Genomic DNA, 113,907 nt, shown 5'->3' on the forward strand with positions numbered 1-113,907 from the left:
TCAGGTAGCCGGGAAACCGGCGGCCATGACTCCACGGGCGATAGGGTCGGCGTTGTCTCGTTCATGGCGAACCAGGCCCTGCAGCCGAAAAAAAGGCCTGCCAAACGGCAGGCCCCTGTTGCTGTGTTGCCAGCGGAGCCGGCGCTGCCGGAATGGCCGATGCCAGCATCGTACCATTCCGGCGGCCGGAGCTCCGGAGGCCTAGTCGGCCCGCGGCACGCGAACGCTTTCCACCAGCTCCTGGATGTGATCCGGCGGCGGAGCGGTCACCTTCGACACGCCATAGGCGACACCGAAGTTGATCAGCGCACCGATCACCCCAAAGCCGGTTGGGTTGATACCGAAGAACCAGCCAGTGGGGTTGTCCGGCAGCAACGCCGTCTGCGGGAAGAAGAAGAAGCCCTTGAAGATGAAGATGTAGAGCAGTGTGCTCAACAGACCGGCCAGCATGCCGGCAATGGCCCCTTCCTTGTTCATCTTCTTGAAGAAGATACCCATCATCAGCGTCGGGAACAGGGAGGCTGCAGCAAGACCGAAGGCCAGTGCCACCACCTCCGCCGCGAAGCCTGGCGGATTGAGCCCCAGATACCCTGCAAGAACGATGGCACCCCCCATACTGATTCGCGCCGCCAATAGTTCGGACTTCTGCGAGATGTTGGGCGTGAATGTCCCCTTCAGGAGGTCATGGGAGATGGATGACGATATAGCGAGCAACAGACCTGCCGCAGTGGACAGCGCTGCCGCGATACCCCCTGCCGCCACAAGGGCGATCACCCAGTTTGGCAGCCCGGCGATTTCCGGGTTGGCCAGCACCATGATGTCGCGGTCAAGCCGCACGATCTCGCTACCTTCCCAGCCGTATTCCTCACGGGCCATCGCGGCAAACTCGGGATTGTTGGCGTTGTAGTACTGCAGACGCCCGTCCTCGTTCTTGTCCTCGAAGGCCAGCAGGCCGGTCTGCTCCCAACGCAGCATCCAGTCAGGCTTGTCATCGAAGCGCAAGTTGCCGTCCTCGGCACCTACTTCGCCCGGCTGGACTGTGTTGATCAGGTTCCAGATGGCCATGGCACCCACCGCCGGTGCAGTGGTGTAGAGGATGGCGATGAAGACCAGGGCCCAACCGGCGGACTTACGCGCGTCGCGGATACGCGGCACGGTGAAGAAACGCACGATAACGTGGGGCAGGCCAGCGGTACCGATCATGAGCGAGATGGTGAGCAGGAACATGTTGAACTGCGTCATCGTCGCCCCGGATGCCGTATAGGCGGCAAAACCGAGATCCACCAGCGTCTGGTCAAGTGCCTCGAGCAGGTAACGGCCGTCGTCCACGGTGGAGCCCAGACCGAACTGCGGGAACGCGTGGCCCGTGAGCTGAAGCGAGATGAAAATCGCAGGCACGGTATAGGCGAAGATCATGATGCAGTACTGGGCGATCTGGGTGTAGGTGATGCCCTTCATGCCGCCAAACACGGCGTAGATGAACACAATCACCATGCCCGAGACCAGACCAACGGTCAGGTCCACCTGCAGGATGTTGGAGAAGGCGATACCCACACCACGCATCTGCCCGATAACGTAGGTGATGGACATGGCCAGCAGCGAAATCACCGCCACCACGCGCGCCGTCTTCGAGTAGAAGCGGTCGCCGATAAATTCCGGCACGGTGAACTTGCCGAACTTGCGCAGATAGGGTGCGAGCAGCAGAGCCATCAGCACGTAGCCGCCGGTCCAGCCCATCAGGTAGGCGCCGCCGCTGTAGCCCAGGAAGGCTATCAGGCCGGCCATGGAAATAAAGCTTGCTGCGGACATCCAGTCCGCCGCAGTGGCCATGCCGTTGGCAACGGGATTGATACCCTTGCCGGCCACGTAGAACTCACTGGTGGTACCGGCCTTCGCCCAGATGGCGATACCGATATAGATAGCAAAGGTTATGCCCACCACGATAAAACTTAACGTTTGCAGATCCATGTTGTCGGGCCCCTTATTCTTCGTAAACGTCGTACTGGCGATCCAGCTTGTTCATGCGCCAGGCGTAGAAGAAGATCAACGCGATGAACGTGTAGATCGAACCCTGCTGGGCGAACCAGAAGCCCAGCGGATAACCCGCGATCTGGATTGCATTCAGGGGCTCGACCAGGATGATCCCGAACACCAGGGACACCAGGGCCCAGATCCCCATGCACCATGCAATGATGCGCAGATTGGTTTTCCAATACTCCGAACGTGAAGCCGTTCTTGCTGCCTTGTCGTCATCAGTCATGACGCTCCTCCTCCTCAGGGTTGTGGTGCGACGACTTCATAGCTGATAGTCCGTCGCGATTCTTGCCTGTAACTTCCGTGCCTCCCGAAATGCTTCCTTGAGAATTCGTCGGTCCAGCGGATTGAGCCGGTCCGGCGCCACGTGATTGCTCAATGGCTCGCCGGCGGCGGCCTGCTCCTGGTTGGTGCGCAGACGCAATAGCTGGATGTATTCATAGGCCTCGACCCAGGCTTCGGCATCGTGCGCCCGCACCGCGCCGGCGCGGGCGGCACCCCGCAGGCGCTCGGTGGTGTTGGTCGCCGGGACGTGGTTGGCCAGGGCGAGTATGCGGGCGGCATCGACGAACGGTGCCACCCCATTCAACTTGAGATTCAGGGTGTTGGGGTGTTCGCCGCCGGTGCTCAGCTTGAAATCGCGGATCACCCCCAGGGGCGGTCGCAGGTTGAGGGCGTTCATTGCCATCTGCTTGCGAAAGCGACTGTTACCGGCGGTGCGGGTCAGCAACCAGTCCCGCAGCGACTCGGCGGCGGCATGATCGCCATGCAGCACACGGAAGTCGAAATAGATCGAAGCCTTCAGCAGGTGCTCGGGGGTTCCCTGGTCCACCCAGCGGCGGAATCGCTCCTGCCACTCGTCGGCACTGAGGCAACAATCGGGGTTGCTGGCCATGATGTTGCCCGTGCAGAGCGGGTAGCCGCATCGGTCCAGCGATTCGTTGATCCGCCGCGCCCAGGGCGTAAAAGCCGCCCGAATCGCCTCGGCGGATGTCTCACCCTGCGGGGTCGCAAAGATGATCCCGTTGTCCTGGTCCGTCTTGAGCGTCTGCTCGCGACGTCCTTCGCTACCGAACACCAGCCAGGAGAAGGTGACCTCCGGCAGATCCTCGGCTTCTTCCAGATGCAGGTCGATGATTCGGTTGGCAATACGATCGTTGAGCAGGGCGATGATCTGGGTGATCTGCCCCGCGCGCATGCCCTGGGCAATCATCTGTTCCACCAGTTGGCGAATATCGCGGGTGATGCTGCTCAGGGTGTCCACGGAGGTGGCCCGCGCGATGGCGCGACTGAGATTGACCAGCCCGACCCGCTGCAGCGTGAAAAGATCCCGCTCGGAGACCACACCACGCAGGCGACCCCGGTCCACCACGCAGATGTGGCGAATACCATGCTGGGCCATCAGCATGGCCGCCTCGAAAGCAAAAGCCGACCCCGGCAGGGAGATGGGGTTCGGCGTCATCACCGATTCGATGGGCTGGTCCAGGGAAGCCCCCGGCAGGGCGACCCGCGACAACAGATCCGGCAGCGTGAACACACCGAGTGGACGCAGCTCGTCATCGCTGATCACCATGCTGCCCACATGTTGGGCGCGCATGGTCTGCAGAGCCTCACGGATCGGGGTGTCCGGACGGCAGGTAACCGGTTCCTGACGAAGCCGTTCGTCAAGGCGGAAATTCAGTGTGGATCCGCCATCAAGGCCCTCCAGCGCGGTGCTGCGCACCTGACGCTGGACCTGACCGAACAGCGTCGCCAGCCGCCGGGTGCAGAAATCACTGAATACGCGGGAGCGCTGAACAAGGCTGTCGAACACCGCAAGATCAAGTTGCAGGCAGCGCGTCTTCTCAACAGCGCGCCCCACGGTCTGTACCGGGCGGCGGGACAGCAACGCCCCGACCGGGAACATCTCACCGGGATGCAGCTCCCAGACGTGCGCACCGTCGCCACCGGTGGCCTCACCCCGGACTCCCCCATCGATGATGATGAACAGCGTATCGGCAGCCCCGTTGTCCGGGTGGGTCAGCACGGCGCCGGCATCAAACAACCCGACTTTTGCGTGCTCCCCAAGGTAGGTGAGCACCTCGGCTTCCATGTCCGCGAAGGGCTGATGCTGGCGCAGGAATTCGACAGCCGCGGCGGGAGACATCCGCGACTCTGTCAACTCCTCCTGTTTTTTGCGATCTCTGCCCATGGCGCCGCCGCAATTCCTGAACAATCCAACCGTAGTGCAGAATCTGTGCCTGTCACTGGGTTCCATGGAAAACAGTGGCTTAGATCGGCAACAGTTATTTCTACTGTTACCCAACGTAACAAACTGAGGCTTTCGGTAACGAGTAGTTCGGTAACACTCGCAGCATTCGCTGCGCTCGACCGTTGGCCGTAAACCCGGCATTGTTGCGGAAACAGCGATCGAAACACTACTTCTCTGGGGAGCGTGTCATTTGAGACTCCTGATTGTGGAAGACGAGGCGGCACTGCGCGAGCAGATTCATCAGCGGCTGAGCAGCGAGGGTTTTGTGGTGGACCTGGCAGAGGACGGCGACACCGGCCTGCACCTGGCCACTGACTATCCGGTGGACCTGGCCATTGTCGATCTCGGACTGCCAGGGCGTTCCGGGCTGGAGCTGATCCGGGAGTTGCGGGGAAAAGGCAGTCGCCTGCCGGTGCTGATCCTGACGGCCCGTGACGGCTGGCAAGACCGCGTTATCGGGCTTGAGAGTGGAGCAGACGACTATCTCACCAAACCCTTTCACTTCGAGGAACTGCTGGCACGGGTCAATGCGCTATTGCGTCGCTCGGCCGGATGGGCCCATCCGGAACTGCCCTTCGGCCCCTATCGTCTGCATACTGCGAACAAGCAGCTCAGCTTCGATGGTGAAGATATCCCCCTCACAGCCTATGAATACCGGTTGCTTGAGTACCTGGCATTCCGACCCGGGCAGGTGGTCTCCAAGCAGGACCTGACAGAACATCTCTACCCGGATGAGGCCGATCGTGACAGCAACGTGATCGAGGTCTTCATTCGGCGCCTTCGCCAGAAGCTGGACCCGGACAGCACACTGCAACCCATCGTGACCCATCGCGGCCTTGGCTACAGCCTGCGTCAGGCAGATCACGACGAGGGGTCATGAAGCGGACGTCCCTCGGGCGGCGGCTGCTTCTGGCTTCCACCCTGGTGGCCGCCGTATTCCTCGGTTTGACCGGACTGGCCCTGGATCAGGCTTATCGCAGCAGCCTGGCTGAGGCCACCCGGGACCGTCTGCAGAACCACGTCTATACCCTGCTCGCCGCGGCTCGGCTCGATGGTGGGCAACTACAGGTGCCCAGCGACCTGCCGGAAGCCCGCTTCCATCACCCGGAATCCGGGCTCTATGGACGCATTCGCGACGGCAGTGGCAACACCATCTGGCAGTCCGAATCGTTACTGGGGCTGCACTGGCCCATGGGGCCGATTCCGGCGCCCGGAGAACTCACCTACAGCCTGCTGGAGCTGGATCAGGAGGGAAACCGCAGCCTGAGCTACGGCCTGTCATGGGAAGACCCGGACACGGGCACCGGGGTATTCATCGTGGACGTCGCCGAATCCCGCGCCGACGGCCTGCGTCAGCTGGGCGCGTTCCGCCAGACCCTTTGGGGGTGGCTCGGCGCCGCCGCCGCGGCCTTGCTGATCACCCAGGCGCTGATACAACGCTGGGGGCTCGCTCCCCTTCACCGTGCGGTGCGCGAACTGCAGGAGGTCAGGCGCGGCCGGCAGGATGTCCTGCAGAGCGAGTATCCGCAGGAACTGGAACCCCTCACCGACGGAATCAACCGTTTGTTGCGTGCCGAGCGGGAACGCCGCAGACAGGTGCAGCACAGCCTCGCTGACCTTGCCCATAGTCTCAAGACACCGCTCACCGTGCTGCGCGGCGCGCTGGAGAACCCGGGTGACGGGCGCAGTCGCCAGGACGTGCTCGACCAGATCAACCGCATTGACGCCAGCGTGCGCTATCAGCTGGCACGGGCCGGCCGCAGCCGCGAGCGCATGGGCGACCAGACCCCGGTGCGGCCAGTAGCGGAACGGCTGTTGCGGACGGTCGCGGCCTTGCGCCAACCCCTGCCCTTGCTGGATCTGGACTGCGACGCCACGGTGCACTTTCCCGGGCCGGAAGAAGAACTGCTGGAGCTGCTCGGTAACCTGGTTGAGAACGCAACACGGTATTGCGATGGCAATATCCGCCTGGCCGCCATGGACAACGGGCCAGGCACGTTGACCCTGGTGGTGGAAGACGACGGGCCCGGCATATCCGAGGCCTCCCGGCAGCGCGTACTCGATCGCGGCGAACGCGCCGACGAGCAGGCGCCCGGTTCAGGTATCGGGCTTGCCGTTGTGGCGGACCTCTGCCGCGCCTATGGCGGAACCATCACCATCGACACCGGCGACCTGGGCGGCGCACGCATCACGCTGACCATTCCCATGCCGGCCTGAAGTCCAGCCCCGCAACATTTCATTTTGACGGCGGGACGGGCACAATCCGCGTTTCCGATAGTTGGGTGGAGCGAATTCCGGCGCATGTACAAGAGCAGCGAAAAACGTGTGAGCGGCCTCCAGCTCAACGGCGAACGCGGGCTACTGCGCGGCAGTCGCAAGGGTATGGAAAAGGAAAGTCTGCGGGTGACCGCCGACGGCACGATCTCTTCACGCCCGCATCCGACGGCGCTGGGCTCGGCGCTGACCCACCCCTGGATTACCACCGACTATTCCGAGGCCCTGCTGGAGTTCATTACGCCTCCCTTCGAGGATGTGGATGACACCCTGCGCGTCCTCGCGGACATACACCGGTTCACCTACCACAACATCGACGACGAAATGCTCTGGGCAACCAGCATGCCCTGCATTGTCGGTGGTGATGCCAGCATTCCCATCGCAGAGTATGGGTCGTCCAATGTGGGAATGATGAAACATGTCTACCGGCGAGGCCTCGACTGGCGCTACGGTCGGGCCATGCAGGCGATCTCCGGCATTCACTTCAATTACTCGTTCAGCGAAGCGTTCCTGCAGGCCCTGCAGGCCACCGATGGCAGCGCCACCGACCCGGCGGCCTTTCGCTCCGCAGCCTATTTCGGACTGATCAGAAACTTCCAGCGCTACGGCTGGGTCATCCCGTTCCTGTTCGGGGCGTCTCCGGCGGTCTGCAAATCGTTCACTGGCGGACAGAACTACCACTTCCAGATATTCGACGACTACACCTTCTATGAGCCTTGGGGCACGTCCCTGCGGATGAGCGATATCGGCTACAAGAACAAGGCTCAGGCGGGGCTGTCGGTTTCCTACAACGATCTGGACGGATACGTGGACAGCCTCACCGCCGCGATCAGCACGCCAGACACGGAGTACGGGCGCATTGGCACGCTGGTGGATGGCGAATGGCGGCAGCTGAACACCAACATCCTGCAAATAGAGAACGAGTACTACAGCTTCGTACGGCCGAAGGCCGTGGCACGCTCCGGCGAAAAGCCTACCATGGCCCTGCGCCGCGCCGGGGTCGAGTACGTGGAAATCCGGGCGCTGGATCTGAACCCGTTCGTCAATGTGGGCGCGGATGGCCGGGAGCTGCGTTTTCTCGAGACGCTGTTGCTGTTCTGCCTGTTGCAGGAAAGCCCGCCCATTGATGGCCATGAACTCGGCCGCATCAACTGCAATCAGGGCCTGGTGGCGCGGCAGGGCCGCGACCCTGACCTCAAGCTGTATCGCGCCGACGGCGCCACGGTGCCGCTGCGGGTCTGGGCCGAAGAGCTCATGGAGGCTCTTGCGGGCCCCGCCGAGCTGCTGGATGAGTTGCGTGACGGCACACCCTATGGCGATGCCCTGCGGCTCTGCGCACAGCGTGTTCGTGATCCGGGCTGCACGCCGTCGGCCCGAGTGCTGGACACCATGCGGGACCAGGGCGAGAGTTTCATCGAGTTCGCCATGCGTGTTTCCGAGGAGCATCGCCGGCAGTTTCTTGCCGAACCCCTCTCACCGGAGCTTCGAGAACGCTTCGAGACCGCCGCCCGGGAATCCATCGCCGAACAGCAGGCCATCGAGGCAGCGGATGATCTGCCCTTCGAGGACTACCTCCAGCGCTATTTCAATCAATGTTGAGATTGTTTGCTAACACACCCGACCGGCGGGATCGGGGAACGTTGGTCCGGTACGCCGCTCATGGACACGCCGTGAACCCATCCCTGGGGGCTCGACAGCGACATCCCTGTCGCTGACGGTCCATAAGCGGCGCACCGGACCAACGTTCGTGCCTGTGCGCGGCCCGTGGGCATGGCGACCGCCTTCGCGGTGCGTTACGGCCTTCGGCCTAACGCACCCTACGGGGGGCTCTGATCTGGCACGGGCTGATGTAGGGTGCTGTTAGCGCGCAGCGCGTAACGCACCGCAGGCAACCGCTACCGCACATACCCCGTCAGCTCGGCGTAACCAACACCCGTGATGGACTCCCCGTTATCCTCACCCTCGATGGCGATGGCCCCCTCCCAGTAGCGGAATCCGCTACGCAGCTCCTGATCGTCCGTGCGCGCGGCCATCGTGAGATCAATCCCCTCGCCGGGGATCCGCATTTGCCAGGCCACGGGATAACGGGCGTCGCCCAGGGGGCTTTCCCAGTGGCGGGTGGCGGTCAGCTCCACCTCGTCCAGTGTCAGTACCCTGCTGCTGCCGTCCGACTCCACCAGCAGGCCCTTGGACATGGCATCAATGCTGCCGTCGGCCCGACGCAGGTGGTAGAACATGATCTCCCGCTCATTATCGAGCTGAATGGAGAACCAGTCCCAGCCCGTCTGCTCCTCTTCCAGGGGACTGGTACCCCACTCCCGGTCCATCCAGCTCGTACCCGCCACCGCCAATCGCTCGCCTTCCACCGTGATGCTGCCCTCGGTAAGCAGGCGGGTGTATGAGAAATAGCGGGATGCGTTACCCGGCTTGCGGCCTTTCTGGCTGTATCCCTGCTCACCCTGGAGCACCATGGGCTTGGCAGCGTCCAGCCGCAGATCGACCGTGACGCCGTCCATGGCGGCGCGCAGCCGCAAAGGCATGAAATCGTCCCCGTCACCGTCAAGCCGCCAGTCATCCAGCCAGACGGCGAAGGGCTGCGCCGAAGCGCCAGCCAGCCCGCTGGCCCCGCGGGACAGCCGCTCCTCGTGGTGAAAACGGCCGCTGCCGCTGTCCGTCAGCGCCAGATGCGCCATCCAGACCTGATTGGTGGCGAGGGCCGACTCCCGCTGCGGTGCATTCGGGTCGACATTGAAGCGGAAAAAGGTGATCTGGTAGCCGTAGTGGTTGCCATCGGCATCCTCCAGGTTGCCCGTAACATACCACCATTCGTTACGGTACTCGGGGTGGGCGCCGTGATCCCGGGGGAAATCCAGCGCCTCCGGGCCGGTGACTCGGGGGTAGCCCTCGGCCACGTCCTCACCGGAGAGGGCGCCGGTGACGGAAAACGGCTCGCCGCCGGTGTCACTGCCGTCATGGGATGGTAGCCACAGCCAGATGACCACGGCCAGCAGCAGCAATAGTGGAACTGGCAGCCAGCGCTTCATCCCGCATCCTCTCGCAGGGCCAGCGCCGGCGGCGTCGAGGCCATTCGCCAGGCGGGATAAAGCCCCGCCACCACGGCGGCGATCACCGCCAGGCCCATCGCCTGCAACAGAATGCCGGGCTCGACCAGCACCTGCATGGTCCAGCCAAAGGAGCGCTGGTTGATCACCAGGGTCAGCACCACTGCCATGCCCAGGCCCAGTGGAATCGCCAGCAGGCCGGCAATGAAACCCACCAGGGCATTCTGCCCGGTGACCAGGAACCAGAGCTGACGAGGAGTGAGGCCCGTGGCCCGCAGCACGGCATATTCCCGGGAGCGCTCCAGGGCCAGGGCAAACAGCGCACTCAGCACGCCCACCACCGCGACAATCATCGCCAGGAGGCGCAGAACCTGGGTGATGGTGAAGGTCTGGTCGAATACATCCAGAGACAGGCGGCGGATGTCGCGGTTGGACTGATAGCGCAATGGCGGCTCGTCAGCCACCATTTCCCGCAGTCGGTCGATGGTGGCGTCAATCGATTGCCCGTCCTCCAGGTAGAGCGCCACGGATTCGATCACCGGGTCGTCCCACCACCGCTCGTAGAGTTGACGGTGAATGATGACCGCACCTTCCGACGTGCTGTAGTCGTAGACCACGCCGGCCACCGGCAGCTGACGCTCGCCGCTGCCGGTGGCGATGGTGAGTTCATCGCCCACGGCGAGTTGCCGATGCCAGGCATAGGGTTCGGTGATCATGGCACCCTCGCCCTCCCGAAAGGCGCGCCAGGCCTCCCCGGGATTGCCGCTTTGCATGCTGAAGCTGTCTTCCAGGTCCGGCGGCAGATCGAACACCCGCAGACGGGACCGATGATCGTTCACGGCGACGCGGAGGTACCGGGCCGTGCTGCTGCGGGCGACGCCATCCGCCCCGCGTAGCGCCGTGATCTGGTCCGGGTCCAGCGCGGCACCCCCCGGCACAGAGACATACACATCAGCACGCAGGGTGGAGTCCAGCCAGATGGAGAAGGTGTAGCGGAAACTGTCCACCATGGTGCCCACACCGATCACTGCCGAGACCGCCACCATCAACGCGGCAGCGGCAACGCTGGTTCGTGACAGCCCCGATTCCACGCCCCGGGCGGCCATGCTGCCGAGCAGACCGGCGCACTTGCCCAGCAGCGGTGCGAGCAGGCGCATGGCAATGCGCATCAGCAGCGGCGCCAGCAGTGCCCAGCCGATGATCATGAGGAACAGGCCGGCGAAGGCCGGTGCGAGCCCCCGCCCGGCCAGCAGCAAGGCAACCGCGGGAACGAACAACAGGAGGCCCGCCAGCGCCAGCCAGGGCAAGCGACGGCGCACCGCCAGTTCCAGGCTGGCGCGGCTGAGTGCCGCCCGGGCCGGCACAGCGGTAGCCTCCAGGGCCGGCGCCAACGCAGCGGCAACGGTCATGCCCAGTCCCAACAGCACACCTTTGAAGATGGACGCAGGTGCCAGCGCAAGCTCCCGGACGCTGAGCACGAAGTACAGATCGTTGATGGTGCGCGTCACCAGTTCCAGCAGCAGATGGCTGATGGCATAACCCATGACCAACCCGGCAATCGTGCCGAGCACTCCGATAACCAGCGCCTCGCCGAGAACAAGGGTAAAAAGCTCCCGTCGGGTGACGCCCACCGCTCGCAACATCCCCAGTAGCGGCCGCCGCTGCACCACGGAAAAGGTCATGGTGTTGTAGATGAGGAAGGCGCCCACCACGAGGGCCAGCATGCTGAAGGCGGTGAGATTCAGCTGGAAGGCGCGGGTCATCTCCTGCAGCGCCTGGTTCCGGGCCTCGGCCTCCACCAGTTGCGCACCCTGGGGGAGCAGTTGCCGCACCTGTTCCACCGCGTCGGAATCCGACAGAATCAGGTCCACCCGATCCAGATAGCCGACCCGCCCGAGCAATTCCTGGGCAGCAGCAATATCCATGACGGCGACATCCGCAAGCCCGCGGGCATCCAGCGCACTGGCGGGCGTGAGCCCGGCATGGACCTGCAGCGTCCGATCCCGCCCCTGGATCTGTACCGGGAGCGTATCGCCCACACCGATACCGAGCCGCGCGAGATCGTCAGACAGCAAAAGCGCGCGATCCGGGCGCGCCATGAACGTCCCCAGCTCTCCACTGCCGGCAAGCGCCCCGAAACTCGGACGGAAGGCGGCCTCGGCAAACACGTCAATGCCGAGTATGCGCAGGCTGCGGCTACGCTGGCCCTCGATCCGGCCGTAACCCTCGACCACCGGTGCCGCGGTGCGCACACCATGGTCTCGGCGCAATTCCACGTACCACCGTTCGGGGATGCCCTGCGGACCGCCCAGCACCTGGTGGGTAGTGCGGCCGGTGAGCGCTTCACTGGAGAGATCAAATGCCCGGCCGGCGCTCTGGTTGGCCAGGTCCACTGCCACCACAACGGCAACGCCCAGGGCAACACCCAGCAGGGCGAGGCCCAGCTGCCAGGGATGACGCAGCAGATAGCGCAGACTGGAGCGATATAACACCGGCTAGGCCTCGACCGGACGGCCGTCCACAAGCCGAATGATGCGATCCATGCGGGCGGCGACCTCCGGGCTATGGGTGACCATGACAAGGGTCATGGCCTCGGCCCGGGTGAGCTCATCCAGCAGGGTCAGCACCACGCTACTGGTGTCTTCATCCAGGGTGCCGGTGGGTTCATCGGCAAGCAGCACTCGTGGCCGGTGGACCAGTGCCCGGGCGATGGCGATACGCTGCTGCTCACCGCCGGAGAGCTGTTCAGGGAAACTCCCGGCGCGATCCGCAAGCCCTACCCGCGCCAGCAATCGCGCGGCCCGCTCCCTGCCCGCGTCATTCAGCAGACCATTGAGCTGCAGCGGCAACTGCAGGTTTTCGATGACCGTGAGGGTAGGAATGAGGTTGAAGAACTGAAACACGAAACCGATGTGGCGCCGCCGGTACAGGGTGCGATGCGCCTCGTTCATGGCGGTGATCACGGCGTCGTCGATGCGAATCTCACCGCGATCCGGAGCGTCCATGCCGCTAATGAGATTCAGCAGGGTAGACTTGCCGACGCCGCTGCGCCCCACCAGTGCTACGCGCTGCCCGTCCGTGATCTCGGCGCTGAAGCCGCTCAGCACATGCCGCATATCACCGCCCTCGCGGTACTGCTTGTGCAAATCGTGGAGCCGGATCATGTGTAGCGGGTCTGTTCTGCGCCGCAGCGCTTGCAGCGGTAGACGGTGGCAAGCTTGCCTTCGCGGGTGTCAAAGCGGGTGTCGCCCAACGCCTCCCATTTGTGGAAGCCGTTACGGCACAGGGTCTGGCCCTCGGCCAGCTTGCGGCGGCGCTTGGACCGCCCGAACGGTACGACATCACCCATGGCAGCCCTCCGAGCCGAGCACCCGGAAGGAGCGCCCAGTTATAACTGACACCTGGAATGGACCGCAACGGGCCGCAAATGCTCCGTTACTGGATTCGGGCCCCGGCCGCCCGGCCAAGGTCTCGAGGCAGCGAGAACACCACTTTTTCCTCACGGCCCTTGAGTTCCTCTGGCGGCGTAGCGCCCCATGACACAAGCCGGTCGATCACTTCCCGGACCAGTATCTCCGGCGCCGAGGCGCCGGCAGTCACACCAATGGTGTCAGCGCCTTCCAGCCAGTCCTGCTCCAGCATGGAGGCATCATCGATCTGGTGTGCCTGGATACCCATGCGCTGCCCCAGTTCCTTGAGGCGGGTGGAATTGGAACTGTTGCGCGCACCCACCACGATGAGGAGATCCACCCTGGCTGCCAGATCCTTCACGGCATCCTGCCGATTCTGCGTCGCGTAGCAGATGTCGTCCTTGCGTGGCCCGTGGATGCTCGGGAAGCGCCGGCGCAGGGCCTCAATGACATCCGCGGTGTCGTCCACGGACAGGGTTGTCTGGCTCACGAAAGCGAGGAACTCCGAGTTGCGCACCTGCAGCGTGTCCACATCTGCGGGGTTCTCCACCAGGTAGATGGCTCCGCGATCGGCACCATATCCAACATACTGGCCAATGGTGCCCTCCACTTCCGGGTGGCCGTCATGGCCGATCAGGATGACCTCCCGACCTTCCCGAGCGTGTTTTTCCACCTCCAGGTGGACCTTGGTCACCAACGGGCAGGTGGCATCGAACACCCGCAGGCCCCGGCGATCCGCCTCGGCACGTACCGCCTTGGAGACTCCATGGGCGCTGAATACAACGGTGGCGGCATCTGGTACTTCATGGAGTTCCTCGACGAACACGGCGCCCTGCTCCCGCAGGCTATCCACCACATAGCGGTTGTGCACGACTTCATGGCGCACGTAGATCGGCGCCCCGAACAGTTCCAGCGCGCGCTCCACAATGGTAATGGCGCGATCGACACCGGCGCAGAAGCCGCGGGGATTGGCGAGCAGGATTCGAGGCATGGGCGTTTACCGATTGATTCGTGATGAGTGAGACCCTGGCGACTCATGGGACCACCGTCGAGTGTAAAGGTGCGACGGCGTAGCGTCCAAACCATTGCCGATCAACTGCCGACCTGATCCTCGCTGCCACGTTTGTCCAGGAAAAAGGCGTGCACCAGGATCATGGCCACACCGATGGTGATCGCCGAGTCGGCAATGTTGAAGATCGGGTAGTGCCAGCGGTCGTAATAGACGTGGATGAAATCGATGACATGGCCATGGATCAGCCGGTCGATGACATTGCCGATGGCCCCACCGAGCAGCAAGGCAAGCCCCCAGGCAAGCCAGCGCTCGTTTGCCGGTAGCCGACGCAACCAGACCACCAGCACAACGCTAACCACCAGGGCGAAACCGGTGAACAGCCAACGCTGCCAGCCGGAAGCATCTCCCAGGAAGCTGAATGCCGCCCCCGGGTTGTAGCTCAGGGTAAGATTCAGGAACGGCAGCAGCGGCACCGGTCGCAGGTACTCCAGGTATTGCTCGGCGGCAACCTTGGTGAGCTGGTCAATCACCACCACCGCGATGGCAATGGTCAGCCAAGGCACCTTGCGGAGGTTACCGTCCATCACGCCACAGCGCGCTGTTCGCCGTCGGCCTCGATATTGTCGATGCAGCGACCGCAGAGCTCGGGATGGACTTCGCTGGTGCCAACGTCCTCGCGGTGGTGCCAGCATCGCGAGCACTTGCCATGGATCGAGCGTCGGGCATGAATGCCGATCTCGACACCACCTTCCAACCCCACGAGGGCGACATCAGCGGGGCGCTGATCCAGCGGATACACCCGCGCCGCCGAGGTGATCAGCAGGAAGCGCAGCTCATCGCCCAGGCGCTGCAGCCTGGCCAGCACCTGCGGCGAGCAATACAGGTCGACTTCTGCCTCAAGCGACGCGCCCAGTGCGCCATCGGCTCGCAGGTTTTCAAGCGTCTTGGACACCGCCTCACGCACCTGCACCACCTGCTGCCAGAAGTCGGCATCGAAACCGTCTTTGCCGTCCAGTGCGACCAGGCCCTGGTACCACTCACTCAGGAACACACTGGGCTCGCGCTCGCCTGGCATATGCTCCCAGATTTCATCGGCGGTGAAACTGAGGATAGGCGCGACCCAGCGCACCAATGCCTCGACAATGTGGTACATGGCGGTCTGGCAGGAACGCCGCGCCAGGCTGTCCGCCGGCGTGGTGTACTGGCGATCCTTGATGACATCGAGATAGAGGCTGCCCATGTCCAGGGTGCAAAAGTTGTGCACCCGGTGGTAGATGCGGTGGAACTCGTACCGGTCATAGCAGCCGATCACGTCCTCCTGCACCCGCAGCGCGCGGTCCACGGCCCAGCGATCGAAGGGCAACATGCGCTCGGCGGGCACCAGGTCACGGGCGGGCTCGAAACCGTTGAGGTTGGCGAGCAGGAAGCGCGCCGTGTTGCGGATGCGGCGATAGGCATCGGATGTGCGCTTGAGGATGTCGTCGGACACCGCCAACTCACCACTGTAATCGGTGGAAGCCACCCAGAGCCGCAACACGTCGGCACCGAGCTTGTTCATGACTTCCTGGGGCGCCACCACATTGCCCACCGACTTGGACATCTTCCGGCCCTGGGCATCCACGGTGAAGCCGTGGGTCAGCACACCACGATAAGGAGCGTCCTCGCGCATGGCCGCCGAGGTCAGCAACGAGGACTGGAACCAGCCGCGATGCTGGTCAGAGCCCTCGAGGTAGAGATCCGCCGGCACGCTGAGCCGCGGATCGGCTTCGAGCACCGTCGCGTGAGTAACACCGGAGTCGAACCAGACGTCGAGGATATCCGTTACCTTGTCGTACTCGGCGGCCTCGGCACCGAGCAGCTCCGCCGGATCCAGGTCATCCCAGGCATCGACGCTGTCCTGCTCAATGCGCTGCGCCACCTGCTCGATCAGCTCCAGGGTTCGCGGGTGCGGCTCGCCAGTACGCTTGTGGGCGAAAAAGGCGATGGGCACACCCCATAGACGCTGACGGGAAATGCACCAATCCGGCCGGTTGCGCACCATGCCATCAATGCGGGCGCGCCCCCAGGATGGCGTGAACTGAACCCGCCCGATGGCGGACAGGGCATGCGCCCGCAAGCCCGCCACCTCAAGGCTGATGAACCACTGCGGCGTTGCCCGGAACAGGATGGGCGTCTTGTGCCGCCAGCAATGGGGATAGCTGTGGTGGTAGGTCTCGTGGGCAAGAAGAGCTCCACGCTCGCGCAGCAGGGTCACCAGGGTCTTGTTGGCCTTGAGCACGAACTGGCCGCCGACGTGGGGCGTGCCCTCCAGGAAATGGCCGGCACCGTCCACCGGGTTTTCCACTTCCAGATCATACTGACGGCCGACGATGTAATCGTCCTGACCGTGGCCGGGAGCGGTATGGACCGCACCAGTGCCAGCCTCGGTGGTGACATGCTCGCCAAGAATCACCGGCACCTGCCGCTCTTCCAGATAGGGGTGCTGCAGTCGCAGGCCTTCCAGGGTTGCACCGCGGGCCGTGGTCAGGATCTCGACCTGGCTCATCTCGTAACGCGCCAACGCGCTTTCTACCAGGCCATCCGCCAGCACCAGCACCTCGTTGCCACTCTTGCCAGTGGCGGCAACCAGGTGATACTCCAGTTCGGGATGCAGGGTCACCGCCTGGTTGGCGGGAATCGTCCAGGGCGTGGTGGTCCAGATCGGAACTGAAACCGCGGTGTCGTCCAGTTGCGCAGCAGCCAGCCCCACCCGTTCAGCCAGCGCCGCCTTGTCGATGACGGCGAAGCGCACATCCACCGCCGGCGAGGTGTGATCCTGATACTCCACCTCGGCCTCGGCCAGCGCCGAGCCGCAATCGGTGCACCAGTGCACGGGCTTGAAGCCCCGGGTCACGTGGCCCTTCTCATAGATGCGACCCAGCGCACGAAGGATATTGGCTTCGGTCTCGCGCTTCATGGTGAGGTAGGGGTCACTCCAGTCCCCGAGCACGCCAAGGCGCTTGAAGTCTTCCCGCTGACCGTCGATCTGCCGCTCGGCGAAGGCGCGGCAGGCAGCGCGGAATTGCCGCGGCGACACCGATTCACCCGCTTTGCCAAGCTCCTGCTCGACCTTCAGTTCGATGGGCAACCCATGACAGTCCCAGCCCGGCACGTACGGCGAATCATAGCCGTCCATGGTGCGGGCCTTGACGATGATGTCCTTGATGATCTTGTTGACCGCATGCCCGATGTGGATGTCGCCGTTCGCATACGGAGGGCCATCGTGCAGGATGAACGTCTTGCGCCCGGCACGTGCACGGCGCAACTGCCCGTAGAGATCGTCTGCATACCACTTGGCGAGGCGGTCCGGCTCGCGCTTGGCCAGGTTGCCACGCATGGGGAATTCGGTCTGGGGGAGATTCAATGTGTGCTTGTAGTCAGTCACGGGTTCCATCTACCTGATCGGGTACGCACGAACGGCCACGAGGTGACGCCTCGCCAGCAAACCATACAGCTTATCAGAAGTCGCTGATTACCGAGTGCCCGGCGGTCTGTTGCCGGGCTGCCAACCAGGCGCGTGAGTTTTCCACATCCCGGGCGATCTGCTGTTTCAGGGCGTTGAGGTCCGGATAGTGTTCCTGGCCGCGAAGCCAGTGCCGGAGGGCAACCTGTAGGTGCAGCCCGTAGAGGTTACCGCTCCAGTCCAGCAGATAGACTTCCAGTAACGGCCTGGTGCCATTCACCGTGGGCCGGGTACCCAGGCTTGCAACACCCGGCCGGATCTCACCATCGGGCAGTCGCACATCCACCACCACGATACCCTCCATCGCAGGTCGCCTGGGCAGCGCGATGTTGGCCGTTGGGAAACCCAGATCACGGCCGATGCGATCGCCGTTGATCACGCGACCGGACAGCACATAGGGCCTGCCGAGAAGCCGTTCCGCCACGGCCAGATCACCCCGGGAAAGGGCCTCGCGGATGCGCGTGCTGCTTACGCGACCGCCGGCGTCGTCCACCGTGGGGGTGTCCTCGACGCTGAATCCACTGACAGCCCCGGCCTGGGCCAGTACCTGAAAATCGCCGCAACGGCCACGGCCAAAACGGAAATCATCGCCAACAATCAGATGACGGATACCCAGCCCGTCCACCAACACCCTGCCGATGAAGGCTTCTGCATCCAGTGACGCCAGTTTACGGTTGAAGGGCAGGCACAAAAGCTGATCACAACCCAGTCGGGCCAAGATCGCTACCTTGTCCCGCAGGGGTGTGAGCCGCCCTGGCGCCTCTTCGGGACTGAAAAACTCCCGCGGATGAGGCTCGAAACTGATCACCGTGGACGGCCCACCGAATTCTGCCGCCCGATCCCGCAGCCGCTGAAGCATCGCCTGGTGGCCACGGTGCACGCCATCGAAGTTGCCGATGGTGGCAACCCCGCCCCGCGCACTGGGACGAATGTTATGCAGGCCGCGTATCAATCGCATGTGTGATGTGCGTTCCTTCCTCAACGAGTAGCCGGATTATCGGCATCCCCACCACGCTCCCGCAAGGCCGCGGGCCGCAGGCCGAGCAACCACAGCATGGCGACATAGATCAGACCGGCAAGGCCAAGCCAGAAGCCGAGGGCAAGCAGACGCTCGGCAAGGCCGCGTTGCAGCCAGAGATCCAGATCGCCAGCGAAGAGCCAGAGCACGGCGGCCATGGTGATGGTGGCAAGCAACACTTGCAGCAACAATCGCCGCCAGCCATCCAGTGGCTGATAGACGCCGGAGCGGCGCAGGCCCGTATAGAGCAGGCTGGCGTTCACCGTGGCAGCAAGGCCGGTTGCCAGGGCAAGCCCGGCGTGGCCGATCTCGGTATGCCGCAGGCTCAGGACGACGCTGACGCTGAGAACCATGTTGAAAAGCATGCTGACAGCGGCAAACTTGACCGGGCTGACCATGTCCTGCCGGGAAAAGTATCCAGGCGCCAGCACCTTCACCATCATGAAGCCGAGCAGCCCGATAGAGTAAGCAACCAGGCTGAGTGAAGCCGCCCGTGCATCGCTGTCGCTGAACTCACCGTAATGAAACAGCGTGGCCAGAATGGGGCCCGCCATTACCGCAAGGCCCGCCGCGGCTGGCAGGGCAATCAGCAGCCCCCAGCGCAGAGCCCAGTCCAGGGTACGGGAGAAACGTGCCGGCGCCGCCTGGGCGTGCTCGGCGGAGAGTTTCGGCAGAATCACGGTACCCAGCGCCACGCCGAAAATACCCAGCGGGAACTCCACGAGCCGGTCGGAGTAGTAAAGCCAGCTAATGGAGCCGGTAATCAGGAACGACGCCAGGATGGTGTCCATCAGCAGGTTGATCTGCGCGACCGACGAGCCAAAGATCGCCGGCAGCATCAGCTTGAGAATGCGCCGCACGCCGGAATCCCGCCAACCCCAACGGGGCCAGGTCAGCATCCCTACCTTGTGTAGAAACGGGAGCATCAGCAGCAACTGCAGGATGCCGGCAATGAACACACCCACTGCGAGCGCGCGGATCGGCTGATCGAACAGCGGTGCCCACCACCAGGCACTGGCAATCAGCGTGAGGTTAAGCAGCACCGGCGCAAAGGCCGGTGGGCCGAATCGGCCATAGGTATTGAGCACGCCCTGGGCGCAGGCCACCAGTGAGATGAACAGCAAGTAGGGAAAGGTGATTCGGAGCATGTCCGCAGTGAGGGCAAGTTGTTCGGGATCGCCGCGGAAACCGGGCGCGAACAGGCTCACCAGCCACTCCGCCCCGAGTATGGCAACTATGGTGAGCACGAGCAGGATGACCAGCAACGTGCCGGACGCGCGCGACACCAGGGCGCGAACGCTGCTCTCGTCACGCTGGCTGCGGTATTCCGACAGCACCGGAACGAACGACTGGGAAAATGCCCCCTCAGCGAACAAACGCCGCATGAAATTGGGAATCTTGAAGGCGACAAAAAACGCGTCGGTGGCAGCGCTGGAGCCGAACACACCGGCAATGACAACGTCCCGGGCGAGACCCAGCACACGGGAGACCATGGTCAGCGAGCCGAAAACCGCGGTGGAGCGCAGCAAACTCATGCCGCTGACGCCTTGACAGCCACTCGCGAAATCAGCATATTACCGACCCTTTCCGGTTTCCCAGACATTTTGGCAGGAGTCGAGTCTTGGCTAATTCCCCTTCCGCGAGAAAGCGCGCACGACAGGCTGAAAATCGTCGTCAGCACAACAAGGGGCGCCGCTCTCTGCTGCGCACGCAGATCAAGAAGGTCGTCAATGCGCTGAAGGCCGGCGATAAGCAGGGCGCGCAGGAGGCATACCAGGCGGCTGTTCCGGTGATCGACCGGATGGCAACCAAGGGCCTGATCCACAAGAACAAGGCTGCGCGGCACAAGAGCCGGTTGAACGCCCAGATCAACGCGTTGTAACGCAACAGCGCAAAGCAGAAGGCCGTCCGCTCGATCAGGGCCGACGGCCTTTTGTCGTGGGCGCAATTTCATGTCAGAGCCAGGTTGTCCCGGTGTATGAGTTCGGGCTCGTCAACGTAGCCCAGAATGCTTTCAATCCGGCTACTCGGTGCGCCCACGATGGCTCTCGCCTCCTGCGCATCGTAATTCACCAGCCCACGGCCAATCTCCCGCCCCTCGGGATCGACGCAGGTAACGATTTCACCACGACGGAAACTACCCTCGATCCGCGTCACTCCTACGGGCAACAGGCTGCGTCCCTGGCTGCGCAGAACACGTACCGCCCCGTCGTCCAGCCAGACCCGACCACGAGACTGCATCTGGCTGGCGAGCCACTGCTTGCGGGCGGCGATGGGTTCCTGCACTGGAAGCAACAGGGTTCCCAGTGATTCACCAGCCGCAACACGCTGCAGCACATCCGCTTCACGGCCAGAGGCGATGATCGTCGCCGCACCGGATCGCGCGGCTCTCTGGGCCGCTTGAACCTTGGCGAGCATGCCCCCACGGCCGAGGCTACCACCCGCACCACCGCCACACATGGCCTCGAGAGCAGAATCCCCGGCACGACCCTCGCTAACCAGTCGCGACTCGGGGTTACTGCGGGGATCCGAATCGTACAGACCAGCCTGATCCGTGAGAATGACCAGCAGATCCGCTTCCACCAGGTTCGCCACCAGGGCGGCCAGGGTGTCGTTGTCGCTGAAGCGGAATTCGTCCGTCGCGACGGTATCGTTCTCGTTCACCACCGGGACCACGCCAAGCTCCAGCAGGGTACGCAGCGTGGTTCGGGCATTGAGATAGCGACGCCGGTCCGTCAGGTCCTCATGGGTAAGCAGCACCTGTGCAGTCTGTAACCCGTGGCGCTGGAAAGCCGCTTCGTAGACATGCACCAGGCCCATCTGCCCCACCGCAGCGGCAGCTTGCAGTTTATAGAGCTCGTGGGGGCGCCGACGCCAGCCGAGCCGCTGCATCCCCTGCGCTACCGCACCAGAAGACACCAGGGTGATATCCCGACCTGCCTTGCGCAATGCCGCGAGTTGATTAACCCAGGTGTTGATACGCTCTGCATCCAGGCCACGACCATCGTTGGTGACCAGGGCACTGCCCACCTTCACGACCCATTTGGCGGAGTTCCCAAGCCTGGACCTATTGTCGGTCATGCCCGTCATCCGACTGCACAACCGTTGGCACGACAGCATCTGCGCGCTCCCGCTCGTCACGACGCTGGCTCTCCAGCCAGTTCATCACCGCCTGGCAGAGTGCTGCGGTGCCTTCGCCGGTGATTGCGGAAATCGAAAAGACCGGGCCCGTCCAGCCAAGCCGGCTCACAATATCAGCCACCCAGGCGTCACGATCCTCGGGAGCGAGCAGGTCGAGCTTGTTCACCACAAGCCAACGCTCACGGGCAGCCAGCTCCGGGCTAAAGCGCTCCAGCTCCGCCACCAGCGCCCGCGCATCGGTCACCGGGTCATGATCCGGGTCGGCGGGCAAGGCGTCGACAAGATGCAACAACAGGTTTGTACGGGACAGGTGTTTGAGAAAGCGCACGCCAAGTCCTGCGCCCTCCGCAGCACCCTCGATGAGGCCTGGGATGTCGGCGACCACGAAACTCCGATGGGCCTCGACACGCACCACCCCGAGATTGGGGTACAGCGTGGTGAACGGGTAGTCGGCCACAGTGGGTCGCGCCGCCGATACCGAGCGGATAAACGTGGACTTGCCGGCATTGGGCATCCCCAGCAGGCCCACATCGGCCAGCACCTTCAGCTCGAGGCGCAGCCGCCGCTCCTCTCCCGGTTTGCCGGAGGTAGTCTGCCGCGGTGCACGGTTGGTGGAACTCTTGAAGTGAAGGTTACCGAGTCCACCCCGGCCACCTGCGGCCACGAGCAGCTGCTCACCGTGATGGGTCAGATCACCCAACTGCTCGCCAGTGCCCTCGTCATGGATGGTCGTGCCAATGGGCACCTGAATAACCACATCCTCGCCACTGCGACCGGTCTTCTGGCGGGACATCCCATTCTCGCCCCGCTCCGCCTTGAAACGGCGCGCGTGACGGAAATCGGCAAGCGTGTTCAGCCCCTCGTCCGCCTGCAGGTAAACACTGCCCCCGCGGCCGCCGTCGCCGCCATCCGGGCCGCCGAAGGGCACGAACTTCTCGCGACGAAAGCTCGCGGAGCCGTTGCCGCCGTCGCCGGCATGCACATCTATGGTGACTTCATCTACGAATTTCATGGCGGCGAGTATATCGGATGTTGGCCGGGACGATGTGCGTTGGCCGTGGCTACATAAAAAAACCCCGCCGACCGGCGGGGTTCTCGTGAGACGGGCCGCTGCCGATTAGTTGGCGCGGACGCTCACGAATTTGCGATGCCGTGGGCCCTTGCGCTCGAAGACAACCTTGCCTTCAACCGTCGCAAAAATGGTGTGATCCCGGCCGAGCCCAGTGCCCTCACCAGAATGGAAATGGGTGCCGCGCTGGCGAACCAGAATATTGCCTGGAACCACGTCCTGACCACCGAAACGCTTCACACCGAGCCGTTTTGACTCGGAATCGCGACCATTACGCGTGCTGCCGCCTGCCTTCTTGTGAGCCATGGTTTCTTACTCCCTTGCTCAGCCGGCCTTGATGCCGGTGATCTTGACTTCAGTGTAGGGCTGACGATGCCCCTGGGTGCGCCGGTAGTTCTGACGGCGCTTGAACTTGATGATCTCGACCTTGCGGCCCTTGCCGGTACCGAGCACCTCGGCAGAAACACTGCCGGACGCGACCGTGGGCGCACCGATCTGCACATTGTCGCCATCGGAAACCATCAGCACCTGATCGAATTCGATCGAAGCTCCAGTCTCGGCATTGAGCTTCTCGATCCTGAGTACATCACCTTCGGAGACACGGTACTGCTTGCCCCCGGTTTTGATCACGGCATACATGTTTGGCTTATCTCCGACGAGGATTCTGGCGAACCAGTCATAAAGGCGCGGAATGATAGCTGTTGGCGGCCATCGGGTCAAACATGCAGACGGCCCGAGAGCCCGACGCAGAGCAGGCGATCAGCGTATACTTGCTGCGCCGCCGGGCTGCTTGACAGACCCCGGAACGCCTCATAGTGTGGCGCCGGACCCCTCGCGCAGGCGGGGAGCGTCGCCCACGCCACTGGTACCACCGGTTCAGGTCATGACCATAGACGAGATTCGGGCGCTGGTCGCCGACGACATGCAGGCAGTAGACCAGTTGATCGCCGATCGACTCCGCTCGGACGTGGTGCTGATCAACCAGTTGGGCGCCTATATCGTCAACAGCGGCGGCAAGCGCCTGCGACCCATCCTCGTGCTGCTGGCCGCCCGGGCTTGTGGCTACCAGGGTCGGGAACACCAACAGCTCGCCGCCGTGGTGGAATTCATTCACACCGCGACCCTGCTGCACGACGATGTGGTGGACGGCTCTGAACTGCGCCGCGGCCGGGAAACCGCCAACCAGCTCTGGGGCAACGAGGCCAGCGTGCTGGTGGGCGATTTTCTCTACTCCCGCGCCTTCGAGATGATGGTAGAAGTGGGCTCGATGGACGTGATGGCGGTGATGGCCCGCACCACAAACACCATCGCCGAAGGCGAAGTCATGCAGCTGCTCAACGTGAACGACCCGGACACCACCGAAGAGCGCTACATGCACGTTATCTACTGCAAGACGGCAATGCTGTTCGAGGCAGCATCACGTCTAGGCGCAATCCTCGCCGGGCTGGGCGAGGATGCCCAGCAGGCGCTTGGCACTTATGGTCGTCAGCTCGGCACCGCTTTCCAGCTTGTGGATGACGCGCTGGATTACGCCGGCGACACCTCCGCCATTGGCAAGAACGTGGGCGATGACCTGGCTGAAGGCAAGCCCACCATGCCCCTGATCTATGCCATGCGTGAAGGCACCCCCGCCCAGGCGCAACTCATCCGCACAGCCATCGAGGAAGGCGGCCGCGCCCACATCGACGAGATCATGGACGCTATTGAAAAGACCGGGGCCATAAAATATACTCGCGCCCTCGCTCAGCAGGCCGCTTCCGACGCCGTTTCCAGCCTGGAAACGTTGCCGGAATCGCCTTTCCGCCAAGCCATGGAAAACATGGCGCGGTTCAGTGTCGAGCGGGTGTATTGAAGAGGCACGTCGGGGTGTAGCTCAGCCTGGTAGAGCACTGTCTTCGGGAGGCAGGGGTCGGAGGTTCGAATCCTCTCACCCCGACCATTTGAACAAGCGAGCCAGGCTCCCGACCGGCTCGCATCCGCACCAGCCAATTCAAACCTGCATCAGCGATACGTGCGCGGCGACAATGCGCCAACCCTCCTGCGTCCGCACCCAACTCTGGCTCTGACGTCCCGTTTGGCTAACGCCTTCTCGAGTGAATTCGGTGGATGCGGTGCCGAAATCAGGACCAAAAGTCGTGATTACCGTATGTTGAAGCGTCCGATCCAGGCCTTTCGACGGTCGCGCGGCGCGAAACGCGGCGATGGCATCGAAACCGTACAGGTTTTCACCCTGGCCATAGCGGACGGTGCGTTCACTGTTCCAGAACAGCTCGTCCAACACGGCCACGTCGTTACCCACCAGGGCTTTCTCATAGCGTTCAAAGGCAGCCGTCAACTCGGCCAGGGTTTGGGGGTTGTTGATTTCCAAGATCGTCAGTTCCCTGTTGTCGTGGCGCCGCGGTACAGGCCGGGCGCGTGTCATTGCGCATCGTCGTCGTCTGGGCCAACCCAGAAATGCGGATTGTGTGCGACTTCCCAGAGGTGGCCATCCGGATCGGTGAAGTACCCACTATAGCCACCCCAGAACACCTTTTCGGGCTTTTTGACCAGCGCTGCACCGGCGTCGACAGCCTGCTGCACAACTGCATCAACTTCCGCTTCCGATGCCACGTTATGCGCGAGACTGAAGGCGTTGAAGCCACTCCCTTCAGCCGAAACATGCGCATCGGCGGCCAACGATTCCCGTCCGAACAATCCAAGCCATGTGCCGTTTAGCGTGAAGAACGCAACCTCAGGCGGAGATTCCATTCGAGGAAAGCCCAAGCCATTTTCGTAGAAGTCGATGGATTGCTCGAGATCGCGTACACCAAGTGTGATCATACTGATTCGCGGCTGCATGCCTTGCCTCTCATTTCAACGTTTCCAGCTGCCTGTTCACTTTACTCTTTGTCATGAGTCCATGGACTGGGGTCGTCTAGGCCGCCACCAGCCGTTTGGACACACGCAGGATCCGCGCTGGTATCTCATGCTTCACGCGCCAGACAAAACTGATGGGCCGACTGCCCTCATGACTTTGGTATTCCAACTCACCCAGATACGCATAAGGCTGGGTATAGGCATGCCGCCGCGGCACATCCCGCACGAACAGCAACGGCCGGTAACCTTTCGCGGCATGATGGATATATCGCTGACCCGTTGGAGAGGCCTCGGATGTGGTGCTCTGGGATTGCCAGTGAAAACGCCGGGCGTCGATGGCGTAATCCACGTACATGGTCGTCGGGCTATAGTGCTTTTCCGATTTCTCCAGGGTTGTCAGGAAAAGATCCAGCCGCTTGTCGGGGAGGTGCTTTACACCCTCACGCATCGCCGCCCGCTCACTCCAGGTCCACACACCGGTCAGCGTCAGAATCTCATCCCGGGTGTAGTGGGCGTGCAACACGAGCGGCGTGTCGGCGCCCTCTCCCCCTGACCGGGAACGCCCCGCGCCTGGTTGATTTCGCATCCAGGAAACCAGATCCCGAGCCTCCTGCAAAAGCGTTGGATTGCCTTGCAGTCGCCGCCAGGCAGCTATCGCAGTGTTACCGTCCGCTGGCGGACCAAGAATGGGTAGCAGGAGCGCCAGAACCAGACTGTCGGATCCGTGACCGTTCTGAAGCCAGTCCGACCAGCGCTCGAGGCGCACCGCGTCGTCCGCGTGCGCGATCCTTCGGAGCCAGCCGGTCAAGAGCTTCTCATCCGGCTCATGGAACGGCTCGCGGCAACCTGCCCGCACAAGCAGACGAGACCAGCTTGCCCGACGAAGAACATCGTCTGGCTGCAAGCCGTAATGCTGCAGAAAAACGCCAAAACTGAGCGGCTTACCGGTATCAGCCTCGAAGTCTGCAATGTCCCGCACCAGTGCGGGTTGCCCGGCAAGTGCAGAGCGGCGGATGTTTTCAAGGATGCGCTGTTCCGCTTTTCGCTCCAGCGTGATGGCACAACCGGCGGGCAGGGACGGAAATCGCTGATGGATTTCGCGCTTCAAGTCCTTCTGGGGCTCCATCATCAGGGCGCGCAAGCGCCGGTCGAAGCGAAATTTCTCGTGCATCTGGCCGACGAAATCGAGCACGGTCAGATAGTCCTTGTCTTCCGTCAGTCGCAGCCCTCGCCCGAGTTGCTGGAGGAAGACGGTCAGGGATTCGGTGGGTCGCAGGAAAAGCACGGTATCCACATCGGGAATGTCGACGCCCTCGTTGTAGAGGTCGACGACGAAGATGAAATTGATCTCCCGCCGCCTCAAGCGCTGCTGCATCTGCTCGCGCTCGGCCCTCGCTGTCTGGCCGGTGAGGTAGCCGCTTGGAATACCCGACTTGACGAAGAAGTCGCACATGAAGCGGGCGTGTTCGACGCTGACGCAAAATGCCAGCCCGCGAACGTCGCGCACTGACTGCAATCTCCGACGACACTGGTCGAGGATCAGGCGCGCCCGCACCTCATCACCTGTGACGAGCTTGTTCAGGTCATCGGGGCGATAGCCGCCTCCCTGCCATCGTATACGGCGAAAATCCGCACTATCGGACAAGCCGTAGTAATGGAACGGCACGACCAGTCGACGGTTGATAGCGTCCGGCAGCCTGATCTCACAAACAACGCGATCATCGAAGTAGCGAAGAATATCCTCGCCATCGGCCCGCTCGGGGGTTGCCGTGAGGCCGAGCAGGACGGATGGTCTGAGCCTGTCCAGCAGCCCTTGATAGGAACTGGCGGCCGAGCGGTGGGTTTCATCGATGACGATGTAGTCGAAATGATCCTGGGCGAACCTGCCAGCCCATTCCGACCCGTGGAGGGTCTGTATGGTTGCGAACAGGTAGTCAAGTTGCACCGGCCGCGACGTGGCGTCGAGCAGATCACCGAAATTCTGGTCCCGCAGGACGGCCCGAAAACTGTGCATGCTCTGCAGCAACAGCTCTCGACGGTGGGCAACAAACAGCAGCCGCGGATAGCGCCCACCATGCTCCCGCACGACGCGTCGATAATCAAAGGCAGCGATCATGGTCTTGCCCGTGCCGGTGGCCGCGACCACAAGCTGCCGATGCGGTCCGCTCCCGTCTGTACGATCGGCGGCAAGCGCATCGAGAATCTCCTGCTGAAACTGGAAAGGACGCAACTCGAAAGCAGGGACGATCGGCTGCTGGCCTAGCGGCGCTCGCTGCGCGGCCAGCGCGTCGCGCAATTTAACGGCCTCGAACGGCTCGAATTCCGGATCGCCCCAATAACTCTCGAATGTACCGCGCACCTTGTCCCAGATCGCCGCATCGGCGTATTGCGTTGCTTTCAAGGTCCATTCCAGCCCTTCGGTCAAGGCAGGACGCGACAGGTTGGCCGAGCCGACATAGGCGGTGCTGAAGCCTGACAGGCGTTCGAACAGGTAGGCCTTCGCATGCAAGCGTGTGCGGTGCGTGTCGTAGGACACCCGAACCTCGGTGTTTGGCAAGGTCGCCAGCGCCTCCACCGCGGCCAGATCAGTCGCCCCCATATAGCTCGTTGTAAGTACGCGAAGGCGGGTTCCCGCGCGATTACAAAAGGCTTCAAGGGCGTCCCGAAGCAGACCGATGCCGCTCCACTTGATGAAAGAGCAGAGAAAGTCCACGCGATCAGCTGTGGCAAGCTCAAGCTTCAATTGAGAGAGCAGGCTCGGATCTGCGCGGGTTCCGGTCAGCAGACTCGAGGCCGATACAGGGGTGTCGGGTCGATCAGGGGCCCGCTCGCCGTCGAAGACGACGAGTAGCTGCTCGACATCCGCAGGGAGGGTCTTGATCCCGGCTCCAATCCCCGGATCGAACTCTTCCAGAACCGCAACAATCCTGTTCACCAGTTCGGTCTGGTGCCGCAGACGCTCCGTAGAAGGTTGCCGTCGCAAGACGCCGGAGATCAGTTGCCGGAGATGTTCCGCCAGCAGCGCATGACTGTCTGCGGGATCAAGCGCCTCAGATCTGGCTGTGTCCGAGAGCGCCTTCAGTGCCATGGCTAGCTCTCGATCAATGATCCGCTCGTAGAGACCCTTGTGCATCAACCCCCACACCCTGTACCCATCTTTTCAACCAGGGTCTCATCGACGAGCAGATATCTGAAGTCCAACGCGCCCATTGATGCCCGATTCACCCTCCACCCGCGCTAACGATCAGATCGGTTCAGGCCTTTATGGACAGTCTCAATGCCCCGGTGGAGTCGGCGTGACTATCTGGCGGCAGAGACATGAGTTGACCCGTGCCGGCGAGAAGAGGAGCCTTGGCACTTATACCCGGCGCACCCCTTGCGCCCCGATGTTCTCTGGAGTACCGCCCCCATGCGCGTCTTTTCCAATCCGGTCGGTTCCGGTTCTCTCTGGTTCGACAACCTTGCGACGGCGGACAACATCCCCGTTGCCTATGATCCCCAGGCACGGGCGTTTGTCCCCATGCCACCCTTCTGTGCCAACAGGGATGTCATCAGCTGTAACTGGATTGCTCCCGAGCAGGGCGCGTTCTGCAGGTCCTGTGCCATGACTGCGCTGGCACCGGACCCTTCCATTCCAAACGCCATCCCCAACTGGGCACAGACCGAGGCAGCCAAGCGCTGGGCCATCGACAATCTCGGCCGCTGGCACTGGTTCCGGCCGGAAGATCCCGGGGCACGCCCCGTCTTTCACATGCTCGCCGAGGGCCCGACGCCCGTGCTCATGGGGCATGTGGACGGCGTGGTGACCATCAGTGTGGCGGAGGCAGACCCGGTCCTACGCGCGACACGCCGCCAGGCGCTGGACGAGCCCTACCGCACCATGATCGGCCATATGCGCCATGAGATCGCGCACATGCTCTGGTGGCGACTGAGTCTGCGCGACGATTTCCTCGACGCCTTTCGCGCAGAATTCGGCGACGAACGGACTGATTACACGGCAGCGCTCCAGAATCACTACACGAACGGTCCGCCGCCGGACTGGAGGCAACGCTTCCTTACCACTTACGCCTCCACCCATCCCCACGAGGACTGGGCCGAGACCGCCGCACATCTTATGCACCTGACGGACATCACCGACAGTTTTGTCGCTGCGGGGCTATCCTCACCGCAGTTACCGAACGCAAGCTGGGACCCATACTCGGAACCGGATCCCGAACGGTTGATTCACGTTGCGGCTGCTCTCACTGTCGGGGTCAATCATGTAAATCGCTCCATGGGCTTTTCCGACCTCTACCCCTTCGTGCTGTCGGATGCAGCCCGCCGCAAGCTCGCCTTCGTGCACCAATGGCTGCGCCGGGGCTCACAGGGGCTTTGACAAGTTGCCGGTGAGCGCATTGGGTAGCTGCTAGGGGCCAACTTGGGACTGCGCTTCTCCTGACTCGCTCAACAGGCACAACAGTTCATACATGAGCGTTGCCCCCACCAAAGCGGTGTTGCCGCTTGCGTCAAAGGGCGGAGCCACCTCGACCACGTCTGCCCCGATCAATGGCATGCCTCGGAGCCCACGAAGCAGCGCCAGCGCCTCGATGGTGGTGATGCCCCCAACCTCCGGCGTACCGGTGCCCGGGGCGTAGACCGGATCAAGTCCGTCCACATCGAAACTGACGTAAGCCGGCCGGTCGCCAACAACCCGCCTGATCTCGCCGAGCACCCCGGGCACACCGAGTTCGGTGAACTCTTCCATGAAGATCACCCGCATGCCCTTGTCCCGGGAATAATTCCAGCCCTCTTCCGTGTTCTGCGCACCGCGGATTCCGATCTGGATGGTTCTCTCGGGGTCGATCAAGCCGTCTTCGGTGGCGAGGCGAAACGGACCACCATGGTGAAACTTCGACCCCTTGTGCGCATCCCAGGTATCGGTGTGGGCATCGATATGAATCAGCCCCACGGGCTCGCCGCGACCAAGCCCTTTGAGTATGGGATAGGTGATGGAGTGGTCTCCGCCCGCGCTCAGGGGAATCACGCCAGCCCTGGCGATACAGTCGAAGTACTCCGCGATCTCTGCACCGACCTTCTCCAGGTCGTAGACTGACGAAAAGGTCACATCCCCGACGTCGGCGACACGTCGGATCGCGTAGGGATTGATCTTGGTGACGTGATGGGTAGTGCGCATCAAGCTCGACATATTCCGTATTTCCCTCGGGCCATGTCTGGCGCCGGGGCGATTGGTGACGCCACCGTCGAAGGGAACCCCGATCAGGGCAATGTCACACTCTGACAGGCTTCGAGCCAGGGGCGCCCGAAAAAACGTTGGAATGCCCCGGTATCTCGAATCCGTCATCGGCGAAATCAGCCTTCCGGTCACGGGGCAGTGCTCGCGATAGAATTCGTCTGTGCTCATTCGTTCTCCAGGCGGTGGGATGTGAAGGAGGCGCTGAAACCTTGATCCTGTTCCACTTCGGTCATCAGGCTGGAAACCGCGGTTGGCAGTCCATTGGCGACCCCGTCATGGGCGGGCAATCGGTAGGCGTCATGGACGAGCTTGACGCAAGCACCAGCGTCTTCCACGGCACCGTAAGCCTTGCCAATGGTGGTGGCTTCGCATCGGTGAAGACCGACATACCGGTCACCGACCTGAGTCACTTTAACGCCATTCGCCTGGCTGTGCGTGGCGACGGGAAGGACTACAAGCTCGGCTTGCGTATCAGCCACGACCGAAATGCACCCGTCTACCAGCATGCATTCGCCACCCAGGCCGGGCAGCAGCAAACCATCGAGCTACCATTTACCGGTTTCGTGCCTCGTCTGCGTGGTCGGACGCTCGTCAACGCGCCGGCACTGGATACCTCACGCATTGCCTCCGTCAGCCTGTTCATTTCCGGCGGGCAGCAAGGACCGTTTGCCCTTTATTTGAGCGGTGCGGCCTCTGCAGTGCCGCTCAAGAGCCCGGACTAGATCGGGACTGCTTCACAGGGCACCTGCGGCCGGCGCGTTCAGATTGTAATTTCCGCGTCCATGAAGGTGACGGCGCTACCAGACAGCAAGACCCGATCGCCCTGTAACTCGCAGGTGAGATTACCGCCGCGCCGGGATACCTGTCGCGCGGTCAGCAGGCGTTTGCCGAGCCTGCCAGCCCAGTACGGTGCCAGTGCACAATGGGCCGACCCGGTGACAGGGTCCTCCGGAACACCGAACCGGGGCGCGAAGAAGCGACTGACAAAATCCGTCTCGGTGCCTTGCGCGGTGACTATCACGCCTCGAAGATCGAGCTGGGCTAGAAAGTGGTGGTTAGGCAGGATGGCCCGGACGGTTGCCTCGCTATCGAACACCGCCACGTAGTCGCTGGCCGCCAGAACCTCGATGGGGCGCACACCCAGGCCCTGCTCCAGAGCTTCCGGCGTCTCACAGGGTGTCGGCGTCGAGGCGGGAAAGTCCATTTGCAGCAAATCATCCTGCCTTTCCACATATAGCTCACCGCTGCGCGTGGCAAAGGTGATGCTCGACCCGGTGTAACCGAGGTGCTCGAAAAGCACATGGGCGCTCGCCAGGGTGGCATGCCCACAGAGATCAACCTCCTTTTTCGGCGTGAACCAGCGCAGATCAAACCCGTTCGGATTCGCCACGAAAAAGGCGGTCTCGGAGAGATTGTTTTCTTCAGCGATGGACTGCAGCGTGTCATCGTCCAACCACGCATCCAGGGGACACACCGCCGCTGGATTGCCCTGGAATACACGAGATGCAAAAGCATCCACCTGAAACAGCCTGATCTTCCTGTTCGCCGGCACGTTGACCCCCGAGGCTGAAAACATCCGACTCTTATGCTACCGGAGGACCTCGCGAGTCAGCCATCAAACACCCTATACCCCTTCTTTGAGTCAATCTGCCTGGAGCGTCGAAGCTTGCCATGCCAACGCTACCCATACAGCTGGGCGGGCAGCCACAGCGCCACCGCCGGGAAAGTATAGAGAATGACGATTGCGAGAATCTGGATGCAAAGAAAAGGCAGCATACCCACAAATATCTTGTTCAGTGTGACCTCAGGGGGTGCCACACCGCGCAGATAGAACGCGGCCATCGCAACCGGGGGCGAAAGGAAGGCTGTCTGCAGGTTGAGCGCCACCAACAATCCGAAGAGCAGCGGGTTGACGTCAAAGTGACTGAGTAGCGGCACGAAAATGGGCACGAAAATCACGATGATCTCGGTCCAGTCCAGCGGCCAACCCAACACGAAAATAATGACCTGAGCGAGAATCATGAACTCAAGGGGCGTGAGGTTCATGGCCAGTACCCATGACTCGATGAGTTGCTGGCCTCCGAGGAGTGCGAAGACTGCGGAGAAGACGCTGGCCCCTATGAAAAGCCATCCCACCATAGCCGTGGTCTTGCCGGTCAGGTAGAGCGACTGCTTCAGCATCGTGGCATTAAGGCGCCGATAGGCAAGCGCTAGCAGCAGCCCCCCCATGGACCCGACCGCCGCTGCTTCGGTAGGTGTTGCGAGGCCGAATACGATCGAACCCAGCACGGCGACGATCAACGCCGCGAGCGGGATCACCGAACTGAGCAACATACGCGCGATCTCGAGCCGGACGATGGTGAGGCGAGCGTAAATCAGTGCAAGCAGGCCGCCACCCACAAGGCTCGTTAACCAGAATCCGGAGCCGGCTGACGCAAACCCGCCTATAGCGGCATCGCTTTGCCTGTAGGCAAACAGCAGGGCCACCACGAAAAGCACCGCTGGCGTCAGAAGCACAGCGCTGTATAGCAGCAACGATGGCAGAGCCACATTGGCATTGCGACGTCCCTTTAACGCCTGAAGCAAGGCGGAAATTGCCGGCGTGCGTTCGTCATTCCCGGCGGTTTTTGCGAACGCCGGCAGAGGAATGGCTCGTTGCTCCGCCGTGAGCGGAGGCGCAAGGCCCGGCCGCAGCCAACTGAGTACCACCACATACACCACGTAAAGGCTGGCCAGCATCAATCCCGGGAAGATCGCACCCGCGTAGAGTTGCACCACTGAAACGCCAGCCGTCGCCCCATAGACGATCAAAAGCACCGACGGGGGGATCAATATGCCAAGACAACCGCCGGCCGCGACAATGCCGGCGGCAAGCTTGGTGTTGTAGCCAGCCTTCAGCATCACCGGCAGCGCCAGCAAACCCATGACCGCGACAACGGCACCGATGATGCCAGTTGCCGTAGCGAACAAGGCGCAAGTCGCCAGCGTCGCGACGCCCAGCGCACCGGGCACGCGAGCCATGGCCAGGTGCATGACCTTGAACAACCGTTCGATGAGGTTGGCTCGCTCGACGAGATAGCCCATGAAGATGAAAAGCGGGATGGCGACAAGCACATCGTTGGTCACCGTGGCCCAGGCGCGCTGGACCACCAGACGCATCACGATGTCCCATTCCCACTGGAATGCGTACAGACCGAACAGCACGCCCATGCCCAGTAGCGTGAACGCAGCCGGAAACCCCAACATGATCGAGGTGACGACCAGACCCAGCATCAACAGGCCGACATGGCCATCCGTCATGTTCTCAGTAGACAGAAAAAGGCCAAAGACCAGTGCGACCACAATAGCCAGGAGAGAGAATCCAACCTTGACCGTATTGTTCATCGTTTGGGATCCCCACTGGATGGCTGCAGGGAAGTCATCCCAAGCAACTCTTCGCTGGACCCGACATCCCTGGGTCGGGGCGGCCAGAAACCCGTTCGGAGACAGACAATCGCCCTGAGAATTTCTGCCAGTCCCTGGAGAAGCAGTAGGGCCGCAGCAACCGGAATGGCAACCCGCAGCGGCCAGACCGGAGGGCCGCCCGGGCTGAGAGATGAGCGTTCACCGCTGGTGACCGCAGCCTCGGCAAAGCCGTAACCAGCCACCAGGAGAGCGATCACACCGGGCATGAAAAACAGCGGAAAGAGCACCAGATCAAAACCTGCCTGCGCCCTCGGAGGTAGCGCACCGTAGAGCAGATCCCCGCGGATATGGCCATCCTTGGCCAGGGTGTAGGCGCCGGCCACGAGGAGCACGGTGCCATACAGCATGTAGCTTGTATCGAAGACCCAGGTATGCGCCTTGCCAAGCACATACCGGGAAAAGACCTCCCAGGAAATCAGGAGCGTCAGCACAAGTATCAGCCAGGAGCAAAGTCGCCCGGCGAGCGTGCTGACGGCATCCGCCAGCAGAATCAGGCGATTTACCAGTGCACCGGCCGCTTGATGCGCCATGGCCGCCGCCTCAACCGAAGTAGTGGTTGTAGGCGAGTTCCTGATCCGGCGTGACTTCGTTGTGCCAGTAGACGACACGCCGTGCCCAGGCCTTCTGCGATTCAATGACCCTGGCGAACACCTCGTTCTCAGCGGAATGCTTCTCGATAACCGCGTCCCAGGCCCTTAGCTGGGCCTCGAGCACCGCCGGGGGCGTGCGCCGCATTTCGACCCCTTCTTCCTGCATCTCGATATAGTCCTGAGACATCCGATGCATGTTCTTCCAGTGCATATCCGCACTGGCGGCATGGGCAGCATGGTTGAGAATGACCTTGATATCGTCTGGCAGGCTGTCGTAGCGACGGCGATTGATCATGATCTCGCAGGGGTTGTTCATCATGTGGTAGCTGCGCTGGTAGTAGTAGCGCGCCACATCGGGAAACCCCATCACCCGGTCATCCGTCGCACTTGCGAACTCGGCGGCATCCAGCACACCCCGATCAAGTGCGGGGACAATGTCCGCGGGTGCCATTTGCACTGTTGACATGCCAAGCTGGTTGAACATGTCCACCGCAAGCCCGGCAGTACGGAAGCGCAGTCCTTCCAGATCCGAGACCTGGTTAATTTCCCGGTTGAACCAGCCAAGTGGTTCCGGGGGAACAGGCCCAAGAAGGAAGCTCTGCACATTCACGCGTGCGGCCTCCTGCACCTCCCGATAGAGCTCCTTGCCGCCCCCGTACTCCACCCAACCGAGCAATTGCATGGAGTTCATGCCGAAGTCGGGTCCGGCCCCATAAAGACCGAACGCCGTGTTCTTGCCAAACCAGAAGCCGGGGATACCGTGGGCGCCATCCAGCACGCCATCCATCGTCGCGTCGAGAACCTGCAAACCGGGAACAACCATGCCAGCGGACATCATCTGAATCTGCAGCCGACCTCCGGTCATTTCCTCGACCTTGCGAGTCCAGTCCTCAGCCACCTCGTGGTAAATGAATGTGTTGGGCCACGTACTCTGAAAGCGCAGTCGAATCGGTGTCTGCGCGCTGGCGATGTAGGGAAAACCCGCCACAGCGGTGCCCGCCGCCGCTGTTGTAGCCGCCGTGGCAAGAAACTTACGGCGTGGCAGAGACACGCTGTTTTCTGCGGACGATGCCTCCGGCAACATATTCTCGCTGACCTGTCCCTTCGAGTTGTGCATGGCTCCAACCTCTTGCTGTCTTCATGGAGATCGCCTGACGGCCTCGCCCTGAACAGGACTCAGACGGCAGCGATGAGAAACCTTTCCCATCAAGAAGTTGTCTAGCAGGAACCATGCCACAGCTTGCGTCGAGAATGTAAATTCTTATATAGTTGTTTCTTGTGATATTTTTAAGAAAAGCTTAGATACGTTGTTTTTGCTAAACGCACCAATTAGTTTCTTATAAAGAAACCTTCCGCTCTAAGTTGGTGCGCATTGAGAAACAGGGGGTCGCCATGCAGTTCGGAGTCTTCGTCTACGAGGGAGTTGAACCCATCGATCTGGCGACTTTCGGCGTACTGTCGATGGCACGCCGCGTCGCACCGCAAATCGAGATCGTGACCATTGCGCCCGAGGCCGGGCCGGTCATCCTGTCCAATGGCCTGACGGTGCTGGCCCAATACTCGGTTGACGACGCCCCGCCACTGGCTGCCCTGATCGTCACGGGCGGCCCCGGCTGGCAGGATCAGACCACCCATGCGCCCACACTGCGCTATCTGCGCCAGTGCGCCGAGAACCATCTGGTGGCCTCAGTGTGCACCGGGGCGATGATTCTTGCGGCAAGCGGCGTGCTCGACGGCCACACCGCAACGACCAAGCGTGAGGTGATAGAAGGACAGGAGGCGCCACCCATCGATCTGCTGGCCGCCACAGGACAGTCCATCACCACCATCCCTGCCCGATTCGTCGATGAAGGCACAGTGATCACGGGGGGCGGAGTCAGCCTGTGCATCGACACCACTCTGCATCTGCTGGAGCGTATGCTCGGGCAAGAAGTGGCAGCGGAAACTGCGCGAATCATCGAATACGGGTCAGCCATGGCGGCGAATGAGAACCGCCTGCCCGCGAGACGGCAGAAGGCCGATCAATCATGATAGATGACCACTAGAGCCCGGGCATCTTCCGCCAGGCTCCGGCCCCGATGCGGAATGTGCGACTCAAAGTACAGGCTATCCCCCGCCTGCAACCTGTAGGCGCGGGGCTCGCCATCAATGGTGAACTCGAACTCCACCTCTCCACTCAGGACGAAGATGAACTCTTCTCCCTCGTGCTCGAAGCTGACGCCTTTCTGTAACTGATCGGGGAAAGTGAAGAGGAAGGGCTCCATGTGCTTGGAACGCTTCTTGTGAGCCAGGCTGGTGTAATCGTAGCCGAATGCGGTGGCGCCCCGGACGACGGTCTGACGTTCGTCGGCACGGACCACACAAACGGCGTCCTCGGGACCGATCTCCGGTTCCTTCAAGAAGCTGGCAACGTCCTCGTCCAGGGCATTCGCAATGCGCACGAGTGTGCCAATGGGCGGAACCACATGCCCGTTCTCGATCTTGGAGATGTACCCCTTGGTCAGCCCTGCCGCCTCGGCAAGCCGCTCCTGTGTGATGCCGCACTCGATGCGTCGCTCAATGACGCGTTTGCTGATGTTGCGCTCGACATCCGTATTCAACGGGTTCGACATTCACGATGTCCGATCAATAGTGGCCTCAAGACACCTTGCCACGAGCAAGGCGGCAGGCGTGTACGCCCGCCGCGATAGAGATGCCATGACCGCGCCTGCAATGCAATGATGGAGGCAACGCTTGCCGCAACCGCATGACCCCACTGGTGCACGGCAACGCACCATTTAGACGCAGATGTTTCCAAAAGAGAAACAAAATGGTGCTATGGAACAGACCCACTCACTCTGATCTCTATTTTTATATTCTATAATTCAATGCTATACGTTTAAAAGCGACATCATCAAGCGCTCTCTTGGTGTGGCATGTTTCCTGCTGGTATATACTCGGGCATTCATCTGATACAACAATACCAGTCACGATTACGGGGAACACGCCATGGGCATTATCGACAAGCGATTGACCGAATGCGGCATCACCCTTCCACCTGCCGCAGCACCTGTGGGCAACTACGTTGCGTACACAGTCTCCGGCCAATACGTCCATATCTCAGGACAGTTGCCGCTGGAAAACGGTGCGATGGCTGTTAAGGGCATCCTCGGCGACAGCCTGGATGTCGAAGCCGGGTATCGCGCAGCGCGGATCTGCGCGCTGAATCTGATCGCCCAGCTCAAGGAGGCCTGTGGCGGCGACCTGGACCGTGTCGAACGGGTGTTGAAACTTGGAGGTTTTGTCAGCGCGACGGCGGATTTTCACGACGCACCGAAATGCGTGAACGGCGCTTCCGACCTGATGGTTGAAGTCTTCGGAGAAGCCGGAAAGCATGCCCGCTTCGCCGTCGGTGTTGCATCGCTGCCCGCCGGCGCCGCAGTAGAAGTGGACGGTCTGTTCGAAATTTCAGCAAGCGTCTAAGACACCGACTGACTACAGGAGTCCAGATCATGAACCCGAACCCCACCATTCGCTATTACGGCTGGTCGGCGCTGTCCATCAACACGAATCAGGGCAACCTGTTTTTCGACCCCTTCTACCGAAAGTACTGCGGTGCCCAATGGTTTTCGGCAAAGGATTTCGACAGTGCCGATCTCATTTGCGTGACCCATGGCCACGAGGAGCACTTCCTTGATGTGCCGGACATCGCCAAGTCGACAGGAGCGACCGTCATCGGGCCGCGGGCGGTGACCCGTTTCCTACGGCGTCGCACAGGCCTGGCCGAAGACAAACTCATCACCATCGACTTTGACGCGCCCCTGAATGTGCCGGGCTTCACCCTCTCGGCATTCAAGTGGCAACATCGGGACATCAACCTGGTCAAGGCGATGACGAAAGCCGTTTTCCAGGGCAACACCACACAGCTGGCTTGGGCCTGGAGCAGCGCAACCAACGCGCCGTTCTATGCCCCCTACACCGGCTACCACGTGGAACTGCCCAATGGCACCACCGTGCTGAACTACAACGAGGGCTTCAACACCAAGATGACCGATAAGGAAATCACCGCTCTCGGGCAGCGCTTCAAGACGGACGTGTTGCTCGCCGGCATGCAACTCGATTTCGTCGACGACGTGGCGCGAGGTGCCGCGGCGCTCGACCCGAAGATCGTGCTGCTCTACCCGCCCCACGAGAAATTCCACGACATGATGGGCGCAAAGTCACGACCATGGTCGGAGTTCGCTGCCGCAGTAAAGGCATGCCTGCCTGAAGCAACGGTGATCATCGCCGAGCCGGGCACCGCCATCGATGCAGTGACCGGCGAGGTGGTTGAGCAGCCAGTCGAGTCTGCAGTGGCTTAACCGCCCGCCAGTAGTGTCAGGCTGCCGTAGGCAAGGCCCGCGCCGATGGTCGCACCGCACAAGACATCCGTCGGATAGTGCAGGCCGAGGACAACCCGGGAAGCGGCAACCAGCGTTGCAAAACAGGCCAGCGGCCAGAACAACGCCGGGAAATAGTGCACCGCCACCAGCGTCAGGCTGACGGCGTGCAGGGTATGGCCAGACGGGAAGCTGTATTGGTCGAGTGGCGGCGCGCCCAGGGTAATGGCGTCTTCCACGCTGTATGGGCGTGGGCGTCCAGTCGCTTTCTTGATCACCGCGTAAACCAGCACACCCAGCCCGGCGATCACAAGCATGTGAATGGACGCGACCAGGCCGGCACTGCCGTACAGCAGGGGCAGGATAGCCATCAAGCCATACCAGAAGACCCCGTCTCCCAGGCGGCTGACAAGCGCGAAAAACGGCCGCACCGGGTGATACCGCTGCATGATCCTGTTCATGTGCAGGCAAACCGTGAGGTCGTATCGGACGAGCTGGCGCATCATTGGCGTGTCCCCATGTTGACGGCAGTTGGTTGCCTCTGGACGCATGGTGACCGGCGCGGATGCAAGGCGCATGACACAGGGGTTGCAGTTCGATGACCGGCCTCAGGCCGTGTTGCTTTGCCGTATGGGATCGGCCAGATTGTTCAGAAACTGTTGGGCGCAGGCGTCCCAGCTTCTGGTCCGCGCGTAGGCGATGCAGTTGTCCGGCGAAACCGAGACTGCCCGGTGCCAGGCGCGCCCAAGGTCTTCATCAAGGGCGCCGGTAACCCCATCGGTGATCACATCCCGCGGTCCCGTCACCGGGTAGGCCGCCACCGGGACGCCGCAGGCCATGGCCTCCAGCATGGTCAGACCGAAGGTATCCGTACGGCTGGGAAACACAACGCAATCGGCCGCTGCCACATGGCGTGCCAGGTCCTCGCCGCTGCAAAAACCGGTGAAACGGACGTTCGGATAGCGCGCTTTCAGCCTTGCCGCGTCGGGCCCATCGCCGACAACGTAGCACGTGCCGGGGATGTTCAGATCCAGGAATGCCTCGATGTTCTTCTCCACGGCGACCCGCCCGACATACATGCTGATCGGTCTTGGCCCATCAAGGAAACCCTTGCATCTCGGGCGAAAAAGCCCGCTGTCAACGCCACGGGACCACAAGGCAAGATGAGCGAAGCCGCGCTTTGCCAGTTCATCCCGCAAAGATGGCGTGGCCACAAGGGTTCGCGTCGCCGGCGCATGAAAGCGTCGCAGCAGGGCGTAACTCCAGCTAATGGGCACGGGAGCACGCAAACGCAGGTACTGTGGAAATCGCGTGTGATAGGCGGTGGTGAAGCGCAGCCCATGCGCCAGACAGTAGGCCCGCGCAGCCCAACCAAGCGGCCCCTCGGTTGCAATGTGTATCGCATCAGCGCTGGTTTCGGCGAGCATCTTGCCCACCCGCACGCGGGGCCCAAGCGCCAGGCGAATATCCGGGTAGGTCGGGCACGGCAGGGAGACGAAGTCCGAAGGGGTAATGAAGCGGACCGCGTGCCCCGTCTGCCGCAACACGCGAGCCAGGCTGGTGAGGGTAGTCACCACTCCGTTCACCTGGGGATGCCAGGCGTCGGTCACAATGACGATCTTCACGGCAGATCCTGAGTAGCGGCCACTGGGGCATCACTGTGCCGCACTCACATGACGCGACAATGACGGTCAGAGTCGGCCGTTCTCGTCGTCTTCGGAGTAGAAGTCCAGATCCTCCAGTTGTCCCAGGACTGCCGTGGCGATGTTCGACAGATGTGCTGCAACGCGCTTGTAGTGGCGGGTCAGCAGCGAATAGGCCACGGCTTCGTGAAACTCGATCTGCTCCTCATCCTTGAACAGGTTCTCGATGAGACGGTCGCAGCGGCGCCGGATGTCACCAGCCTGGGTCAAGGCCTTGCGCGCTCCGGCCTCGTCCGAGTTACGGGTCGCCGAGGTTACCAGCTCGAAGAGCGTCGCCATCTGATCCGCCATGCTATCCAGCGGCTCCTGGTAACGCGGTACGTGAAAACCCTCGGTATAGAAAGCACCCACCTCGAAAACGTTCTTGCAGTAGTCACCGATGCGCTCGGCATCCTTGGCCACGCTCATCAGGGCCAGGCAGGTGGCCACGTCATGACCGGGGTTCACCGTCAGGTGACGCAGTACCTTGCGGCGTATGGAACGCTCCCGGTCATTGATGGCCCGGTCGCGCTCGTAAAGTGGCGCACGCACCTCTTCCGCGGGCACCTTGCTGTGCAGGACCGCCTCGGCACGCTCGAACATCCACGCACCGTGCTCCAGCATGCGGGTCAGATCCTCGAAGGCCCGGTCAAGGGTGTTTTCCGAGGTGAGGGCGCTGTAGATTTCTCTGAACATGGAGGCCTCCTGATGCGCCGCGCTCAACGCAGCCGAACGTAGACTTCGGTGACACCGATACCGAGCAGCGGTATTACCAAGAATACGCCAATTAGGAACGCGAACGCATAGCGGGTCTGGCGCCCGGCCAATCGGCCGTACCAGTTGGCCACCCGCATGGGAATCACCCGCAGCGGATACCACACCAGCGTTCCGGTGATGTTGAATATGACGTGGAACAGCGCCACGGTCATGGCCGCGGCGATGGGGTTGGCCGTAGCCGCGAGCACACTGGTCACCGTGGTTCCGAGGTTTGCCCCCATCATGAACGGCAGCACCCGACGCATACGCACCACCCCTGCCCCGGCCAGCGGCACCATGAGGCTGCTGGTGATGGTGCTGGACTGCACCAGCACGGTGGAAATTACGCCCACGCTGTAAGCCCGCAGGTCAGTCCTGAAGAAATAGGTGCGGAACAGCCCATCCATGTGGCGCAAGAGCGCGCCGCGCAGGTTTCGCACCATGAAAACCAGGGCGACAAACATCAGCAACAGGCCCATGCAGGCGACAAACACCCCATGCGCCACTGGCGTCGGCATCAGCAGCCCACCCAGCGTGTCGAACAGGCGAACCACCGGAGCGGTGATCACCTTCACCGGGCTGTCCGGCCGTGCCACTTCCTCCAGACCGATCAGGCTGCTCAACCAGGCGGCGAGTTGGGTGAAGATGCCACGGCCACTCTCGTGAAAGAGCCCTGTCAGCCATTCCACGGGGAACACCAGCGCCACGGTGAGGATATTGAAGAAGTCGTGCATCAGTGCCGCAGTGAAGGAGCGGCGAAAGTTGCGGCGAATACGGATATTGGCCAAGGCCACAATGACGCCGGTCACGGCGGTGCCGATGTTCGCGCCCATGATGGCGAACACGGCTGTCCCCAGCGTCATTTCACCGGTGGCCACCAGCGTGACGATAAGCGCCGAAGTAAACGAGGAGCTCTGCACGACCATCGTCACGAGGACGCCGCCGAGCAGTGCGATGAAGGGGTTTTCACCATAGGCGAAGACCTGCGTCAGAAAATCACTGGCGCGACCGAAGGTACCGAGGCCCGACCCCATGACATTGAGTGCTGCCAGGAAGAGATACAGGCAGAGCCCCGCGTATAGACCACGCATCCACGCCGGAACTTCACGGGGATGACGACGACTCAAGGCGGGGCTGGTCCGGGCGGAACTGGACTTGGCAATTGACATCGAAAAGCGATCGGCCCTGTTGCGGCGGTGGCAGTCAATGGCGGCTGCGCACAGTGTCTCCGAAAACGGGCACTTTATGACAGAACTATTGCAGAATTGTTACAGGCGATGACGGATCGCGCCCCGCATGAGCCGCATATCGCACCGTGGCGGGCCATCCCCGGCCAGCTCGTCCAAGCGTTGCAGACCAAGGCAACGACCCTGGAAACGTCGTATCCGCCCAGCGCAACGGGGAACAGCATTTTTATCCCCAACGTCGAATGGTTGCAGCCGCCATCATGTGGCTCCAGGCAAATCGATTCGCGCAACCAACGCCTCCCATAGACTTTGCCAAGCCCGCGAAGAGCGACCCCTGGGGGCGAAGGTATGCACAGGGGCTCGTCGCTCGGCCACGCGCTCGTTGTCCACTGAAGCGGGAATGGAAACCTCAAGCAGGTTCGGGATTGCTGGGGGTGGGGTGTCCACCCACCGCCGGTGCGAAGCACGACGGCGATCAACCATCGAGAAATAGGCGTAGAGCTGACGATGAAACACCTGTAACCGTTCGAGTTCCTGCACCACCTGATCATGGGCGCGTAGCGACAGATCCGACGGAATCATCGGCATCAGCAAGGTATCGGCAGCCCTGAACACCGCTTCCGAAAGTCGGGAAAGTCCGGGCGGACAGTCGATCACGACGACGTCGTAGCGGCGCCCCAGGGGCTTGAGCAAGCGCCGCAGTATCTTCTCCGGCCGATCGGCGTCGTCTAACCGCAGATCAAGGTTGCGCAGCGTTGCATGGGCACCAATGCAATCCAGACCCGGCCATGCCGTTGGAACCGCAGCTTCGACGGCGGACAGCCGCATCTTGACCAGGCGTTTTGCCGGTGGGCCCGCAGCATCGCAACCCAGACACCAGGCCGCTGCTCCCTGGGGATCAAGATCCCAGCAGACCGTGCGGTATCCGGCCCGGGCAGCAAAATAGGCGAGATTCACTGCGCCGGTGGTTTTGCCGACCCCGCCCTTCAGGTGACACAAGGCGATTACATGCAAAGATCCCTCCCGAACCATTGGGTGATGGTTCAAGCACGCTGTTACGGATGGAAGAAACCCGGCCGATTGTAGCGGGTCGGAGGCGATGAATTGTTACAGTCGGCGGGAGGCGGCATTCGATTCGCCGGCCTGGTCTCGGCGACTGGACAACAAAAAAAGCGGCGCCCAGCTTTCGCTGAAGCGCCGCTTTGTCCAGCCGGGTGGCTGGGAGTCAGACTCAGGCCTGATCGAAGCGATCCGCATTCATGACCTTGTCCCACGCGGCAACGAAGTCACGCACGAACTTTTCCTGCGAGTCAGCGCAGGCGTAGACCTCCGCCAGAGCACGCAGCTCCGAATGCGAGCCGAACACGAGATCGACGCGGGTGCCGGTCCACTTCAGGTCGCCGGTCTTGCGATCACGCCCTTCATAGACATCTTCTTCCTTCGCGGAGGGCTTCCACTCAGTGCTCATGTCGAGCAGATTCACGAAGAAGTCATTGGTCAGGGCACCCGGACGCTTGGTGAACACGCCGTGCTTGGCCTGCTTGTAGTTGACATCCAGCACGCGCAGGCCGCCGACGAGAGCGGTCATCTCCGGCGCGGTCAGCGTCAGCAGCTGAGCACGATCCACCAGCATTTCCTCGGCCGATACGGTGTAGGCCTTGGGATGGTAGTTGCGGAAGCCATCAGCCTCGGGATGCAGCGGCGCGAAGCTGTCCGCGTCAGTCTGCTCCTCGGTGGCGTCGGTACGGCCAGGCGTGAACGGGACTTCAACAGTGTGACCCGCATCCTTGGCAGCCTTCTCGATGGCGGCGGCACCGCCAAGCACGATCAGATCGGCCAGGGAAACCCGCTTGTTGCCGGACTGGGCGCTGTTGAACTCCTGCTGCACCCCTTCCAGCGCCTTCAGCACCTTGGCGAGCTGCTGCGGCTGGTTGACTTCCCAGTCCTTCTGCGGCGCCAGACGAATGCGGGCACCGTTGGCGCCACCACGCATGTCCGAGCCGCGGAACGTGGAAGCGGAGGACCAGGCAGTGTAGACCAGTTCGGACACCGACAGACCGGTGGCCAGAATCTTGGACTTCAGCGCAGCGATGTCCTGCGTGTCGACCAGGTCGTGATCAATCGCCGGAACCGGATCCTGCCAGATCAGCTCTTCGGTGGGCACTTCAGGGCCGAGGTAGCGCACGCGCGGACCCATGTCGCGGTGGGTCAGCTTGAACCAGGCCCGGGCGAAAGCATCGGCGAACTCCTCGGGGTTCTCGTGGAAGTGCTTCGAGATCTTGAGGTATTCGGGATCCTTGATCAGCGCAATATCGGTCGTGGCCATCATCGGCGCGACACGCTTGGACGGATCGTGGGCGTGAGGCACTGCGTCTTTGCCTGCATCACCCTTCGGCTTCCACTGATTGGCACCAGCGGGGCTCTTGGTCAGCTCCCACTCGTAGCCGAACAGCGTGTCGAAGTAGCTGGTATCCCACTTGGTGGGCGTCGGCGTCCAGGCGCCTTCCAGACCACTGGTGATGGTGTCGCCGCCCTTGCCGGTGCCGAAGCTGTTCTTCCAGCCCAGGCCCTGCTCTTCCAGCGGCGCAGCTTCCGGCTCGGGACCGACATGGGCCGGATCACCGGCGCCGTGGGTCTTGCCGAAGGTGTGACCACCGGCGCAAAGAGCCACAGTCTCATAGTCGTTCATGGCCATGCGGGCAAAGGTGTCACGAATGTCGTGCGCTGCAGCCAGCGGGTCCGGCTTGCCATTGGGGCCTTCCGGGTTCACGTAGATCAGGCCCATCTGTACCGCCGCCAGCGGGTTCTCCAGCTCACGATCGCCCTCGTAGCGCTCGTCGGCGAGCCATTCGCCTTCCTTGCCCCAGTAGATGTCCTGCTCGGGTTCCCAGATGTCCGCCCGACCACCACCGAAGCCAAAGGTCTTGAAGCCCATGGATTCCATGGCGACGTTGCCGGTCAGAACCAACAGGTCGGCCCAGGAGATCTGCTTGCCGTATTTCTGCTTGATCGGCCACAGCAGACGACGGGCCTTGTCCAGGTTCCCGTTATCCGGCCAGCTGTTGGTAGGCGCGAAACGTTGGGCACCAGTACCGGCACCGCCGCGACCGTCTGCAATGCGGTAGGTACCGGCGGCATGCCAGGCCATGCGAACGAAGAACGGGCCGTAGTGACCATAATCGGCCGGCCACCACTCCTGAGAATCGGTCATGAGATCTTCCAGGTCCTTCTTCAGGGCCTTCAGATCGAGCTTCTTGAATTCTTCACGGTAGTCGAACCCGTCGCCCATGGGGTCGGACAGGGAAGAGTGCTGACGAAGAATGTTCAGCTTCAACTGGCCCGGCCACCAGTCGTCGTTGCTCGTGCCACGGAAACCCGGCTTGATTGGGTCGCCGTGCATGACCGGGCACTTGCCTGTGGTCTTGATATCGGTTGCGGCCATTACTTTCTCCGATCCTGGGTGCGTTAATGAAACTGATCCGTATTCAGAGGGGCGGTCAGTTCAGCCCTGCACTTGCACGATACCGGGGCGCCCGCCCCTCGGGTTTCCATACAAATCCAACCCGTAACGCGCACAAAAATTGTCCGCCTCTTCAACGGATCATCCGAAAATATAGCAATAGCTAGAGATTGTCCTAAGTTATTTTTCCTACATACACGATAGATTTTCTATATGGCGCAGCGCCTGAGGTATCGTGAAGCAACAAAACACGAATTTATTGCAGTTCCGTGTCGGCAAGCACGCGGGTGTTGAACTGCTTCGGGTAGAGCAGGACTTCGATGCGGCGGTTGGCACGACGGGAGTCGGCGTCGGTCTCCTCCACCAGCGGGCGACTGTCGGCATAGCCCACCGCCTGCAGCCGATCCGGGTTGATGCCGGCTGCAATCAGCACCTGCACGGCGGCGGATGCCCTGGCCGAGGACAGTTCCCAATTCGACGGGTAGCGCGTCTGCAGGCTGGGCGAGATAAGCTGTCCGTCGCTATGGCCCTGCACGCTGATCAGATGCTCGGTGAAACTCTCCAGCGCATCGGCAAGAAAACGCAAGGTCTCCTGACCGGCGTCGCTGATTCTGGCCGAACCGGACGCGAACAGAATATTTTCCGGCAGCTTGATGACCGTGGTCCCGTCTTCCAGACGAGACACCAGAGACTCCCGCTCATTGCTCAATGATTGCAGCTGCCGCTGCAGCTGATCCATCGCGGCAGTCTCCATGGACAGTCGCCCCTCGAGATCGGCAATGGTCTGACTGTAGTCTTCGTTTCTCGCCTGCTGCAGGGCAAGTTGCTCCCGGGTCCGGCGGTAGCGCTCTTCCACGGAGAGTCGCTCCTCGGCCAGCTCCGAAAGCCGCGCGTCACGAGCAGCAAGCTCAGCCCGGGCCGCGGCCAGCTCTTCCCGGGTTGTCGCCAGCGTGGCTTCCAGGTCCACCAGCCGCTGACCATGCTCGCGATTGTCGGCTTCGGCCTCGGCAGCCCGCTGCGAGAGCCGCTCGCGGTCCGCGGTTGCTGCGGCGAGTTCCCTGTCCAGCGCTTCGATGATCTCCTCGGCGGCATCTGCGCGAGCGACGCTTGCCGCGAGGATGTCTTCGTAGATCTGGATGTTGCGATCGCGCTCGTCGGTGGCCTCATCAAGACGCGCCTGCAAGGCGCTCAGTTGCGCGTGCGCTTCATTGCGCTCCGTAGTCATGTTCTGAAGGCTCGCGCGGGTCTCCAGCAGTTCGGCTTCAGCATCCGCCAGCTGCTTGTCCATGTCCTCGAGTTCTTCAAGCAACTGCTGGTTCCAGACCTCGACTTCGGACAGTCGGGCCGTCAGTTCATGACGTCCATCACCCACTTCGTCCAGGCGCTCCCGCATCTCGGCGGCTTCGGCCTCCGCGGCAGCACGACGCGTTTCACTGGCGTGCAGCTGTTCGTTGAGGGCGTCTCGCTGCGCACGCAGCCTGCGCACATCGTCATTGAGTTGTTCGGCTTCGAGGCTCGCTGTCCGGGTCGCCTCGTCCAGCAGCCCCCCGGACACGTTGAGCAGATGGTAGAGATACACCGTGAGTGCGACCGCAATGGCGAGGAGAATCGCCAGAAGGAGGGAAATCGATCCTCGCTGCTTCATCAGGTCCACCTCTCGTCCTTATTATTGATCGGTCACATTCTCATGGCTAAACAAAGCACGTCCGGGCGCGCTGGTCCAGCAACCGCCGAGATGCTCCTGAAGGGGCGCGCAACTCTGCCATCTTCATCTGAAACGGCATCGACTATTCAATTGACGCTCAACAAGGTAACTTCGTCGAAGCGCCGGGTGGAGCGGCGGCACGGGGAAAGCGTCACATGGAGCACAATGTCCGGGCCGAAGGAGCCGAGGCGACGCAAGCCGAGAGGGTCAACCGTCCGGTCTGCGTAATCGACAACGACGCCGGCATGGCAGCTAATCTGGCGGGTGAACTTCGCCTGCATGGCTTTCGCACACGCCACTTCACGAGTCTGGATCTACTCATCAACTTCCTGGCCACGGGCCAGGCCGCTGCGTTACTCATTGACGCCACCACCCTGGATGATCCGACATACCCAGCGGTGAGGGACCGCCTGGTGGCCACCAGGACACCAATCATGGTCATGGATGAAAGCGACAGCATGGATCACCGCCTACGGGCTGTCAGCGCAGGCGGCACAGACTTCCTCCAGCGCCCCTTCAGCCTTGCGGTACTCGCGCACCTTCTGCGCTCCCGCCTGACTGTCTCGAGCCGCCCTGAGGGTACGACGGTCCTGCTCATTGATACCTCCGGCACGCTGGTACAGTGCGCCGCCATGCTGCAGGAAGCCGGACAAGCGCTGCACGCCGTAACCGACGCCGACGCAGCGCTGCAGTATCTGAAGAGCCAGCGCCCGGGCCTGCTGCTGGTGGACGGCGACAGCACGCATCCCACAGCGGGGGAGCTCTTGCTCGCCCTGCGCCAGTATCCGGGTGCCTATGGCATTCCCGCATTGGTACTCACCAGGGGCGACAAGCGCCGCTTCGACGACCTGGCGTCCGCGGCTGGTATCGAAGGCGTGGTCGGCCTTCCCGTGGCGTCTCGCGACCTGCTCGGCATAGTTGGCGCGCGCATGCGCCGCGCCGCCAGCTTGCAGGAAAGCTGGCGCTATCTGGCGCGCCGCGATCCGGTTACCGGCCTGGCCAGCGAGGGCCACTTCCGCGAGGAACTGCGCCAGGCGGTCGCCATCGCCCGGGAAGGTGCCCAGCGGGCCACATTGCTTCATCTCGAGGGGCATTCCGGGCAGGAGGTCTCGAACCGAACCATGACCCTGGCGGTTGCGCGGGTCCTGCAACGCCATATTCCGCCTCCTGGCCTGTGCGCCGCACTCTCTGAAAACGCGTTCGCGGCGATCATCTACAGTCGGGACGAGACCACACTTGAGTCGATCAAGCGGGAACTGGTGGCTGACCTGGCAGCGGCGCGGCCGTTGGCAGGACGCCCCTGCCCGCCAATCGATGCACGCATTGGGACAACCCTGCTGGGCCAGGGTATCGGCAGCGTCGCCGACGCACTTTCCCGGGCCCGGGAAAGTGCCCGCATTGCAACTGGCACGGCTGACGAGGTAGTGCAGACAGCGCGTGCGTCGGCGGATGACTCGCCCGCGGCCCTGGATCCGGCATGGCAGGCAGAGCTGACCTCGGCGGTGGCAGAAGGACGCTTTCGCCTGGTCTACCAGCCAATCGCCAGCCTCACCGGGCAACCCACTGCCCTCTACGAAGTGTTCGTCCGCATGCTGGACGCGGAGCAGAATGACATTCTGCCCCAGGAGTTCCTGCCGGCGGCGAAACGCCTGGGCTTCGCACGGCACATAGACCGGTGGGTAGTGGGTCGTGCGATGGAGGTGCTCCAGGAGCAGCGCCATCGACGAGAACAGCCGGTGCTGTTCATCAAGCTGTTTCCGGAGACGGTGGAAACGCCAAGCTTCGTGGCCTGGCTCGCGGATCGACTACGCCGGATGGATGTGGACCCGAAGCGGCTGGTTTTCCAACTCACCCAGCGCAGCGCGGCCCGACAACTGACCGAGGCCCGCTCACTGATCAGGTCGCTACGGGAACTCGGTTGTGGCCTCGCCCTTGAACACTACCGCATGGATGGGGAGAGCGAACCGTTGCTCGGCAAGCTGGAGGCGGACTACGTGAAGCTGTCCGCCGAGTTGAGTCGGGGCATCATGCAGGATCGGGCGCTGCAACAGGAAGTGCAAAGCATTACAGGAGAAGCCCGCGCCCATGGCGCTCGCCCCATTGCCGCCCTGGTGCAGGATGCCGCCAGTCTGTCGTCACTCTGGGCCGCCGGCGTGGAATACATACAAGGCTACTTCATGCAGGAACCCGTCGATGTCTTCGGCGCGGAAGAGTTGCAGGAACATGAGTGAACAGGCCGAACGACGGATGAGCATCGAACGCCCCTTCCCCGGTGGCGACGACAACGGGCTCACCATGGAGGTGGTGAGCGCCCTGTTCCCGATCTTCGAGCAGGCCAGCGCCGGCGCCATCGCCGTCGATGATCAGGCGCGCATCACCTGGATCAACGGCAGCTACTGCGAGCTACTGGGCGTCAAGGATCCGGCAACAGTCATTGGCAAGCACGTTACCGAGGTGATCCCACCAAGCCGTATGCCCGAAGTGGTGCGCAACGGGCAGCCCATCCTGCTCGACATCATGGAGTACCGGAACCAGCAACTGGTGGTAATGCGCCTGCCCGTGTTCGATACCGAGGAACGGGTCATCGGTGCGGTGGCTTTCGTGCTCTATGACGACGTGCAGCCACTGACCCCGCTGGTGAGCAAGTTCCGCCGCCTGCAGCAGGATCTTGCAGCCGCACGGCGGGCCCTGGCACGCCGTCATGCCCGCTATGAATTATCTGACTTCGTTGGTGCAAGCCCGCAGGCTCTGGAAGCGAAACGGCGCGCCCGCCTGGCCGCAGCGCGCAACACACCGGTATTGCTTCTGGGAGAGACCGGCACCGGCAAGGAAGTTCTCGCCCAGGCCATACACGCTGCCTCCGACCGGTCAGAGCAACCGTTCATTGCGGTTAATGTGGCCGCGGTGCCGGAGAGCCTGCTGGAAGCGGAGTTCTTCGGTGTTGCCCAGGGTGCCTACACCGGGGCGAATCTGGCCCGGGACGGCAAGTTCCAGTTGGCTGATGGCGGGACCCTGTTCCTGGACGAAGTAGGCGACATGCCGCTGCCCTTGCAGGCCAAGCTGTTGCGGGTGCTGCAGGAGGGCGAGGTGGAACCGCTCGGGTCGAACCGGGTGCGGCAGGTGGATGTGCGGGTCATGGCCGCAACCAGCCGGGACCTGGATCACATGGTCGCCAGCGGCGAGTTTCGCTCTGACCTCTACTATCGATTGAATGTACTTCAGATCCGTCTGCCGCCGCTGCGGGAGCGCCTGGTGGATCTCGGGGTGCTTTGCGAGGCCATTCTTGAAGACATCTCCCGCAGGGGCGAACGCCGGACCGAAATCACGGAAGCGGCCATCAGCCTGCTTGCCGGACACCACTGGCCAGGCAACGTCCGTGAACTCCGCAACCTCCTGGAGCAGGCCTTGACCCTGAGCGAGCAGGGTGAACTGCTGGACGCAGACCACCTGCGCGCCCTGTTACCGAGCGAAACCGCGCCGCGCAGACTGCTTGGCGGGGCAACATTGCCGGTGCGACCGCTGCAGGACGTGGTTCAGGATGCTGAGCGGGAGGCGATTCGCGCCGCACTCACTCACGCGAATGGAAACAAGGCCAGGGCGGCGCGATTGCTTGGCATTGCGCGGTCTGTTCTATACGAAAAGCTGGAAAAACTGTCCTGAAAACGGGACATATGTCTGTTTTTTCGGACGTATTTTAGCGATTTTCAGGATAAACGTCCTGGAATCCGGACACAGAAGAAACGAAGCTGTTTCTCTCAGTTATTAAAATATTGATTTAAAGAACTTTTCGCGCCATGGCACAGTATCTGCTATATGTCGGACATGCGGCACAAGACCGCCAAAGAAAAAGCAGATGGGAGGAGATCAACATGCCGGTTCCGGCAACCTGGCCTTGTGGCGATCCCTCCAGCTCTGCTTACCGTTTCTGCGGCCATCACGGCCGGAGATTGGTTGTGTCCTGATGGAGCAACCTAACCCCGGCGAAGTCCGGGGCATCTGATGACAAAGTCGACTCTACTGGAGGAGCAACCATGGATCTGAATCCTGGTCTTCAAAAACTGGCCCGCACGGCCGTCGTGGGCACGGCAGCAGCAACACTGCTTGGTGGCACCATTTTCGCGAGTACTGCACTGGCACAGGAGCGCGTGCGCTGGCAGGTACCTATTGCATTCCCGTCTCACCTGGTGGGACTTAGCACCCCCATCGTGCACCTGTCCGAGACCGTGGAAGCCATCTCTGCGGGTAACATCCAGCTCCGCTACTACGAGCCCGGCGAACTCATCCCGCCGTTCGACATTCTCGATGCCGTGTCGGAAGGCCGCTACAACGCCGGCTTCACCTGGCTGGGCTATGACCAGGGCAGCATCCCCGTCCTGCCGCTGCTCTCCGGACCTCCCTTCGGCATGGAACCCCCGGCCTTCATGGCCTGGCACTACTTCGGTGGCGGTGACGAGCTGTTGCAGGAAGTCTATGAGCCCTACGGCGTCAACGCCCTGCTCTGCGGTGTCATCGGCCCGGAGGCTGCCGGTTGGTTTGCGGAGCCGCTGACCGATCTCGACGCCATTGACGGCCTGCGTATCCGCTTCGCGGGCATCGGCGGCCGGGTCATGGAACGCCTCGGCGCGTCGGTCACCATGATTCCGGGTGGTGAGCTCTATCAGGCCATGGAACGTGGCACCATCGACGCGATGGAATTCTCTGCACCGGCCGTGGACCGCATCCTGGGTATGCAGGAGATCGTCAACAACTATCACCTGCCGGGCTGGCACCAGACCTACACCACTGCTCACCTGCTGGTGAACACGGAAGCCTGGGAGAACCTCTCCGACCTGAGCCGTGTGCAGATCGAGACCGGCTGCCGGTCCGCCACGCTGTTCGGCTTCTCCGAGAGTGAATGGGAGAACCCGCGGGCATTGCGTGATTTCGAGGCTGATGGCGTGAACCTGCAGGTGATCCCGGACGAGATCCTGGCTCAGCTCGAAGAAGTGACCATGGAAGTGCTCGACCAACTGGCCAGCGAGGACGAAATGTTCGGCCGCGTGCTGGAGAGCCAGCGCGAGTGGATGCAGATCCACGGCAACTGGCACTCCAAGGGCCACCTGCCCCGCAGCTACTACGCCCCACGCGAGGACTGATCTCCTCCATGGCGTGAATGGCTGCCGAAGCGCCCCATCGGGGCGCTTCGGCGTTGCGATTAATACCGAGCAGGCTCGGAGCCCCGACCCATGACAGAGCGTAGTGAAACGCAACCGACGACCACCGCGTCCGGTCCATCTTCCAAAGGCCCATCCTTGCCGACCAACCGGATCAGTTTCTATCTGGACGGTGGCATTTCCGTGTTCGGCAAGGCGGTTTCGTGGCTCTGGCTGGCCGTTCTCGGGGTGGTGCTGGCCAACGTCTTCAGCCGCTTCATCCTTGGCCGCGGCTCCATCGCGCTGGAAGAGCTATCGTGGCACCTGTTCGGTGCGACGATGATGCTGACGCTGGCCTATGCAGTGGTCACCGACGACCACGTACGCGTCGATGTCCTGCGCGAGAAGTTTTCGGCAAGAGTTCAGGCCTGGATCGAATTGCTTGCCATCGTGATCCTGCTGCTACCCATTCTCTATCTGATCATCGACGAATTGATCCAGTACGCCTATCGCACCTACCTGCGAGGAGAGCGATCCCAGGCGCCTAGCGGGTTACCTTACCGCTTCATCATCCGAAGCATGCTGCCCATCGGCATGACGCTGGTGGCCATCGCCATCGTGTCCCGTGCGCTGCGCTGCTCCACGCTGTTGTTTGGCTTCCCTCGTCCCTACGTGCGCGGTGGCGGCAGCGACAAGCAATCCGGTTCCTGATCAGCGAGACCTCGAATGGGCACAGAAGAACTCCTCGTCATTGGCATGTTCAGCAGCTTCATGGCTCTGCTGCTACTCGGTTTTCCGGTGGCCTGGTCGCTGGCCGGCGTAGGCTTCGCCTTCGCGGTGCTCGGCCATGTGATGGTCGAATACTTCGCCTCCGATATCTGGTTTACCTGGAGCGGCACCATCGGGGTGCTGGACCGGCGCATCTACGGGATCGTGGCCAATGAGCTATTGGTTGCCCTGCCGTTATTCATCTTCATGGGGATCATGTTGGATCGCTCCGGCATCGCCGAGCGGCTCATGAACTCCCTGGTTCGGGTGCTGGGTGGCCTGCGCGGCGGCTACGCCGTGACCGTGGTTATTGTGGGTGTGCTGCTCGCGGCCTCCACGGGCATCGTCGGTGCGTCCGTGGTGCTGCTTGGCATGCTGTCGTTGGGCCCCATGCTGGCGGCCAAGTACAACAAGTCGCTGGCCGTGGGGACTGCATGCTCGGTGGGTACACTGGGCATACTCGTCCCGCCAAGCATCATGCTGGTGCTCATGGCCGACCGCCTCGGTACACCGGCGGCCTCCGTGGGGCGGCTGTTCATGGGAGCGCTGATTCCCGGAATGATGCTCGGCCTGATGTACATCATCTACATCCTTGTCGCAGCCTATATCAAGAAGGATCTGGCCCCGGCGCCACCGGATCGAAAGCCCCTGAACGCTCGCGCGTTCCTTGAAGTCGGTATCGCTGTACTTCCACCGCTTGCCCTGATAATCGCTGTGCTGGGCTCGATCTTCACGGGCTTCGCCACCACCACCGAGGCCTCGGCGGTTGGCGCCCTGGGAGCGGTCATCCTGGCGCTGTGCAATCGCTCCCTGGATTTCAAGGTGCTCGGCGAGGCCCTCTACCAGACCAGCCGCACCACGGCGTTCATCTTCGCCATCTTCATCGGCGCCACCATCTTTGCCTCGGTGTTGCGCGGCCTGGGTGGTGATGACGTCGTCCGTGCCGCCATTACCGGCCTGCCCTTCGGTGAGACGGGCATCGTGCTGACGATTCTGTTTATTGTTTTCCTGCTCGGCTTCTTCCTGGACTGGGTGGAGATCACCCTGATCATCCTGCCCCTGGTGGCACCGGTGGTATTCAGCCTGGGGGTTGATCCGGTCTGGTTCGCGATACTGTTCGCCATCTGCCTGCAGACCTCGTTCCTCACGCCACCGGTAGGCTTCGCCCTGTTCTACATCAAGGGAGTCTGTCCACCGGGTATCAGCACACGCGACATCTACGTGGGGGTGGCCCCATTCGTGGCCCTGCAACTGCTCGGACTCATGCTGGTGTTCTGGTTCGCGCCACTGGCCACCTGGCTGCCCTATGAAGTGTACGGCGGGCGATAACTCATCAAGGAGAGACAAGAAATGAGACTTACTAACAAGGTCGCAATCGTCACCGGATCGGCTCGCGGCATCGGCCGTGCCATCGCCGAGGGCTACGCGCGAGAGGGCGCGCGGGTCGTCATCGCCGACCTGGACCAGCAAAGCGCCGCCGCCGCCGCGACGGAACTCGAGGCTACTGGGGCGGAGGCCATGGGCATTGCCATGGACGTCACCGATGAGCGTGCGGTAGACACCGGCGTACAGCAGGTGGTAGACCGCTGGGGCTGCGTCGACATCCTCGTCGCCAATGCCGGCATACAGCACATTGATCCCCTGGACAAACTCGACTTCAGTGACTGGCGTAAAGTCATGGCCGTTCACCTGGACGGCGCCTTTCTCGTCACCCGTGCCTGCCTACAACACATGTACGTGAATGACCGTGGCGGCTGCATCCTTTACATGGGTTCCGTCCACAGCAAGCTGGCGTCGCCCTTGAAGGCGCCGTATGTCGCCGCCAAGCATGCCCTGCTGGGACTCTGCCGATCCGTTGCAAAGGAAGGTGCGCGCCACGGAGTGCGCAGTAATGTCATCTGCCCTGGCTTCGTGCGCACACCGCTGGTGGACAAGCAGATCCCCGAGCAGGCGCGGGAGTTGGGCATCTCCGAAGAGGCGGTCATCCGCGATGTGATGCTCAAGGACACCGTAGACGGCGAGTTCACAACCCTGGAGGACGTGGCCCAGCTTGCCATCGATCTGGCGGCATTCCCGTCCGCCGCCCTTACCGGTCAGTCCGTGGTGGTCAGCCACGGCTGGTACATGCAATAACCGCAGAGCGAGGATATCCACAGCCATGACAACGAGCGACGAAATCCTCTGGACACCCGGCAACGCCCAACTGCAAGACAGCCGGATGGCCGACTACCTGCGCTGGTTGGCTGCCGAGGGTTACGGAAGCTTTGATGATTACGCGTCCCTGCACGCCTGGTCCATCAGCGACCTGGAGGCGTTCTGGAAATCCATTTGGCGCTATTGCGGGCTCTCCGCCGAGACGGCGCCCAGGGCCATGCTCGGCAAGCGGGACATGCCAGGGGCCGAGTGGCTCCCCGGCGCTCGTCTCAACTTCGCCGCAAACCTGCTGCGCCATGCCCAGGGCGAAAACGCGGACCGCGAGGCCATCGTCGCCGTGGCCGAATGCCGGCCGACCCTGCGCAAGACGTACCGCGAGCTCCATGCCGACGTCGGCGCATTCGAAGGCTTCCTGCGCGCCCAAGGGGTCAAGACCGGCGATCGCGTAGCCGGGCTGGTGGCCAATGGCTATGAAACCATGGTGGCCATGCTGGCCACCACAAGCCTCGGGGCGATCTGGTCGTCGGCGTCACCCGACTTCGGCACCGAAGCCACTCACGATCGCTTCGGCCAGATCGAACCCACCATACTGGTGGCCGTGAACGGCTATGGCTTCGGCGGCAAGACCTTCAACCGCCTGGAGCAATTGCAGACACTGGCCGGGCGGCTCGACACCGTGCGCAAGGTCGTGGTGGTGGACCAGCTCCCCGGTACCGGGCTACCCGACGGCGATCGCTTCGTCGCCTGGGATGACGCCCTGTCCGCGCACCAGGGAGAGGAGCCGAGTTTCACCCCCCTGCCCGCCGACCATCCCGTGTACATACTCTATTCATCCGGCACAACGGGAAAACCCAAGTGCATCGTCCATGGCGCCGGCGGCCTACTGCTGAATCACGCGAAAGAGCTGATCCTGCACGGCGATGTCGGTCCCGGAGACCGCTTTCTCTACTTCACCACCTGTGGCTGGATGATGTGGAACTGGCAGGCCTCGGTATTGTTGACTGGTGCGAGCGTGATGACCTACGACGGCTCCCCGGCCTATCCGGACCTGGGCATGCTCTGGCGACTGATCGACAGCGAGAATCTGACCCATTTCGGCACCAGCGCCCGCTTCCTCGCCGGCTGCCGCAAGCGTGAACTCACTCCCGGCAAGACCGAGAACCTGGATCACTTGCGCGTGGTGTTCTCCACCGGCTCTCCCCTGCTGCCGGAGGACTACGACTGGTTCTACGACAATGTGTCGCGGGAGATCCTGCTCGGCTCCATCGCCGGCGGGACCGACATCTGCGGCTGCTTTGTCGGCAGCAACCCCATGCTCCCGGTGCGCCGCGGCGAGATCCAGTGCCGCCTGCTTGGTGTCGATGCGGTGGCCTACTCCCCGGACGGCCAGGCACTGGAGGACGGCCGCGGTGAGCTGGTCTGCCGGCAGCCGCTGCCTTCCATGCCGGTTGGATTCTGGCAGGACGCCGATGGAGCCCGGTACCGCGGCGCCTACTTCGAGACCTTCGAGGGTGTCTGGGCCCACGGTGATTTCGTGCGCTTCACGCCATCGGGCGGCGCCATCATTTATGGCCGCTCTGACGCCACCCTGAACCCCGGCGGTGTACGCATCGGAACCGCCGAGATCTACCGACAGGTGGAGACCATCGAGGCGATCGCCGACAGTCTGGTGGTTGGGCGCCCCGTCGATGGCGACGTGGAAGTGGTGCTGCTGGTGACTCTGGCCCAAGGCGAGTCGCTGACGCCGGCATTGCGCAAGCTGATCCGCGACCGGATTCGATCCAACGCCAGTCCGCGGCACGTACCATCGCACCTGATCGCAGTGAATGACATTCCGTACACCCGCAGCGGCAAGAAAGTGGAGATCGCTGTTGCGCGGTTGCTACAGGGCGAGAAGGACCCAGGCAATCTGGGCGCTCTGACCAATCCGGAGTCGTTGGCACACATCCGCGAAACACTAATCGCAGAAGGTCTGCTCGACGGCTAGCAGCAGGGTCTCCTCCACGACTGGCCCGCCTTCACGGCGGGCTTTTTTTGTCTGAAGCAATCTCCCTGATGTGAAGACCCGGGTGTGCAAAACCTGCCAACCCCTTCACAATCCCGAGGATTCGCCGTTCCTATCGCCGAAGCCCTTCGTTTATAGTGGTGCGGCGGTGATGGGCCTCACTTCGAGGCGAAGAAAAACCGTAGGCCAGGGCCGGGGCAGATCAAGAGACGCATGGCGACAGCGAATCCCACAATCAAACTCAGTGGTCTGGCAGGTCGCCTCGTTCGCGACGGCCTACTGGATGAAGAACTCACTCGGCAGGCAATCGAGTCAGCGCGCAAGGCAAAAGCGCCGCTGGTGGCTCACCTTGTGGAGCAGAAGCTCGTCACCGCCCAGGATCTTGCTCATGCGGCGGCGAACGAGTTTGGCGTGCCGCTCATTGACCTGGCGGTGGTCGAACTCGATCAGCAGGTCACCAACCTGGTCAGTGAAAAGCTGATACGTCATCACCAGGCATTGCCGTTGTTCAAGCGGGGCAAGCGGCTGTTCGTCGCTGTTTCCGACCCGACCAACCTGGATGCGCTGGACGAATTCAAATTCCACACCGGACTGACCACCGAGCCGGTACTGGTGGAACAGGACAAGCTGGTCCGCTTCCTCGACAAGGCGCTGGAAGACCCGGGCGGCGGATTCACCGACCAGGATCTCGACGAGGACCTCGAGAATCTGTCGGTTAGCGGCGGCGATGAAGCCGGACCCAGCGGCGACGTGACGGAAGCCGACGCCGACGATGCGCCGGTGGTGCGCTTCGTGAACAAGGTGTTGCTTGACGCCATCAACAAGGGTGCGTCGGACGTTCATTTCGAACCCTACGAGAAGTCCTTCCGGGTGCGCTTCCGCCAAGACGGCATGCTGCGCACCGTTGCCAGCCCGCCGCTTGGTCTTGCGCCGCGGATTTCCGCCCGCATCAAGGTCATGTCCCGCATGGACATCGCCGAGCGCCGGGTGCCCCAGGACGGGCGCATCAAGATGAAGCTCTCCAAGACCCGGGCCATCGATTTTCGTGTCAACAGTTGTCCGACCCTGTTCGGCGAGAAGCTGGTGCTGCGTATTCTCGATCCGAGCCAGGCCATGCTCGGCATCGACGTGCTCGGCTATGAGCCCGAGCAGAAAGAACTGTTTATGGATGCCATTCATAAACCCTACGGGATGGTGCTGGTCACCGGCCCAACGGGTAGCGGTAAAACCGTCTCGCTGTACACGGCATTGAACATACTCAATACCGAGGATCGCAATATCTCCACCGTTGAGGATCCGGTTGAAATCAACCTCCAGGGCATTAACCAGGTCAACCTGAACGTGAAGGCGGGGCTCACCTTCCCCTCGGCTTTGCGCGCCTTCCTGCGCCAGGACCCGGATATCATCATGGTGGGTGAAATCCGTGACCTGGAAACGGCGGAGATCGCCATCAAGGCAGCACAGACCGGCCACATGGTGCTGTCAACACTGCACACCAATGACGCACCACAGACACTGACCCGGCTGGCGAACATGGGTGTACCGCCCTACAACATTGCGTCTTCGGTTAACCTGATCATTGCGCAGCGTCTGGCCCGTCGCCTGTGCAGCAATTGCAAGGAACCACAGGACATCCCCAAGGAAACCCTGCTCGACGAGGGTTTCACCGAGACGGACATCAAGGATCTCACCATTTACGGGCCCAAGGGCTGCGATCAGTGCACCCTGGGCTACAAGGGTCGTGTCGGTCTCTACCAGGTCATGCCGGTTTCAGAAGCCATGGAACGCATCATCATGTCTGGCGGTAACTCGCTGGAACTTGAGGATCAGGCTCGCAAGGAGGGTATCAACGACCTCCGGCGATCCGGTTTGATGAAGGTCATGCAGGGCATGACCAGCCTGGAAGAGATCAACCGCGTGACCAAGGATTAGCGAGAACAACCAAGGACGCAGCCATGGCTCAGAAGGCAGCGAAAATTCCGACGTTTGTCTGGGAAGGGACCGACAAGCGAGGCGAGAAGGTCAAGGGTGAGGCACAGGCTGCCAACGTCACCATGATGAAGGCCGAGTTGCGCCGGCAGGGCATTCAGCCCAAGGCCGTGCGCAAGAAATCGGCGCTCGCTGCCCTGGGCAAGGGCCGCAAGAAGATCACCGCCGGCGACATTGCCGTGTTCAGCCGCCAGCTCGCCACCATGATGAGCGCCGGCGTACCGCTGGTGCAGGGTCTGGATATCGTCGGTCGGGGCCATGAGAACCCGGCCATGCGCGATCTGGTCATGGAGATCAAGACCGACGTCGAGGGCGGCAGCAACCTGAGCGAGTCCCTGGGCAAGCACCCACGCCACTTCAACGAACTGTTCTGCAACCTCGTGCAGGCCGGTGAGGCCGCCGGTGTGCTCGACACCCTGCTGGACAAACTCGCGACCTATCTCGAGAAAACGGAATCGATCAAGAAAAAGATCAAGAAGGCACTTTTCTACCCCACGGCGGTTCTGGTAGTGGCCTTTGCAGTAACAGCGCTGCTGCTGTATTTCGTGGTGCCACAGTTTCAGTCCCTGTTTCAGGGCTTCGGTGCCGATCTGCCGGTATTCACCCAGTTTGTGGTCACCCTTTCCGACTTCATGCAGGCCAACGGGCTCGTCATCCTGGTGGTTCTGGTCGCCCTTGGCGTCGGCTTTGTCGAGGCCAAGAAACGATCACCCAAATTCGTCCACTTCCTCGACCGGGTCTCTCTACGCATTCCGGTCATCGGACAGATTCTCCACAAGGCGGCAGTGGCCCGCTACGCGCGCACCCTTTCCACCATGTTCGCCGCTGGCGTTCCGCTGGTGGATGCCCTGGAATCCGTCTCCGGCGCCACTGGCAACTACGTGTATAGCCAGGCCGTGTTGCAAATGAAAGAGCAGGTGGCCAGCGGTCAGCAGCTGCAGACGTCCATGCGCCTGACCAATCTGTTTCCGAACATGGTCATCCAGATGACGGCCATCGGCGAGGAGTCCGGCTCTCTGGACAGCATGCTGGCCAAGGTTGCCGACTTCTACGAAGAAGAAGTGGACAACCTGATCGATAGCCTGAGCAGCCTGCTCGAACCCATGATCATGGTCATACTCGGCGTGCTGGTGGGTGGCCTGGTGGTGGCCATGTATCTGCCGATCTTCCAGATGGGCTCGGTGATCTGATCGAGCTGCCCATTCAGAACAAGAAGGACACTGCTTGATGTCCGCGCTTGCAGCGCTGGAACACTCACCTGCGTTGCTGATCACCGCAACCCTGTTGCTCGGGTTGCTGGTAGGCAGCTTTCTCAACGTGGTTATTCTGCGGGCTCCGCAGATGCTGTTCCGTGAATGGCGCGCCCAGGCTCGCGAGATTCTCGAGCAACCCGCGGACAGCGCCGATACCGAGCCGTTCAACCTGGTCCGCCCTGCCTCGCACTGCCCGAACTGCGGCCATGGCATCAAGCCCTGGGAGAACATCCCGGTGCTGAGCTGGGTTGTGCTTCGCGGCAAGTGCAGCGGCTGCGGGGCTGCCATCAGCCCCCGTTACCCTGCCGTGGAACTGGCCACCGGACTACTCTCCGCCATTGTCGCCTGGCAATTGGGCTGGGGCGTGGAGTTGTTCCCCGCCCTGATCCTGACCTGGGTACTCATTGCGCTCTCCGGCATCGACATCGACCACCAGATCCTGCCGGACAACATGACCCTGCCGGCGCTTTGGCTGGGGTTGATCCTGGCGCTTGTACCCGTTTTTGTCAGCCCGACGGACGCCATTCTCGGCGCCGTCGCGGGCTACCTGAGCCTATGGCTGGTATTTCAGGCCTTTCGCCTGGCCACGGGCAAGGAGGGCATGGGTTACGGTGACTTCAAGCTGCTTGCCCTGCTGGGAGCTTGGCTGGGCTGGGCGGCCTTGCCAGTCATCATTCTGCTATCCGCCCTGGTGGGTGCCGTCGCCGGCATACTCATGATTCTGCTGCTCGGGCGCGACCGTCAGCTGCCCATTCCCTTCGGCCCCTATCTTGCGGGCGCAGGCTGGCTCGCCCTATTGTGGGGTGACGACCTGACCAACTTCTATCTTTCAATTTCCGGGCTCGCCTGACAGGTAATCAGGAGTACGCCATGTTCGTCGTCGGATTGACCGGCGGGATTGCCAGCGGCAAGACCACGGTTTCTGATCTCTTCGCCAGCCTGGGCGCCACTGTTGTTGATACCGATATCGGTGCGCGCGCCGTCGTCGCTCCAGGGCAGACCGGGCTGGATGCCATTGTCCGGCATTTCGGCAAGCAGATCCTCAAGCCCGACGGCACACTGGATCGGGCCGCTCTGAGACAGCGGGTGTTCGATGAGCCGGAGCAACGCGAATGGCTGGAGAGCCTGCTACACCCCCTGATCATTGACTGGGCCCGACAGCGGATTACCGAGGCAGCAGGACCCTACGTGGTGCTGGTGATTCCCCTGCTGGTGGAAAGTGGCGCCCTGCGGGAGTTGCTCTCCCGCGTGCTCGTCGTGGATGTGCCGGAGCATGTACAGGTGTCGCGCTTACAACAGCGGGATGGCAGCAGTGAGTCTGCGGCGCGGGCCATACTGCGCACCCAGGCCAGGCGTGATCAACGCCTCGCAATCGCCGATGACGTCATCGAGAACACCAGCGAGCAGGCCGCCCTGAGGGCCCGTGTCGAGACGCTGCATCAGCACTACCTTTCACTGGCGGCCAATGTCGGCGACAATGCGTGACGACACGGGTAAGCGAGCGCCACGGGCACCAGACAGTATGGATGGAGTACAAGGCCGGACGATCATTGCCTTCGAACAGCCGTTGAACGAGCGGATGCGGATCCTGATGCGACTTGAGCATCTGTTCCAGCAGAGTCGGTTCGCCATTGACGGCGACAGCGAATGGCACAGCCGCCTTGCGCTCGGCACGCTGGTTGAAATACTCGATATCCTCACCCGTGGCGACGTCAAGTCCGAACTCATGAAAGAGCTGGATCGGGTCGGGCAGATGCTGCACCGGCTCGAGGAAAAACCCGGTGTCGACACCGACCGCCTGCACCACTACATCAACGAGTGCGACCGCCTGCTTGACCGTCTGCGGGAACACAAGGGGCAGCTCGGCGCCAGCCTCCGCCAGGACGAGCTACTCTCCGCCCTGAGCCAACGCAGCGGCATTGCCGGCGGTACATGCGCATTTGACCTTCCCGGCTATCATTACTGGTTGCATCTGCCCGCGCAGAGCCGCCGCCAGGCCCTGGAAGACTGGTTCGGCGTGCTGCGCGCCGTGCAGGAGGCAACGGATCTCATCCTGCAACTGGTCCGCGAGAGTGCCACGCCGCGCAGTCAGGTCGCCCGAGACGGCGTCTACCAACGCAATCTCGACCGCAATACGCCCTACCAGATGGTGCGGGTGGAATTGCCGGAAGGCAGCCCCTGGTTCGCGGAGATCAGTGGCAGCAAGCATTTCGTGACCATCCGCTTTCTGGAGCAACCCTCCACGGCGGATCGTGCGGCCCAGATATCCACCGACGTCGAGTTCAGCCTGCGCTGCTGCATGCTCTGAACGCGTGCGAGAGTGTGACTACCATGACTCAATACATACATTGCCCCCATTGCCGGAAGCCCGTTGCCTGGAAAAGTGAGTCGCGCTGGCGGCCGTTTTGCAGCGAACGATGCAAGATGATCGACCTGGGGGGCTGGATGAGTGAAGAGCACCGCATCCCCGGCGTGGAACTGCCGGATGACATGCTCGACGAGGTGAGGGAACACTTCGATCCAGCCAACGACGAGCACCGCTGAGACACCCGCGCAGCTGACAGGCCTGTATCAGGGGCTCCACAGGGCGCTGATGGCCGCAATCCCCTGGGCCCGGTGATACCGGGCAATATCGAGGTGCGTTGCCCGCATGCCGCCCAGGGCGAATACCGGGAAGGGGCGATTGCGGATCAGCTCCGCAAAGGCGGGAAAGCCCAGCGGCTCGGCACCCGGATGGCTTGCTGTGCGCTCCACCGGCCCCAGCACGCAGAAATCCACCTGCAGCGCTTCGGCACGATCCAGCTCCAACGCATCGTGACACGAGGCAGACAGGAGTTGCCCGGAAGCCAGGGCCGGACGGGTAGAGACGCTATTCAGCCGTCTGCTGGTCAAGTGCAGGCCGGTGCCGAGTTGCGCTGCCAGCCCCGGGTCCCTGTTCAGCTGCAAGAGCGCCCCATGCCGTTGACAGAGTTCCCGGCATTGCTCTGCAAGTCGCGTATATTCGTCGTCATCCAGATCATGGGCTCGCAACTGAACCAGTCGTATACCAGCCAGGAGGCGGTGCTGCAGTTGCCGCAGAAAGTCCCGTTCCGCCCCTGGCACGGGCTGCGGCGAAATCAGGTACTGGTGTGGTAGACGAACAGCACGAACGATAGGGTTATTGGCGTCAGGGAAGCGGTATTCCTCCAGCGCTGCCGGGGCAACCCAGCGCAACGGCTGCCCCTCGCGCCCAGTGGGCTCGCCGTCGAAGGCGAGGATATCCCAGACGTCCAGGAGTACCTTCTTCTCTGGATAACGATGGGCAATCCGCAGCAGGGGAAACATGCGCCGCGGGACGATGCCCAGTTCCTCGCGAAGTTCGCGACGCAAGGCGGCGTGGATGTCCTCGTCGGGTTCCACCTTGCCGCCGGGAAACTCCCAGCGGCCACCCTGATGGGCGTGCGGCGCACGACGGGCAATCAACACCCGGCCCTGACCGTCACGAATGACAGCCACCGCCACATGCACGCCGTCCGACTCCACCCGGAGCCCGGCAAAGGGGTCGGACTCGATCATGTCCGGTATTCGGCGTTGATGCGGACGTATTCGTAGGAGAAGTCGGTGGTCCACACCGTGGCTGCTGCCTCCCCACGGCCAAGATCGACACCGATGGTGACCTGTTCGCGGGCCATGCGCCGAGCCGCCTCGGACTCGAGATAGTCGGCGGCACGACCGCCGTTTTCGGCGATCAGATAGTCATCAAGCCAGATGCACACCCGGCCGACATCGAGATCATCAATACCACTGCGACCGATGGCTGCGAGTATGCGGCCCCAGTTCGGATCGCCGGCAAATGCCGCTGTCTTCACCAGCGGCGAATGGGCGATGGTGTACGCCACGGCTTCGCTTTCGCGTTCACTGCCACCGCCGCGGACCTCGATGGTGATGAACCGGGTCACGCCCTCACCATCCCGCACAACAGCCTGCGCCAACTCACGGCAGAGAGAGTCCAGGGCCTCCTGGAACAGTCTTCGGTCATCGTCGCTGTCTACGCGGACCCCGCTGCCGCCGGTCGCCGCCAGCACACAGGCATCGTTGGTGGAGGTGTCGCCATCCACCGTGATGCGGTTGAAGGAGTAACGCACCGCCTTACGCAGGGCTCCGTCCAGAAGCTCCTGCTCCAGCCCTGCATCGGTGGCGAGGAAGGCAAGCATGGTGGCCATGTCCGGCCGGATCATGCCCGCACCCTTGGCCATGCCGGTCAGGCGGATACGGCCACCAGACAACGTGACTTCCCGGCTACTCGCCTTGGGCAGCGTGTCGGTGGTGAGGATTGCACCGGCTGCCTGTGCCCAGCCGTCCGGGCGCAAGGCGTCCATGGCCTGGGGCAGCGCACCGACCAGGCGATCCACGGCCAGCGGCTCGCCGATCACGCCGGTAGAGAAAGGCAGTACGGACTCGATGGGCATATCCGCGAGTTCTGCCACGCCACCACAGCACCGCTCGGCGTCGGCAAGACCACGCGCTCCGGTACCGGCATTGGCGTTCCCGGTATTGATCAACAACCAACGGGGCGCTGCAGCGGTCAGATGACGGAGGGCAATCTGAACAGGTGCCGCGCGAAATCGATTCCGCGTGAACACGGCAGCAACACGTGTGCCGGCTGCGAGTTCCATCAGAGTCAGATCAGGATGATCAGGCTTCTTGATGGCCGCGCAGGCAACACCGAGCCGCACGCCTTTGATTGGCAGCAATTCGGGCAAGGGCCCCAATCCAACGGGCATGTTCCGTCCTCACGGAGGGGGTGTCACGGCAAGCCGCTCAGAGCTTGCCGTGACACTGTTTGTACTTTTTCCCGGACCCGCATGGGCAGGGTTCGTTGCGACCGACCTTGCGCCCGTCGCGAACATAGGTCCCGGCGCCACCACCGGCCGCAGCGGCTTCCCGACCGGAGCCAGCGGCCGCCTGCTGCTCATCCTCGGCCAGGGCGCTGGCGGATTCATGGCGCGCCTGCATGGCTTCCTGCATCTGGCGTCGCTGACGCTCCAGGGCCTCCATTTCTTCCGCCGAGAGCAAGCGAACCCGATGGACCGCCTGGGCGACGGAACGCTGCACCGTCGCCAGAAGATTGGTGAACATCTGGAAGGCTTCTTTCTTGAACTCCTGTTTCGGGTTGCGCTGTGCGTAGCCCCGGAGGTGGATACCCTGCCGCAGGTAATCCATTGCCGCGAGGTGCTCCTTCCAGTGCTGGTCGAGGTAGCGCAGCATCATCTCCTTCTCGAGACGACGCATGGTCTCTGACCCGATCTTGTCCTCTTTCTCGGCGTAGACCTTGTCGGCCTCCTCGAGTATTCGGTCGTGCAGCCCCTCTTCATCCATGTCGTCGTTGTCGTCCAGCCATTGCTGCAACGGCAACTCAAGGGCGAAATCCTTGTCCAGCGCCTCGGTCAGACCCTCGACGTTCCACTGCTCCTCGATGCTGCCGGGCGGAACGTACTGCGCAACCAGTCCGAGTATGCCTTCGTGACGCCAGGCATTGATGGTCTCGGACACCTCTTCGGCTTCCAGCAGTTCCTTGCGCTGGCTATAGATGACCCGCCGCTGATCGTTGGCGACGTCATCAAATTCAAGCAACTGCTTGCGGATGTCGAAGTTGTGCGCTTCTACCTTTCGCTGGGCATTCTCGATCACCCGGGAGACCAGACCGGATTCAATAGCCTCACCCTCTTCCATGCCCAGGCGCTGCATCATGTTCGAGACGCGATCCGAGGCAAAAATGCGCAGCAGGCTGTCCTCCAGGGACAGGTAGAAGCGGGTCGCACCCGGGTCACCCTGCCGCCCCGAACGGCCGCGCAGCTGATTATCGATACGCCGCGACTCGTGCCTTTCGGTGCCGATGACGTATAAGCCGCCGGCTTCCACCACCTTTTGGTGACGCTGCTCCCAGTCCTTGCGGAGCTGCTCTACTGCCGCATCGTCCGGATTCTCCAGGGCCGCGATTTCCACATCGACATTGCCGCCGAGGACAATGTCCGTGCCACGACCTGCCATGTTGGTGGCGATGGTCACGGCACCGGGCTGTCCGGCCTGCGCAATGATCACCGCCTCCCGATCGTGCTGCTTGGCGTTCAGCACTTCATGGGCAACGTTTTCCTCTTCGAGGCGCTTGGCCACGAGTTCCGACACTTCGATGGAGGCCGTGCCAACCAGAATGGGCCGACCGCGCTCCCGCTCCTGCTTGATGTCATCGACGATGGCGGCGAACTTGTCTTTCTGGTTCAGGTAGACCAGATCATGGTGGTCTTCCCGCACCATGGGCCTGTGGGTGGGTATGGCAACCACCTCGAGGCCGTAGATATGCTGAAATTCGTAGGCTTCGGTGTCGGCGGTACCGGTCATCCCGGCCAGCTTGCCGTAGAGCCGGAAGTAATTCTGGAACGTGATCGACGCCACCGTCTGGTTTTCCGGCCTCGGCTCAAGGCCCTCTTTCGCTTCCACCGCCTGGTGCAGACCGTCTGACCAGCGCCGGCCTGGCATGGCACGGCCGGTGAATTCATCCACGATGATCACCTGGTCGTCACGGACGATGTAATGATCGTTCCGCCGGAACAGATGGTGGGCGCGCAAGGCAGCGTTGAACTGATGCATCAGGGCGATGTTTGAGGCGTCATAGAGGGATTCACCCTCCTCCAGCAAACCAGCCTCGGAGAACATCTGTTCGACTTTCTCATGGCCGCTTTCGGTGAGGTAGGCCTGTCGGCTTTTTTCCTCTATCCAGAAGTCCCCATCACCTTCTTCCTCCTGCTGTCGCACAAGCCGGGGGACGAGCTGATTGATAGTGGTGTAGTGCTGGGAAGAGGCCTCGGCGGCACCTGAAATGATCAGCGGCGTGCGTGCCTCGTCAATGAGGATGGAATCCACCTCGTCGACAATGGCGAAGTGCAAGTCTCGCTGCACCCGGTCCTCGGCCCGCAGCGCCATGTTGTCACGCAGATAGTCGAAGCCGTATTCGTTGTTCGTACCGTAGGTGATATCGGCCTGGTAGGCTGCCTGCTTGTCTTCGTGGGTCATGCCCGCTACCACCACGCCGGTGGTCATGCCCAGGAACTGGTAGATCTTGCCCATCCACTCTGCGTCGCGGCGTGCCAGGTAATCGTTCACCGTCACCACGTGGACGCCCTTGCCCTCGAGTGCGTTCAGGTAGACGGCCAGGGTGGCCACCAGCGTCTTGCCTTCGCCGGTCTTCATCTCGGCGATGCGGCCCTGATTGAGCACCATGCCACCGATGAGCTGCACATCGAAATGGCGCATCTTGAGTACGCGGCGGGAGGCTTCACGCACCGTCGCGAACGCCTCGGGCAGTACGCTATCCAGCGTTTCTCCCTGGGCGAGCCGATCCTTGAATTCCTGGGTTCGAGCAGCAAGGTCCGCGTCGGACAGGGCCATTAGACCCTCTTCGAGCGCATTGATGCGCTCGACGTCTTTGCGCATTCGGCGGATCGTCCGCTCATTGCGGCTGCCGAAAACCTTTCTCGCGATAGCACCTAACATACAAGTTCACCTGGATTGACCGGTCGGGATTGTCGCACACGGCGGCGGCTGGTCATTCTGCCGACCGTACCCTGTCGAGCCGGAAGCGGCACATGATACCGTATCGCTGGCAAAATTATTAGGCAGTGGCAACGCTTGCGGAGCCATCTCCAGGGGGATCCGGTGAAGACACCAAAGGCGAAACCCGCCTCGATTGGAGGACTGCTCGCAAAGGGCGACAAACCACTTGGTCGCATTGCGAGCCAGGCCCGAATGCTCTGCGAGTTGGAAAAGCGGATAGCCGAATCCTTGCCCGGCGATTTCCATGGCCGCTGGCAGTTGGCTGCTGTCTCGAACCGTCAGGTAGTGGTCACCACAACAAGCGCTGCATGGGCAACACAACTGCGCTTCAGTGCGACGGAGATCCTTGGGGCGGTAAATGCCAGGCAGATGGAAACGGGCAGGGTCGCCACACGGCTAGTGGTAAAAATTGCACCACCAGCCCGGCTACCAACGAGGCCCTCGCCCCCCAGGGAACTAAGCGACAGTGCAGGCCGGCATTTGCAGCGGGCCGCCGAGACAACTACACACCAGCCATTGGCCGAAGCGTTGCGGCGCCTGGCCAGCCGCCGCAACAGCGGCGGCGGCAAGACCTGACATCAGGTCAGCGCTGGCACAGGTACGGACTGGTCGAAGGAGATCGGCGCCCGATTGGTGTCCTCGAACGTCACCTCTTCCCACGCGCTTTCATCCTTGAGCAACGCCCGCAATAACTGATTGTTAAGCGCATGGCCCGACTTGTGCCCGGAGAAGGCACCGATCACGCTGTGACCGAGCAAGTAGAGATCACCGATTGCATCGAGAATCTTGTGCTTCACGAACTCATCGCGGTAGCGCAGACCATCCTCGTTGAGCACCCGATAATCATCGACCACGATGGCGTTATCCAGGCTGCCACCCAGCGCCAGTCGTCGCTGTTGCAGGGCCTCGATATCGCGCATGAAGCCGAATGTACGCGCCCGGCTCACTTCCTTGACGAAACAGGTGCTGGAGAAGTCGACCTCCGCCACCTGATCCTCATCCCGGAACGCGGGATGCTTGAAGTCAATGGCGAATGCGACCTTGAAGCCCTCGAAGGGCTCGAAGCTCACCCATTTCTCGCCATCTTCGACCCGGATCGGCTTCTTGACCCGAATAAACCGCTTGGGTGCGTCCTGCTCCTGAATACCAGCGGACTGGATAAGGAACACGAACGGGCCTGCACTGCCGTCCATGATCGGTACTTCGCCCGCACTCAGCTCCACCACGGCGTTATCAATGCCAAGGCCAGCGAGGGCAGACAGGAGGTGTTCGACCGTGGACACGCGTACACCATCTTTCACCAGGCAGGTGGATAGCTGGGTATCGCCCACGTTCTCCGGATGAGCCGGTATTTCAACCGGCTCATCCAGGTCGACACGGCGGAAAACGATGCCGGAGTCAGCCGGCGCCGGGAGCAGAGTCAGGTAGACCTTGTCTCCCGTATGCAGCCCCACGCCGGTCGCACGGATCACATTCTTGAGTGTACGTTGTCGGATCATGACTTGATCATACTCCTGTGCCTGCCACCCCCCGTCGCAGGACTCTAAAATCGGCCAAGCGCGTCCAATACGGACACGTATGGAATTGGCTGTCATTCTACTGCAAACAATCTCGCACGTATACTGCAGCGCAGCATACCCGATTGGTTGACAGCAACTGCCCAAATTTGGTGCGAAGTGTAACGCAGCTCAGCTATCGACTGCGAGTACCCGTTCACATATCTGTCATCCTTCAATCTGCCTGACGTCGCAGGAAAGCCGGGATGTCCAGGTAGTCCATATCGCCGCTGTCGCCGTACTTGTCGTTGGCCGCTTTCTTGCGAATGGCTGCCGGGGTTTCCAGCTCTTTGTAGTCGATCTCGCCACTGGGTTTGCGGGCAACGGTACGCAACTCTGGCGCCTTCTGCTCGACCCGCGGTTGACCAAGACCCGTGGCAACCACCGTCACTCGCAGCTCGTTCTCCAGTTCCGGATCGATAACCGTACCCACGACCACGGTTGCGTCCTCGGAGGCGAATTCCCGGATGGCCTGGCCAACCTCGTCGAATTCCCCGATACCCATATCCATCCCGGCGGTGACATTCACCAGGATGCCGTTGGCACCGGCAAGATTGACGTCCTCCAGCAGCGGACAGGCGATGGCGCGTTCCGCGGCTTCACGGGCACGACCTTCGCCGGAGGCGGCGCCGGAGCCCATGACGGCCATACCCATTTCCGACATCACGGTGCGAACGTCGGCAAAGTCAACGTTGATAAGCCCTGGACGGGTGATCAACTCGGCAATACCCCGCACGGCGCCGAGCAGGACGTCGTTAGCGGAGCGGAAGGCATCGAGCAGCGTGAGATTTTTGCCCAACACACTCAACAACTTCTCGTTGGGAATGGTGATCAGGGAATCCACGCTGCGGGACAACTCGTCGATGCCCTGCATGGCGACGCGCATCCGCTTGGCGCCCTCGAAGGGGAACGGCTTGGTCACCACGGCCACCGTCAGAATGCCGAGTTCACGGGCGATTTCCGCAACCACGGGTGCCGCTCCGGTACCGGTGCCACCACCCATGCCAGCGGTGATAAACACCATGTCGGCACCTTCCAGCACCTCGGCGATGCGCTCCCGATCCTCGAGGGCTGCGTCACGGCCGACCTGCGGGTTGGCGCCAGCGCCAAGACCCTTGGTGATATTGGTGCCGAGTTGCAGCACCGTCTTGGCCGCCGTGTTCTTGAGAGCCTGGGCATCGGTGTTGGCGCAGATGAAATCCACACCGTCGATATCGGCGGACACCATGTGCTGCACGGCGTTGCCGCCGCCACCACCGACACCGATCACCTTGATAACCGCGCTCTGGCTGAAAGAATCCATGAGTTCAAACATTGGTCTGTCTCCTATCCTGCTGCTCTGTGACTCGATTCCCGCGGGAATCAGAAATTGCCCTTGAACCATTGCTTCATACGTTCCAGCACGGCATTGAAGCCGCCTTCGGTCTGCAGTTCGCTCAGCTGCTGACCGCGGTTGTTGGCGCCGAAATGCAAGAGGCCGACGCCGGTTGAGTAAATGGGGTTACGCACGACATCTGCCAGGCCGGTGACGTTCTGGGGAACGCCAAGCCGGACCGGCACATGAAAGACTTCCTCGGCAAGATCGATGGCGCCCTCCATCTTGGAGCTGCCACCGGTGAGGACGATGCCCGCAGCAATCAGGTCTTCGAACCCGCTGCGCCGCAGTTCCTGGTGAACCAGGGTCATGAGTTCTTCGTAACGAGGCTCCACCACCTCGGCGAGGGTCTGTCGCGACAAGCGCCGTGCCGGTCGATCACCCACTGACGGCACTTCGATGGTCTCTTCCGGCCCGGCCAGCTGGGACAACGCGCAGGCGTACTTCACCTTGATCTCTTCGGCGTGCTGGGTGGGCGTGCGCAGGGCAACCGCAATATCGTTGGTGACCTGGTCACCGGCGATGGGAATGACGGCGGTATGACGAATCGCGCCCTCGGTGAAAATGGCAATGTCGGTGGTGCCGCCACCGATATCCACCAGGCACACGCCCAGCTCCTTTTCGTCATCGGTGAGCACCGCGTGACTCGAGGCCAGCTGCTCGAGGATGATGTCGTCCACTTCCAGACCACACCGCCGGATGCACTTGACGATGTTCTGCGAGGCGCTGACTGCGCCCGTGACCATGTGCACCTTGGCCTCAAGGCGAACACCGGACATCCCGATAGGCTCGCGTATGCCCTCCTGGGTATCGATGACGAACTCCTGGGGCAGGATATGCAGGATCTTCTGATCGGCGGGAATGGCCACCGCCCTGGCCGCGTCGATGACCCGCTCTACATCCGCGGCCCCCACCTCCTTGTCGCGGATGGCCACGATGCCGTGGGAATTGAGGCTGCGGACATGACTCCCGGCGATCCCGGCATAGACAGAGTGAATCTGGCAGCCAGCCATCAACTCGGCCTCCTCCACCGCGCGCTGGATCGACAGCACGGTGGACTCGATATTCACCACCACACCTTTCTTGAGGCCACGGGAAGGGTGGGATCCGATACCAACGATATCGATAGCCCCGTCAGGGTCCACCGAACCGACAATGGCAACCACCTTCGAGGTCCCGATATCCAGGCCTACAAGCAGGTTGTGATCGGTTTTCTTCGACATCCTCCAGTCCTCTCGCACTCAGTTGTTGTCGCCGGAGCCATCGGCCCAGCGAACGGCGAATCCGTTGGGGTAACGCAGATCTACCGCCAGCAAGTCCTGATCGCTCCGCGCTCTCAGGTCGTTCAGCGCATTAATGAAACGCCGCAGCCTTTCATCCGTCTCATGGCGACCGAGTTCCAGGCGAACGCCATCGACCAACTCAAGCCGCCATGACTCCCGGGCATCCAGCGTGACGCTTTGCAGCTTAAGGCCAACCTCGGCAAGGCGCGGACCCCATTCCCGGTAATGCTCGCCGACTTCCTTCGCGCGTCCGTCCGGCCCGTGCAATTCCGGCAGCCCCTCGGGCCAGGTCTCTGCCGGTGGACGAAACACGATGTTGTCCGCAGAAAGCAGGCCATCGTCATTCCATTGCGCCACGGCCCGGTGCTCCCGGATGGTGACCTGCAGGGTGGCGGGCCAGATGCGGCGGACTTTCGCCGTGCTGACCCAGGGCAGCGTTTCCAGGGACTGCCGGATGGCGGCGATGTCCAGCCCCCAGAAGCCCTGTCCCAGCAACGGATCCAGCGCCACGCGCAGGTCCGCCTGGCGGACATGCTCCAGACGGCTGTCGAAACGAACCGACTGCAGCGGGAACGTATCGGGAGCGCTGAGGTAGCGGTAGCCATAGACGCCGCCGGCGCCAATCCCGCCGATGCCCGCCACGACCACCACCACCAGTCCCAGCTTCGCGAACCCGGCCGCGAACCGTCGAAAGCGCGCTGGCTGCGGCTGGCGGGCATTGGGTCTTGCTCCACGCCGCGGCGCCCTCATGACGACTGCTCCGGCAAGGTGGTGGCGAGTATCCGCAGCACCAGTTCATCGAAATCCATCCCTGCGGCTTTTGCGGCCATAGGCACCAGGGAGTGATCGGTCATCCCCGGAATAGTGTTCACCTCCAGCAACCAGAAAGCGCCATCGGCATCACGCATGAGGTCCACGCGGCCCCAACCGCAACCGTCAACCGCACGGAACGCGGCCAGCGCCAACTGCTCAAGGGTCTGCATGGCGTCGTCGGGCAAACCGCAGGGGCAGTGATAGCGGGTATCTGTGGCCTGGTATTTCGCGGCGTAGTCATAGAAGCTCCGCGGCGTCTCCAGGCGGATTGCCGGCAGCACCTGGTCGTCGAGAATCGAGACCGTGTACTCCTCGCCGGCAATCCATTGCTCGATGACGATCTCCCGGTCGTATCGCAAAGCCAGATCGCAGGCCGCCGAGAGTTGCTCTGGCGAATCCACCTTGGCCATGCCGATGCTCGATCCCTCGCGGGCGGGCTTGACGATCACCGGTAGCCCCAGGGCGTCCGTGACGGCCGACAGGTCCAGACCGGACTCGTAGGCGACAAAGGCGGGGGTTGGCAGACCGGCACCCTGCCAGACCCATTTGCTGCGCAGCTTGTCCATGGCCAGCGCTGAGCCCAGCACGCCAGCCCCGGTGTAGGGCAGGCCGAGCAGTTCAAGTCCGGCCTGCACCACTCCGTCCTCACCACCGCGACCATGCAGGGCGATGAAGACCCGGTCGAAGCGGTCTTCGGACAGGGTCTGAAGCACGTTGCGATCCGCATCAATGGCGACCGCATCCACGCCCTGACGTCGCAGCGCCTCATGCACGGCAGCACCGCTTTTCAGCGACACCTCGCGCTCGGCGGACCAGCCACCGAGAAGGACGGCGACCCGTCCGAATGTCCGGTTGTCCGCAGGCAGCGTCATGACCGCGCCTCCCCGATCATGTGCACCTCGGGGTGCAGGCGGACACCGTGGGTGCGCTCTACCACGGCCTGGACGTGGGCGATGAGTTGTTCAATGTCCTCCGCCGTGGCACCACCAGCGTTGAGGATGAAGTTCGCGTGCTTCTCAGACACTACTGCGCCGCCGATGCGATGCCCCTTCAAGCCCGCAGACTCGATAAGCCGAGCGGCATGATCCCCTTCCGGATTTCGGAACACCGAGCCACAACTGGGCTTGCCGATGGGCTGGGTCGCGGCGCGGGTAGAGAGCAATTCCCGAATACGCGACATGGCTGCATCGCCATCACCCGGCTGCAGCTGCAGCATTGCCCCAAGGAACCACTCCTCCGTAGGCCGCGTCACTTCCCGGTAGGCAACAGCGTAGTCCTCAACCGGGCGACGACGGATACGGCCACCGCGATCGACGGTTTCTACCCAGTCCACCACCTGCCAGGTCTCGCCACCAAAGGCGCCGGCGTTCATGGCCAGGGCACCGCCCATGGTTCCAGGAATACCGGCGAGGAACTCGGCACCCACCAGACCGTTGCGGGCGGCGAAGCGGGCTGCCTTGGCGCAGGCCACGCCGGCGTCGACCCAGAGTCGGTTGCCGGCCAGGGTGCGCAACTCGGTCAGTCCCGGCTGCAGGAAGATCACGGTGCCGCGCAATCCGCCGTCGCGTACCAGAAGATTGCTGCCGAGCCCGCACCAGTAGAGCGGCTCCGACTCCGGCAGCATGGCCAGGAAGCGGGCAAGGTCATCACGCCCTGCAGGCCGGTAGAACCGATCCGCCGGACCGCCCACATGCCATGTGGTGTGCCGAGACATGGGCTCCGCCTCGAGAAGCTGACCCTGCAGGTCGGTGCTGCGATCAGCTGCCATGGGCACCTCCCTGCAGCAATCGATCGGCGACACCACCGATGCTGCCGGCCCCCATGGTGAGGAGCATGTCGCCATCCCGCAGGACGGCTGGCAAGGTACCGACCAGTTCATCCATGCTGGCCACGAAGACCGGATTCACCTTGCCACGGGCCCGGATGGCACCGCAGAGATCGCGGGCATTGGCACCGGCGATGGGCTCCTCGCCAGCGGCGTAGACGTCCGTCACCACAAGGGCGTCCACGTCGGACAGCACCCGGGCGAAGTCCTCGAACAGCTCCCTGGTCCGGCTGTAGCGGTGGGGCTGGAAGGCAAGTACCAGACGGCGGTCCGGCCAGCCGTCCCGAACGGCCTGGATCACCGCAGCAAGCTCGCTGGGGTGGTGGCCGTAATCGTCGATGATGCTGGCGAACCCACCGCCTGGCAGAGCCAGGTCGCCATACGACTGGAAGCGACGGCCGATGCCCTGAAAATCGGACAGGGCCCTGGCGATGGTTGCTCGTTCCACACCCAACTCGTCAGCCACCGTAATGGCGGCCAGGGCATTCAGCACGTTGTGCCGTCCGGGCAGATTCAACTCAACGGCGAAGGGCTCATCGCCGTTAATCCGAACGGTGAACGCGGTACGCGCGCCGGTCTGTGTCACATCTACGGCACGGACGTCCGCCGCCTGCTCGATGCCATAGGTCCGAACCTGCCGCGTGACCTCCGGCAGCAGCTCCCGCACGTTGGCGTCATCCAGACACATCACCGCCAGCCCGTAGAAAGGCAGGTGGTGAAGGAACTCCAGGAAGGTGGCCCGCAGACGCTGGAAGTCGCCACCGTAGGTACCGAGATGATCGGCGTCGATGTTGGTGACGATGGACACCATCGGCTGCAGATAGAGGAACGAGGCATCGCTCTCGTCGGCCTCTGCCACCAGGTAGCGCCCCTCCCCCAGCCGGGCATTCGCACCAGCACTGTTCAGGCGACCACCGATCACGAAGGTCGGATCCAGCCCACCATCAGCAAGCAGGCTGGCCACCAGGCTGGTGGTGGTGGTCTTGCCATGGGTGCCCGCCACCGCCACGCCGTACCGAAAGCGCATCAGCTCCGCCAGCATCTCGGCACGCGGCACGACTGGAATTCGCGCCTCCCTGGCGGCCTGCACCTCCGGGTTGCTCTCTCCGACAGCACTGGAAACCACCACTGCATCGGCCTTGACCACGTGGCCCGCCGCATGTCCGACATCGATGCGGACCCCCAGACCTGCCAGACGGCGGGTAACCGGGCTTTCCCGCAGATCGCTGCCTGAGATTCTGTAACCCAGGTTGGCCAGCACCTCGGCAATGCCGCTCATGCCTGCACCGCCGATACCCACGAAGTGGATGTGACGCACCCGACCCATGGCGCCAGGGCGCCCCTGCTCCCAGGCTTGTCTGCGGCTCGTCATGCGACCTCCAGACAAGCTTTGGCCACCTGCCCGGCAGCATCGTGCCTGGCCACGGTGCGGGACCTGGCGGCCATATCCGCGAGCAGCTCTGGCCGATGCGTCACGTCAGCCAGCACTTCGGCGAGACCTTCGGCGGTTAACGTCGACTGCGGCAACAGCCACGCGGCGCCTGCATCGGCAAGCACCCGGGCATTGGCCGTCTGATGGTCGTCCACTGCGTGGGGCAGCGGCACCAGCACCGCAGGTCGTCCGACGGCAGCCAACTCGCTGATGGTCAGCGCCCCAGCCCGGCAGACAACAAGATCCGCCCAGGCATAGGCCGCAGCCATATCATCAATGAAGGCCGTGATCTCGGCACTGACGCCATGCTGACGGTACGCGGCCTCTGCCACTGACAGGGTTCGGCTGCCGGCCTGATGCCGGACCACGGGCCGTTCATTCGTGGGCAGCAGAGCCAACGACGCGGGAACGACCTCATTGAGAATCTGCGCGCCGAGACTGCCACCCACCACAAGCACCTGTAGCGGCATGCCATCCTGACGACCGGACTGCAGGTTATCGGCCAGCGCCAGGATCTCGTCACGAACCGGATTGCCTACCACGATGGCTTCGGGACATGCGGCGAAAGCGCCCGGGAACGCGCAGAGCACTCTGCTGGCAACCCGGGACAACAACCGGTTGGTCAGGCCAGCGATGGCGTTCTGCTCATGAATCACGAGCGGGCAGCGCATTGCCCAGGCGGCAAACCCGCCGGGGCCCGACACATAACCGCCCAGACCAAGCACGCAGCGCGGCCGAACGCGTCGCAGCACACGCATTGCCTGCAGGACCGCTCGGGCGATGCGTAGCGGTGCCATCACCCACCCCAGCAGACCATTGCCGCGCAGCCCTGCGACCTGCAACCATTCAACTGGAATGCCGGCCTCCGGCACCACGCGGGCCTCAAGCCCTTTCTGCGTGCCAAGCCAGACCACGGGGACGCCCTCATCGATCAGGCGCCGGGCAACCGCGAGCCCCGGGAAAACGTGCCCGCCGGTGCCGCCCGCCATGATCATCACCGGACCCTGCGCCGTCATGCCGTCCTCCCGCGCCGGGATTTGACGGACACCTCGGCTGCGAGCCGTTCGTGCTCGGCACGCAGCACCAGGGCAAGCGCCGCAATCGTCATGAGCAGGCTGCTGCCGCCATAGCTGAGCAATGGCAGGGTCAGGCCCTTGGTTGGCACCAGCCCCATGTTGACGGCGACGTTGATGAAGCTCTGCAGACCGAACCAGATCGCCACCCCCCAGCAGAGGTAGGCGGCGAAGCTGTGCCCGGCCCGCATATTGGCGTAACCGATGGCAAAAATGCGCCAGCAGATATAGCTGTACAGTGCGATCAACAGGACCACGCCGATCAGCCCGAACTCCTCGGCGAGGACGGCGAAGACAAAGTCGGTATGCGCCTCCGGCAGGTAGAAGAGCTTTTGTACGCTGCCGCCAAGCCCTACTCCGAACCACTCGCCACGGCCAATGGCAATCAGTGACTGGGTTAGCTGAAAGCCCGTGTTGAACGGGTCCGCCCAGGGATTGGAGAACGACAACAACCGCTCCAGCCGATAGGGCGAACCGATAATCAGGGCCCACGCGCCGCCCGCTGCAGCGGTGACCAGCACGGCAAAACGCCAGAGGGGTACGCCGCCCAGGAAAAGCATGCCGAGGCCGGTGCAGCCAATCACGATGACCGCACCGAAATCAGGCTGCTGCAGGAGCAGCACACTGCAGACGCCAAGGAGACCGATGGGAATCAGGAAGCCCCCCATGGTTCGGCGAACCTGTTCGCCCCGGCGCACCATGTAGGCAGCGAGATACACCATCACCGCCACCTTCAGCACCTCGGAAACCTGCAGATTGAAGATACCTAGATTGATCCAGCGGACGCTGCCGTTCACTTCCCGGCCAACGCCGGGGACCAGCACGAGCACCAAGAGGCCCATGGCGAGCACGAGACCCAACGTTCCCATGGACTGCCAGATATCCAGACGCACTTGCAGGATCAACCAGCCCACGGCGAAGGCGATGAGCAGGAATAGCGATTGCCGCTCCAGGTAGTAGAACGGCGTACCCAGGTTGCGCTCCGCAAGGGAAATGGACGCCGAGGTCACCATGATCAGGCCGATCATTGCCAGCATGAGAATGGCCGTCAGCAGACGATAGTCCGTTTGCGGGAGGATGCTGAACGCATCGCGGCGCAGGACGGTTTCGGCGGCGGCGCTCATGCCTCACCCTCCGCAAGGACCAGGCGACGGAACTGATCGCCCCGATCCTCGAAGTTGCGGAACATGTCGAAGCTGGCACAGGCGGGCGACAGCAGGACGGTATCCCCGGGGGCTGCGAGTTGACTCGCGATGCGAACAGCGGCATCCAGCGACGCAGCCGATTCCGTGGGTACCCGGCCGCTCACCGCGGCCTCGATAAGTGTCGCGTCCCGGCCCATGAGCACCACGGCGCGCACCTTGTTGGTCAGGGCCGCTGCCAGGGGCTGGAAATCCTGACCCTTGCCCTCGCCACCCGCGATCAGGATCAGCGAGCCGGGTATACCAGCCACGGCAGCGGCCGTGGCACCCACGTTGGTGGCCTTGGAATCATTGATCCAGGCAACACCAGCATGCCGCGCAACCAGTTCCATGCGATGGGGCAGGCCCCGGAACTGCCGCAGCACTTCGAGGCAAACCGCTATCGGTGCGCCAAGGTCAGTTGCAAGGGCGATGGCCGCCGCACCGTTCAAGAGATTGTGCCGACCCTGCAGCTGCATCTCGGAGAGGGCCACCAGCCGTTCGTCGCCACGGAACAGCCAGCAGTCGTTATCCGTCTCGAGCAGGCCATAATCGTCGACTGACCGGGGCGCACTCTTACCAAACCAGACAGTACGGCGGCCCCTGATCGCCATGCGCCGAACCAGGGCGTCATCCCGATTGAGAACCATCAGGCCATTGCCACGGAAAATGCGCGACTTGATGTGGGCGTATGCATCGAGACTGTGATGACGATCCAGATGATCTTCGCTCACGTTGAGCACCACGGATGCCACCGGCTTCAGGGCATTAACGGTTTCCAACTGGAAACTGGACAACTCCAACACATAGGCATCCGGAGCCGGTGCATCCCGCAGCAGATCCAGTGCCGGCGTGCCCAGATTGCCGCCTACGGCCACATCGAGGCCCGCTGCCTGGAGCATCTGGCCCACCAGGCTGGTCACGGTGCTCTTGCCGTTGGATCCGGTCACAGCGATGACCGGGGCATTCACGGCCTCGGCGAACAACTCAAGTTCACCGATAACCGGCACCCCGGCCGCAGCGGCTGCAGCAACCGCAGGGGTCTGCAGGGACACGCCAGGACTCAACACCACGCGTGCCGCGCGATGCAGACAATTCGCATCCAGACCGCCCATGAGCAGGGCGTGCTCGGGCAGCAAGCGCCTGGCCTGATCTAGGCCCGGGGGAGATTGCCGCGTGTCCATGACGGCAAGCTGGTAACCACGCGCATGCAAATAACGCAGGCAGGCCGAACCGGAGACCCCGAGGCCCACGATCACGGTCATCTCTGCGTTGTCATTGGTCATTGCAGCCTGCATCAGCGAATCTTCAGTGAAGCCAAACCGATCAGCACCAGAATCACGGTGATGATCCAGAAACGAACGATGACCCGCGGCTCGGGCCAACCCTTGAGTTCGAAGTGATGGTGCAACGGTGCCATGCGGAAGATACGGCGGCCGGTCAGCTTGTAGGACGCCACCTGGAGGATCACCGAGACTGTCTCCATGACGAACACACCCGCCATGATGAACAGCACCAGCTCCTGACGAACCACTACTGCGAGCACGCCAAGGGCGGCTCCCAGGGCCAGTGCGCCCACATCGCCCATGAACACCTGGGCGGGATAGGCGTTGAACCACAGGAAACCCAGCCCTGCACCCACCAGCGCACCGCAGAAAATCACGACCTCACCAACGCCGGGCACGAACGGGATGCCAAGGTAGCTGGCAAAATTGAAATGCCCGGATGCGTAGGCGAACACCCCAAGGGCCCCGCCAACCAGCACCGTGGGATTGATTGCGAGCCCGTCCAGCCCGTCGGTCAGGTTCACGGCATTGGATGTTCCGACGATAACGAGATAGGCCAGTGGGATGAACAGCAGGCCGAGCTGAATGCTGACATCCTTGAAGAACGGGATGATCAGCGTGGTCTCCACGGCGTTCTCGGCGGTAACGTAGAGCACCACCGCCGCGGTCAGCCCGATGACCGACTGCCAGAGATATTTCTGTTTCGCAGGCAGGCCACGGCTGTTGGCGTAGCGCAGCTTCAGATAGTCGTCGACGCCACCCACGGCACCGAAGGCAAGGGTTGTCAGCAGCACGATCCAGACATAGCGATTGGCCAGGTCCGCCCAGAGAAGCGTCGCGGTGGCTACGGCAACCAGAATGAGCGCACCGCCCATGGTGGGCGTTCCAGCCTTTGAGAAGTGGGACCGGGGGCCATCCTCCCGCACCTGCTGCCCGATCTGGTAGCGGCCGAGGCGACGAATCAGGATCGGACCAACGATGAATGAGATTGTCAGCGCGGTGAGCACCCCGAGAATCGCCCGCAGCGTGATGTACTGGAAAACGCGAAAACCGCTGTGGAACTCCTCGAGCCAGCCAGCAAGATAGATCAGCATGTCAGCGCCCTCCCGCTTTCGGGGCGTCGCCGACCAGGCGTTCCACCACTTTGTCCATGCCACTGCTGCGCGAGCCCTTGACCAGCAGGGAGACGCCCGCAGTAAGGTCCTGCTCCAGCGCAGCGATCAGATCATCCCGGTTGTCGAAGTGACGGGCTTCGCTGCCGAAGCCCTTCGCCGCATGAAGACTGAGTGGCCCACAGGCGTAGAGCCGCCGCACACCGAGCTCCATCAGCAGGCGGCCCGCCTCCTGATGCAGACGCGGCGCGTCATCGCCCAGTTCCGCCATGTCCCCCAGGGCGACCCAGGGCTCGCCAGCACCGGCGATGAGAACCCGTGCGCCGGCTTCCAGCGAGGCTGGATTGGCGTTGTAGCTGTCGTCGAGGATGTCCGCCCCACAACGTGCGGCGCTTGGTCGCAGGCGACCGGCAGGGGGCTCGAAGCCCTCCAGACCGGCTGCGATCCGCTCGGCGGGTATCTCCAGGGCGACTGCCGCCGCCGTCGCAGCAAGCGCGTTGTAGAGGTTGTGCAGCCCAGGCACGGGCAGCATCAGTTCAAGCGTGTCGCCCGGCAACTCGATACGGCAATGCCCAGCGGGGGACAGGGCCCTGCCGCGCACCCGAGCGCCGCCACCCATACCGAAGTCTACGATCGTCCGTCCGGCAGCCAGCGCCATCCAGACGTGGGCATGGGGATCGTCGGCGTTGATCACCGCCACACCGTCCTCACCCAGCGCCTCATAGATTTCGCCTTTGGCCCGGGCAATGTTGGCGATGCTGCCAAAACCTTCCAGGTGGGCCGGGTTGGCGTTGTTTACCAGGGCGACATCGGGTCGGGCCAGCCCTGCAAGATAGGCGATTTCCCCCATATGATTCGCGCCCATCTCGATCACGGCATACTGGTCATCGCGGGACAGCTTGGCCAGGGTTAGGGGCACGCCCACATCGTTATTCAGGTTGCCTCGCGTGGCGGACGTTTTGCCGACACCGGCCAGGATGGACACCAGCATCTGCTTCACGGTGGTCTTGCCATTGCTGCCGGTCACGCCCACCACCAGCGGATCGGTCTCCTGCCGCCACCAATGACCGACTTTACCGAGTGCTTCGCGCGTATCGGCGACGACCAGCGCCGGCTCGAGGCCGTCGGCATGCTCAACCAGCACCCCGGCTGCGCCCGCTGCAAGGGCGTCGGCCGCATAGGCGTGACCGTCGAACCGGGGGCCACGCAGCGCGACGAAAAGACTGCCAGGGCGAGGCACCCGGGAATCCGTGGACAACCCACGAATGGTCACCGTCGGCCCCTGCAAGCCGGCCCCGAGCACTTCCGCGAGCCTGACGAGACTGGCTTCGATCATGTCGCCTCCTCGTCAAGCAACGCGGCCACGGTGCTGCGATCGCTGTAATCATGCCGACCGCTGGCATCGATCTGGTAATCCTCGTGGCCCTTGCCGGCAATCAACACCACATCTTCGGGCCCGGCTTCGCCAAGGGCGCGACGAATGGCCTGGGGCCGATTGCGGATCACGGGATGGTCGGCCTTGCGGAATCCCGCCTGGATATCGGCGACGATGGCATCCGGATCTTCGCCGCGGGGGTTATCGTCGGTCACAACCACGCGATGGGCGCCGGCTTCCGCCGCCGCGGCCATGAGGGGACGCTTACCACGATCCCGCTCACCGCCGCAGCCAAACACGCACCAGATCCGACCCTTGGCGTGTTCGCCCAGTCCCGCCAATGCAGCAGCCAGCGCTCCCGGCGTGTGGGCATAATCCACCACCACCAGGGGACGCCCGGGCGCCTTGAACGGCTCCATGCGGCCGGGCACGGCAACCAGTGAACACAGGGCTCGGCTGATGGCCTCCGGCTCCCAGCCGTCACCGACCAGGGTTGCGATGACCGCCAACACGTTCTCGGCGTTGAACCGGCCAAGCAATGCAAGGTTCGCAACCACCAGGCCGCTGGGCGTGATGACCTCCATGTGCAGGCCATCGGCAAGTGTGGCGAGACGCGTACAGACGACCTCGGCGCCTTCTTCGCCCTGCATCGAGTAGCCCAGCAGCCGCACCGCCGGCGACAGCTCCCGCCGCACCGAACGACCAAAGGCGTCATCAAGGTTGAGGACGGCGGTGCGCAGGCCAGGCATGCGGAACAGCAGTCGCTTGGCATCGCCATACGCCTTGACGGTGCCGTGATAGTCAAGGTGATCGCGACTCAGGTTGGTGAGAATTGCAGTGTGAAAACAGACCGCATTGGCCCGCCCCTGCGCCAGTCCGTGGGAAGAAACCTCGATGCTTGCGTGCTGCAAGCCCTGGTTACGGAAGTCTGCCAGCCATTCCTGCAGACTCGCCGCATCCGGCGTGGTGTGGGTGCCGGCCTGCAACGCCCCCACGCGACCGTGACCCAGCGTACCGATGACACCGCAGGGAGATCCGCCGGCGGTCAGCGCCTGGGCGAGAAACTGACTCACCGACGTCTTACCGTCGGTGCCGGTGACGCCATGCACGCGCACCGAGTCCCGCGACGGATCACCGAAGGCCCGGGCGGCCAACTCGCCGAGACGGACGCGCAAGTCATCCACCGCCACCAGGGGCACCCCGTGAGCAGCACAAAGTTGTTCCGCAACGGCAAGGTCAACACCCTCGGACGGCTCCCACAACACCAGGGCCGCCTGCGCATCCAACGCCTGGGAGAGAAAATCGAGGCCATGGAAGCGCTCGCCCGCGCAAGCTGCAAAAGCCCACCCCTCACGCACCCGACGACTGTTTGCCGACAGGCCGGGGACACGCACCTCGCCAACATCACCGGAAACGCCCTGCAGCAGCTGTCCCAGGGGGATACCGGACGCATGGGTACGCAGTGCATTCATTGACCAGCCCCTCTCATGGCGGCCATGGGGGGCGCTGGCTCATCGGCGTCCGGGCTGACGTTCAGCAGACGCAGCGCGGCACTCATTACTTCGGAGAAAACCGGCGCTGCAACCTGACCGCCGTAGTGCAGCTCACCCGCTGGTTCGTCGATCATCACCGTCATCACGAGGCGCGGACGACTGGCCGGTGCCATCCCGGCGAACCAGGCCACATAGCGGTCATCGGCGTAGCCGCCGGCAATGGACTTACGGGATGTACCGGTTTTCCCGGCCACTCGATAACCCGACACGGATGCGAGGCGCCCCGTGCCGTCATCCGCCACAGCCTGCTCCAGCATGCGCCGCACCGCCGCTGCAGTGCGGGCGGATATCACCTGCTCACCGGCGGGCGGCTCGTCAACACGCAGAAAAGAAGGCGACCTGAGCACACCATCGGCGGCAAGCGCGGCATAGGCGGCGGTCAGCTGCAGAGGCGTACTGGCCACACCGTAGCCAAAGGACAGGGTGGCACGATCGATCGAGGATCTCGGTGGCTCGACGGACAGTGAACCCGCCGTCTCGCCGGGAAAGCCGGCGCCGGTGACACGACCCAGCCCCACCCGCCCAAGCAGACCCCAGACGGCGTCCTCAGGCAGATCCAGGGCCAGCTGTGCGGCGCCAACGTTGCTTGACTTGCTGATCAGCGTGGCCAGATCGATACGGCCGTAATCACGTATGTCGCGCACCGTATGATTGCCGACGCGCATGGTGCCCGGGTGGGTATTGAGTGGGGAATCGACCTCGAAACGGCCACTCTCCAGCGCCGCCGCCACCGTGAATGGCTTGATCGTGGAACCTGGCTCGAAGGAGTCGGTGACTGCACGGTTGCGTCGCTCCGATGTCCCTGCGAGATGGCGGGCATTGGGGTTGAACGTGGGCTGGTTCACCATGGCCAGCACTTCGCCAGTCTCGGAATCGAGCAGCACCAGCGAACCACCGCGAGCGCCATGAGCCTGCACCGCCCGCTTGAGTTCACGGTAGGCCACATACTGCAGACGGCGGTCGATACTGAGGCTCAGATCGCGACCCGGCGCAGGTTCACGCAATTGCTCCACATCACTGATGACCCGCCCCAGCCGATCGCGCAGCACGCGCTTGGCCCCCGGGCGACCGCGCAACCAGCTCTCATAGGAGAGCTCAAGCCCCTCTAGCCCGACATCATCGATATCCGTGAACCCGAGCAGATGGCCGGCCACTTCGCCAGCCGGGTAGTAGCGGCGGAACTCGCGCTGACTGGCAACGCCCGGCAAGCCCAGCGACAGCACCTGACTGGCAAGATCCGGATTAACATGACGGCGCAGGTAGACGAACTCTCGGCCGGCCCGCTGCTCCAGCCGATTACGCAGCGTCGACACTTCCATGCCCAGCAGTTCCGCCAGGGCGGCAAGATCCGCACCGGACGACAGGAGATTGCCGGGGTGCGCCCAGATGGAATCCACCGGCGTGCTGATGGCGAGGGGTTCACCATAGCGGTCCTTGACCATGCCCCGGTGGGCAGGGATCGCCATGGTGCGCAGATGACGGCTGTCACCCTGGTGCTGCAGGAACTCATTGTTGACCAGCTGCAGATCCACGGCCCGTACGAGCAACGCTGCGGGCAGGCAGGCAAACGCCAGCAGCACCAGCGCATAGCGCCAGCGCAGCAGTTCCGGTTTTCCTCGCTCGCCCTTGCTGACCACGGCTACAATCGCCCCTGCTTTATTCAAGACCGGCCTTGATTCAGGTCGGCATTTGGCGCACCTCAGCGCCGGATAATCACGATCTCGTCACGCCCCGGGAGTTTCATGTCCAACTCCTCCCGCCCGATACGCTCCACCCTCCCGTGGGTCGCCCAGGCACCCTGTTCAAGCTGCAACATGCCCCACTCGGCGTTGAGCTGATCACGCTCCCGGTGCAGATCCTCAAGCTCGGCAAACAGACGCCGACCCTCGTGCTTGGCGTAGACCACGGCAATGCTGCTACCTACAACCGCCATCGCGAGACCGATGGTCAACAGGAGCTGCGGACTCACGAGAGCTTCTCCGCCACGCGCAGCATCGCGCTGCGCGCCCGCGGGTTGTCCCCAATCTCGACTTCGCCGGCCCGCATTGCCTTGCCGATACGACGCATCCTCGGACGCAGCCCCTCGGGGATCACGGGAATGTCGGGTGGCAGATCACGCACCCCCGAGGCCTTCTGGATGAAGCGCTTGACCATGCGATCCTCCAGCGAGTGAAAACTGATAACCGCAAGTCGACCGCCGGGAGCAAGCCAGTCACAGACGCCATCAAGAAACTGCTCCAATGCGTCCAGCTCCCCGTTGACCGCAATGCGCACCGCCTGAAAGGTGCGGGTCGCCGGATGCTTGTGACGCTCGGGCTTCGGGACCGCCGCGGCCACCAACGCCGCAAAATCCAAGGTACTGTCGGGCAACTCCCCTGCCTCCCGGGCCGCCACCACCGCCCGGGCGATCCTGCGGGCGAAACGCTCTTCGCCATAGGTCTTGAGCACCCGAACCAGATCACGCTCATCGACTTCCTGCAGCCAGACCAGGGCGCTGGGGCCGTGGGCCGGATCCATGCGCATATCCAGAGGCCCATCCCTCAAAAAACTGAAACCGCGCTCTGCGCGGTCCAGTTGCGGCGAGGAGACACCGAGGTCAAGTAAGATGCCATTCACCATCCCTGTGACGCCCTCCTCCCGCAGCCACTCCCCGAGATGGGAGAAGCTGCCATCGAGTATCCGGCAGCGGGGATCTCCGCCAAACAGCCGCCTGGCCTCGGCGATGGCATCGGGATCACGATCAATGACCCAGAGCCGGCCGTTCTCGTCCAGTCGCTGGAGAATGGCCCGGGCATGCCCACCGCGACCAAATGTACCGTCAACGTAGAAACCATCTGACTTGAGGGCGAGCCCATCCAGAGCCTCGTGCAAAAGCACGGATTCGTGGGATCCATTGGCGGCGGCTGCAGCATTCATAAGGAGATCGACTCCAGCCCATCGGACAGCTCGTAATCCTCGGCAGCTTCCTCCAGCCACTGGTCGCAACGCTGACCCCAGACCCCTTCGTCCCAGAGCTCGAACTTGTTGCCCTGACCGATCAGCACGACTTTCTTGTCCAGGGAGGCGAACTCACGCAACGGCGGCGGCAGCAGAATGCGGCCACTGCCATCGAGCTGGGATTCAGTTGCATGCCCCATGAGAAGGCGCTGCAATCGACGGGTCTGAGGCTTGAGGCTGGGCAGCTTCACGAGCTTCTGCTCGATGACTTCCCACTCCGGCAGGGGATACACCAGCAGGCAACGGTCGGGGTCGACAGTCACCACAACCTCGCCGTCGCAGCGCTCCACGAGCTTGTCGCGATAACGCGACGGAAAGCTCATGCGCCCCTTCGTATCGAGATTGAGATGTGCGACCCCTCGAAACACTCCGCGCCCCTATTCCCCTAAAAATTCCATTTTTCGCCACTTTTTCCCACTTCGAGACACTATAGGTAGCACCCCACGGGGTGTCAAGCAGAAAGGATGGGAATTCTTGCTGACACAACAAAGACTTACAGCACACAACGCCGTCGCTGGTGAGCGACAACCATGGGAGGGAAACTAATGAATATAAATCAGGGGATTAACAGTTTTTTCTAGAAGTCAAAGCGAAAGTCAGCCCTAACGGACTGTATCAGGGCGACAAGGAGAGAAAAAAGAAGGAGTCGGCCTGTAAGCCGGGTTCTGTCGAGGACAGTCATTCATCTGGAACATGCGTCACCGCATGCCTCAAGCGACCTACCCGGGAGCAGCGCGGGCCACGCCATTGCTCCCCTATTTGGTCTTGCTCCGAGTGGGGTTTACCGTGCCGCGGCGTGTTGCCACCCGCGCGGTGCGCTCTTACCGCACCTTTTCACCCTTACCGGCGCCTGTCGGCGCTTAGGCGGTTTGTTTTCTGTGGCACTTTCCGTGGGCTCACGCCCCCCAGGCGTTACCTGGCACCCTGCCCTGCGGAGCCCGGACTTTCCTCCACCGGCAATGCCGGCAGCGACTGTCCGGCCGACTCCCGTCAGCGATCATACGCGCCGCCGAGTTCGACAGCCAGCGCATACACCTCCCGCCTCGGCCGCTTGACAAGCTTCGCGGCGACACTCGCCGCCTTGGTCGGCGGCAGCTCCTCTAACAAGGCTGCCAGGAGGGTACGCAGATCCATGGCCCCAACGGTGCCATCATTCTCCGATTCCGGCGCACCGGCGATCACCAGTGTGAATTCCCCCCGCTGCTGATCAGCATCCCCCTCCACTTGTGTAACCAACACCTCCAGCTCGCCCCGCAGAACCGTCTCGTGCAACTTGGTCAACTCGCGTGCCACCACAGCCTGTCGGCGGGGGCCGAAAACGGCGCACATGTCACGCAGTGCGGCAGCGATACGGTGACTCGACTCAAGCAGCACCAGGCTACGCGACTCGTTCGTCAGTTGTTCGAGCCGCTTGCGACGGGCTCCCGGCTTCGCAGGAAGAAAACCCTCGAATACGAAGCGGTCACTGGGCAGACCGGCGACAGATAACGCGGCGATGACACTGCTTGGCCCGGGAATGGGCGAGATCCGGATTCCAGCCGCCGCCGCGGCATAGACCAGCCGATAGCCCGGATCGCTGACCAGCGGCGTCCCGGCGTCGCTGATCAGCGCGACACTGTCCCCGTCTCGCAGCCTGCGCACAAGCGTGTCGGCCCGGGATTGCTCATTATGCTCGTGCAGGCTGACCATGGGTGTGACAATACCGCAGGCCTGAAGCAGCCGGCCGCTATGGCGGGTATCCTCGGCGGCAATGACGGCCACGTCACGCAGGGTCTGCTGGGCCCGTCGGCTGATATCATCCAGGTTGCCGATAGGCGTTGCCACGATATACAAGGTGCCTGACACCATTCTCCCCCAAATCGGTTATTGCTAAACTGCGGCGTGTTGCGCCCTTCGATCACCGGGACGGTGCGCCGCCTCGACAACTACTGAGCCCCGGAGCCCCATGTCGCACGCCTCACGATATCGATTGATGCCTCGCGCCGCCATGCTGGCGGCGGTCGTTGCCCTGGGCGCCTGTACAGTGATGCCAACGGACCCGGAGCCCAGCCCCGAGCTGACCGAAGCGCTGGACGCCCGCGAAGCCGGAGACGTCGGTCGAGCCGCCCGCGCCTATGCTGACGCGGCAGCCGGAAAGCAACCACCAGACTCCGAGATCCTGCGACTGACCGCCGCCTGGTTCTACATCGAAGCCGGTGAAGTCGACACAGCCACCGAGTTGTTCGAGGCAGTGGAAACCGATGAGGACAGCCCGGAACTGCTGCTCGATCTCCATCACGCCGTGGAAGCCAGTCTGGCACTGCAGCGGGATGCGGTCGAGGAGGCATTGACGCTGGTGGGCGCCCGCCTGCCCTCGGAAACCGTCGCCGCCCGAAAGCTGCTGCTGGCCCGCGCACGCGGCCTCACCATGGATGGTCGGCTTCTAGACGCCGTCGAGGCCCGTGCGGCACTGGAGCCTCTGCTGCCGACGGACTGGGAGCGCGACAGCAACCGCGCGGCCCTATGGGACACACTGGGCGACGTCCCAATGGCGCGATTGCGGGAGATCATGCCGCCGCCGCCGGACGATTTCGGAGCCTGGGTCGAGCTTGAATTCCTCACCCGGGCGCAGCGCTTTGACCCGCCGACCCTGGAAGAATCCCTGCGTCTGTGGGAATCCCGCTATCCCGACCACCCCGCCGCTGATCGTGACTATCGGGCAGAACTGCTTGCCCGCCACCTGGAGGGCATCGGCTACCCCGAACGGATTGCCGTGCTGCTGCCACTGAGCGGCGACCTGGCCGATGCGGGCCGTGCAGTCCGCGACGGCATGCTCGCCGCATATTTCCACAGCGACGCCGAAGACCGCCCGGTACTCATCTTTCATGATGTTGGAGATGATGGAGAGGATCCCTGGGCTGCGTATATGCGGGCGGCCCAGGATGGTGCCGATCTCGTTATCGGCCCACTGACGCGCCCGGCGGTCCAGGTCTTCGCCGAGGCTCGGAGCCTGCCGGTGCCAGTGCTCGCCCTCAATGGCGCACCCGATGAGCTTCAGCCCCCCACGGGGCTTTACCGATTTGGCCTGCTTCCCGAGGACGACGCACGAGCGGCGGCAAGGTACGCCTATGCCAGCGGCCAACGGCATGTGGCGGTCCTTGTCCCCGATGGGGATTGGGGGCGTCGCGTCGGTCGGGCTTTCAGCGAAGAACTGGAGGCGGCCGGCGGCGTTGTCGTTGGACGACAAAGCTATTCCGAAAGCAGTCAGGATCACGCTTTTTCCTTGCGCAGACTATTCGCACTGGAAGATAGCGACACCCGGCGACGGCGGGTACAGGGGACTGTCGGCGGCACCATCGAATATGAACCGCGTCGTCGTCAGGACATCGACGCGATCTTCGTCGGTGCCTTCCAGGACCAGGCACGCGTCATTCGCCCCCAGATTCGGTTTCACCAGGGCACGACCCTCCCCGTCCTGACCACCTCGCATGCTTATGTGGGGCGGGTCAGTGACGCAGACAGCGACCTGGTCGGTGTGACCTTCTTTGATAGCCCGTGGTCGCTGGGGGAGTCGACCCCCGCGCCGGACCGACGCACCCTCGAGCGGATGCTTGGCGGTAATCTCGGCAACCATGGCGCACTCTACGGGCTCGGTGCCGACGCCTACCGGCTCATACCCCAGTTGCGCCGGCTGCGCGACGACCCGGCCCACCGAATAGACGGTGCAACGGGGACACTGTGGATAGACCAGACCGGGCACGTGCGCCGTGACCTGTTGCCAGCGCGCTTTCAGCGCGATCGGGTGGATGTGCTCGGCAACGGCACACTGACTACCCGGTGAGTACATCGCCAACCACGGATCGCGGCCTTGCGGCGGAAGCCATGGCTCGTGACTATCTGGAACGGCGCGGCCTGCAGACCCTGCATTGCAACTATCGTTGCAAGCTCGGTGAGGTCGACCTGATCATGCAGGATGGCGAAGAACTGGTATTCGTCGAAGTGCGCTACCGCGACAGCAATAGCCATGGGGGTGCCGCGGCCACCGTGACCCCGGCAAAACAGCGGCGCCTGATTCGAACAGCCAATCACTACCTGCAGCGCCACGGGGTGGATTGCCCCTGTCGCATTGACGTCGTCGCTATCGACGGCGATCACCTGGATTGGCTGATCAGCGCCATTGAGGAATGCTGAGCGGGAGCTGGCAGCGGACACAATCGGAGTATTCTGACACCATGGAATTCCACGATCGCGTGCTTCGGCACTTTCACGACAGCATCCATGCCAAGCAAAGATCCATGGATATGCTCCCCGACGACATCGTCCGGGCATCCAGGTTGATGGTGGAAAGCCTGCAGAACGAGGGGAAGATTCTGAGTTGCGGAAATGGTGGGTCGGCCGGCGACGCCCAGCATTTTTCATCCGAATTGCTGAACCGGTTCGAGATGGAGCGCCCTGGCCTGCCCGCCATGGCGCTGACCACCGACAGTTCCACTTTGACCTCCATCGCCAACGACTACAGCTACGAGGAGATTTTCTCCAAGCAAGTCCGGGCGTTGGGTCACGCCGGCGATGTGCTTCTGGCGATCAGCACCAGCGGCAACTCCGGAAACGTGATTGCCGCAATCCGAGCAGCCCATGAACGGGACATGCGTGTGGTCGCACTCACCGGGAGAGATGGCGGGGACATGGCAGAGCTTTACCTGCCCGGGGACGTCGAGTTGCGCGTTCCGGCTGACGTCACCGCCCGGATTCAGGAAGTCCATCTGGTACTGATCCATTGCCTGTGCGACCTGATCGATCAATCGCTGTTTGGCACGGACCAGCACCCATGATTCGCCTCTGGCCCATAGCATTCCTGCTCGCGGCACTGCTGGTAGTCGGCTGCGCGCCATCCCGGGTTGCCGAGCAGTCGGCCGACGCCCCCTCGGGCGCTGAACGAAGCTTCTCCGAGGTACTGGCCGACCAGCGACTGCGTGGACGGATTCAGGGTTTTATTCTTAACGACAATGAACTGCTGGATCGTGCAAACGTCAATGTCACGGTCTTCAATCGCGTTGTTCTGCTGACTGGGGAAGTGCCGAATCGGGATGCGGGGATGCGACTTGCCAACTTCGCGCGAAGCGATAGCAATACCCGCCACGTATACAACGAACTGGTCGTGGCCAACCTGAGTTCGGCGTTCTCACGCAGCCAGGACCGCATGATCTCCACGGCGGCCGGCGCACGACTGATGACGCTGAACGACCTACCGGACAACTTCGACCGGGACCGGATTCGTGTCGTAACGGCGCGCCAGCGACTTTTTCTGCTTGGTGCTGTCACCCGCGAGGAAGCAGACATCATCACGGATGCATTGAGGCGTGTACGTGGTGTGCGTGAAGTCGTCCGGATGTTCGACTATCTGGATTAGCCGGAAAAACCAGCGTGCCTACTTGACCACCCGAAGGTTCGGCCGCTTTGCCGAGCGCGCCGGCGTGTCATCGTCGCTGCTGTCTTCCTGTCCGCCATTGGGTGGTTCAGGCTGGTCGTCGTCGGTAAACATCATGCCCTGGCCGTTTTCCCGGGCGTATATCGCAATCACCGCCGCCGTGGGCAGATTGACATCCCAGGGCGTCCCACCAAACCGCGCATTGAAGCAGATGTCTTCCTGCCCCAGGTCAAGACCACGCACGGCACGGGGTGAAATATTCAGCACCAGGCGCCCGCTGTCATCCGCGAAGTCGGTGGGCGCAACAACGCCTTCCCGGCTGGCATCAACCAACAGATAAGGCGTCAGCCCGTTGTCGATGATCCAGTCATAAAGCGCCCTGATCAGATAGGGCCGGCTGGATGTCATTGTCATAAGAACAAAAACCCTTGCTGGATAATCCGGACAGCTGATCTTATGCGAATCAGGCTAACCGCGCATCGTCCGCTCGGCGTCACTCAAACTGAGCTGGAAGCCCTCTCGCGCAAACATGCGTTCGACATAGGCGACCAGTGCAGGCGAGTCATCACCCAGGTCGATACCGTGACGCGGCAGGCGCCACAGCAGCGGCACCAGTGCGCAATCCATGACGCTGAGCTCTTCACTGAGGAAGAAATCGGCCACGGTAAACAACTCATCACTGGCAATCAGGCTCTCGCGCAGTTGCTTGCGTGCCCGGTCCGCGGCCGCTCGCGTTCCGCTCTCGAGATCCGCGAGCAAAGTGTACCAATCCTGCTCAATGCGATGCAGCGCGAGGCGCGCCTTCGCTCGCGAGACGGGATCGACAGGCATCAATGGCGGATGCGGAAATCGCTCATCCAGATACTCGACGATGATCCGTGTGTCGTAAAGAGCGAGATCCCTGTCCACCAGGGTCGGAAGGCTGCCGTAGGGGTTGAGTTCGGCAAGCTCTTCCGGCACCTGATCAACTGGAACATGATGTATATCGGCCGTGATGCCCTTCTCCGCCAACACGAGCCTGATTCGGTGGCTGTACGGACAGGTTGCCCCGGAATAGAGGGTCATTACGGACCGTTTGCTGACTGCTACCATTAGGCGCTCCAAGTGAGTGCGATGCGGAAACGGCCCGGACGAATGTCCGGGCCGCTTACGTGTCAGTGCACGTCCTTCCAGTACTCGCGCTTGAGCAGGTAGGCAACGCCGAAGAAGATCAGAAGGAATATGATCACGCGGAAACCGAGACGCTGACGCTCGGCCTTGACTGGCTCTGCCACGTAATCGAGAAAGTTCGTCAGGTCCCGGGTCATGGCCCGGTACTCGGCGGCACTCAGGATACCTGCCGCACTCGATGGCAGTTCCAGCCCGGCAACCACCATTGAGCCGTTACGCTCCTCGTAGACCGGCTCAGGCAGACCCTGCAGCGATTGCAGTACATGCGGCATGGAGACACCGGAAACCACGAGGTTGTTGACTCCCCACGGCTGATTGTCGTCGCGATAAAAACTGTTCAGGAAAGTATACAGCCGATCCGCACCCTGAGCCCGCGCGTAGAGCGTCAGGTCAGGTGCCGCGGCGCCGAACCAGTCTTCCGCGTCTTCGCTCGACATCGCATTCCTCATGGTGTCGTGCACTTCCGTGTCGGGCGTGAAGATCAGGTACTCCTGCAACATCTCGTCGCTGATCCCGAGATCCCGACCAATGCGGTTATAACGCATCATGTGGGCTTCATGACACGCCATGCAGTAGTTAACGAAATGCCTCGCTCCCCGCTGCAGGGACTCCGTATCAAACGGATCCACATCAGCGCTCATGTAGCTACCGGAAGGCCCGGCAGCGTTGATGGCACCCGCGGGGACGATGGCCAGCATCATGCACAGTATGAGTCGTCTCATTTCATCGTCACCCGTTCTGGTACCGGCTTCGTCTGCTCGAGATTAAAGAACGTGTAGACGAAGAGGAAAATGAAATAGCCGAAATAGATCAGCGTACCCACTCGCGAGAGGATGATGTTCCACGACCCGGCCGGCTCCGTACCCAGCCAGGTCAGCAGCACGAAGGCTGCGGCGAACAGCCCCAGGGCGATCTTGAAGCTCAGGCCGCGATAGCGGATCGAGCGCACCCGACCCCGGTCCAGCCAGGGCAGGAAGAACAGGATCACGATGGCGGCCCCCATGACCATCACGCCGCCGAAGGTATCCGGAATACCGCGCAACATGGCGTAGTAGGCGCCGAAGTACCAGACCGGCGGAATATGCTCCGGCGTGACCGTCGGGTTCGCCTCGACAAAGTTCGGTGGCTTCAGGAAGTAGCCGAAGAACTCGGGCATGAAGAAGACCACCACGGAGAACAGGATCAGGAAGCCTGCATAGCCGGCCAGATCTTTCACCGTGTAGTAGGGGTGGAACCGGATGCCATCAAGAGGCTTGCCATCCGGCCCCTTCTTTTCCTTGATCTCGATGCCGTCGGGGTTATTGGACCCGACCTCATGGAGCGCCAGGATGTGGGCCACGATCAGGAAGATCAGCGCCAGTGGTAGGGCCGCCACGTGCAGGGCGAACAAGCGGTTCAGCGTGATCTCGGAGATCACGAAGTCGCCGCGCACGAACATGGCGAGTTCCGGACCGATCACGGGGATGGCGCCGAACAGGGAAATGATGACCTGGGCACCCCAGTAGGACATCTGACCCCAGGGCAGGATGTAGCCAAAGAAGGCCTCAGCCATCAGCACAACGTAGATCAACACGCCGAAGATCCAGAGCAGCTCGCGCGGCTTCTGGTAGGAGCCGTACATGAGCGCACGAAACATGTGCAGATAGACAACCACAAAAAAGGCGGATGCCCCGGTGCTATGGATGTACCGCATCAGCCAGCCGTAATCCACATCACGCATGATGTACTCGACGGATTCGAAAGCGCGATCCCCGGCCGGGATGTAGTTCATGGTGAGCCAGATACCGGAAATGAGCTGAATGACCAGTACCAGCAGTGCCAGCGAACCGAAGAAATACCAGAAGTTGAAGTTCTTGGGCGCGTAGTAATCGCCCATGTGCTCCCGCCACATTTTCGTCAGCGGGAAGCGATCGTCAATCCACCCGATGACGCCACCGCCACTGCCGGCTCTTGTCTCACTCATCAGGCAGCCCCTCCGTTATCTTCACCCACCAGCAAGGTATTCTCGTCGATGTAGTAGTGCGGCGGCACTTCCAGATTCAGCGCGGCCGGTACGCCCGTGTAGACGCGGCCGGCGAGATCGAAGAAGGAACCATGACAGCCGCAGTAGAAGCCGCCCCTCCACTCGCGGTCCACACCCGAGGGCCGCTCATCCGGCCGAAACTGGGGCGAACAGCCAAGGTGCGTGCAGATACCCACCAGCACCATCACTTCAGGCTCCCGGGAGCGATGCCGGTTACGCGCATATTCGGGCTGCTGCCCCGAGGAAGAGTCGGGATCGCGAAGCTCGGAGGCAATTTCCTCGAGCGCCTCGAGCTGCTCCTCGGTGCGACGAAATACCCACACAGGGCGCCCCCGCCAGGACACATTGATGAGCTGCCCCTGCTCCAGGCCGGTGACGTCGATCTCCACCGGTGCACCCAGCGCCTGGGCGCGTGCACTCGGACGCCAGTAGGTAAGGAACGGGACCGCTAGAAACGCTGCGCCTACACCCCCCACGACCGTAGTCGCGGCAGTGAGGAAGCGGCGTCTGCCGTTAGCCGCGCCATCCTGATTCATGTACGACCCCCTGATTGGGTTAAGACAAACGGACCGGATTTGAAAGACGAACAGCGTTCGGTAGGACTAGCATCCGCTGCAGACACGCTCGCCCCGCGCTCGCACGGCGCACAAGGATCGTACATCAGGATGGAGAGGTCAAGGCGCAGGCCCCTCACATGCCGCACAACGAACCCGTCAGGCAAGATTTGTCCGATCCGACCAAGCGATTCAGAACTCCGACGATCGCGTTGGGAATTGACGACAGGCTGAAACAAAAGTTCCCGCAGCTCACCAGCCCGTTCAGGCCGGGCTGTCCACATCGACGAAGCGGTGGGTCAGTCCGAACTGATCAGCCAGGTGCTCACCCAGTGCCTGCACGCCATAGCGTTCCGTAGCGTGATGGCCTGCGGCGAGATAATGAAGCCCCCGCTCCCGGGCGACGTGTACAGTGGGTTCGGAAATCTCACCGGACAGGTACAAGTCCACCCCGACGTCCGCAGCACCATCGATGAAGCCCTGGGCAGCCCCTGTGCACCAGGCAACGCGCTCGACGACGTGCTCACCACCATCAACCACCGTTGGCCGCCTGCCTAGCACATCTTCAACGCGCCCCACGAACGCTTGGAGGGACATCGGCTCCGGCAGGCGACCATGCCAGCCCAGCGGAACGGCGGTTCCGGTGTCGAAGCGGCCTTCGGGCTCAATACCAAGCAACGCACCAAGGCGTGCGTTGTTACCGAGTTTTTCGTGGGCATCCAGCGGCAGATGGTAGGCGAAGAGGTTGATGCCATGGCCAAGCAGTGTGCACAGGCGACGGGCTTTCATCCCCACCACCCTGGCATCCTCCCCGCGCCAGAAGTAGCCGTGATGGACCAGGATGGCGTCCGCATCCCAGGCCAGCGCCTGGTCCAGCAGGGCCTGGGATGCCGTGACCCCGCTCAGCAGCCGCTTGACCTCCCGCCTCCCCTCCACCTGCAGCCCGTTGGGCGCGTAATCCGAGAATGCGCCAGCGTTCAGCAAGTCATCGATCGTGCTCTGTAACTGCTGATTGGTCACCATGATCCGCTATCACCCCCTTTTAATCTCGTTGATACGACGCAATCGCGGGCCCGATACCGCGAATCGCTGGTACAATAACGCCATCAGGCCTGCACATCACCAAAGCTCCACCCACATGGTATCAGCGACTCCTCGACTATGACCGCCGCCCGATTCGTTCGCTTTCTGCTGCTTTACGGACTGGCCGGCGCGGGCCTTGCCGCACTGATCCTGTGGCTGTTTCCCGGTACGCTGGAACCGCCCCATCGCCCGGTGAACGTGGTCGAAGTACGCGAAGCACCAGCCGGTGCCTCGCAGGACGGCCGCATGGTACGCGAGGAAGGCCCGGTGTCCTACGCCGATGCCGTGGACGCGGCGGCACCTGCCGTGGTGAACATCTTCACCGCCAAACGCGTGGTGCGCAGGGACAACCCCTTCGAGGATGATCCGTTCTTCCGCCGCTTCTTCGGCGACCAGCAGCGGGAGCGGGAGCGCACCGAGACCAACCTGGGCTCCGGGGTCATCATCTCCAGCGACGGCTACATCCTCACCAACAATCATGTGGTGGAGGGCGCGGATGAAATTCAGGTAGCGCTGCAGGATGGCCGTTCGTCCCAGGCCACGGTGGTGGGCACAGATCCGGAAACCGATCTCGCCGTTCTCCATGTGCGGCTGGAGCCGCTGCCGGTGATCACCCTGGGACGGTCGGATGAACTGCGAGTTGGCGATGTGGTGCTGGCCATCGGCAACCCCTTTGGCGTCGGTCAGACGGTGACCAAGGGTATCGTCAGCGCCACCGGCCGCAGCCAGCTTGGTCTGTCGACCTTCGAGAATTTCATCCAGACGGATGCGGCCATCAATCCCGGCAACTCCGGCGGCGCATTGATCAACGCCCACGGGGACGTAGTAGGCATCAACACGGCCATCTTCAGTGGTTCCGGCGGCTCCCATGGGATCGGCTTCGCCATTCCGGCCCGGCTGGCACGAGGGGTCATGGAGAGCATCATCGAGCATGGCCGCATGATCCGCGGCTGGGCGGGCGTCGAAGTCCAGAATCTGAGCGGCAGCCTGGCGGAAGGCTTCGGCCTGGATGGTGCACGCGGCGTGATTGTTGCCGGCGTCATGCGCGACGGCCCGGCAGCCGCTGCAGGCCTGGAGCCGGGAGATGTCATCTTCCGCATCAATGGCCAGCAGGTCGGCGACGTGCAGGATCTGCTACACCTGATTACCGAAATTCACCCGGGAGAAGAGGCCCGGATCGAAGGCCTCAGCAGTGGCGAGGAACGCGACTGGAACCTCCGGGTCGTGGAACGGCCCGCAGCGCGACTCCTGAATCGCTAGAGAAGTTCGCCGCGTCTCAACCAGCCAGGACGCCTTCCAGTGCCTCCAGAAAACGCTCGTTCTCCTGGGGCGTGCCCACGGTGACGCGCAGGCAGTCCTTCAGCAGCGGATGACTGCCATCAAGGTTCTTGATCAGCACGCCCTGCTCCATCAAGCCGCGATGAATCACTCCGGCGCCTCCCCCGCTGACGCGGAAGGTGATGAAATTCGCCTCGCTGGGCCAGACCTGCAGGCCCTTAACACCGACAAGCGCCTTGTGGAGCACCTCCCGATCACGCCGAATACAGGCGGTCTGCTCATTGAATACCGCCACGTGATCAAGCGCGAAGCTCGCGCTGATCTGGGTGAGCACGTTGACGTTATAGGGCAAACGGCACTTCTCGAGTTCCACCGCCCAGTCCGGATGCGTGGCCATGTATCCAAGCCGCAGGCCCGCAAGACCCATTTTCGACACAGTGCGCATCACCATGAGATTGGGACGACGGATGAGCTGATCCATGTAGCTCGCACCGCAGAACGCGTGGTAGGCCTCGTCAAGCACCACAACACCTGGCGCCACATCCAGGATCTGGTCGATCAGTGCGGCGTCGAATCGATTGCCGGTGGGATTATTCGGGTAGGCCAGGTAGATCAGGGTTGGCTGGTGCTCGGCGATGGCGGCGAGAAAGGCGTCGCCGTCCAGGGAGAAATCCACTCCGCGCAGGGGCACTTCATGGTAGGCCATACCCGTGAAGCCGGCGATGATCCGGTACATGGCGAAACTCGGCCCCGGTGAGAGCACACTGCGCCCTTCCCCGCCGAGCGCCATGCCCAGCAACTGAATCAGCTCATCCGAGCCGTTGCCCAGTATCAGGCCAGCCTGCTCCGGCACACCAAGTTCCCGACACAGGCGCTTCTTCAGAGCACCGGCGCTGGCATCGGGATAGCGATTGGGCTGCGCCGCGCCCACCGCCTTCAGCCATTCCGTCACCAACGACGGCGGCCATGGATAGGGGTTCTCCATGGCATCAAGCTTGATCAGTCTTCCGGGGTCGGCGACATGATAGGCCCGCATTCCGCGAATGGCGGGGCGGACCAGCCGTTCGATAGTGCCGGACGGTTCAGCCACGCCCAGACGCCTCCACCCGGTATTCGGCGGAGCGGGCATGGGCGGTCAAGCCTTCGGTGCGGGCGAGCACACTGGCATGCCGCCCCAGGGCAGCGGCGCCCGCCGGAGAGCACTGGATCAGGCTGGTGCGTTTCTGGAAGTCGTAGACACCCAGCGGCGATGCGAAGCGGGCCGTTCGTGAAGTGGGCAATACGTGATCCGGTCCGGCCACATAGTCACCCAATACCTCCGCCGTGTGGCGACCGAGGAAGATCGCACCGGCATGGCGGACGCTGTCTGCCATCTTTTCAGGTTCGGCGACCGATAGCTCGAGATGCTCCGGTGCCACCGTGTTGACCACATCAACGGCTTCTGTCAGATCGCGGGTGCAGATCAACGCCCCACGACGGGCAAGGGACGTGCGAATGATATCCGAGCGCTCCATGCCCGGCAGGAGCCGCTCCATGGCCTGCTGCACCTGGTCCAGGTACATGGGGTCCGGGCACACCAGGATGGCCTGGGCGTCCTCGTCGTGCTCTGCCTGGGAGAACAGATCCATGGCGATCCACTCGGGGTCGGTGTGGCCATCGCAGACGACGAGGATTTCCGACGGCCCGGCGATCATGTCGATGCCGACGACACCGAACACCTGGCGCTTGGCTTCGGCCACATAGGCGTTGCCCGGGCCGACGATCTTGTCGACGGCGGGCACCGTCTCCGTGCCGTATGCCAGAGCGGCCACCGCCTGGGCGCCACCGATACGGAAGGCCCGGGTCACACCGCCCAGATAGGCCGCCGCCAGCACCATGGGAGCGAGCTGACCATCCGGCGCCGGTACCATCATGATGATCTCGGAGACGCCGGCGACAGCCGCCGGCACGGCGTTCATCAGCACCGAACTCGGGTAGGCCGCCTTGCCACCGGGCACGTAGATACCGACCCGGTCCAGCGGCTCCACTTTCTGTCCTAGCCGAGTGCCATCAGCCTCTTCGAAGCTGAAACTCTCCACTTTCTGCCGTTCGGCGTAGGCACGCACGCGATCGGCGGCCACCTGCAACGCTTCACGCTGATCGGCGGGCAGCGAATCGAACGCGGACTTCAGGGCAGCATGATCGATTTCCAGCTCGCGGACACTGTCCACATGCAGGCGATCGAAGCGTGCGCCGTACTCCAGCACGGCGGCATCGCCACGCTTGCGCACGTCGGCGAGGATGCCCGCCGCCACTTCCTGGACCCGATGCGCATCCGCCGCTTCCCAGTCCACAAGGCGTCGCAAGGCCTCCGGAAAATCCGGTTGCGTGGTACTCAGACGGGTGATTTCCAGCATGGGTGACTCCTGCCTAGTGTTCGGGCCGCGCCGTGCCCGCTTCCGACACGGCCTCGCCCAGTCGATCGACCAGCGCCTTGATGCGTTGGTGTTTCATTTTCATTGATGCCCGGTTCACGATCAGCCGGGAACTGATATCGGCGATGTGCTCCAGTGGCTCAAGCCCGTTGGCGCGCAGGGTGTTGCCGGTATCCACCAGGTCGACGATCAGATCCGCCAGCCCCGCCAACGGTGCCAGTTCCATCGATCCGTAGAGCTTGATGGTCTCCACCTGACGACCCTGACCGGCAAAATATCGCCGCGCGATATTCACGAACTTGGTGGCCACACGCAAGGTGCCGTTACCCGCGTTGGCTCCCGGCCGCCCGGCAACCATGAGCCGGCAACGGGCGATACCCAGATCAAGCAACTCGTAGAGATGCCGCCCGCCATGTTCCATCAATACGTCCTTGCCGGCCACGCCCAGGTCGGCAGCGCCATACTGCACGTAGGTGGGCACATCGGTCGCCCGCAGGATCACCAGCTTCACGTCGGGCTGATTGGTATCGAGCACCAGCTTGCGGCTGCGCTCCGGATCCTCCGTGGGTTCAATGCCCGCAGCAGCAAGCAGCGGCAAGGTATCCTCAAGTATGCGCCCCTTGGACAAGGCAATTGTCAAACCGTTGCTCATGCGGGCATCCGTCTGATGTGCGCGCCGAGTTGGGCAAGCTTTTCCTCGATGCATTCGTATCCGCGGTCGATGTGGTAGATGCGGTCTACCGTGGTTTCACCCTCGGCGACCAGGCCAGCCAGCACCAGACTTGCGGAGGCGCGCAGATCGGTGGCCATGACGGGGGCCCCCTCCAGCACCGGTACACCGGTACAAATCGCGGTGTTGCCCTCAACCTTGATATTGGCGCCCATGCGCTGCATCTCAAGCACATGCATGAAGCGGTTCTCGAACACGGTCTCGGTCACCGTGCCCGTGCCCTCGGCCACCGCGTTCAGCGCGCAGAACTGCGCCTGCATGTCGGTGGGAAATGCCGGGTAAGGTGCGGTGCGCAGGCTCACCGCCTTGGGTCGGCGGCCGTCGGGCATGGAGAGGCTGATCCAGTCCTCCCCGGCATCGATCTCGGCACCGGTGTCCCGCAACTTCTGTAACACTGCGTCGAGGATATCCACCCGCGTATCACGCAGGCGAATGCTGCCGCCGGTCATCGCCGCCGCCACCAGGTAGGTACCCGCCTCGATCCTGTCGGGCAGCACCTCGTAATGGCAGCCATGCAGGCGATCCACACCCCGAACGGTAATCACATCGGTTCCGGCACCACTGATATCCGCGCCCATGGCATTGAGGCAATCCGCCAGGTCCACCACTTCCGGCTCGCGGGCCGCGTTCTCGATCAGCGTAGTGCCGTCGGCGAGGGTCGCCGCCATCATTAGGTTCTCGGTGCCGGTGACGGTGACCAGATCCATGACGATGCGCGCGCCCTTCAGCCGCTTGGCCCGTGCCTTGATATAGCCGCCCTCCACCTGGATGTCCGCGCCCATGGCCGCAAGGCCATCGATATGCAGGTTCACCGGGCGCGAACCGATGGCGCAACCGCCAGGCAGTGACACATCCGCCTCACCGTACCTGGCCAGCAATGGCCCGAGCACCAGGATCGAGGCACGCATGGTGCGCACCAGTTCATAAGGTGCTGCAAAGGTGGTGATTGAACGCGGGTCCACCTCGATGGCCATGCGCTCGTCCACCGTCAGCCGCACACCCATCCGACCCAGCAACTCCATGGTCGTGGTGATGTCATGCAGATGCGGCACGTTGCCGATGGTCATGGGGGAGTCGGCCAGCAGCGTTGCCGCAAGGATCGGCAGCGCCGCATTCTTGGCACCCGACACACGGATCGAGCCATTCAGCGGTCGACCGCCATAGATAATGAGTTTTTCCATGGATTCAGCCTGGTTAGGCGTCAATCCCCAGGCGCCGGGCTCTCAGCTCTGGCCGGCCCGCGATTGCTCCGGGGTGAGCGTTTTCATGGAGAGCGCGTGCAGCTCTCCGGAATCGAAGTGCTGCTTGAGCACGTCCTTGACGAGGCGGTGCTGCTGGAGAATCAGCTTGCCCTCGAACACGGGCGAGACAATGATCGCCTGAAAATGGTGTCCGTCTCCGTCGACCTCGGCATGGCAGTCCGGGAGGCCGGCCTCGATCAGTTGCTTGATTCTTTCGCTGTCCATCATGCTTGCCACCCAACAGATACACGTACCGACGGGCCGAATTGCCCGCGGCGACGACGGACTCTGCCTCAAGTGCGGGATTCAGGCAACAGGTCGTCTACCCCCGACACGCGGGCCAAGCTCCGCAGTTGGGCGGGTATGTTAGCAAACTCGAGGCTGGTCTGGCTCGTGCGGGCCTCCCGCAGCAGGGACACCAGCAGCGCCACACCCGCGGAATCGGCACGATCGACACCCTGGAGGTCGAGGACTGTCTGGCCCGGCTTGAGCAGCCTATTCCGCTCGGCCCATAGCGCAGGCACGGTATCGAGCACCAGGGCCCCGGTGACCAACCAGTGACCGTCGGCTTGCGCCTGCAAGCGAGCGGTGTCAGTGGGGCGGGACACTAGTCATCACCCATGCTGGTCAAGAAGCGACCGATCAACCGTTCAAGCACCAGTGCGCCCTGGGTCTGGAAGATTTCGTCACCGTCGGCCAGATACCAGTCCACGCCGCCACCGGGGTTGATGGCTACATACTGCTCGCCGAGCAGCCCGGAGGTGTAGATACGGGCGTCACTGTCCTCGGGAATCTGATCAAAGCGCCGCTCGATGGTCACCGTGACCACGGCCTCGTAGCTGCTGGGATCAAGACGAATGTCGCTGACGCGGCCGATCCGCACACCAGCCATGGTCACCGGCGCCCGCACCCGCAAGCCGCCAATGTTGTCGAAGCGCATCTGGACGTTGTAGCCCTCGACGCTCTGGAACACCGGGATATTGCTGACCTGCATGGCCAGGCCGAACAACGCCGCAAAGCCACCGGCGACGAACACCCCGACCCAGATCTCCATGATCCGCTGCTTGCCCATACTCGTATCCCCGCTCCGCAACAGCGCCCGATCAGCCGAACATGACCGCGGTCAGCACAAAATCCAGCCCCAGCACTGCCAGGGACGTATGTACAACGGTACGCGTGGTCGCCCGACTCACACCCTCCGACGTGGGCTGCGCATCATAGCCCTCGTAGACGGCAATCCAGCTCGCCACGAACCCGAATACCAGACTCTTGATAACGCCGTTCATGACGTCATCACGAAAATCCACCGCCGCCTGCATCTGCGACCAGAATGCTCCATCGTCCACGCCCAGTGCGACGGTGCTGACGATATGCGCGCCCATGATGCCCAGAAAGCTGAATATCGCTGCCAGCAAGGGCATGGCAATGAAACCGGCCAACAACCGTGGCGCAATGATGCGGCGCATGGGGTCCACCGCCATCATCTCCATGCTGGAGAGCTGTTCGGTGGTTTTCATCAGGCCGATTTCGGCGGTCAGGGCGGACCCGGCGCGCCCGGCGAACAGCAGCGCCGTGACGACCGGACCGAGTTCGCGCAATAGGGACAGGGCCACCAGCACGCCCAGCGACTGCTCGGCGCCGAAGGCCACCAGTGTGTTGTAGCCTTGCAAGGCCAGCACCATGCCGACAAAGGTGCCGGACACGATAATGATAAGCAGCGACAGCACACCAATGGCATAGAGCTGCTGAATGACCAGCCGCGGCCGCAGCAGCAGGCCCGGTATACCAAGCAACGCGTAACCGAGAAACACGGTCCCCCTGCCCAGACGCCCCAGGCTTGAGAGAGTCCAGCTGCCGAGAAACCCGAACAGCCTGATCATCGCCGCGGCCCCAGCAAATCGTCACCCAGCCCCGGTGCGGGATAATGAAAGGGTACTGGCCCATCCGGCAGGGCGTTGAAGAACTGTCTCACCCAGGCGGACTCGGATTGGGCCAGTTCTTCCGGTGAGCCGGACTCCACCACCCGACCCTCGGACAGCACGAAGATGCGATCGGCGATCTGCGAGGTCTCTGCCACGTCGTGGGACACGATGATGCTGGACAGCTTCAGGGTGTCGTTGATCAGGCGAATCAGACTCACCAGGGTGCCCATCGTGATGGGGTCCTGTCCGGCGAAGGGTTCGTCGTACATGATCATCGTGGGGTCCAGCACCACGGCGCGCGCCAGGGCCACGCGCCGCGCCATGCCACCGGACAGCTCCCCGGGCATCAGATCCCGCGCGCCACGCAGGCCGACGGCCTCGAGCTTCATCAGCACAAGATCGCGCAGCACCGGTTCCGGCAACCGGGTGTGCTCGCGCAGGGGAAAGGCAACGTTCTCGAAGACGGTGAGGTGCGTGAACAGGGCGCCGCTCTGAAACAGCATACCCATCCGTCGCCGCATGGCGTAGAGTTCGCGCAGCGACATGGTGTGGACATTCTGGCCTTCCACGTGGATGGTGCCCTGATCCGGCTTGAGCTGGCCGCCGATCAGGCGCAACAGCGTCGTCTTGCCGGTACCGCTGGGGCCCATGATGGCGCTGACCTCGCCCCGACGGATCTGCAGGTCCACGCCATCGAAGATAACCCGATCGCCCCGCCGAAAGTGCAGATCGCGAACATCTATCAGAATGTCGTCGGCGGGGCTGGCCAAGGCTTAACCTTCTGGGCGCATAGCGGTTTGGTCGCCGAGTATCCTTTGAAGCCTGATCGGTAGTCAAATACACAGGAAGAGCAGCCCGACACGCCCATGACCATCGCCTTCAATCTCGCCCTGATCCTGTGCGCCTTCCTGGCGCTGGCCTGGAGCGCGGATCGCTTCGTCGCCGCAGCGGGGGGGCTGGCCTTGCGCCTGGGCATGCCGATGGTCCTGGTGGGGTTGGTGATCGTCGGGTTCGGTACTTCGGCGCCGGAAATGCTGGTATCCGCCCTGGCCGCCTACGCGGACAACACGGGGCTTGCCATCGGCAACGCGCTGGGCTCGAACATCGCCAACATCGCGCTCATTCTCGGTATTGCCGCGCTGGTCACGCCGGTGCTTGCCACCCTGCGAAGCGTCAGAACCGAGCTGCTCACCCTGCTGGTTGTGACGCTGGCCATTGTTCCACTCCTTCTGAACGGCCAACTGGGCCGACTGGACGGCGTCCTGCTCCTGACCACCCTGGTCGGCATCCTGATCTGGTTCACGATGCGGGCTCGGCGCGGCGAACTCAACGTGACCGACGCGGTACCGAACCCGGGCCCGGTAGGCCGCACCATACTCTGGCTGGTGATCAGCCTGTGCATACTTCTCGTCAGCGCCCAGATACTGGTGGTCGCCGCCGCGAACCTGGCGCGCATGGCCGGTGTGAGCGACCTGGTAATCGGACTCAGCATCGTCGCCCTGGGGACCAGCCTGCCGGAACTGGCCACCAGTATCGCCGCCGTCCGCCAGCGACAGTTTGCGCTGGTCATCGGCAACATCCTTGGCTCCAACCTGTTCAACCTGCTCGCCGTCCTCGGCCTCGCCGTGGCCATCCGGCCAACGGAACTCGGGTTGATCCAGCTGCTGCGCGACTACGGTGTCATGACGGCGCTCACGGTGATCCTGTGGCTGCTGTTGCTGACCAGACAGGGTATCGGGCGGCTGAGTGGCCTGTGCCTGGTAATGGCCTACCTGCTCTACCAGGCAATCCTGTTTGCCCTGCCCCACACCTGACTTGCACCGCCCCCGGCCGCAGCCGACAATGCCCGGCAGCAGCCACAACGTCCCTAATCCGGCACGACAGGGAGGACCGGTCGCCATGGCGAGCGCCGGCGAGACAGACTACGACGCAGACCAGCTCCGCGAGCTTGGCGGCCGCGTCCTGGAGCTAGAGGCCGGGTCCATCCTTGCCCTGCGGGAGCGGCTTGACGCCGGATTCGTTGCGGCCTGTCGATACATGCTCGGTTGCCGGGGCCGGATTGTCGTGCTGGGCATGGGCAAATCAGGCCACATCGGCGGCAAGATTGCCGCGACCCTGGCCAGCACCGGGTCGCCCGCCTTCTTTGTCCATCCCGGCGAGGCCAGTCACGGGGATCTCGGCATGATCACGGCTCAGGACGTGGTGCTGGCCCTGTCCAACTCCGGCGAAACCGGGGAAATCATCACCATACTCCCGCTGATCAAGCGACTGGGGGTCCCTCTGATCAGCCTCACCGGTAATCCGGCATCGACTCTGGCCCAGGCGGCCAGTGTCAACATCGACGTCTCCGTTGCCCAGGAGGCCTGCCCCCTGAATCTGGCCCCCACCTCGAGCACGACGGCGGCACTGGCCATGGGCGACGCGCTCGCCGTGGCGATGCTCGAGGCCCGGGGCTTCACCGCCGAGGACTTTGCCCGCTCCCACCCCGGAGGTCGACTGGGACGCCGGCTACTGCTGCTGATCGACGATATCATGCATACCGGCGACGCCCTGCCCCGGATCGGTGCCGACGCACCGCTTCGGGACGCGTTGCTGGAAATGAGCCGCACGGGCCTGGGGATGACCACGGTGCTGGATGACGACCACCGGCTGGTGGGCATATTCACCGATGGCGACCTGCGCCGCAGCCTGGATCGCGGCGTCGATGTCCATGACACGCGGGTCCGCGAGGTCATGACCCGCGGCGGACGTACCATCCAGCGCGGCGCACTGGCAGCGGAAGCGCTGCATCTCATGGAGGAACACAAGATCAACGCCCTGGTGGTCCTGGATCAGGACGGCCGCGTGATCGGCGCGCTCAACATGCACGACCTGCTTCGCGCCGGGGTGGTGTGATGGATACTTCGCTGCCGGTGATGTTCCGCCGGCCCTCCGACGACGTGCTCGCCCGGGCGGCCCGGGTTCGCCTGCTGGCACTGGACGTGGACGGCGTGCTGACGGACGGCACGATCTGGTACGGCGACAGCGGAGAGAGCCTCAAACCCTTCAACATTCTCGATGGCCTTGGCCTTCGTCTGCTGCTCGGCGCCGGCATTGCCGTGGCCCTGATCACGGCTCGCGACTCGAACCCCCTCCGCCGCCGGGCGGCGGACCTGGGGATTCCCCACGTCCACACCGCGGTGAACGACAAGCTTGCCACCTGGAAGGGGCTGCTCGCCGATTTGCAGCTTGACCCGACGCACGCGGCATTCATGGGGGATGACCTCATCGACCTGCCAGTGCTGCGCCAGGCTGGGCTTGCGCTCACCGTGCCGAACGCGCACCCGGCCCTGCAGGTTCATGCCCACTGGTGCGCAGAGCGTGAGGGCGGTGGGGGCGCGGTGCGGGAAGCCTGCGAACTGATCCTCGCCGCCCAGGGCAGCCTGCAGGCGATTCTGGAGCGCTACGGCCATGCATAGGCGCTGGGTGTTCCGCATCGTGGCCGGGCTGGTCATCGCCGCTGCAGGCTGGTGGATACTCGACGAGGACACGGTGGACCCGGTGGTCGCACCGGACAGTCTCGAGCGGGAGCGCACGCCGGATTACTTCGTCGAGAACTTCACCCTGGATGCCACCGATGAACAGGGCGTCCGAACCTATCGGCTGCAGGGCGACACCATGACGCACTTCATGGACGATGACCTCTGGCGGGTACAACAGCCCTGGATGATCTACTACACCGAATCCGGCTCGCCGTGGCATCTGCGCTCGGAGCGCGGCCGGGCGTGGAACAGCGTCACCGAAGCCATGCTGGAAGGCGACGTCACCATTCGCCGCGAGGCCAGCGACGAGAACCTTGAAGCCAACATCGACACCTCTGAAGTCTACCTTCGCCCGCAGGCCCGCTACGCTGAAACCGACCAGTACGCCGTTTACTACCGGGACGGCTTGCGCATCAGCGGGATCGGCGTGCGGGGCTACCTGGACAGACAACAGATCGAGATGCTCTCGGAGGTCAGAGGCGTATATGAACCTGCCGTCGACTAATCGGCTCCTGGGCCGACTTGCACTTTCAGTCCTTGCCTTGGTACTGACGAGCGCCGCTGCGGCCGAACCGATCTACCTGGATGCGGACGAAGCAGAAATAGACAATGTCTCCGGGGTCAGCGTCTATACCGGCAACGTGGTCATGACCCAGGGGTTGCGCGAGATCACCGGCGACCGCATGACGGTGCACACCACCCGCGAGGGTCGCGAGCTCTCCCGGGTCATCGTCGAGGGCCGCCCCGCCGTCTATACCCAGCAGCCCGACGACGGCACGGCGCTGGTGAGGGCCGATGCGCCGCGCATGGAGTACTTTGCCACCGGACCGGAACGGATCATCCTCATGGACGGCGGCCGCATCACCCGCGGGCGCAACGAGTTCACCGGTGAGGTCATCGAATACAATCTGGAAACCGAGGTCGTCAATGCCCGGGGCGATGACGATACCGGCCGACGCATCCGCATCACACTGTTCCCCGAGGATGAAGAATGAGCGCTGTGCCCGCTGAAGCCGATAGCACGCTTCGCGTGGTGGACATCAAGAAGAGTTACCGCAAGCGCGTCGTGGTGCGTAGCGCATCCCTGTTGGTGAATACGGGTGAGGTGGTGGGCCTGCTCGGGCCCAATGGCGCTGGCAAGACAACCTGCTTCTACATGGTGGTGGGCCTCGTGCCCACCGACGGCGGTCGCATCGAACTGGATGGCAAGGACATCACCCGACTGCCCATGCATGTACGGGCCCGGCGTGGTGTCGGCTACCTGCCCCAGGAAGCCTCGGTGTTCCGCAAACTGAGCGTTGCCGACAATCTGATGGCCATTCTCGAGACCCGGCCCGAACTCAACCGGCAACAGCGCCGAGACCGGGTGGGTGAGTTGCTCGACGAGTTCAACGTCAGTCACCTGCGCGACCAGATGGGCATCAGCCTGTCCGGGGGCGAGCGGCGCCGTGTGGAAATTGCCCGCGCGCTGGCGGCAAACCCGCGTTTCATTCTGCTGGATGAACCCTTCGCCGGGGTCGACCCCATTTCCGTCCTGGATATTCAGGAGATCATCCGCCACCTGGCCGCCCGGGGAATCGGCGTCCTGATCACGGACCACAATGTGCGCGAGACCCTCGGCATCTGCCAGCGTGCCTACATTCTGAGCGGTGGGGAAGTCATTGCCGAAGGCGGCGCGGAAGACATTCTGGCCAACCAGCGGGTGCGGGAAGTCTACCTCGGTGAAGGTTTCCGCATGTGATCATGGCCACGGCGAACCCGTTGACACGCAAGACTCGGGCCATGCGCTGTTCTCAGCGCCTGTCTTTTCCGTTACGATGATCCGGACGCTTCGCCACGACGTTGAATGCATGCGGAATCCGGCACCACAAAAAGGCTACATGATCAATGGCAGCGCCGCTCCGGCGCCCATTTACCATGTAATCCGGTAACCCCCTGCCCATGAAACAGTCGCTACAACTTCGACTCGGCCAGACCCTCACAATGACCCCACAGCTGCAGCAGGCGATCCGCCTGTTACAGCTATCGACACTTGAGCTGCGCACCGAGATCCAGCAGGCCCTGGATTCCAACCTCATGCTGGAACCGGCGAGTGAACACGACGACGAAATCGACGAGGAAGCCATCGCCGACAACCGCGATGGGGACGATGCCGAAGCCCGACAGCAGGCGGAGCGGGATGAAGCCCGCCGCGAGGTTGCCGAACGGGAAGTCGACGAGTCCAACAACACCGCACCCGACGATATCCCCGACGACCTGCCCCTGGATTCCGACTGGAACGACGTCTATGACGGAGCCACCAGCTACAGCGCCGGCGACAGCGATGAGCAGATGGACTCCTGGGAGAGCCGCTCCAGCAGCAGTCGCAGTCTGCAGGACCACCTCCAGGAGCAACTCGAACTGAGTCCGCTGAACGAGCGCGATCGCGCCATCGGCGAGGCCATCATCGACTCGGTGCGGGACGACGGCTACCTCAGCAGCAGCCTGGACGACATCCTCGCAGCGCTACCCCCGGAGTGGGAAGTCGAACTTGATGAGGTCGAGGCCGTGCGCCATCTCATCCAGCGCTTCGATCCCCTGGGGGTTGCCTCGGTGAACCCGCGGGAAGCGCTATTACTGCAATTACAGGTCCTGCCGCCGGACACGCCCTGGCTGGAGCCGGCCATCCGTCTCGTTGACCAGCACCTGGAATTGCTCGGCAGCCGGCAGATCGCCCAGCTGACCCGGCGCATGAAGCTCGATCAGGAAGAGCTGCAGCACGTCCTTGCGCTGATCCGCACCCTGGATCCACGGCCCGGCTCGCAGATCAGTGACCGGCAGGCCGAATATGTGACTCCGGACGTCTACGTGCGCAAGGTTCAAGGTGCCTGGCGAGTCGAGTTGAACCCGGAGGCAACGCCACGGGTGCGCGTCAACAGTTATTATGCGAGTCTGGTGCGGCGGGCGGACAGCAGTAACGAGAATACGACCCTACGGCAGCATCTGCAGGAGGCACGGTGGCTCATCAAGAGTCTGCGCAGTCGCAACGACACGCTGCTGAAAGTCGCCACATGTATTGTCAATCATCAGCAGGACTTCTTCGAGTTTGGCGAGGAGGCGATGAAGCCGCTGGTGCTGCGGGAAGTTGCCGAAGAGGTGGAGATGCACGAGTCCACCATCTCCCGCATCACGACCCAGAAATACATGTATACCCCCAGGGGCACATTCGAGTTCAAGTACTTCTTTTCCAGCCATGTCCATACCGTGGACGGTCAGGAGTGCTCCGCAACATCGATCCGCGCACGCATCAAACGACTGATCGCCGACGAGGACGAGAGCAAACCCCTCAGCGACAGCCGACTGGCGGACATACTGAAGGATGAAGGCATCAATGTCGCCCGACGCACGGTGGCGAAGTACCGGGAGTCCATGGCCATCGCTTCATCCAACGAACGAAAGCGCATTGCCTGAGCGCGGTGTCGTCGGCCCGGTAAACGGCCGCCCCCACCCAGGGCCCTGAATAAGAGATACTAAGGAGAGCGCCATGCAAGTCGATATTACGGGCCATCACGTTGATCTGACCGATTCTCTCCGCGACTACGTTCAGCAGAAGTTCATCCGTCTTGAGCGACACTTTGACAACATGGTGGACGCCCACGTGATTCTGACGGTGGAAAAACTTGACCAGAAGGCCGAGGCGACACTGCAGCTTGGCGGCGCGAAACTGTTCGCGGACGCGGTGTCCGGAGACATGTACGCTGCCATCGACGCACTGATCGACAAACTGGACAGGCAGGTGAAGAAGCACAAGGAGAAACTCACCGACCATCATCGAGTCGAAGGCCTTCAGGCGAAAGCGGCCGGTGGTGATCTCGAGGAGTGACCAGGCTGGCCGGCGATGCCCTGGGCGGCATCTCCGGTCGACATACACTGAACGGGCAGGCCGTTTGCCCAGGGGCGGGGCCGGATCGGCGATCCGGCGTGCAAACCAATGATCAAGATTGCCGACCTGTTGACCCAGGACCGCATCGGCTGCGATGTGGCCGTATCCAGCAAGAAACGCGGGCTGGAAGTGCTCAGCGAACTCGTGGCGGGCGAAGCAGCCGGTCTGAACGCGGGCGCTATCTTCAACAAGCTGATAAGTCGCGAAAAACTCGGGAGCACCGGGCTTGGCAAAGGCGTTGCCTTGCCTCACGCCCGCGTGGAAGGCAGCGATACCGCCACTGCCGCTTTCATCAAGCTTCCCGAAGGCATCGATTTCGATGCCTTCGACCGACAGCCGGTGGATCTGCTGTTTGCCCTGGTCGTGCCGGAGCACTTTACCGACGAGCACTTGCAGATCCTCGCGCGGCTGGCGGAGATGTTCAGCGACCCTGAATTCTGCAACCGGCTGCGCGAAGCGGATTCGGCGTCTGCCCTGCATGATCTGCTGACGGCCTGGAACGGCGACCAGGCCGCCGACGGTTGATGCCCGGAATTTTATTCGACCAGGACCGGACCGAGCTGTCGGACAGCGCCATGACAACGGCAACCGTCATCCCCGGGACCTTAGTCCGGATCTTCAACAAAGGCGTGCTGCTGACTGGTGACAGCGGCATTGGCAAAAGCGATCTGGCCCTGGCGCTGATGGATCGCGGCCATACGCTTGTCGCAGACGATGCGGTAGAACTCTCGGTGACGGCGGACCGTCTGACCGGATATGCCCCCGCAGCCTTGCACGGATTACTCGAAGTGCGCGGGCTTGGCCCACTGCGGCAGACACGCTGCG

108 protein-coding genes, 1 tRNA gene and 1 other RNA gene (2 of these 110 only partly in view) are annotated in these 113,907 nt (G+C 62.6%); 40 read left to right on the top strand and 70 right to left on the bottom strand.

Annotated features, from left to right (window positions below):
- From J2T57_RS04390 to J2T57_RS04405, 4 genes are all read right to left on the bottom strand, one after another.
- Positions 1-65 carry the start of a DUF294 nucleotidyltransferase-like domain-containing protein gene (locus J2T57_RS04390; protein WP_253474812.1) on the bottom strand. Its footprint begins 1,027 nt before the window's first position, so only the first 65 of its 1,092 coding nucleotides appear in the window; it begins with the start codon at positions 63-65; the stop codon falls past the left edge of the window.
- Between the two features lie 136 nt (positions 66-201).
- On the bottom strand, positions 202-1,968 hold the full coding sequence (locus J2T57_RS04395) for a sodium:solute symporter family protein (protein WP_253474814.1): 1,767 nt from the start codon (positions 1,966-1,968) through the stop codon (positions 202-204).
- 13 nt (positions 1,969-1,981) lie between these two features.
- Positions 1,982-2,260, bottom strand: coding sequence for a DUF4212 domain-containing protein (locus J2T57_RS04400; protein ID WP_253474816.1), 279 nt, complete (start codon positions 2,258-2,260; stop codon positions 1,982-1,984).
- A 36-nt stretch (positions 2,261-2,296) separates the two neighbouring features.
- Positions 2,297-4,225: a DUF294 nucleotidyltransferase-like domain-containing protein gene (locus J2T57_RS04405; RefSeq protein ID WP_253474818.1), complete on the bottom strand. Its 1,929-nt coding sequence runs from the start codon at positions 4,223-4,225 to the stop codon at positions 2,297-2,299.
- A gap of 250 nt (positions 4,226-4,475) precedes the next feature.
- Between J2T57_RS04405 and J2T57_RS04410 the strand changes: the two genes are divergently transcribed.
- From J2T57_RS04410 to gshA, 3 genes are all read left to right on the top strand, one after another.
- Entirely contained in the window at positions 4,476-5,165 is a 690-nt protein-coding gene (locus J2T57_RS04410; protein WP_253474820.1) for a response regulator transcription factor, read from the top strand.
- A complete protein-coding gene (locus tag J2T57_RS04415) occupies positions 5,162-6,502 on the top strand; it encodes an ATP-binding protein (protein ID WP_253474822.1) in 1,341 nt (446 codons plus the stop codon). The genes J2T57_RS04410 and J2T57_RS04415 overlap by 4 nt, the downstream gene beginning before the upstream one ends.
- Positions 6,503-6,586: 84 nt before the next feature.
- Positions 6,587-8,158: a glutamate--cysteine ligase gene (gshA, locus tag J2T57_RS04420; RefSeq protein ID WP_253474825.1), complete on the top strand. Its 1,572-nt coding sequence runs from the start codon at positions 6,587-6,589 to the stop codon at positions 8,156-8,158.
- A gap of 296 nt (positions 8,159-8,454) precedes the next feature.
- On the opposite strand, the gene J2T57_RS04425 is transcribed toward gshA, so the two are convergent.
- The 9 genes from J2T57_RS04425 to murJ all read right to left on the bottom strand — a co-directional run bounded on the left by J2T57_RS04425 (position 8,455) and on the right by murJ (position 20,098).
- Positions 8,455-9,603, bottom strand: a complete 1,149-nt coding sequence (locus J2T57_RS04425) for a lipocalin-like domain-containing protein (RefSeq protein ID WP_253474828.1) — start codon at positions 9,601-9,603, stop codon at positions 8,455-8,457.
- Complete coding sequence (locus tag J2T57_RS04430; protein WP_253474830.1) at positions 9,600-12,113, bottom strand: FtsX-like permease family protein; 2,514 nt, start codon at positions 12,111-12,113, stop codon at positions 9,600-9,602. The genes J2T57_RS04425 and J2T57_RS04430 overlap by 4 nt, the downstream gene beginning before the upstream one ends.
- Before the next feature lie 3 nt (positions 12,114-12,116).
- Positions 12,117-12,785, bottom strand: a complete 669-nt coding sequence (locus J2T57_RS04435) for an ABC transporter ATP-binding protein (protein WP_253474834.1) — start codon at positions 12,783-12,785, stop codon at positions 12,117-12,119.
- On the bottom strand, positions 12,782-12,970 hold the full coding sequence (locus tag J2T57_RS04440) for a hypothetical protein (RefSeq protein ID WP_253474890.1): 189 nt from the start codon (positions 12,968-12,970) through the stop codon (positions 12,782-12,784). Before J2T57_RS04440 ends, J2T57_RS04435 begins: the two co-directional genes overlap by 4 nt.
- An 86-nt stretch (positions 12,971-13,056) precedes the next feature.
- On the bottom strand, positions 13,057-14,022 hold the full coding sequence (ispH, locus tag J2T57_RS04445) for a 4-hydroxy-3-methylbut-2-enyl diphosphate reductase (RefSeq protein WP_253474893.1): 966 nt from the start codon (positions 14,020-14,022) through the stop codon (positions 13,057-13,059).
- Between the two features lie 101 nt (positions 14,023-14,123).
- Positions 14,124-14,627, bottom strand: coding sequence for a signal peptidase II (gene lspA / locus J2T57_RS04450; protein ID WP_253474896.1), 504 nt, complete (start codon positions 14,625-14,627; stop codon positions 14,124-14,126).
- Positions 14,627-17,467, bottom strand: a complete 2,841-nt coding sequence (gene ileS, locus J2T57_RS04455) for an isoleucine--tRNA ligase (protein WP_253474899.1) — start codon at positions 17,465-17,467, stop codon at positions 14,627-14,629. Before ileS ends, lspA begins: the two co-directional genes overlap by 1 nt.
- A 73-nt stretch (positions 17,468-17,540) precedes the next feature.
- Positions 17,541-18,503 carry a bifunctional riboflavin kinase/FAD synthetase gene (gene ribF / locus J2T57_RS04460; RefSeq protein WP_253474903.1) on the bottom strand — a complete coding sequence of 321 codons (963 nt, stop codon included), beginning with the start codon at positions 18,501-18,503 and terminating at the stop codon, positions 17,541-17,543.
- Positions 18,504-18,523: 20 nt separating this feature from the next.
- Positions 18,524-20,098, bottom strand: a complete 1,575-nt coding sequence (gene murJ, locus J2T57_RS04465) for a murein biosynthesis integral membrane protein MurJ (RefSeq protein WP_253474906.1) — start codon at positions 20,096-20,098, stop codon at positions 18,524-18,526.
- An 86-nt stretch (positions 20,099-20,184) separates the two neighbouring features.
- On the opposite strand from murJ, the gene rpsT reads away from it, so the two are divergent.
- Positions 20,185-20,445, top strand: coding sequence for a 30S ribosomal protein S20 (gene rpsT, locus J2T57_RS04470; RefSeq protein ID WP_253474909.1), 261 nt, complete (start codon positions 20,185-20,187; stop codon positions 20,443-20,445).
- A 68-nt stretch (positions 20,446-20,513) separates the two neighbouring features.
- Here the strand turns inward: rpsT and proB are convergent, their stop codons facing one another.
- The 4 genes from proB to rplU all read right to left on the bottom strand — a co-directional run bounded on the left by proB (position 20,514) and on the right by rplU (position 23,412).
- On the bottom strand, positions 20,514-21,644 hold the full coding sequence (proB, locus tag J2T57_RS04475; RefSeq protein ID WP_253474912.1) for a glutamate 5-kinase: 1,131 nt from the start codon (positions 21,642-21,644) through the stop codon (positions 20,514-20,516).
- A complete protein-coding gene (gene cgtA / locus J2T57_RS04480; protein ID WP_253474915.1) occupies positions 21,631-22,716 on the bottom strand; it encodes an Obg family GTPase CgtA in 1,086 nt (361 codons plus the stop codon). The genes proB and cgtA overlap by 14 nt, the downstream gene beginning before the upstream one ends.
- A gap of 105 nt (positions 22,717-22,821) precedes the next feature.
- Positions 22,822-23,079: a 50S ribosomal protein L27 gene (gene rpmA / locus J2T57_RS04485; protein WP_253474918.1), complete on the bottom strand. Its 258-nt coding sequence runs from the start codon at positions 23,077-23,079 to the stop codon at positions 22,822-22,824.
- An 18-nt stretch (positions 23,080-23,097) separates the two neighbouring features.
- Positions 23,098-23,412 carry a 50S ribosomal protein L21 gene (gene rplU, locus J2T57_RS04490; RefSeq protein WP_253474921.1) on the bottom strand — a complete coding sequence of 105 codons (315 nt, stop codon included), beginning with the start codon at positions 23,410-23,412 and terminating at the stop codon, positions 23,098-23,100.
- A gap of 244 nt (positions 23,413-23,656) precedes the next feature.
- On the opposite strand from rplU, the gene ispB reads away from it, so the two are divergent.
- The gene (gene ispB, locus J2T57_RS04495) at positions 23,657-24,625 is read left to right on the top strand and encodes an octaprenyl diphosphate synthase (protein WP_253474924.1); all 969 of its coding nucleotides are present in this window, start codon (positions 23,657-23,659) and stop codon (positions 24,623-24,625) included.
- A gap of 10 nt (positions 24,626-24,635) precedes the next feature.
- A tRNA-Pro gene (locus J2T57_RS04500) sits at positions 24,636-24,712 on the top strand.
- A 51-nt stretch (positions 24,713-24,763) separates the two neighbouring features.
- Here the strand turns inward: J2T57_RS04500 and hpxZ are convergent.
- From hpxZ to J2T57_RS04515, 3 genes are all read right to left on the bottom strand, one after another.
- Entirely contained in the window at positions 24,764-25,141 is a 378-nt protein-coding gene (gene hpxZ, locus J2T57_RS04505) for an oxalurate catabolism protein HpxZ (RefSeq protein WP_253474927.1), read from the bottom strand.
- Positions 25,142-25,191: 50 nt separating this feature from the next.
- The gene (locus J2T57_RS04510; RefSeq protein WP_253474930.1) at positions 25,192-25,611 is read right to left on the bottom strand and encodes a VOC family protein; all 420 of its coding nucleotides are present in this window, start codon (positions 25,609-25,611) and stop codon (positions 25,192-25,194) included.
- Between the two features lie 76 nt (positions 25,612-25,687).
- Complete coding sequence (locus tag J2T57_RS04515) at positions 25,688-28,762, bottom strand: DEAD/DEAH box helicase (protein WP_253474933.1); 3,075 nt, start codon at positions 28,760-28,762, stop codon at positions 25,688-25,690.
- Positions 28,763-29,038: 276 nt separating this feature from the next.
- Here J2T57_RS04515 and J2T57_RS04520 point away from each other — a divergent pair, with 276 nt between their 5' ends.
- A complete protein-coding gene (locus J2T57_RS04520) occupies positions 29,039-30,004 on the top strand; it encodes a zinc-binding metallopeptidase family protein (protein ID WP_253474936.1) in 966 nt (321 codons plus the stop codon).
- Between the two features lie 30 nt (positions 30,005-30,034).
- Here J2T57_RS04520 and speB read toward each other — a convergent pair whose 3' ends face one another.
- Positions 30,035-31,030 (bottom strand): agmatinase, encoded by a 996-nt coding sequence (gene speB, locus J2T57_RS04525; RefSeq protein ID WP_253474939.1) that lies wholly within the window; start codon positions 31,028-31,030, stop codon positions 30,035-30,037.
- A gap of 41 nt (positions 31,031-31,071) precedes the next feature.
- On the opposite strand from speB, the gene J2T57_RS04530 reads away from it, so the two are divergent.
- Positions 31,072-31,584: a CIA30 family protein gene (locus tag J2T57_RS04530; RefSeq protein ID WP_253474942.1), complete on the top strand. Its 513-nt coding sequence runs from the start codon at positions 31,072-31,074 to the stop codon at positions 31,582-31,584.
- 38 nt (positions 31,585-31,622) lie between these two features.
- Here the strand turns inward: J2T57_RS04530 and J2T57_RS04535 are convergent, their stop codons facing one another.
- From J2T57_RS04535 to J2T57_RS04550, 4 genes are all read right to left on the bottom strand, one after another.
- Positions 31,623-32,438, bottom strand: coding sequence for a PhzF family phenazine biosynthesis protein (locus J2T57_RS04535; protein ID WP_253474944.1), 816 nt, complete (start codon positions 32,436-32,438; stop codon positions 31,623-31,625).
- A gap of 104 nt (positions 32,439-32,542) precedes the next feature.
- Complete coding sequence (locus J2T57_RS04540) at positions 32,543-34,246, bottom strand: TRAP transporter large permease (RefSeq protein WP_253474947.1); 1,704 nt, start codon at positions 34,244-34,246, stop codon at positions 32,543-32,545.
- Positions 34,243-34,857 carry a TRAP transporter small permease subunit gene (locus J2T57_RS04545; protein WP_253474950.1) on the bottom strand — a complete coding sequence of 205 codons (615 nt, stop codon included), beginning with the start codon at positions 34,855-34,857 and terminating at the stop codon, positions 34,243-34,245. The genes J2T57_RS04540 and J2T57_RS04545 overlap by 4 nt, the downstream gene beginning before the upstream one ends.
- A 10-nt stretch (positions 34,858-34,867) precedes the next feature.
- On the bottom strand, positions 34,868-36,034 hold the full coding sequence (locus J2T57_RS04550; protein ID WP_253474953.1) for a TRAP transporter substrate-binding protein: 1,167 nt from the start codon (positions 36,032-36,034) through the stop codon (positions 34,868-34,870).
- Between the two features lie 275 nt (positions 36,035-36,309).
- Between J2T57_RS04550 and J2T57_RS04555 the strand changes: the two genes are divergently transcribed.
- Complete coding sequence (locus J2T57_RS04555; RefSeq protein ID WP_253474956.1) at positions 36,310-36,948, top strand: DJ-1/PfpI family protein; 639 nt, start codon at positions 36,310-36,312, stop codon at positions 36,946-36,948.
- Here J2T57_RS04555 and J2T57_RS04560 read toward each other — a convergent pair.
- Positions 36,939-37,529 (bottom strand): helix-turn-helix domain-containing protein, encoded by a 591-nt coding sequence (locus J2T57_RS04560; protein WP_253474959.1) that lies wholly within the window; start codon positions 37,527-37,529, stop codon positions 36,939-36,941. The genes J2T57_RS04555 and J2T57_RS04560 overlap by 10 nt on opposite strands.
- A gap of 376 nt (positions 37,530-37,905) precedes the next feature.
- Here J2T57_RS04560 and J2T57_RS04565 point away from each other — a divergent pair, with 376 nt between their 5' ends.
- Entirely contained in the window at positions 37,906-38,379 is a 474-nt protein-coding gene (locus J2T57_RS04565) for a RidA family protein (protein WP_253474962.1), read from the top strand.
- A gap of 29 nt (positions 38,380-38,408) precedes the next feature.
- Positions 38,409-39,257 (top strand): MBL fold metallo-hydrolase, encoded by an 849-nt coding sequence (locus J2T57_RS04570; protein WP_253474965.1) that lies wholly within the window; start codon positions 38,409-38,411, stop codon positions 39,255-39,257.
- Here J2T57_RS04570 and J2T57_RS04575 read toward each other — a convergent pair.
- The 7 genes from J2T57_RS04575 to J2T57_RS04605 form a co-directional block, all read right to left on the bottom strand.
- Positions 39,254-39,781: a phosphatase PAP2 family protein gene (locus tag J2T57_RS04575; RefSeq protein ID WP_366519063.1), complete on the bottom strand. Its 528-nt coding sequence runs from the start codon at positions 39,779-39,781 to the stop codon at positions 39,254-39,256. The genes J2T57_RS04570 and J2T57_RS04575 overlap by 4 nt on opposite strands.
- Positions 39,782-39,883: 102 nt before the next feature.
- On the bottom strand, positions 39,884-40,900 hold the full coding sequence (locus J2T57_RS22355) for a glycosyltransferase family 4 protein (RefSeq protein ID WP_253474968.1): 1,017 nt from the start codon (positions 40,898-40,900) through the stop codon (positions 39,884-39,886).
- Between the two features lie 66 nt (positions 40,901-40,966).
- Positions 40,967-41,653, bottom strand: coding sequence for a phosphate signaling complex PhoU family protein (locus J2T57_RS04585; RefSeq protein ID WP_253474971.1), 687 nt, complete (start codon positions 41,651-41,653; stop codon positions 40,967-40,969).
- A gap of 23 nt (positions 41,654-41,676) precedes the next feature.
- Positions 41,677-42,882, bottom strand: coding sequence for a Na/Pi symporter (locus tag J2T57_RS04590; protein WP_253474973.1), 1,206 nt, complete (start codon positions 42,880-42,882; stop codon positions 41,677-41,679).
- Between the two features lie 276 nt (positions 42,883-43,158).
- Positions 43,159-43,932: a ParA family protein gene (locus tag J2T57_RS04595; protein WP_301289119.1), complete on the bottom strand. Its 774-nt coding sequence runs from the start codon at positions 43,930-43,932 to the stop codon at positions 43,159-43,161.
- A 199-nt stretch (positions 43,933-44,131) separates the two neighbouring features.
- Positions 44,132-46,342, bottom strand: a complete 2,211-nt coding sequence (gene katG / locus J2T57_RS04600) for a catalase/peroxidase HPI (protein ID WP_301289120.1) — start codon at positions 46,340-46,342, stop codon at positions 44,132-44,134.
- 274 nt (positions 46,343-46,616) lie between these two features.
- The gene (locus J2T57_RS04605; RefSeq protein ID WP_253474977.1) at positions 46,617-48,005 is read right to left on the bottom strand and encodes an OmpA family protein; all 1,389 of its coding nucleotides are present in this window, start codon (positions 48,003-48,005) and stop codon (positions 46,617-46,619) included.
- Positions 48,006-48,310: 305 nt separating this feature from the next.
- Between J2T57_RS04605 and J2T57_RS04610 the strand changes: the two genes are divergently transcribed.
- From J2T57_RS04610 to J2T57_RS04670, 13 genes are all read left to right on the top strand, one after another.
- Positions 48,311-50,296 (top strand): GGDEF/EAL domain-containing response regulator, encoded by a 1,986-nt coding sequence (locus J2T57_RS04610; RefSeq protein ID WP_253474979.1) that lies wholly within the window; start codon positions 48,311-48,313, stop codon positions 50,294-50,296.
- Positions 50,289-51,725 carry a sigma-54 interaction domain-containing protein gene (locus tag J2T57_RS04615; RefSeq protein WP_253474981.1) on the top strand — a complete coding sequence of 479 codons (1,437 nt, stop codon included), beginning with the start codon at positions 50,289-50,291 and terminating at the stop codon, positions 51,723-51,725. Before J2T57_RS04610 ends, J2T57_RS04615 begins: the two co-directional genes overlap by 8 nt.
- Positions 51,726-52,096: 371 nt before the next feature.
- On the top strand, positions 52,097-53,200 hold the full coding sequence (locus J2T57_RS04620; protein WP_253474983.1) for a TRAP transporter substrate-binding protein: 1,104 nt from the start codon (positions 52,097-52,099) through the stop codon (positions 53,198-53,200).
- A gap of 90 nt (positions 53,201-53,290) precedes the next feature.
- Positions 53,291-53,908, top strand: a complete 618-nt coding sequence (locus J2T57_RS04625) for a TRAP transporter small permease subunit (protein WP_253474985.1) — start codon at positions 53,291-53,293, stop codon at positions 53,906-53,908.
- A 15-nt stretch (positions 53,909-53,923) separates the two neighbouring features.
- Positions 53,924-55,294, top strand: coding sequence for a TRAP transporter large permease (locus tag J2T57_RS04630; RefSeq protein ID WP_253474987.1), 1,371 nt, complete (start codon positions 53,924-53,926; stop codon positions 55,292-55,294).
- Between the two features lie 21 nt (positions 55,295-55,315).
- A complete protein-coding gene (locus J2T57_RS04635) occupies positions 55,316-56,098 on the top strand; it encodes a 3-hydroxybutyrate dehydrogenase (RefSeq protein WP_253474990.1) in 783 nt (260 codons plus the stop codon).
- A 25-nt stretch (positions 56,099-56,123) separates the two neighbouring features.
- On the top strand, positions 56,124-58,106 hold the full coding sequence (locus J2T57_RS04640) for an acetoacetate--CoA ligase (RefSeq protein ID WP_253474993.1): 1,983 nt from the start codon (positions 56,124-56,126) through the stop codon (positions 58,104-58,106).
- Positions 58,107-58,337: 231 nt separating this feature from the next.
- Positions 58,338-60,056, top strand: coding sequence for a type IV-A pilus assembly ATPase PilB (gene pilB, locus J2T57_RS04645; protein ID WP_253474996.1), 1,719 nt, complete (start codon positions 58,338-58,340; stop codon positions 60,054-60,056).
- Positions 60,057-60,079: 23 nt separating this feature from the next.
- Entirely contained in the window at positions 60,080-61,303 is a 1,224-nt protein-coding gene (locus tag J2T57_RS04650) for a type II secretion system F family protein (protein ID WP_253474999.1), read from the top strand.
- A gap of 37 nt (positions 61,304-61,340) precedes the next feature.
- Positions 61,341-62,216: a prepilin peptidase gene (locus tag J2T57_RS04655; RefSeq protein WP_253475002.1), complete on the top strand. Its 876-nt coding sequence runs from the start codon at positions 61,341-61,343 to the stop codon at positions 62,214-62,216.
- Positions 62,217-62,236: 20 nt separating this feature from the next.
- Positions 62,237-62,851, top strand: coding sequence for a dephospho-CoA kinase (coaE, locus tag J2T57_RS04660; protein WP_253475005.1), 615 nt, complete (start codon positions 62,237-62,239; stop codon positions 62,849-62,851).
- 37 nt (positions 62,852-62,888) lie between these two features.
- Positions 62,889-63,674, top strand: a complete 786-nt coding sequence (gene zapD / locus J2T57_RS04665) for a cell division protein ZapD (protein ID WP_253475008.1) — start codon at positions 62,889-62,891, stop codon at positions 63,672-63,674.
- A gap of 23 nt (positions 63,675-63,697) precedes the next feature.
- The gene (locus J2T57_RS04670; protein ID WP_253475011.1) at positions 63,698-63,910 is read left to right on the top strand and encodes a DNA gyrase inhibitor YacG; all 213 of its coding nucleotides are present in this window, start codon (positions 63,698-63,700) and stop codon (positions 63,908-63,910) included.
- A gap of 27 nt (positions 63,911-63,937) precedes the next feature.
- Here J2T57_RS04670 and J2T57_RS04675 read toward each other — a convergent pair whose 3' ends face one another.
- The 3 genes from J2T57_RS04675 to secA are packed head-to-tail and all read right to left on the bottom strand — an operon-like array spanning position 63,938 to position 68,896.
- A complete protein-coding gene (locus J2T57_RS04675; protein ID WP_253475014.1) occupies positions 63,938-64,921 on the bottom strand; it encodes a Nudix family hydrolase in 984 nt (327 codons plus the stop codon).
- The gene (gene argJ / locus J2T57_RS04680) at positions 64,918-66,129 is read right to left on the bottom strand and encodes a bifunctional glutamate N-acetyltransferase/amino-acid acetyltransferase ArgJ (RefSeq protein ID WP_253475017.1); all 1,212 of its coding nucleotides are present in this window, start codon (positions 66,127-66,129) and stop codon (positions 64,918-64,920) included. Before argJ ends, J2T57_RS04675 begins: the two co-directional genes overlap by 4 nt.
- A 37-nt stretch (positions 66,130-66,166) precedes the next feature.
- Positions 66,167-68,896 carry a preprotein translocase subunit SecA gene (secA, locus tag J2T57_RS04685; protein ID WP_253475020.1) on the bottom strand — a complete coding sequence of 910 codons (2,730 nt, stop codon included), beginning with the start codon at positions 68,894-68,896 and terminating at the stop codon, positions 66,167-66,169.
- Positions 68,897-69,058: 162 nt separating this feature from the next.
- Here secA and J2T57_RS04690 point away from each other — a divergent pair, with 162 nt between their 5' ends.
- Complete coding sequence (locus tag J2T57_RS04690) at positions 69,059-69,532, top strand: DciA family protein (RefSeq protein WP_253475023.1); 474 nt, start codon at positions 69,059-69,061, stop codon at positions 69,530-69,532.
- Between the two features lie 2 nt (positions 69,533-69,534).
- Here the strand turns inward: J2T57_RS04690 and lpxC are convergent, their stop codons facing one another.
- From lpxC to rsmI, 19 genes are all read right to left on the bottom strand, one after another.
- On the bottom strand, positions 69,535-70,455 hold the full coding sequence (gene lpxC / locus J2T57_RS04695; RefSeq protein WP_253475025.1) for a UDP-3-O-acyl-N-acetylglucosamine deacetylase: 921 nt from the start codon (positions 70,453-70,455) through the stop codon (positions 69,535-69,537).
- A 232-nt stretch (positions 70,456-70,687) separates the two neighbouring features.
- Complete coding sequence (gene ftsZ, locus J2T57_RS04700) at positions 70,688-71,827, bottom strand: cell division protein FtsZ (RefSeq protein WP_253475028.1); 1,140 nt, start codon at positions 71,825-71,827, stop codon at positions 70,688-70,690.
- A 47-nt stretch (positions 71,828-71,874) separates the two neighbouring features.
- Entirely contained in the window at positions 71,875-73,110 is a 1,236-nt protein-coding gene (gene ftsA, locus J2T57_RS04705) for a cell division protein FtsA (protein WP_253475031.1), read from the bottom strand.
- Positions 73,111-73,128: 18 nt separating this feature from the next.
- Complete coding sequence (locus J2T57_RS04710) at positions 73,129-73,920, bottom strand: cell division protein FtsQ/DivIB (protein ID WP_253475034.1); 792 nt, start codon at positions 73,918-73,920, stop codon at positions 73,129-73,131.
- Entirely contained in the window at positions 73,917-74,855 is a 939-nt protein-coding gene (locus tag J2T57_RS04715) for a D-alanine--D-alanine ligase (protein WP_253475037.1), read from the bottom strand. The genes J2T57_RS04710 and J2T57_RS04715 overlap by 4 nt, the downstream gene beginning before the upstream one ends.
- On the bottom strand, positions 74,852-75,751 hold the full coding sequence (gene murB, locus J2T57_RS04720) for a UDP-N-acetylmuramate dehydrogenase (protein ID WP_253475040.1): 900 nt from the start codon (positions 75,749-75,751) through the stop codon (positions 74,852-74,854). Before murB ends, J2T57_RS04715 begins: the two co-directional genes overlap by 4 nt.
- Positions 75,741-77,180, bottom strand: a complete 1,440-nt coding sequence (murC, locus tag J2T57_RS04725) for a UDP-N-acetylmuramate--L-alanine ligase (RefSeq protein ID WP_253475045.1) — start codon at positions 77,178-77,180, stop codon at positions 75,741-75,743. The genes murB and murC overlap by 11 nt, the downstream gene beginning before the upstream one ends.
- On the bottom strand, positions 77,177-78,256 hold the full coding sequence (gene murG / locus J2T57_RS04730; protein ID WP_253475048.1) for an undecaprenyldiphospho-muramoylpentapeptide beta-N-acetylglucosaminyltransferase: 1,080 nt from the start codon (positions 78,254-78,256) through the stop codon (positions 77,177-77,179). The genes murC and murG overlap by 4 nt, the downstream gene beginning before the upstream one ends.
- Positions 78,253-79,437 carry a putative lipid II flippase FtsW gene (ftsW, locus tag J2T57_RS04735; RefSeq protein ID WP_253475051.1) on the bottom strand — a complete coding sequence of 395 codons (1,185 nt, stop codon included), beginning with the start codon at positions 79,435-79,437 and terminating at the stop codon, positions 78,253-78,255. Before ftsW ends, murG begins: the two co-directional genes overlap by 4 nt.
- Entirely contained in the window at positions 79,434-80,792 is a 1,359-nt protein-coding gene (murD, locus tag J2T57_RS04740) for a UDP-N-acetylmuramoyl-L-alanine--D-glutamate ligase (RefSeq protein WP_253475054.1), read from the bottom strand. The genes ftsW and murD overlap by 4 nt, the downstream gene beginning before the upstream one ends.
- The gene (gene mraY / locus J2T57_RS04745; RefSeq protein ID WP_253475057.1) at positions 80,792-81,874 is read right to left on the bottom strand and encodes a phospho-N-acetylmuramoyl-pentapeptide-transferase; all 1,083 of its coding nucleotides are present in this window, start codon (positions 81,872-81,874) and stop codon (positions 80,792-80,794) included. The genes murD and mraY overlap by 1 nt, the downstream gene beginning before the upstream one ends.
- Position 81,875: 1 nt before the next feature.
- A complete protein-coding gene (locus tag J2T57_RS04750) occupies positions 81,876-83,228 on the bottom strand; it encodes a UDP-N-acetylmuramoyl-tripeptide--D-alanyl-D-alanine ligase (protein ID WP_253475060.1) in 1,353 nt (450 codons plus the stop codon).
- Positions 83,225-84,739 (bottom strand): UDP-N-acetylmuramoyl-L-alanyl-D-glutamate--2,6-diaminopimelate ligase, encoded by a 1,515-nt coding sequence (locus J2T57_RS04755; RefSeq protein ID WP_253475063.1) that lies wholly within the window; start codon positions 84,737-84,739, stop codon positions 83,225-83,227. Before J2T57_RS04755 ends, J2T57_RS04750 begins: the two co-directional genes overlap by 4 nt.
- Positions 84,736-86,457, bottom strand: coding sequence for a peptidoglycan D,D-transpeptidase FtsI family protein (locus tag J2T57_RS04760; RefSeq protein WP_436262683.1), 1,722 nt, complete (start codon positions 86,455-86,457; stop codon positions 84,736-84,738). Before J2T57_RS04760 ends, J2T57_RS04755 begins: the two co-directional genes overlap by 4 nt.
- A gap of 62 nt (positions 86,458-86,519) precedes the next feature.
- On the bottom strand, positions 86,520-86,789 hold the full coding sequence (ftsL, locus tag J2T57_RS04765) for a cell division protein FtsL (RefSeq protein WP_253475066.1): 270 nt from the start codon (positions 86,787-86,789) through the stop codon (positions 86,520-86,522).
- Complete coding sequence (rsmH, locus tag J2T57_RS04770; RefSeq protein WP_253475070.1) at positions 86,786-87,736, bottom strand: 16S rRNA (cytosine(1402)-N(4))-methyltransferase RsmH; 951 nt, start codon at positions 87,734-87,736, stop codon at positions 86,786-86,788. Before rsmH ends, ftsL begins: the two co-directional genes overlap by 4 nt.
- A complete protein-coding gene (gene mraZ, locus J2T57_RS04775) occupies positions 87,733-88,185 on the bottom strand; it encodes a division/cell wall cluster transcriptional repressor MraZ (RefSeq protein WP_253475073.1) in 453 nt (150 codons plus the stop codon). The genes rsmH and mraZ overlap by 4 nt, the downstream gene beginning before the upstream one ends.
- 270 nt (positions 88,186-88,455) lie before the next feature.
- Positions 88,456-88,805, bottom strand: an RNA gene (rnpB, locus tag J2T57_RS04780) — RNase P RNA component class A.
- A gap of 2 nt (positions 88,806-88,807) precedes the next feature.
- Entirely contained in the window at positions 88,808-89,665 is an 858-nt protein-coding gene (rsmI, locus tag J2T57_RS04785) for a 16S rRNA (cytidine(1402)-2'-O)-methyltransferase (RefSeq protein ID WP_253475076.1), read from the bottom strand.
- Positions 89,666-89,789: 124 nt separating this feature from the next.
- On the opposite strand from rsmI, the gene J2T57_RS04790 reads away from it, so the two are divergent.
- Genes J2T57_RS04790 through J2T57_RS04805 form a run of 4 tightly spaced genes read left to right on the top strand, consistent with a single transcriptional unit; the run spans position 89,790 to position 93,206 of the window.
- On the top strand, positions 89,790-91,637 hold the full coding sequence (locus tag J2T57_RS04790) for a penicillin-binding protein activator (RefSeq protein WP_253475079.1): 1,848 nt from the start codon (positions 89,790-89,792) through the stop codon (positions 91,635-91,637).
- Complete coding sequence (locus J2T57_RS04795; RefSeq protein WP_253475082.1) at positions 91,634-91,987, top strand: YraN family protein; 354 nt, start codon at positions 91,634-91,636, stop codon at positions 91,985-91,987. Before J2T57_RS04790 ends, J2T57_RS04795 begins: the two co-directional genes overlap by 4 nt.
- A gap of 41 nt (positions 91,988-92,028) precedes the next feature.
- Positions 92,029-92,628, top strand: coding sequence for a phosphoheptose isomerase (locus J2T57_RS04800; protein WP_253475085.1), 600 nt, complete (start codon positions 92,029-92,031; stop codon positions 92,626-92,628).
- The gene (locus tag J2T57_RS04805; RefSeq protein ID WP_253475088.1) at positions 92,625-93,206 is read left to right on the top strand and encodes a BON domain-containing protein; all 582 of its coding nucleotides are present in this window, start codon (positions 92,625-92,627) and stop codon (positions 93,204-93,206) included. Before J2T57_RS04800 ends, J2T57_RS04805 begins: the two co-directional genes overlap by 4 nt.
- A gap of 18 nt (positions 93,207-93,224) precedes the next feature.
- Here J2T57_RS04805 and J2T57_RS04810 read toward each other — a convergent pair whose 3' ends face one another.
- The 6 genes from J2T57_RS04810 to J2T57_RS04835 form a co-directional block, all read right to left on the bottom strand.
- Complete coding sequence (locus J2T57_RS04810; protein WP_253475699.1) at positions 93,225-93,632, bottom strand: ClpXP protease specificity-enhancing factor; 408 nt, start codon at positions 93,630-93,632, stop codon at positions 93,225-93,227.
- A 60-nt stretch (positions 93,633-93,692) separates the two neighbouring features.
- Positions 93,693-94,316, bottom strand: coding sequence for a glutathione S-transferase N-terminal domain-containing protein (locus J2T57_RS04815; RefSeq protein ID WP_253475091.1), 624 nt, complete (start codon positions 94,314-94,316; stop codon positions 93,693-93,695).
- Between the two features lie 62 nt (positions 94,317-94,378).
- Complete coding sequence (locus J2T57_RS04820) at positions 94,379-95,116, bottom strand: cytochrome c1 (protein ID WP_253475094.1); 738 nt, start codon at positions 95,114-95,116, stop codon at positions 94,379-94,381.
- Positions 95,113-96,357 (bottom strand): cytochrome b, encoded by a 1,245-nt coding sequence (locus tag J2T57_RS04825; RefSeq protein WP_253475097.1) that lies wholly within the window; start codon positions 96,355-96,357, stop codon positions 95,113-95,115. The genes J2T57_RS04820 and J2T57_RS04825 overlap by 4 nt, the downstream gene beginning before the upstream one ends.
- Positions 96,357-96,953: a ubiquinol-cytochrome c reductase iron-sulfur subunit gene (petA, locus tag J2T57_RS04830; RefSeq protein WP_253475100.1), complete on the bottom strand. Its 597-nt coding sequence runs from the start codon at positions 96,951-96,953 to the stop codon at positions 96,357-96,359. Before petA ends, J2T57_RS04825 begins: the two co-directional genes overlap by 1 nt.
- 282 nt (positions 96,954-97,235) lie before the next feature.
- The gene (locus J2T57_RS04835; protein WP_301289133.1) at positions 97,236-97,994 is read right to left on the bottom strand and encodes a Nif3-like dinuclear metal center hexameric protein; all 759 of its coding nucleotides are present in this window, start codon (positions 97,992-97,994) and stop codon (positions 97,236-97,238) included.
- Between the two features lie 138 nt (positions 97,995-98,132).
- Between J2T57_RS04835 and J2T57_RS04840 the strand changes: the two genes are divergently transcribed.
- Positions 98,133-99,314 (top strand): S1C family serine protease, encoded by a 1,182-nt coding sequence (locus J2T57_RS04840; RefSeq protein WP_253475103.1) that lies wholly within the window; start codon positions 98,133-98,135, stop codon positions 99,312-99,314.
- Positions 99,315-99,330: 16 nt separating this feature from the next.
- On the opposite strand, the gene hisC is transcribed toward J2T57_RS04840, so the two are convergent.
- The 9 genes from hisC to J2T57_RS04885 form a co-directional block, all read right to left on the bottom strand.
- Entirely contained in the window at positions 99,331-100,422 is a 1,092-nt protein-coding gene (gene hisC, locus J2T57_RS04845; protein WP_253475106.1) for a histidinol-phosphate transaminase, read from the bottom strand.
- Positions 100,415-101,728 carry a histidinol dehydrogenase gene (hisD, locus tag J2T57_RS04850; RefSeq protein ID WP_253475109.1) on the bottom strand — a complete coding sequence of 438 codons (1,314 nt, stop codon included), beginning with the start codon at positions 101,726-101,728 and terminating at the stop codon, positions 100,415-100,417. The genes hisC and hisD overlap by 8 nt, the downstream gene beginning before the upstream one ends.
- A gap of 13 nt (positions 101,729-101,741) precedes the next feature.
- Positions 101,742-102,398, bottom strand: coding sequence for an ATP phosphoribosyltransferase (gene hisG / locus J2T57_RS04855; protein ID WP_253475112.1), 657 nt, complete (start codon positions 102,396-102,398; stop codon positions 101,742-101,744).
- Entirely contained in the window at positions 102,395-103,657 is a 1,263-nt protein-coding gene (gene murA / locus J2T57_RS04860; RefSeq protein ID WP_253475116.1) for a UDP-N-acetylglucosamine 1-carboxyvinyltransferase, read from the bottom strand. Before murA ends, hisG begins: the two co-directional genes overlap by 4 nt.
- Positions 103,658-103,699: 42 nt before the next feature.
- Positions 103,700-103,945 (bottom strand): BolA family protein, encoded by a 246-nt coding sequence (locus J2T57_RS04865; RefSeq protein WP_253475119.1) that lies wholly within the window; start codon positions 103,943-103,945, stop codon positions 103,700-103,702.
- A gap of 65 nt (positions 103,946-104,010) precedes the next feature.
- Positions 104,011-104,298: an STAS domain-containing protein gene (locus tag J2T57_RS04870; protein ID WP_253475122.1), complete on the bottom strand. Its 288-nt coding sequence runs from the start codon at positions 104,296-104,298 to the stop codon at positions 104,011-104,013.
- Positions 104,299-104,324: 26 nt separating this feature from the next.
- Positions 104,325-104,789 carry an outer membrane lipid asymmetry maintenance protein MlaD gene (gene mlaD, locus J2T57_RS04875; RefSeq protein ID WP_253475125.1) on the bottom strand — a complete coding sequence of 155 codons (465 nt, stop codon included), beginning with the start codon at positions 104,787-104,789 and terminating at the stop codon, positions 104,325-104,327.
- Between the two features lie 31 nt (positions 104,790-104,820).
- Positions 104,821-105,597: a lipid asymmetry maintenance ABC transporter permease subunit MlaE gene (gene mlaE / locus J2T57_RS04880; protein WP_253475128.1), complete on the bottom strand. Its 777-nt coding sequence runs from the start codon at positions 105,595-105,597 to the stop codon at positions 104,821-104,823.
- Positions 105,594-106,409, bottom strand: coding sequence for an ABC transporter ATP-binding protein (locus J2T57_RS04885; protein WP_253475131.1), 816 nt, complete (start codon positions 106,407-106,409; stop codon positions 105,594-105,596). Before J2T57_RS04885 ends, mlaE begins: the two co-directional genes overlap by 4 nt.
- A gap of 96 nt (positions 106,410-106,505) precedes the next feature.
- Here J2T57_RS04885 and J2T57_RS04890 point away from each other — a divergent pair, with 96 nt between their 5' ends.
- The 10 genes from J2T57_RS04890 to J2T57_RS04935 all read left to right on the top strand — a co-directional run.
- Positions 106,506-107,453 (top strand): calcium/sodium antiporter, encoded by a 948-nt coding sequence (locus J2T57_RS04890; protein ID WP_253475134.1) that lies wholly within the window; start codon positions 106,506-106,508, stop codon positions 107,451-107,453.
- An 85-nt stretch (positions 107,454-107,538) separates the two neighbouring features.
- The gene (locus J2T57_RS04895) at positions 107,539-108,534 is read left to right on the top strand and encodes a KpsF/GutQ family sugar-phosphate isomerase (RefSeq protein ID WP_253475137.1); all 996 of its coding nucleotides are present in this window, start codon (positions 107,539-107,541) and stop codon (positions 108,532-108,534) included.
- A complete protein-coding gene (locus tag J2T57_RS04900; RefSeq protein ID WP_253475139.1) occupies positions 108,534-109,097 on the top strand; it encodes a KdsC family phosphatase in 564 nt (187 codons plus the stop codon). The genes J2T57_RS04895 and J2T57_RS04900 overlap by 1 nt, the downstream gene beginning before the upstream one ends.
- Entirely contained in the window at positions 109,090-109,665 is a 576-nt protein-coding gene (lptC, locus tag J2T57_RS04905) for an LPS export ABC transporter periplasmic protein LptC (RefSeq protein ID WP_253475142.1), read from the top strand. Before J2T57_RS04900 ends, lptC begins: the two co-directional genes overlap by 8 nt.
- A gap of 37 nt (positions 109,666-109,702) precedes the next feature.
- Positions 109,703-110,155: a lipopolysaccharide transport periplasmic protein LptA gene (gene lptA, locus J2T57_RS04910; RefSeq protein ID WP_253475145.1), complete on the top strand. Its 453-nt coding sequence runs from the start codon at positions 109,703-109,705 to the stop codon at positions 110,153-110,155.
- Entirely contained in the window at positions 110,152-110,901 is a 750-nt protein-coding gene (lptB, locus tag J2T57_RS04915) for an LPS export ABC transporter ATP-binding protein (RefSeq protein WP_253475148.1), read from the top strand. The genes lptA and lptB overlap by 4 nt, the downstream gene beginning before the upstream one ends.
- A 200-nt stretch (positions 110,902-111,101) precedes the next feature.
- On the top strand, positions 111,102-112,610 hold the full coding sequence (locus J2T57_RS04920) for an RNA polymerase factor sigma-54 (RefSeq protein ID WP_253475151.1): 1,509 nt from the start codon (positions 111,102-111,104) through the stop codon (positions 112,608-112,610).
- Between the two features lie 73 nt (positions 112,611-112,683).
- Positions 112,684-113,022 (top strand): ribosome hibernation-promoting factor, HPF/YfiA family, encoded by a 339-nt coding sequence (gene hpf / locus J2T57_RS04925; protein WP_253475154.1) that lies wholly within the window; start codon positions 112,684-112,686, stop codon positions 113,020-113,022.
- A gap of 108 nt (positions 113,023-113,130) precedes the next feature.
- Positions 113,131-113,607 carry a PTS IIA-like nitrogen regulatory protein PtsN gene (ptsN, locus tag J2T57_RS04930; protein WP_301289136.1) on the top strand — a complete coding sequence of 159 codons (477 nt, stop codon included), beginning with the start codon at positions 113,131-113,133 and terminating at the stop codon, positions 113,605-113,607.
- Between the two features lie 50 nt (positions 113,608-113,657).
- Positions 113,658-113,907 carry the 5' portion of an HPr kinase/phosphorylase gene (locus tag J2T57_RS04935; RefSeq protein ID WP_253475157.1) on the top strand. 215 nt of this gene lie beyond the right edge of the window, so the window shows 250 of its 465 coding nt (coding positions 1-250); the start codon lies at positions 113,658-113,660; its stop codon lies off the right edge, out of view.

The organism is Natronocella acetinitrilica (genome assembly GCF_024170285.1).
Taxonomy (GTDB): Bacteria; Pseudomonadota; Gammaproteobacteria; order Nitrococcales; family Aquisalimonadaceae; genus Natronocella; species Natronocella acetinitrilica.

What these genes read in the sequence shown, in the direction of transcription:
- J2T57_RS04395 (WP_253474814.1), bottom strand. Translation starts at nt 1,968, where the DNA reads ATGGATCTGCAAACGTTAAGTTTTATCGTGGTGGGCATAACCTTTGCT.
- J2T57_RS04400 (WP_253474816.1), bottom strand. Translation starts at nt 2,260, where the DNA reads ATGACTGATGACGACAAGGCAGCAAGAACGGCTTCACGTTCGGAGTAT.
- J2T57_RS04405 (WP_253474818.1), bottom strand. Translation starts at nt 4,225, where the DNA reads ATGGGCAGAGATCGCAAAAAACAGGAGGAGTTGACAGAGTCGCGGATG.
- J2T57_RS04415 (WP_253474822.1), top strand. Translation starts at nt 5,162, where the DNA reads ATGAAGCGGACGTCCCTCGGGCGGCGGCTGCTTCTGGCTTCCACCCTG.
- gshA (WP_253474825.1), top strand. Translation starts at nt 6,587, where the DNA reads ATGTACAAGAGCAGCGAAAAACGTGTGAGCGGCCTCCAGCTCAACGGC.
- J2T57_RS04425 (WP_253474828.1), bottom strand. Translation starts at nt 9,603, where the DNA reads ATGAAGCGCTGGCTGCCAGTTCCACTATTGCTGCTGCTGGCCGTGGTC.
- J2T57_RS04435 (WP_253474834.1), bottom strand. Translation starts at nt 12,785, where the DNA reads ATGATCCGGCTCCACGATTTGCACAAGCAGTACCGCGAGGGCGGTGAT.
- J2T57_RS04440 (WP_253474890.1), bottom strand. Translation starts at nt 12,970, where the DNA reads ATGGGTGATGTCGTACCGTTCGGGCGGTCCAAGCGCCGCCGCAAGCTG.
- ispH (WP_253474893.1), bottom strand. Translation starts at nt 14,022, where the DNA reads ATGCCTCGAATCCTGCTCGCCAATCCCCGCGGCTTCTGCGCCGGTGTC.
- lspA (WP_253474896.1), bottom strand. Translation starts at nt 14,627, where the DNA reads ATGGACGGTAACCTCCGCAAGGTGCCTTGGCTGACCATTGCCATCGCG.
- ribF (WP_253474903.1), bottom strand. Translation starts at nt 18,503, where the DNA reads ATGCGATTGATACGCGGCCTGCATAACATTCGTCCCAGTGCGCGGGGC.
- murJ (WP_253474906.1), bottom strand. Translation starts at nt 20,098, where the DNA reads ATGAGTTTGCTGCGCTCCACCGCGGTTTTCGGCTCGCTGACCATGGTC.
- proB (WP_253474912.1), bottom strand. Translation starts at nt 21,644, where the DNA reads ATGACCGACAATAGGTCCAGGCTTGGGAACTCCGCCAAATGGGTCGTG.
- cgtA (WP_253474915.1), bottom strand. Translation starts at nt 22,716, where the DNA reads ATGAAATTCGTAGATGAAGTCACCATAGATGTGCATGCCGGCGACGGC.
- rpmA (WP_253474918.1), bottom strand. Translation starts at nt 23,079, where the DNA reads ATGGCTCACAAGAAGGCAGGCGGCAGCACGCGTAATGGTCGCGATTCC.
- rplU (WP_253474921.1), bottom strand. Translation starts at nt 23,412, where the DNA reads ATGTATGCCGTGATCAAAACCGGGGGCAAGCAGTACCGTGTCTCCGAA.
- ispB (WP_253474924.1), top strand. Translation starts at nt 23,657, where the DNA reads ATGACCATAGACGAGATTCGGGCGCTGGTCGCCGACGACATGCAGGCA.
- J2T57_RS04510 (WP_253474930.1), bottom strand. Translation starts at nt 25,611, where the DNA reads ATGCAGCCGCGAATCAGTATGATCACACTTGGTGTACGCGATCTCGAG.
- J2T57_RS04515 (WP_253474933.1), bottom strand. Translation starts at nt 28,762, where the DNA reads ATGCACAAGGGTCTCTACGAGCGGATCATTGATCGAGAGCTAGCCATG.
- J2T57_RS04520 (WP_253474936.1), top strand. Translation starts at nt 29,039, where the DNA reads ATGCGCGTCTTTTCCAATCCGGTCGGTTCCGGTTCTCTCTGGTTCGAC.
- speB (WP_253474939.1), bottom strand. Translation starts at nt 31,030, where the DNA reads ATGAGCACAGACGAATTCTATCGCGAGCACTGCCCCGTGACCGGAAGG.
- J2T57_RS04535 (WP_253474944.1), bottom strand. Translation starts at nt 32,438, where the DNA reads ATGTTTTCAGCCTCGGGGGTCAACGTGCCGGCGAACAGGAAGATCAGG.
- J2T57_RS04540 (WP_253474947.1), bottom strand. Translation starts at nt 34,246, where the DNA reads ATGAACAATACGGTCAAGGTTGGATTCTCTCTCCTGGCTATTGTGGTC.
- J2T57_RS04545 (WP_253474950.1), bottom strand. Translation starts at nt 34,857, where the DNA reads ATGGCGCATCAAGCGGCCGGTGCACTGGTAAATCGCCTGATTCTGCTG.
- J2T57_RS04550 (WP_253474953.1), bottom strand. Translation starts at nt 36,034, where the DNA reads ATGCACAACTCGAAGGGACAGGTCAGCGAGAATATGTTGCCGGAGGCA.
- J2T57_RS04555 (WP_253474956.1), top strand. Translation starts at nt 36,310, where the DNA reads ATGCAGTTCGGAGTCTTCGTCTACGAGGGAGTTGAACCCATCGATCTG.
- J2T57_RS04560 (WP_253474959.1), bottom strand. Translation starts at nt 37,529, where the DNA reads ATGTCGAACCCGTTGAATACGGATGTCGAGCGCAACATCAGCAAACGC.
- J2T57_RS04565 (WP_253474962.1), top strand. Translation starts at nt 37,906, where the DNA reads ATGGGCATTATCGACAAGCGATTGACCGAATGCGGCATCACCCTTCCA.
- J2T57_RS04570 (WP_253474965.1), top strand. Translation starts at nt 38,409, where the DNA reads ATGAACCCGAACCCCACCATTCGCTATTACGGCTGGTCGGCGCTGTCC.
- J2T57_RS04575 (WP_366519063.1), bottom strand. Translation starts at nt 39,781, where the DNA reads ATGATGCGCCAGCTCGTCCGATACGACCTCACGGTTTGCCTGCACATG.
- J2T57_RS04585 (WP_253474971.1), bottom strand. Translation starts at nt 41,653, where the DNA reads ATGTTCAGAGAAATCTACAGCGCCCTCACCTCGGAAAACACCCTTGAC.
- J2T57_RS04590 (WP_253474973.1), bottom strand. Translation starts at nt 42,882, where the DNA reads ATGTCAATTGCCAAGTCCAGTTCCGCCCGGACCAGCCCCGCCTTGAGT.
- J2T57_RS04595 (WP_301289119.1), bottom strand. Translation starts at nt 43,932, where the DNA reads ATGGTTCGGGAGGGATCTTTGCATGTAATCGCCTTGTGTCACCTGAAG.
- katG (WP_301289120.1), bottom strand. Translation starts at nt 46,342, where the DNA reads ATGGCCGCAACCGATATCAAGACCACAGGCAAGTGCCCGGTCATGCAC.
- J2T57_RS04605 (WP_253474977.1), bottom strand. Translation starts at nt 48,005, where the DNA reads ATGAAGCAGCGAGGATCGATTTCCCTCCTTCTGGCGATTCTCCTCGCC.
- J2T57_RS04610 (WP_253474979.1), top strand. Translation starts at nt 48,311, where the DNA reads ATGGCAGCTAATCTGGCGGGTGAACTTCGCCTGCATGGCTTTCGCACA.
- J2T57_RS04615 (WP_253474981.1), top strand. Translation starts at nt 50,289, where the DNA reads ATGAGTGAACAGGCCGAACGACGGATGAGCATCGAACGCCCCTTCCCC.
- J2T57_RS04620 (WP_253474983.1), top strand. Translation starts at nt 52,097, where the DNA reads ATGGATCTGAATCCTGGTCTTCAAAAACTGGCCCGCACGGCCGTCGTG.
- J2T57_RS04625 (WP_253474985.1), top strand. Translation starts at nt 53,291, where the DNA reads ATGACAGAGCGTAGTGAAACGCAACCGACGACCACCGCGTCCGGTCCA.
- J2T57_RS04630 (WP_253474987.1), top strand. Translation starts at nt 53,924, where the DNA reads ATGGGCACAGAAGAACTCCTCGTCATTGGCATGTTCAGCAGCTTCATG.
- J2T57_RS04635 (WP_253474990.1), top strand. Translation starts at nt 55,316, where the DNA reads ATGAGACTTACTAACAAGGTCGCAATCGTCACCGGATCGGCTCGCGGC.
- J2T57_RS04640 (WP_253474993.1), top strand. Translation starts at nt 56,124, where the DNA reads ATGACAACGAGCGACGAAATCCTCTGGACACCCGGCAACGCCCAACTG.
- pilB (WP_253474996.1), top strand. Translation starts at nt 58,338, where the DNA reads ATGGCGACAGCGAATCCCACAATCAAACTCAGTGGTCTGGCAGGTCGC.
- J2T57_RS04650 (WP_253474999.1), top strand. Translation starts at nt 60,080, where the DNA reads ATGGCTCAGAAGGCAGCGAAAATTCCGACGTTTGTCTGGGAAGGGACC.
- J2T57_RS04655 (WP_253475002.1), top strand. Translation starts at nt 61,341, where the DNA reads ATGTCCGCGCTTGCAGCGCTGGAACACTCACCTGCGTTGCTGATCACC.
- coaE (WP_253475005.1), top strand. Translation starts at nt 62,237, where the DNA reads ATGTTCGTCGTCGGATTGACCGGCGGGATTGCCAGCGGCAAGACCACG.
- zapD (WP_253475008.1), top strand. Translation starts at nt 62,889, where the DNA reads ATGGATGGAGTACAAGGCCGGACGATCATTGCCTTCGAACAGCCGTTG.
- J2T57_RS04670 (WP_253475011.1), top strand. Translation starts at nt 63,698, where the DNA reads ATGACTCAATACATACATTGCCCCCATTGCCGGAAGCCCGTTGCCTGG.
- J2T57_RS04675 (WP_253475014.1), bottom strand. Translation starts at nt 64,921, where the DNA reads ATGATCGAGTCCGACCCCTTTGCCGGGCTCCGGGTGGAGTCGGACGGC.
- argJ (WP_253475017.1), bottom strand. Translation starts at nt 66,129, where the DNA reads ATGCCCGTTGGATTGGGGCCCTTGCCCGAATTGCTGCCAATCAAAGGC.
- secA (WP_253475020.1), bottom strand. Translation starts at nt 68,896, where the DNA reads ATGTTAGGTGCTATCGCGAGAAAGGTTTTCGGCAGCCGCAATGAGCGG.
- lpxC (WP_253475025.1), bottom strand. Translation starts at nt 70,455, where the DNA reads ATGATCCGACAACGTACACTCAAGAATGTGATCCGTGCGACCGGCGTG.
- ftsZ (WP_253475028.1), bottom strand. Translation starts at nt 71,827, where the DNA reads ATGTTTGAACTCATGGATTCTTTCAGCCAGAGCGCGGTTATCAAGGTG.
- ftsA (WP_253475031.1), bottom strand. Translation starts at nt 73,110, where the DNA reads ATGTCGAAGAAAACCGATCACAACCTGCTTGTAGGCCTGGATATCGGG.
- J2T57_RS04710 (WP_253475034.1), bottom strand. Translation starts at nt 73,920, where the DNA reads ATGAGGGCGCCGCGGCGTGGAGCAAGACCCAATGCCCGCCAGCCGCAG.
- J2T57_RS04715 (WP_253475037.1), bottom strand. Translation starts at nt 74,855, where the DNA reads ATGACGCTGCCTGCGGACAACCGGACATTCGGACGGGTCGCCGTCCTT.
- murB (WP_253475040.1), bottom strand. Translation starts at nt 75,751, where the DNA reads ATGGCAGCTGATCGCAGCACCGACCTGCAGGGTCAGCTTCTCGAGGCG.
- murC (WP_253475045.1), bottom strand. Translation starts at nt 77,180, where the DNA reads ATGACGAGCCGCAGACAAGCCTGGGAGCAGGGGCGCCCTGGCGCCATG.
- murG (WP_253475048.1), bottom strand. Translation starts at nt 78,256, where the DNA reads ATGACGGCGCAGGGTCCGGTGATGATCATGGCGGGCGGCACCGGCGGG.
- ftsW (WP_253475051.1), bottom strand. Translation starts at nt 79,437, where the DNA reads ATGAGCGCCGCCGCCGAAACCGTCCTGCGCCGCGATGCGTTCAGCATC.
- murD (WP_253475054.1), bottom strand. Translation starts at nt 80,792, where the DNA reads ATGCAGGCTGCAATGACCAATGACAACGCAGAGATGACCGTGATCGTG.
- mraY (WP_253475057.1), bottom strand. Translation starts at nt 81,874, where the DNA reads ATGCTGATCTATCTTGCTGGCTGGCTCGAGGAGTTCCACAGCGGTTTT.
- J2T57_RS04750 (WP_253475060.1), bottom strand. Translation starts at nt 83,228, where the DNA reads ATGATCGAAGCCAGTCTCGTCAGGCTCGCGGAAGTGCTCGGGGCCGGC.
- J2T57_RS04755 (WP_253475063.1), bottom strand. Translation starts at nt 84,739, where the DNA reads ATGAATGCACTGCGTACCCATGCGTCCGGTATCCCCCTGGGACAGCTG.
- rsmH (WP_253475070.1), bottom strand. Translation starts at nt 87,736, where the DNA reads ATGAATGCTGCAGCCGCCGCCAATGGATCCCACGAATCCGTGCTTTTG.
- rsmI (WP_253475076.1), bottom strand. Translation starts at nt 89,665, where the DNA reads ATGGTGTCAGGCACCTTGTATATCGTGGCAACGCCTATCGGCAACCTG.
- J2T57_RS04790 (WP_253475079.1), top strand. Translation starts at nt 89,790, where the DNA reads ATGCCTCGCGCCGCCATGCTGGCGGCGGTCGTTGCCCTGGGCGCCTGT.
- J2T57_RS04800 (WP_253475085.1), top strand. Translation starts at nt 92,029, where the DNA reads ATGGAATTCCACGATCGCGTGCTTCGGCACTTTCACGACAGCATCCAT.
- J2T57_RS04805 (WP_253475088.1), top strand. Translation starts at nt 92,625, where the DNA reads ATGATTCGCCTCTGGCCCATAGCATTCCTGCTCGCGGCACTGCTGGTA.
- J2T57_RS04810 (WP_253475699.1), bottom strand. Translation starts at nt 93,632, where the DNA reads ATGACATCCAGCCGGCCCTATCTGATCAGGGCGCTTTATGACTGGATC.
- J2T57_RS04815 (WP_253475091.1), bottom strand. Translation starts at nt 94,316, where the DNA reads ATGGTAGCAGTCAGCAAACGGTCCGTAATGACCCTCTATTCCGGGGCA.
- J2T57_RS04820 (WP_253475094.1), bottom strand. Translation starts at nt 95,116, where the DNA reads ATGAGACGACTCATACTGTGCATGATGCTGGCCATCGTCCCCGCGGGT.
- J2T57_RS04825 (WP_253475097.1), bottom strand. Translation starts at nt 96,357, where the DNA reads ATGAGTGAGACAAGAGCCGGCAGTGGCGGTGGCGTCATCGGGTGGATT.
- petA (WP_253475100.1), bottom strand. Translation starts at nt 96,953, where the DNA reads ATGAATCAGGATGGCGCGGCTAACGGCAGACGCCGCTTCCTCACTGCC.
- J2T57_RS04835 (WP_301289133.1), bottom strand. Translation starts at nt 97,994, where the DNA reads ATGGTGACCAATCAGCAGTTACAGAGCACGATCGATGACTTGCTGAAC.
- J2T57_RS04840 (WP_253475103.1), top strand. Translation starts at nt 98,133, where the DNA reads ATGACCGCCGCCCGATTCGTTCGCTTTCTGCTGCTTTACGGACTGGCC.
- hisD (WP_253475109.1), bottom strand. Translation starts at nt 101,728, where the DNA reads ATGCTGGAAATCACCCGTCTGAGTACCACGCAACCGGATTTTCCGGAG.
- hisG (WP_253475112.1), bottom strand. Translation starts at nt 102,398, where the DNA reads ATGAGCAACGGTTTGACAATTGCCTTGTCCAAGGGGCGCATACTTGAG.
- murA (WP_253475116.1), bottom strand. Translation starts at nt 103,657, where the DNA reads ATGGAAAAACTCATTATCTATGGCGGTCGACCGCTGAATGGCTCGATC.
- J2T57_RS04865 (WP_253475119.1), bottom strand. Translation starts at nt 103,945, where the DNA reads ATGATGGACAGCGAAAGAATCAAGCAACTGATCGAGGCCGGCCTCCCG.
- mlaD (WP_253475125.1), bottom strand. Translation starts at nt 104,789, where the DNA reads ATGGGCAAGCAGCGGATCATGGAGATCTGGGTCGGGGTGTTCGTCGCC.
- mlaE (WP_253475128.1), bottom strand. Translation starts at nt 105,597, where the DNA reads ATGATCAGGCTGTTCGGGTTTCTCGGCAGCTGGACTCTCTCAAGCCTG.
- J2T57_RS04890 (WP_253475134.1), top strand. Translation starts at nt 106,506, where the DNA reads ATGACCATCGCCTTCAATCTCGCCCTGATCCTGTGCGCCTTCCTGGCG.
- J2T57_RS04895 (WP_253475137.1), top strand. Translation starts at nt 107,539, where the DNA reads ATGGCGAGCGCCGGCGAGACAGACTACGACGCAGACCAGCTCCGCGAG.
- J2T57_RS04900 (WP_253475139.1), top strand. Translation starts at nt 108,534, where the DNA reads ATGGATACTTCGCTGCCGGTGATGTTCCGCCGGCCCTCCGACGACGTG.
- lptC (WP_253475142.1), top strand. Translation starts at nt 109,090, where the DNA reads ATGCATAGGCGCTGGGTGTTCCGCATCGTGGCCGGGCTGGTCATCGCC.
- lptB (WP_253475148.1), top strand. Translation starts at nt 110,152, where the DNA reads ATGAGCGCTGTGCCCGCTGAAGCCGATAGCACGCTTCGCGTGGTGGAC.
- J2T57_RS04920 (WP_253475151.1), top strand. Translation starts at nt 111,102, where the DNA reads ATGAAACAGTCGCTACAACTTCGACTCGGCCAGACCCTCACAATGACC.
- hpf (WP_253475154.1), top strand. Translation starts at nt 112,684, where the DNA reads ATGCAAGTCGATATTACGGGCCATCACGTTGATCTGACCGATTCTCTC.
- ptsN (WP_301289136.1), top strand. Translation starts at nt 113,131, where the DNA reads ATGATCAAGATTGCCGACCTGTTGACCCAGGACCGCATCGGCTGCGAT.